At 63.4% G+C, this 115,343-nt stretch carries 101 protein-coding genes, 1 tRNA gene and 3 pseudogenes (1 of these 105 cut by a window edge); 34 read left to right on the top strand and 71 right to left on the bottom strand.

The annotated features are described in order from the left end of the window. From MB84_RS07030 to cyoA, 6 genes are all read right to left on the bottom strand, one after another. A protein-coding gene (locus MB84_RS07030; RefSeq protein WP_046291258.1) for a hypothetical protein crosses the window boundary here: on the bottom strand, positions 1-398 show its 5' portion. 169 nt of this gene lie to the left of the window's left edge; only the first 398 of its 567 coding nucleotides appear in the window; the start codon lies at positions 396-398; its stop codon lies off the left edge, out of view. Between the two features lie 119 nt (positions 399-517). Then, positions 518-1,444 (bottom strand): LysR family transcriptional regulator, encoded by a 927-nt coding sequence (locus MB84_RS07025; RefSeq protein WP_046291257.1) that lies wholly within the window; start codon positions 1,442-1,444, stop codon positions 518-520. Between the two features lie 2 nt (positions 1,445-1,446). After that, entirely contained in the window at positions 1,447-1,818 is a 372-nt protein-coding gene (cyoD, locus tag MB84_RS07020; protein ID WP_046291256.1) for a cytochrome o ubiquinol oxidase subunit IV, read from the bottom strand. Beyond that, the gene (gene cyoC, locus MB84_RS07015; RefSeq protein ID WP_046291255.1) at positions 1,815-2,450 is read right to left on the bottom strand and encodes a cytochrome o ubiquinol oxidase subunit III; all 636 of its coding nucleotides are present in this window, start codon (positions 2,448-2,450) and stop codon (positions 1,815-1,817) included. The genes cyoD and cyoC overlap by 4 nt, the downstream gene beginning before the upstream one ends. Then, complete coding sequence (gene cyoB / locus MB84_RS07010) at positions 2,450-4,456, bottom strand: cytochrome o ubiquinol oxidase subunit I (RefSeq protein WP_046291254.1); 2,007 nt, start codon at positions 4,454-4,456, stop codon at positions 2,450-2,452. The genes cyoC and cyoB overlap by 1 nt, the downstream gene beginning before the upstream one ends. 3 nt (positions 4,457-4,459) lie before the next feature. Then, complete coding sequence (gene cyoA, locus MB84_RS07005; RefSeq protein WP_425415902.1) at positions 4,460-5,419, bottom strand: ubiquinol oxidase subunit II; 960 nt, start codon at positions 5,417-5,419, stop codon at positions 4,460-4,462. A 1,387-nt stretch (positions 5,420-6,806) separates the two neighbouring features. Here cyoA and MB84_RS07000 point away from each other — a divergent pair. The 3 genes from MB84_RS07000 (at position 6,807) to MB84_RS06990 (ending at position 10,971) form a co-directional block, all read left to right on the top strand. After that, positions 6,807-7,409 carry a response regulator transcription factor gene (locus tag MB84_RS07000; protein ID WP_046291253.1) on the top strand — a complete coding sequence of 201 codons (603 nt, stop codon included), beginning with the start codon at positions 6,807-6,809 and terminating at the stop codon, positions 7,407-7,409. A 47-nt stretch (positions 7,410-7,456) separates the two neighbouring features. Then, positions 7,457-9,040 (top strand): sensor histidine kinase, encoded by a 1,584-nt coding sequence (locus tag MB84_RS06995; protein WP_084009644.1) that lies wholly within the window; start codon positions 7,457-7,459, stop codon positions 9,038-9,040. Between the two features lie 269 nt (positions 9,041-9,309). Next, positions 9,310-10,971, top strand: a complete 1,662-nt coding sequence (locus MB84_RS06990; RefSeq protein ID WP_046291251.1) for an ABC-F family ATP-binding cassette domain-containing protein — start codon at positions 9,310-9,312, stop codon at positions 10,969-10,971. Positions 10,972-11,262: 291 nt separating this feature from the next. On the opposite strand, the gene MB84_RS06985 is transcribed toward MB84_RS06990, so the two are convergent. After that, a complete protein-coding gene (locus tag MB84_RS06985; RefSeq protein ID WP_046291250.1) occupies positions 11,263-12,564 on the bottom strand; it encodes an MFS transporter in 1,302 nt (433 codons plus the stop codon). Positions 12,565-12,663: 99 nt separating this feature from the next. Here MB84_RS06985 and MB84_RS06980 point away from each other — a divergent pair, with 99 nt between their 5' ends. Continuing rightward, positions 12,664-13,593 (top strand): LysR family transcriptional regulator, encoded by a 930-nt coding sequence (locus tag MB84_RS06980; RefSeq protein WP_046291249.1) that lies wholly within the window; start codon positions 12,664-12,666, stop codon positions 13,591-13,593. A gap of 267 nt (positions 13,594-13,860) precedes the next feature. On the opposite strand, the gene MB84_RS06975 is transcribed toward MB84_RS06980, so the two are convergent. From MB84_RS06975 to macA, 5 genes are all read right to left on the bottom strand, one after another. After that, the gene (locus MB84_RS06975; protein WP_084009643.1) at positions 13,861-14,286 is read right to left on the bottom strand and encodes a cupin domain-containing protein; all 426 of its coding nucleotides are present in this window, start codon (positions 14,284-14,286) and stop codon (positions 13,861-13,863) included. Positions 14,287-14,367: 81 nt separating this feature from the next. Then, on the bottom strand, positions 14,368-15,195 hold the full coding sequence (locus MB84_RS06970; protein WP_046291247.1) for an AraC family transcriptional regulator: 828 nt from the start codon (positions 15,193-15,195) through the stop codon (positions 14,368-14,370). A gap of 73 nt (positions 15,196-15,268) precedes the next feature. Further along, positions 15,269-16,756, bottom strand: a complete 1,488-nt coding sequence (locus MB84_RS06965) for an efflux transporter outer membrane subunit (RefSeq protein WP_084009642.1) — start codon at positions 16,754-16,756, stop codon at positions 15,269-15,271. A gap of 20 nt (positions 16,757-16,776) precedes the next feature. Beyond that, entirely contained in the window at positions 16,777-18,792 is a 2,016-nt protein-coding gene (locus MB84_RS06960; RefSeq protein ID WP_046293511.1) for a MacB family efflux pump subunit, read from the bottom strand. Between the two features lie 96 nt (positions 18,793-18,888). Continuing rightward, a complete protein-coding gene (gene macA / locus MB84_RS06955) occupies positions 18,889-20,091 on the bottom strand; it encodes a macrolide transporter subunit MacA (RefSeq protein ID WP_046291246.1) in 1,203 nt (400 codons plus the stop codon). 356 nt (positions 20,092-20,447) lie between these two features. On the opposite strand from macA, the gene MB84_RS06950 reads away from it, so the two are divergent. Beyond that, positions 20,448-21,083 (top strand): trimeric intracellular cation channel family protein, encoded by a 636-nt coding sequence (locus tag MB84_RS06950; RefSeq protein ID WP_046291245.1) that lies wholly within the window; start codon positions 20,448-20,450, stop codon positions 21,081-21,083. A gap of 115 nt (positions 21,084-21,198) precedes the next feature. Here the strand turns inward: MB84_RS06950 and MB84_RS06945 are convergent, their stop codons facing one another. Continuing rightward, positions 21,199-22,524 carry a citrate synthase gene (locus MB84_RS06945; RefSeq protein ID WP_245725499.1) on the bottom strand — a complete coding sequence of 442 codons (1,326 nt, stop codon included), beginning with the start codon at positions 22,522-22,524 and terminating at the stop codon, positions 21,199-21,201. Between the two features lie 202 nt (positions 22,525-22,726). Here MB84_RS06945 and MB84_RS06940 point away from each other — a divergent pair, with 202 nt between their 5' ends. Genes MB84_RS06940 through MB84_RS06930 form a run of 3 tightly spaced genes read left to right on the top strand, consistent with a single transcriptional unit; the run spans position 22,727 to position 25,922 of the window. Next, positions 22,727-24,091 (top strand): MFS transporter, encoded by a 1,365-nt coding sequence (locus MB84_RS06940; RefSeq protein WP_046291244.1) that lies wholly within the window; start codon positions 22,727-22,729, stop codon positions 24,089-24,091. Positions 24,092-24,111: 20 nt separating this feature from the next. Next, a complete protein-coding gene (locus MB84_RS06935) occupies positions 24,112-25,101 on the top strand; it encodes a substrate-binding domain-containing protein (RefSeq protein ID WP_046291243.1) in 990 nt (329 codons plus the stop codon). A gap of 59 nt (positions 25,102-25,160) precedes the next feature. Then, a complete protein-coding gene (locus MB84_RS06930; RefSeq protein WP_046291242.1) occupies positions 25,161-25,922 on the top strand; it encodes a class II aldolase/adducin family protein in 762 nt (253 codons plus the stop codon). A gap of 97 nt (positions 25,923-26,019) precedes the next feature. Here the strand turns inward: MB84_RS06930 and MB84_RS06925 are convergent, their stop codons facing one another. The 3 genes from MB84_RS06925 to MB84_RS06915 all read right to left on the bottom strand — a co-directional run bounded on the left by MB84_RS06925 (position 26,020) and on the right by MB84_RS06915 (position 31,980). Further along, on the bottom strand, positions 26,020-27,468 hold the full coding sequence (locus MB84_RS06925) for a short-chain fatty acid transporter (protein ID WP_046293509.1): 1,449 nt from the start codon (positions 27,466-27,468) through the stop codon (positions 26,020-26,022). 42 nt (positions 27,469-27,510) lie between these two features. Further along, complete coding sequence (gene lhpI / locus MB84_RS06920) at positions 27,511-28,455, bottom strand: bifunctional Delta(1)-pyrroline-2-carboxylate/Delta(1)-piperideine-2-carboxylate reductase (protein WP_046291241.1); 945 nt, start codon at positions 28,453-28,455, stop codon at positions 27,511-27,513. A gap of 63 nt (positions 28,456-28,518) precedes the next feature. Continuing rightward, complete coding sequence (locus MB84_RS06915; RefSeq protein WP_046291240.1) at positions 28,519-31,980, bottom strand: molybdopterin-dependent oxidoreductase; 3,462 nt, start codon at positions 31,978-31,980, stop codon at positions 28,519-28,521. A gap of 99 nt (positions 31,981-32,079) precedes the next feature. Here MB84_RS06915 and MB84_RS06910 point away from each other — a divergent pair, with 99 nt between their 5' ends. Beyond that, the gene (locus MB84_RS06910) at positions 32,080-33,006 is read left to right on the top strand and encodes a LysR family transcriptional regulator (RefSeq protein ID WP_046291239.1); all 927 of its coding nucleotides are present in this window, start codon (positions 32,080-32,082) and stop codon (positions 33,004-33,006) included. A gap of 90 nt (positions 33,007-33,096) precedes the next feature. Here the strand turns inward: MB84_RS06910 and pdxA are convergent, their stop codons facing one another. From pdxA to MB84_RS29800, 4 genes are all read right to left on the bottom strand, one after another. Then, the gene (pdxA, locus tag MB84_RS06905; protein ID WP_046293508.1) at positions 33,097-34,098 is read right to left on the bottom strand and encodes a 4-hydroxythreonine-4-phosphate dehydrogenase PdxA; all 1,002 of its coding nucleotides are present in this window, start codon (positions 34,096-34,098) and stop codon (positions 33,097-33,099) included. A 103-nt stretch (positions 34,099-34,201) separates the two neighbouring features. Next, positions 34,202-35,473, bottom strand: a complete 1,272-nt coding sequence (locus MB84_RS06900; protein ID WP_046291238.1) for a four-carbon acid sugar kinase family protein — start codon at positions 35,471-35,473, stop codon at positions 34,202-34,204. Beyond that, positions 35,470-36,468, bottom strand: a complete 999-nt coding sequence (locus tag MB84_RS06895) for a 2-keto-3-deoxygluconate permease (RefSeq protein ID WP_046291237.1) — start codon at positions 36,466-36,468, stop codon at positions 35,470-35,472. The genes MB84_RS06900 and MB84_RS06895 overlap by 4 nt, the downstream gene beginning before the upstream one ends. 70 nt (positions 36,469-36,538) lie before the next feature. Further along, a complete protein-coding gene (locus MB84_RS29800) occupies positions 36,539-36,772 on the bottom strand; it encodes a hypothetical protein (protein WP_157122650.1) in 234 nt (77 codons plus the stop codon). A gap of 71 nt (positions 36,773-36,843) precedes the next feature. On the opposite strand from MB84_RS29800, the gene MB84_RS06890 reads away from it, so the two are divergent. Further along, positions 36,844-37,611, top strand: a complete 768-nt coding sequence (locus tag MB84_RS06890; RefSeq protein WP_046291236.1) for a DeoR/GlpR family DNA-binding transcription regulator — start codon at positions 36,844-36,846, stop codon at positions 37,609-37,611. Positions 37,612-37,664: 53 nt separating this feature from the next. Here the strand turns inward: MB84_RS06890 and MB84_RS06885 are convergent, their stop codons facing one another. Next, positions 37,665-38,123, bottom strand: a complete 459-nt coding sequence (locus MB84_RS06885) for an MEKHLA domain-containing protein (RefSeq protein WP_084009641.1) — start codon at positions 38,121-38,123, stop codon at positions 37,665-37,667. Between the two features lie 126 nt (positions 38,124-38,249). Beyond that, positions 38,250-39,176: an N-acetyl-gamma-glutamyl-phosphate reductase gene (argC, locus tag MB84_RS06880; protein WP_046291235.1), complete on the bottom strand. Its 927-nt coding sequence runs from the start codon at positions 39,174-39,176 to the stop codon at positions 38,250-38,252. A 137-nt stretch (positions 39,177-39,313) separates the two neighbouring features. Here argC and MB84_RS06875 point away from each other — a divergent pair, with 137 nt between their 5' ends. Next, complete coding sequence (locus tag MB84_RS06875) at positions 39,314-40,198, top strand: LysR family transcriptional regulator (protein ID WP_046291234.1); 885 nt, start codon at positions 39,314-39,316, stop codon at positions 40,196-40,198. Between the two features lie 47 nt (positions 40,199-40,245). Here the strand turns inward: MB84_RS06875 and MB84_RS06870 are convergent, their stop codons facing one another. Next, positions 40,246-40,668 carry a winged helix-turn-helix transcriptional regulator gene (locus tag MB84_RS06870; protein ID WP_245725498.1) on the bottom strand — a complete coding sequence of 141 codons (423 nt, stop codon included), beginning with the start codon at positions 40,666-40,668 and terminating at the stop codon, positions 40,246-40,248. Positions 40,669-40,732: 64 nt separating this feature from the next. On the opposite strand from MB84_RS06870, the gene MB84_RS06865 reads away from it, so the two are divergent. Beyond that, positions 40,733-41,677 carry an aromatic alcohol reductase gene (locus MB84_RS06865; protein ID WP_046291233.1) on the top strand — a complete coding sequence of 315 codons (945 nt, stop codon included), beginning with the start codon at positions 40,733-40,735 and terminating at the stop codon, positions 41,675-41,677. Between the two features lie 129 nt (positions 41,678-41,806). On the opposite strand, the gene mctP is transcribed toward MB84_RS06865, so the two are convergent. The 10 genes from mctP to MB84_RS06815 all read right to left on the bottom strand — a co-directional run bounded on the left by mctP (position 41,807) and on the right by MB84_RS06815 (position 52,078). After that, positions 41,807-43,303 carry a monocarboxylate uptake permease MctP gene (mctP, locus tag MB84_RS06860; RefSeq protein WP_046291232.1) on the bottom strand — a complete coding sequence of 499 codons (1,497 nt, stop codon included), beginning with the start codon at positions 43,301-43,303 and terminating at the stop codon, positions 41,807-41,809. After that, positions 43,304-43,483 carry a DUF3311 domain-containing protein gene (locus tag MB84_RS06855; protein WP_046291231.1) on the bottom strand — a complete coding sequence of 60 codons (180 nt, stop codon included), beginning with the start codon at positions 43,481-43,483 and terminating at the stop codon, positions 43,304-43,306. A gap of 354 nt (positions 43,484-43,837) precedes the next feature. Beyond that, positions 43,838-44,962, bottom strand: a complete 1,125-nt coding sequence (locus tag MB84_RS06850) for a M20 aminoacylase family protein (RefSeq protein WP_084009640.1) — start codon at positions 44,960-44,962, stop codon at positions 43,838-43,840. Further along, positions 44,959-45,447, bottom strand: a complete 489-nt coding sequence (locus MB84_RS06845) for a 6,7-dimethyl-8-ribityllumazine synthase (RefSeq protein WP_046291230.1) — start codon at positions 45,445-45,447, stop codon at positions 44,959-44,961. Before MB84_RS06845 ends, MB84_RS06850 begins: the two co-directional genes overlap by 4 nt. A gap of 76 nt (positions 45,448-45,523) precedes the next feature. Further along, the gene (locus MB84_RS06840) at positions 45,524-46,999 is read right to left on the bottom strand and encodes a sodium:solute symporter family protein (RefSeq protein ID WP_046291229.1); all 1,476 of its coding nucleotides are present in this window, start codon (positions 46,997-46,999) and stop codon (positions 45,524-45,526) included. A 2-nt stretch (positions 47,000-47,001) separates the two neighbouring features. Then, on the bottom strand, positions 47,002-47,217 hold the full coding sequence (locus tag MB84_RS06835) for a DUF3311 domain-containing protein (RefSeq protein WP_046291228.1): 216 nt from the start codon (positions 47,215-47,217) through the stop codon (positions 47,002-47,004). A 150-nt stretch (positions 47,218-47,367) separates the two neighbouring features. Then, positions 47,368-48,801 carry an NAD-dependent succinate-semialdehyde dehydrogenase gene (locus MB84_RS06830; protein WP_046291227.1) on the bottom strand — a complete coding sequence of 478 codons (1,434 nt, stop codon included), beginning with the start codon at positions 48,799-48,801 and terminating at the stop codon, positions 47,368-47,370. Positions 48,802-48,857: 56 nt separating this feature from the next. After that, positions 48,858-50,105: an MFS transporter gene (locus MB84_RS06825; protein WP_046291226.1), complete on the bottom strand. Its 1,248-nt coding sequence runs from the start codon at positions 50,103-50,105 to the stop codon at positions 48,858-48,860. A gap of 13 nt (positions 50,106-50,118) precedes the next feature. Then, positions 50,119-50,634 (bottom strand): flavin reductase, encoded by a 516-nt coding sequence (locus MB84_RS06820; protein WP_046293504.1) that lies wholly within the window; start codon positions 50,632-50,634, stop codon positions 50,119-50,121. Positions 50,635-50,713: 79 nt separating this feature from the next. Continuing rightward, on the bottom strand, positions 50,714-52,078 hold the full coding sequence (locus MB84_RS06815; protein ID WP_046291225.1) for an LLM class flavin-dependent oxidoreductase: 1,365 nt from the start codon (positions 52,076-52,078) through the stop codon (positions 50,714-50,716). Positions 52,079-52,263: 185 nt separating this feature from the next. Here MB84_RS06815 and MB84_RS06810 point away from each other — a divergent pair, with 185 nt between their 5' ends. Both MB84_RS06810 and MB84_RS06805 read left to right on the top strand, forming a co-directional pair. Further along, positions 52,264-52,830: a helix-turn-helix domain-containing protein gene (locus MB84_RS06810; protein ID WP_046291224.1), complete on the top strand. Its 567-nt coding sequence runs from the start codon at positions 52,264-52,266 to the stop codon at positions 52,828-52,830. Between the two features lie 33 nt (positions 52,831-52,863). Further along, a pseudogene (locus MB84_RS06805) lies at positions 52,864-53,255 on the top strand (aspartate/glutamate racemase family protein). 57 nt (positions 53,256-53,312) lie between these two features. On the opposite strand, the gene MB84_RS06800 reads toward MB84_RS06805, so the two are convergent. Both MB84_RS06800 and MB84_RS06795 read right to left on the bottom strand, forming a co-directional pair. After that, positions 53,313-53,819 (bottom strand): hypothetical protein, encoded by a 507-nt coding sequence (locus MB84_RS06800; protein WP_046291223.1) that lies wholly within the window; start codon positions 53,817-53,819, stop codon positions 53,313-53,315. A gap of 130 nt (positions 53,820-53,949) precedes the next feature. After that, positions 53,950-54,546 (bottom strand): TetR/AcrR family transcriptional regulator, encoded by a 597-nt coding sequence (locus MB84_RS06795; protein ID WP_046291222.1) that lies wholly within the window; start codon positions 54,544-54,546, stop codon positions 53,950-53,952. 35 nt (positions 54,547-54,581) lie between these two features. Here MB84_RS06795 and MB84_RS06790 point away from each other — a divergent pair. Next, positions 54,582-54,800, top strand: a pseudogene (locus MB84_RS06790) (LacI family transcriptional regulator); the annotation flags it as partial. Positions 54,801-54,912: 112 nt separating this feature from the next. Here the strand turns inward: MB84_RS06790 and MB84_RS06785 are convergent. From MB84_RS06785 to MB84_RS06695, 19 genes are all read right to left on the bottom strand, one after another. After that, positions 54,913-55,704 carry an HAD-IIB family hydrolase gene (locus tag MB84_RS06785; protein WP_046291220.1) on the bottom strand — a complete coding sequence of 264 codons (792 nt, stop codon included), beginning with the start codon at positions 55,702-55,704 and terminating at the stop codon, positions 54,913-54,915. Between the two features lie 202 nt (positions 55,705-55,906). Continuing rightward, positions 55,907-56,776, bottom strand: coding sequence for an ABC transporter permease subunit (locus tag MB84_RS06780; protein WP_046291219.1), 870 nt, complete (start codon positions 56,774-56,776; stop codon positions 55,907-55,909). Positions 56,777-56,781: 5 nt separating this feature from the next. After that, positions 56,782-57,579, bottom strand: a complete 798-nt coding sequence (locus tag MB84_RS06775) for a taurine ABC transporter ATP-binding protein (RefSeq protein WP_046291218.1) — start codon at positions 57,577-57,579, stop codon at positions 56,782-56,784. Positions 57,580-57,619: 40 nt separating this feature from the next. Continuing rightward, entirely contained in the window at positions 57,620-58,651 is a 1,032-nt protein-coding gene (gene tauA, locus MB84_RS06770; protein WP_046291217.1) for a taurine ABC transporter substrate-binding protein, read from the bottom strand. 144 nt (positions 58,652-58,795) lie between these two features. After that, complete coding sequence (gene ssuD, locus MB84_RS06765) at positions 58,796-59,920, bottom strand: FMNH2-dependent alkanesulfonate monooxygenase (RefSeq protein WP_046291216.1); 1,125 nt, start codon at positions 59,918-59,920, stop codon at positions 58,796-58,798. Continuing rightward, positions 59,917-61,074 (bottom strand): sigma-54 interaction domain-containing protein, encoded by a 1,158-nt coding sequence (locus tag MB84_RS06760; protein ID WP_046291215.1) that lies wholly within the window; start codon positions 61,072-61,074, stop codon positions 59,917-59,919. Before MB84_RS06760 ends, ssuD begins: the two co-directional genes overlap by 4 nt. 12 nt (positions 61,075-61,086) lie before the next feature. Next, positions 61,087-62,271 (bottom strand): acyl-CoA dehydrogenase family protein, encoded by a 1,185-nt coding sequence (locus MB84_RS06755; protein ID WP_157122879.1) that lies wholly within the window; start codon positions 62,269-62,271, stop codon positions 61,087-61,089. Next, positions 62,271-63,647 carry an LLM class flavin-dependent oxidoreductase gene (locus tag MB84_RS06750; protein ID WP_046291213.1) on the bottom strand — a complete coding sequence of 459 codons (1,377 nt, stop codon included), beginning with the start codon at positions 63,645-63,647 and terminating at the stop codon, positions 62,271-62,273. The genes MB84_RS06755 and MB84_RS06750 overlap by 1 nt, the downstream gene beginning before the upstream one ends. A gap of 14 nt (positions 63,648-63,661) precedes the next feature. Then, positions 63,662-64,936 carry an SfnB family sulfur acquisition oxidoreductase gene (locus MB84_RS06745; protein WP_046291212.1) on the bottom strand — a complete coding sequence of 425 codons (1,275 nt, stop codon included), beginning with the start codon at positions 64,934-64,936 and terminating at the stop codon, positions 63,662-63,664. Positions 64,937-64,954: 18 nt separating this feature from the next. Beyond that, positions 64,955-66,259 (bottom strand): SfnB family sulfur acquisition oxidoreductase, encoded by a 1,305-nt coding sequence (locus MB84_RS06740; RefSeq protein ID WP_084009639.1) that lies wholly within the window; start codon positions 66,257-66,259, stop codon positions 64,955-64,957. A 50-nt stretch (positions 66,260-66,309) separates the two neighbouring features. Beyond that, positions 66,310-66,972, bottom strand: a complete 663-nt coding sequence (locus MB84_RS06735; RefSeq protein ID WP_046291211.1) for a methionine ABC transporter permease — start codon at positions 66,970-66,972, stop codon at positions 66,310-66,312. Continuing rightward, positions 66,944-68,056, bottom strand: a complete 1,113-nt coding sequence (locus tag MB84_RS06730; protein ID WP_425415889.1) for a methionine ABC transporter ATP-binding protein — start codon at positions 68,054-68,056, stop codon at positions 66,944-66,946. Before MB84_RS06730 ends, MB84_RS06735 begins: the two co-directional genes overlap by 29 nt. A gap of 106 nt (positions 68,057-68,162) precedes the next feature. Further along, positions 68,163-68,966, bottom strand: a complete 804-nt coding sequence (locus tag MB84_RS06725; RefSeq protein ID WP_046293502.1) for a MetQ/NlpA family ABC transporter substrate-binding protein — start codon at positions 68,964-68,966, stop codon at positions 68,163-68,165. A gap of 493 nt (positions 68,967-69,459) precedes the next feature. Continuing rightward, entirely contained in the window at positions 69,460-70,938 is a 1,479-nt protein-coding gene (locus MB84_RS06720; RefSeq protein WP_046291209.1) for a PLP-dependent aminotransferase family protein, read from the bottom strand. Further along, positions 70,935-71,717, bottom strand: coding sequence for an ABC transporter ATP-binding protein (locus MB84_RS06715; protein ID WP_425415901.1), 783 nt, complete (start codon positions 71,715-71,717; stop codon positions 70,935-70,937). Before MB84_RS06715 ends, MB84_RS06720 begins: the two co-directional genes overlap by 4 nt. A gap of 32 nt (positions 71,718-71,749) precedes the next feature. Further along, positions 71,750-72,523 (bottom strand): ABC transporter permease, encoded by a 774-nt coding sequence (locus MB84_RS06710; RefSeq protein WP_046291207.1) that lies wholly within the window; start codon positions 72,521-72,523, stop codon positions 71,750-71,752. Between the two features lie 162 nt (positions 72,524-72,685). Then, complete coding sequence (locus MB84_RS06705; protein ID WP_245725497.1) at positions 72,686-73,576, bottom strand: taurine ABC transporter substrate-binding protein; 891 nt, start codon at positions 73,574-73,576, stop codon at positions 72,686-72,688. Between the two features lie 198 nt (positions 73,577-73,774). Beyond that, positions 73,775-77,350 carry an autotransporter outer membrane beta-barrel domain-containing protein gene (locus MB84_RS06700; protein ID WP_157122649.1) on the bottom strand — a complete coding sequence of 1,192 codons (3,576 nt, stop codon included), beginning with the start codon at positions 77,348-77,350 and terminating at the stop codon, positions 73,775-73,777. A 492-nt stretch (positions 77,351-77,842) separates the two neighbouring features. Beyond that, positions 77,843-78,697 (bottom strand): LysR family transcriptional regulator, encoded by an 855-nt coding sequence (locus MB84_RS06695; protein ID WP_046291205.1) that lies wholly within the window; start codon positions 78,695-78,697, stop codon positions 77,843-77,845. A gap of 107 nt (positions 78,698-78,804) precedes the next feature. Here MB84_RS06695 and MB84_RS06690 point away from each other — a divergent pair, with 107 nt between their 5' ends. Then, positions 78,805-79,389 (top strand): DUF4865 family protein, encoded by a 585-nt coding sequence (locus MB84_RS06690; RefSeq protein WP_046291204.1) that lies wholly within the window; start codon positions 78,805-78,807, stop codon positions 79,387-79,389. Between the two features lie 174 nt (positions 79,390-79,563). Here MB84_RS06690 and MB84_RS06685 read toward each other — a convergent pair whose 3' ends face one another. The 5 genes and pseudogenes from MB84_RS06685 to MB84_RS28865 form a co-directional block, all read right to left on the bottom strand. After that, positions 79,564-80,496, bottom strand: a complete 933-nt coding sequence (locus tag MB84_RS06685; RefSeq protein WP_084009638.1) for an ABC transporter permease — start codon at positions 80,494-80,496, stop codon at positions 79,564-79,566. Then, entirely contained in the window at positions 80,493-81,395 is a 903-nt protein-coding gene (locus tag MB84_RS06680) for an ABC transporter ATP-binding protein (protein ID WP_052653020.1), read from the bottom strand. The genes MB84_RS06685 and MB84_RS06680 overlap by 4 nt, the downstream gene beginning before the upstream one ends. Position 81,396: 1 nt before the next feature. Further along, positions 81,397-82,371 (bottom strand): ABC transporter substrate-binding protein, encoded by a 975-nt coding sequence (locus MB84_RS06675; protein ID WP_245725496.1) that lies wholly within the window; start codon positions 82,369-82,371, stop codon positions 81,397-81,399. A gap of 983 nt (positions 82,372-83,354) precedes the next feature. After that, entirely contained in the window at positions 83,355-83,579 is a 225-nt protein-coding gene (locus MB84_RS06670) for a helix-turn-helix domain-containing protein (protein WP_046291203.1), read from the bottom strand. Positions 83,580-83,588: 9 nt separating this feature from the next. Further along, a pseudogene (locus MB84_RS28865) lies at positions 83,589-83,681 on the bottom strand (DUF2975 domain-containing protein); the annotation flags it as partial. A gap of 492 nt (positions 83,682-84,173) precedes the next feature. Here MB84_RS28865 and MB84_RS06665 point away from each other — a divergent pair. From MB84_RS06665 to MB84_RS06640, 6 genes are all read left to right on the top strand, one after another. After that, the gene (locus tag MB84_RS06665) at positions 84,174-84,761 is read left to right on the top strand and encodes a TetR/AcrR family transcriptional regulator (RefSeq protein WP_046291202.1); all 588 of its coding nucleotides are present in this window, start codon (positions 84,174-84,176) and stop codon (positions 84,759-84,761) included. A gap of 173 nt (positions 84,762-84,934) precedes the next feature. After that, positions 84,935-86,008 (top strand): ABC transporter substrate-binding protein, encoded by a 1,074-nt coding sequence (locus tag MB84_RS06660; protein ID WP_046291201.1) that lies wholly within the window; start codon positions 84,935-84,937, stop codon positions 86,006-86,008. Then, positions 86,005-86,874, top strand: a complete 870-nt coding sequence (locus tag MB84_RS06655) for an ABC transporter permease (protein WP_084009636.1) — start codon at positions 86,005-86,007, stop codon at positions 86,872-86,874. Before MB84_RS06660 ends, MB84_RS06655 begins: the two co-directional genes overlap by 4 nt. Then, entirely contained in the window at positions 86,862-87,644 is a 783-nt protein-coding gene (locus tag MB84_RS06650; RefSeq protein ID WP_211279354.1) for an ABC transporter ATP-binding protein, read from the top strand. Before MB84_RS06655 ends, MB84_RS06650 begins: the two co-directional genes overlap by 13 nt. A gap of 68 nt (positions 87,645-87,712) precedes the next feature. Next, positions 87,713-88,267 carry an OsmC family protein gene (locus MB84_RS06645; protein ID WP_046293496.1) on the top strand — a complete coding sequence of 185 codons (555 nt, stop codon included), beginning with the start codon at positions 87,713-87,715 and terminating at the stop codon, positions 88,265-88,267. Further along, positions 88,264-89,448 carry a flavin-containing monooxygenase gene (locus MB84_RS06640; RefSeq protein ID WP_046291199.1) on the top strand — a complete coding sequence of 395 codons (1,185 nt, stop codon included), beginning with the start codon at positions 88,264-88,266 and terminating at the stop codon, positions 89,446-89,448. Before MB84_RS06645 ends, MB84_RS06640 begins: the two co-directional genes overlap by 4 nt. Positions 89,449-89,916: 468 nt before the next feature. On the opposite strand, the gene MB84_RS06635 is transcribed toward MB84_RS06640, so the two are convergent. After that, positions 89,917-90,840 carry a LysR substrate-binding domain-containing protein gene (locus MB84_RS06635; RefSeq protein WP_046291198.1) on the bottom strand — a complete coding sequence of 308 codons (924 nt, stop codon included), beginning with the start codon at positions 90,838-90,840 and terminating at the stop codon, positions 89,917-89,919. A gap of 174 nt (positions 90,841-91,014) precedes the next feature. On the opposite strand from MB84_RS06635, the gene MB84_RS06630 reads away from it, so the two are divergent. From MB84_RS06630 to MB84_RS06620, 3 genes are all read left to right on the top strand, one after another. Next, the gene (locus MB84_RS06630; RefSeq protein ID WP_046291197.1) at positions 91,015-91,713 is read left to right on the top strand and encodes a pirin family protein; all 699 of its coding nucleotides are present in this window, start codon (positions 91,015-91,017) and stop codon (positions 91,711-91,713) included. A gap of 67 nt (positions 91,714-91,780) precedes the next feature. Next, positions 91,781-92,203 (top strand): DoxX family protein, encoded by a 423-nt coding sequence (locus MB84_RS06625; RefSeq protein WP_046291196.1) that lies wholly within the window; start codon positions 91,781-91,783, stop codon positions 92,201-92,203. Positions 92,204-92,324: 121 nt separating this feature from the next. Further along, positions 92,325-92,522, top strand: a complete 198-nt coding sequence (locus MB84_RS06620; RefSeq protein ID WP_046291195.1) for a hypothetical protein — start codon at positions 92,325-92,327, stop codon at positions 92,520-92,522. A 6-nt stretch (positions 92,523-92,528) separates the two neighbouring features. On the opposite strand, the gene argE is transcribed toward MB84_RS06620, so the two are convergent. The 4 genes from argE to MB84_RS06600 are packed head-to-tail and all read right to left on the bottom strand — an operon-like array spanning position 92,529 to position 96,110. After that, a complete protein-coding gene (gene argE, locus MB84_RS06615) occupies positions 92,529-93,692 on the bottom strand; it encodes an acetylornithine deacetylase (RefSeq protein WP_046291194.1) in 1,164 nt (387 codons plus the stop codon). After that, on the bottom strand, positions 93,685-94,362 hold the full coding sequence (locus MB84_RS06610) for a DUF1028 domain-containing protein (protein WP_046291193.1): 678 nt from the start codon (positions 94,360-94,362) through the stop codon (positions 93,685-93,687). The genes argE and MB84_RS06610 overlap by 8 nt, the downstream gene beginning before the upstream one ends. Positions 94,363-94,388: 26 nt before the next feature. After that, a complete protein-coding gene (locus MB84_RS06605) occupies positions 94,389-94,826 on the bottom strand; it encodes a RidA family protein (protein WP_046291192.1) in 438 nt (145 codons plus the stop codon). An 18-nt stretch (positions 94,827-94,844) separates the two neighbouring features. Continuing rightward, complete coding sequence (locus MB84_RS06600; RefSeq protein ID WP_046291191.1) at positions 94,845-96,110, bottom strand: flavin-containing monooxygenase; 1,266 nt, start codon at positions 96,108-96,110, stop codon at positions 94,845-94,847. Between the two features lie 189 nt (positions 96,111-96,299). Here MB84_RS06600 and MB84_RS06595 point away from each other — a divergent pair, with 189 nt between their 5' ends. From MB84_RS06595 to MB84_RS06570, 6 genes are all read left to right on the top strand, one after another. Beyond that, a complete protein-coding gene (locus tag MB84_RS06595; RefSeq protein ID WP_046293495.1) occupies positions 96,300-97,229 on the top strand; it encodes a LysR family transcriptional regulator in 930 nt (309 codons plus the stop codon). Between the two features lie 237 nt (positions 97,230-97,466). Beyond that, positions 97,467-98,615, top strand: a complete 1,149-nt coding sequence (locus MB84_RS06590; protein WP_046291190.1) for an SRPBCC family protein — start codon at positions 97,467-97,469, stop codon at positions 98,613-98,615. A gap of 32 nt (positions 98,616-98,647) precedes the next feature. Then, positions 98,648-99,829: an ABC transporter ATP-binding protein gene (locus tag MB84_RS06585; protein ID WP_046291189.1), complete on the top strand. Its 1,182-nt coding sequence runs from the start codon at positions 98,648-98,650 to the stop codon at positions 99,827-99,829. A 1-nt stretch (position 99,830) separates the two neighbouring features. Continuing rightward, entirely contained in the window at positions 99,831-100,877 is a 1,047-nt protein-coding gene (locus MB84_RS06580) for an ABC transporter substrate-binding protein (RefSeq protein ID WP_046291188.1), read from the top strand. 80 nt (positions 100,878-100,957) lie between these two features. Next, positions 100,958-102,247 (top strand): ABC transporter permease, encoded by a 1,290-nt coding sequence (locus tag MB84_RS06575; protein WP_046291187.1) that lies wholly within the window; start codon positions 100,958-100,960, stop codon positions 102,245-102,247. A gap of 45 nt (positions 102,248-102,292) precedes the next feature. Then, positions 102,293-103,120, top strand: coding sequence for an ABC transporter permease (locus tag MB84_RS06570; RefSeq protein ID WP_046291186.1), 828 nt, complete (start codon positions 102,293-102,295; stop codon positions 103,118-103,120). 151 nt (positions 103,121-103,271) lie between these two features. Here MB84_RS06570 and MB84_RS06565 read toward each other — a convergent pair. The 5 genes from MB84_RS06565 to MB84_RS06545 all read right to left on the bottom strand — a co-directional run bounded on the left by MB84_RS06565 (position 103,272) and on the right by MB84_RS06545 (position 109,574). Further along, a tRNA-Ser gene (locus tag MB84_RS06565) sits at positions 103,272-103,362 on the bottom strand. A gap of 102 nt (positions 103,363-103,464) precedes the next feature. Continuing rightward, positions 103,465-104,769 carry a serine--tRNA ligase gene (gene serS / locus MB84_RS06560; protein ID WP_046291185.1) on the bottom strand — a complete coding sequence of 435 codons (1,305 nt, stop codon included), beginning with the start codon at positions 104,767-104,769 and terminating at the stop codon, positions 103,465-103,467. 236 nt (positions 104,770-105,005) lie between these two features. Next, positions 105,006-106,427 (bottom strand): replication-associated recombination protein A, encoded by a 1,422-nt coding sequence (locus tag MB84_RS06555; protein WP_084009635.1) that lies wholly within the window; start codon positions 106,425-106,427, stop codon positions 105,006-105,008. A 163-nt stretch (positions 106,428-106,590) separates the two neighbouring features. Continuing rightward, entirely contained in the window at positions 106,591-107,241 is a 651-nt protein-coding gene (lolA, locus tag MB84_RS06550; protein ID WP_046291184.1) for an outer membrane lipoprotein chaperone LolA, read from the bottom strand. A gap of 5 nt (positions 107,242-107,246) precedes the next feature. Continuing rightward, positions 107,247-109,574, bottom strand: a complete 2,328-nt coding sequence (locus MB84_RS06545) for a DNA translocase FtsK (RefSeq protein WP_046291183.1) — start codon at positions 109,572-109,574, stop codon at positions 107,247-107,249. A gap of 459 nt (positions 109,575-110,033) precedes the next feature. Here MB84_RS06545 and trxB point away from each other — a divergent pair, with 459 nt between their 5' ends. The 3 genes from trxB to MB84_RS06530 all read left to right on the top strand — a co-directional run bounded on the left by trxB (position 110,034) and on the right by MB84_RS06530 (position 112,623). Beyond that, positions 110,034-110,990: a thioredoxin-disulfide reductase gene (gene trxB / locus MB84_RS06540; RefSeq protein ID WP_039399930.1), complete on the top strand. Its 957-nt coding sequence runs from the start codon at positions 110,034-110,036 to the stop codon at positions 110,988-110,990. Between the two features lie 192 nt (positions 110,991-111,182). Continuing rightward, positions 111,183-111,866: a Smr/MutS family protein gene (locus MB84_RS06535; RefSeq protein WP_046293493.1), complete on the top strand. Its 684-nt coding sequence runs from the start codon at positions 111,183-111,185 to the stop codon at positions 111,864-111,866. Between the two features lie 136 nt (positions 111,867-112,002). Further along, a complete protein-coding gene (locus MB84_RS06530; RefSeq protein ID WP_046293492.1) occupies positions 112,003-112,623 on the top strand; it encodes a trimeric intracellular cation channel family protein in 621 nt (206 codons plus the stop codon). Between the two features lie 109 nt (positions 112,624-112,732). Here the strand turns inward: MB84_RS06530 and MB84_RS06525 are convergent, their stop codons facing one another. Both MB84_RS06525 and MB84_RS06520 read right to left on the bottom strand, forming a co-directional pair. Next, positions 112,733-113,071 carry a P-II family nitrogen regulator gene (locus MB84_RS06525; RefSeq protein WP_010805431.1) on the bottom strand — a complete coding sequence of 113 codons (339 nt, stop codon included), beginning with the start codon at positions 113,069-113,071 and terminating at the stop codon, positions 112,733-112,735. A gap of 118 nt (positions 113,072-113,189) precedes the next feature. Further along, positions 113,190-115,322, bottom strand: coding sequence for an NAD(+) synthase (locus MB84_RS06520; RefSeq protein ID WP_046293491.1), 2,133 nt, complete (start codon positions 115,320-115,322; stop codon positions 113,190-113,192). Between the last annotated feature and the right edge of the window lie 21 nt (positions 115,323-115,343).

Raw genomic sequence — 115,343 nt, 5'->3', positions numbered from 1 at the left:
ATGGTGTTCGAGTACACGACGAACTGGCGTTCGACGAGCTTCGGAAACTGGTCGGTCAGGAGATCGTCGAAGCGCGCACGTGCCTCCGCGTCGGCGTAGACGGCGCGCAGTTCGTCGCGCACGCGCTGACCTTCAGCGAGATAGTCGCGATGGCGCGCCTGCCATGCACGCAACACGGCATTCCCGTGCGCCTTGGTCGGCTCGCCGTACAACCCGCACTTCTGCACGAGCCGGTCGAGGACCTGACCGACGCCCTCAGGCGACGCAATCGCCGCGCCCATCAACTCCGCGTCGTTCTTGTATTGCGGCGGCTGCGCGAGCGCCGCCGTCGTCCAGACAAGCGCCGTGCCCGCAAAGGTACAGGCGAACAGGCGTCGCAATGCGTTGCCAGATAGCATGATTGCCGGATCTAAGGGATGGCGGGGTCGAAAGGCCCCGCTCTTGGAGATATCGCATCGGCCACGACGTCGATGGCTGCATCTTAGCCGAAGTTCGTGACCGCCGGATCAGACCGGCATCAAACCGATGAAGCCACCGGACAGACGTCCGGCCCGAGCTTGGCCACCATGTAGCGCACGAAGTCGTCGAGCTTGGCGGACACATAGCGGCCCGCCAGATGCACGAGATGCATCGGCTCGCTCACTTGCGCCTGCGCTTCGAGCACACGCACCAGACGCCCCGCCTCCACCTCCGGCGCGAGCAGGTACTCGGGGAGCAGCGCGATGCCCATGCCATGCACCGCCGCCTGAAGCTGCGCAAGCGGATTGTGCGCGATGAGACGGGCATCGCCCGACGCCCCCGCCGGTGCGAACGCCCAGCGCCCCAGTACCTCGTCGTAACGAAAGCCAAGGCAGTCGTGCCCGGCCAAATCGGCGGGCTGACGGGGCACACCTCGTCGCGCGAGATAGCCGGGCGACGCGCACGCCACGCGCGTCACGCCGCGCAGCGTGTGCGCGACCAGCCCCGGTTCGGGATTGCCGCCTGCCTGAAACGCGGCGTGGATGCCCTCTTCCTCCAGATCGACGGCACGGTCCTTGAGCGCGAGGTCGAGCGCCACGTCCGGATGCGTCTGCAAGTACTCTGCGAAGATCGGCATGAGCAGATGCGATCCGACGGTTGTCGGTGCACTCACACGAATCTGTCCGACAGGCCGTGAGATCGCCGACGCGAGCAGTGCGCCCGCAGGCCCCCCGTCGCCCAAAGCGTCAGCCGTCTCGACCCGTGCGAGCACTTCGGCACACTCGATGTAGTAGCGCGCGCCGAGTTCGGTGGGCACCTGACGCCGTCCGGCTCGGCGCAGCAACGGCTGGCCGAGCCGGGCTTCGAGCGCCTGCACGTGACGCGTGGCCGTGACGGCCGACATGCCACAGGCGGTGGCACCGGCAGACAGGCTGCCCGCGCGCACCACTTGCACGAACACCTCCATGCACTTGAGGCGATCCATGGTCAATCGCGCAGCTTTGCCCGGTCGATGGACATGTGCGTGGGCATCATGTTCTCGTTGGCGTTATGCATCACCCACAACGAACCCGCGACGATGATCGCAATCAGCCCGGCCGTGCAAAGGAAGATGGCCGAGTTCTGGCGCTGGCTGCGCTTCGCCCCGATGTGCAGGAAGTACACCAGTTGCACCACCAACTGCGCCACACACAGCACGACGATGGTCGCCAGCCCCCAGCCGGACGGCACCAGCTTGAGCATGACCGCGCCGAACGACGCGAACGTGAGCACCAGCGACAGGAAGAACCCGACGACGTAATCGCGCAGATGACTCTGCGAGGCGTAAGCGCCGTGGTCGTGAACTTGCGCGCTCGTCATACGAACTCCCGCAGATAGACGAAGGTGAAGACACAGATCCAGACGAGGTCCAGAAAGTGCCAGAACAGGCTCAGGCATTGCAGACGGCGACGCACGACCGGATCGAAGCCGAAGCGCCCGATCTGATGGATCATCACGACGAGCCACAGCAAGCCGCACGTGACGTGCAGACCATGCGTGCCCACCAGCGTGAAGAACGCCGAGAGGAACGCGCTGCGCCCCGGGCCTGCGCCTTCGTGCAGCAGTGCCGAGAACTCATAGACTTCCATTGCGACGAACGCCGCGCCGAGTGCGAACGTGATCCAGAGCCAGCGCTGAACGACGCGCTCGTTGCCCGGACGCATCGACAGCGACGCCAGCCCGAACGTGAAGCTCGAGAGCAGCAGCAGCATCGTCTCGCCGAGCACGAACGGCAGCTCGAACAGCTCGCGGCCGGTCGGCCCGCCCGCCGTATTTGCGGCGAGCACGCCGAACGTCGCGAACAACACGCAGAAGATGAGACAGTCGCTCATCAGGTAGATCCAGAAGCCGAGCGTCGTCGTCGCGCCTGCGTCGTGGTGCCCGTGAGCGTGGGCGTCGGCGCCGACAGCCGCGCCGTGACCGTGTGAGGTATGAAGGGATGCCGAGGACATCAGGCGGCCTTTTGCAGGGATTGACGCGCGCGATGCGCGGCACGCAGGTCGGCAAAGCGGGCGTTTTCGATACGCTCTACTTCGGCCGCCGGCACGTAGTAATCGACGTCGCGGTCGTAGGTGCGCCACAAGAACGTGGCAATCGTCGCGATCAGGCTCGCACCGGCCAGCCACCAGATGTGCCAGATCAGCGCGAAGCACATCACGAAGCTGAACGCCGAGACGATGAACCCGGTGCCGGTATTTCGCGGCATGTGGATATCTTCGTAGTGCGTAGGCTGCCCGTAGGCCAGACCGCGTTCCTTGTCGTCCCAATGCTGCTCCAGCGAGTCGATGTGCGGCACATGCGCGAAGTTGTAGAACGGCGCAGGCGAAGACGTCGCCCACTCGAGGCTGCGCGCGTCCCACGGATCGCCCGTCAGATCGCGATTGGCGTTGCGCTCGCGAACGCTCACGACGAGTTGCACCCCGAAGGACAGAATGCCCAGACCGATCACTGCGGCACCGACCGCCGCCACGATGAGGTACGGCTGCCAGTCGGCCTGCACGTAGTGGTTCATGCGGCGCGTCATGCCCTTGAAGCCGAGCACGTACAGCGGCATGAACGCAAGGTAGAAGCCGATCAGCCAGCACGCGAACGAGAACTTGCCCCAACGTTCGTTGAGCGTGAAGCCGAAGACCTTCGGGAACCAGAACGTAATGCCCGCGAGGCAGCCGAATACCACGCCACCGATGATCACGTTGTGGAAGTGCGCCACGAGGAACAGCGAGTTGTGCAGCACGAAGTCCGCGCCCGGCACGGCTAGCAGCACGCCGGTCATGCCACCGATGGCGAATGTCACCATGAAGCCGATGGTCCAGAGCGTGGCCGAGTGATAACGGATGCGGCCCTGATACATCGTGAACAGCCAATTGAACAGCTTCACGCCGGTGGGAATCGAGATGATCGTCGTCATGATGCCGAAGAAGGCATTGACGTTCGCGCCCGAACCCATCGTGAAGAAGTGGTGCAGCCAGACGAAGAACGACAGAATGCCGATCGACGACGTGGCGTAGACCATCGACTTGTAGCCGAACAGCGGCTTGCGCGAAAACGTGGCGATGATCTCCGAGAACGCACCGAACGCGGGCAGGATCAGGATGTACACCTCCGGGTGGCCCCAGATCCAGATCAGGTTCACGTACATCATGGCGTTGCCGCCGAGTTCGTTCGTGAAGAAGTGCATGCCGAGGTAACGGTCGGCGGTGAGCAGGGCTAGCGTGGCCGTCAGCACCGGGAACACCGCGACGATCAGGATGTTGGTGATCAGCGCTGTCCACGTGAACACCGGCATTTTCATCAGGTTCATGCCCGGCGCACGCATGCGCAGGATCGTGACGATGAAGTTGATGCCGGTCAGCGTGGTGCCCAGCCCCGATATCTGTAGCGACCAGATGTAGTAATCCACCCCGACCGTCGGGCTATACCCCAGTTCCGAGAGCGGCGGATAGGCGACCCAGCCCGTCGCGGCGAAATCGCCGACGAACATCGACATCATGACGAGCACCGCGCCCATGGCCGAGAGCCAGAACGACAGCGAGTTAACGAACGGGAACGCCACGTCGCGCGCGCCGATCTGCAACGGCACGATCACGTTCATCAGGCCCAGCACCAGCGGCGTGGCCACGAAGAAGATCATGATGACGCCGTGCGCCGTGAAGATCTGGTCGTAGTGATGCGGCGGCAGATAGCCTGCTTCGCCACCGGCGGCGATGGCTTGCTGCGCGCGCATCATGATCGCGTCGGCAAAGCCGCGCAGCATCATGACGAGCGCGAGGACGATGTACATCACACCGATGCGCTTGTGGTCGACGGAGGTGATCCACTCCGTCCAGAGATAGCCCCACTTCTTGAAATACGTGACGGCGCCGAGCAGCGCAGCACCGCCCAGCAGCACGACGACGAGCGTGCCCATGATGATGGGCTCGTGCAGCGGGATGGCGTCGAGATCGAGTTTTCCGAACATGACTTACTCCGTGAGCGCGCGCTGCGATGCGGGCTGTGCACCGGCCTCGCGCTCGGGACGCTGCGCGAGAAGCGCGCGGCTGTCCAGTTGGCCGTCCACGCGGCAATTGGCGGCGGCGATGATGTCGTCGATGGCGCTGTTGCCCGAGACACGCATGCCTTGCATACCTTGCGCACCACCGTCCATCGGCCCCATGTACTTGCCGACGACCGCGTCGAACAGGCCCGGCATCACGTTGGCGTAGATGGCGACGGGCGCCGCGGTGCCCGGCTGTTCGAGCTTCACGTAGGTCCGTGCGTCAAGCGTATCGGGCACGGCCTGCGCTTGCCTGACCCACTTGTCGAAGTCGCTCTGCGACGTAACGTGTGCCTTGAAGTGCATGTCGGAAAAACCCGGACCGCTATAGGCGGACGACATGCCCGCGTAGGTACCGGTCTCGTTTGCGATCAGGTGCAGCTTGGTCTGCATGCCCGACATCGCGTAGACCATGCTGCCCAGTTGCGGAATGAAGAACGCATTCATCAGCGACTCGGCCGTGATCTTGAATTCCACGGGCGTGTCGACCGGCAGCACCAGCTTGTTGACTGTCGCAACCTTGTAGTCCGGATAGATGAACAGCCACTTCCAGTTCAGCGCCACGACCTCCACGCGCACCGGCGGTTTGTCGGCGGCGATGGGTTCGATGGGCTGATAGGGGTCGAGTTTGTGCGTCGTCTCCCAGATCATCACGGCAAGCGCCACGACGATGATCACAGGAATCGTCCACACGACGACTTCGATCCTGGTGGAGTGAGACCACTTCGGCGAGTAGGTCGCCGCGGTGTTGGTCTCGCGGTAGCGCCAGAAGAATACGAGCGTGAGCACGATGACCGGGATCACGACAAGCAGCATGACGCCCAGCGCGATCAGGATCAGGTGTTTCTCCTGCTCGCCGACACTGCCTTTGGGGTCAAACAGCTCCATCGTGCAGCCGCTCATGGGCACCATCGCCATCGCAACGGCGACGCGTGCGCACCACGTGCGCCAATGCGCGCCGGGTGAGGTGTCTGCCCTTCCTCTGCGGGTGAGCGAGACGTTATGCATGGACATCTTAAACCTCTATGTATGAATACAACATTTGCGTGACGAATGCTACGCATGTGCATATTCCATACATCGCGACATAATGACGCACTGGGGGAACTGACGGTTCGCGCATCGAAACCGAGATTTCGTGTCGCCGCGACCCATAAAAAACGCCAGGAAGTGCTAATTCGTGGCGTTCTTCGGTGTTTTCAGTGACGCTTTTGATTATCGCTTCGACGCAACCTTATTTACATACATCAAAAGCACCATGTCGTCGACACCGGACCCGGTATGTGGCCATTTCCGGCTTCATAGACGTTGCTGGATACGGCAGCACCGAGCACGATCTTGCGGGCCATCCGATACGACACACCGGCTTGCAGGCCGAGGCTGTCGCGACCGCCGACAGCAGATCGAGCGGCCGAAGAAGTTACGCCGGTCGATGTCGTAGCCGGGGACTTGCAGCGCAGCCAACTCTGCCTCCATGAACGCCGTGTAGTTGCGGTACGTCTGGTGGCTCATCAGTCGCTGCGATTTATACGGGGTTTTGCAGCGACCGTCTGTAACCCCTCATGAAATAAGCACTTTTTTATCTCGAACGACTGCCAATTCCTCCAAAAATCGGGCCGACCTGTATTAATCACAGTTTCGCGGCCAGTGGGCGATGACGATACTTCACTCACCGGCTAACGCAACACAGCGAGCGCCGTCCAACCAGACAAACCGACTTAAGGAGAAACACCATGCCCGCACTCGTCACCTACGGCTTCGCCTCGATCCTCGGCCTCGTCGGCATCATCGTCTCGGCCCTCGGCTGATCTGCACCACGGAATTAACTGGCCCCCAACACCGGAGAAACGACCATGAGCCTCATCCTCAACCTCGTCGACAGCCTCTTCTACAACGAAACCTGCATTGAAACCGGCATGCAATGCGCCATCCACGTCGGGCATGTGTTCGGCTACTAAGCCACTTGACCGGCCCCCTCAGCCCCGTACTCCCCTCACGACGGCGAACACAATCATGATCGAGAACCTCCAGAACACGGCATTGATCGGCATGCGGCTCGCCTTTGAGATCTGCCCGGCCCTCCTCGCCTGATCGGGCGCTCATGGAATATCTCCCGCCCGGAAAGGACTGCGCTCGCCGTCCTTTTCTTATTGTGCGAGAACGAATTGGTCGGATTGCGCGCGACGTGTCATTCGCGGGTATTTCGGCGAAATTTCGTCGTCCGGTGATTTTTTAGTACGATTTGACTATTCCATAAAAAACCGGGGCCAGCGGGATGTCATCTCCCACCAAAGTTTTCTGTATCGAGGACGACGTAGATTCGGCGGATCTGATTCGTGAAGATCTGACGGATCGCGGTTATGTCGTGAAAGTCGCACACGATTTTTCGGCCGCGCTGGCGACGCTCGCCGCATTCATGCCGGACATCATCGTGTGCGACGTCAACGTGCCGGGCATGACCGGCTTCGAGTTTCTGGAAAGCGCCCGCGGGATCATTCGGGGCGAACGCAAGATTCCGTTCATCTTCCTGACCGGCAATGCCGACAAGGAATCGATCATGCGCGGGCACAGCACCGGTGCGGACGAGTACATGCTCAAGCCGGTGGATTTCGACGTGCTCGACACCGTCATCCGCAAATACACCGAACATGACGCGCCGGAGGAAGGTACACTGCTGCCCTTCGGCCTCTCGAAGCGAGAAGTGGAAGTGCTGCAATGGTCGGCGAAGGGCAAAACGTCAGCCGAAATCGCGATCATTCTCGATTTGGGCAAGCGTACGGTCGACTTCCACATCGACAATGCCCGCGAGAAGCTGAATGTCGCCACGCGCACCGAGGCCGTGGTGCGTGCCGCCCTGCTCAATATCATTCAGCTCTGAGCGCGACGCCGCGCCGGCCCCCTCCTGCTGATTACTGCTGACATCGCATGTCGAAAGCGTCTTCCACACCGCCCAAGTCGCTCCCGATCCGGGGGCGGATGTATCTCCTGCTCGCTCTGTGTCTCGTGGTGATGATCGCCGTGGGCGTCGCCGTGCACCATCAGGTCGACTCGTCCCAGCAGCGCGCCATCGCTGCCGAGCGCACCCAGATCGAGAATCTGAGCCTGCTCGAAGAACTCAACGATTACATCTCCGACTTCCGGACGGTGGAGTCGGAGGCCCTTGCGCCGATGTCGCCCAAGGCGCTTGCGGACATCCGCACGGCAGCGGACGAGTTCGACGACAAGATCAAGTCCGCGTCGGCGCGTTATCAGAAGGTGCTGGCCCAGGACGAGTTGCGTCTCGCGTTCTCGAAGTTTCAGTCGCAATGGGCCCAGTACCGCCGTGCGTCGAATCAGGTGTTTCAGCTTGCGCAGGCCGGCAAGCTGAGCGATGCCGCCAGGCTCTATCGCGGCGACTCGAACAATAAGTACACACAGGCGAACAACACGTTCGGCTCGCTGGTGTTTCGCAGCACCGAGTCGCTGATCAAGGAAGTCGAGGTGAAGAACAGCACGGCACGCAAGCATCTGCTGCAAATCGATGCCTTGATTGCCGCGATGATCGTCGTCACCCTCCTGTGCCTGATTTACGTGGATACCGTGATTCTCGGGCCCCTGACGCGTCTGATCCGCATGGCGGGCAACGCCCTGTCGGGCAAGGACAAGCTGCGCCTGCCGTGGCTCTCGCGCGGCGACGAGATCGGCACGCTCTCCCGGACGCTGTCGAAAATTCAGGAAAGCACGGCGTCGCTGGTGCGTAACCAGAAACTCGCGACGGCGAAGAACACCATTTTGCAGCGGGCGCTGGCGAACGAGGAGCGTCTGAATAACTTCCAGAAGACGTTCCGCTCGATGGCCACGCATGAGTTCCGGACGTTGCTCAACGTGATCGATGGGCACGCGCAACGACTGCTGAACCCGCGTAACGAGGAAACGGATTCGACAGCGCGCTATACGAAGATTCGTGAAGCGGTAGCGAAGTTGAATAACCTGATTCAGAACTGGTTGGATGCGGCGCAGAGCGCGTCGCTGGACGACCCGAAATTCGGCAAGCGGGCGGAGTTGTCGCTGGTGGCGTTGCTGGAGGATGTACGCGGCGTTGGGTCGGACATGTTCCCGAACGCGACGATCACGGTGCAAGCGCCGTCGGGCATGGACAGCCGGATGATCGGCGACAGCAACGTGCTGTTCCACGCGTTCATCAACCTCATCAGCAACGCGACGAAGTACACGATGGCGCAGCCCGCCATCGATATGAGCGTGACGGATAAGGGTGAAGCGTTTGAGGTGGTGCTGCGCGACAACGGCACCGGCATCCCTGCGGACGAGTTGAAGGAGATCTTTCGGATGTCCTTCCGCTCGCGCAGTAATGCGGTGCTGGAAGATGGCTCCGGCGTCGGACTGGCGGTGGTCTACGCCGCCATCGAATTCCACAAGGGGACCATCGACGTCGCCAGTCAGGTCGGTGTTGGGACGACGTTTACGATTACGTTACCGAAGGCGCCGGTGGTGGAAGCTACGCCAGCCTGATCTGGCTGGCGTCGAAGTCAAATACTGGCGTCGCCCCCCTTAAGAATCAGTCGAAGGCCAAGCACCGCAATGGCCGCAGCGGCCATTCTTTCGATCCGCTTTCGCAGCGCGACTGGAACAGCGAAAACGGCAGATGTAGCAGTCGTCGGACACGCCTCGACATAGAATTGGGCCCCTGAGCACGGACGCTCACGCGTGCGGCGACTGGAAAATGACAGCCCCGCCCGTCCGGTCGGCTATCATGCCAGTCTTCTTAGCGGTAGCTCCTTATGATTTCCGTCCGTAATCTCACGCTGCGTCGCGGCGTCAACGTCGTGCTCGACAGCGCGTCCGTCACCTTCACTCCTGGCGAAAAGATTGGTCTTGTCGGCCGCAATGGCGCTGGCAAGTCGTCGTTTTTCGCCCTTCTCAACGGCACGCTGCACGAAGATAGCGGCGAATTCTCGATTCCGGCGGCATGGAAGATGGGCCAGGTCGCGCAGGATATGCCGGAGACCGAGCAGGGAGCGACCGACTTCGTGGTCGAAGGTGACACCGTATTGATGGCCGCGCATGCGGAAGTCGCCGCGGCCGAAGCCAGCGACGACGGTATGCGCATGGCGCACGCTTACATGAACCTGCACGACGCCGGGGCACACGATGCCCCCGCCCGCGCGCAGGCGCTGATTCAGGGTCTCGGTTTCAGTGCCGAGCAGTTGAATCAGCCGGTCAACAGTTTCTCGGGTGGCTGGCGCATGCGCCTGCAACTGGCGCGCGCGCTGATGTGCCCGTCCGACCTGCTGTTGCTCGACGAACCGACGAACCACCTGGATATCGACGCACTGGTCTGGCTGGAAGCGTGGCTCAAGCGCTATCAGGGCACGCTGGTCGTGATCAGCCACGACCGCGAGTTTCTCGATGCGGTGACGCAGGTCACCGTGCACGTCGACAATGCCAAGCTCGTGCGCTATGGCGGCAACTACAGCAAGTTCGAAGACATGCGGGCCGAGCAGCTCGTCTTGCAACAAGCCGCGATGGCCAAGCAAGTGGAGAAGATCGCCCACTTGCAGAAGTTCATCGACCGTTTCAAGGCGCAGGCATCGAAGGCGAAGCAGGCGCAGAGCCGGGTCAAGGCGCTCGAACGCATGGAGAAGGTTGCGCCGGTGCTTGCCGAAGCGGAATTCAACTTCGAGTTCAAGGAACCGCTCAGCGTGCCGAACCCGCTGTTGTCGATGCTGGACGCGAGTTTCGGCTACCCCGCCCCCGCCGACGCCCCTCAGGGCACGCCGCCCACCGTCATCGTGCGGGGCATCAGCCGTTCCGTGCTGGCCGGGCAGCGCATCGGCATTCTCGGTGCCAACGGTCAGGGCAAGTCGACGCTGGTGAAGACAGTCGCGCATGCGCTCGCGCCGATCGATGGCGAGATCAGTGAAGGCAAGGGACTGAACATCGGTTACTTCGCCCAGCAGGAACTTGACGTGCTGCGCCCGCTCGACACGCCGATGGAACACATGATTCGCCTCGCGCGGGACACGCCGCCCCAGATGCGCGCGCCCGGCCAGAGCGGCACGGAGCAATCGCTGCGCACGTTCCTGGGGACGTTCAACTTTAGTGGCGACATGGTCCATCAGGCGGTGGGCACGATGAGCGGGGGCGAAAAGGCGCGGCTCGTGTTGTGCATGATCGTGTGGCAGCGTCCCAACCTGCTGTTGCTCGACGAACCGACCAACCACCTCGATTTGGCTACGCGTGAGGCGCTGGCAGTGGCACTCAACGAGTTTGAAGGCACGGTGATGCTCGTCAGCCATGACCGCGCCCTGCTGCGCGCCGTCTGTGACGAGTTCTGGCTGGTCACCAACGGCGGCGTCGAACCCTTCGACGGCGATCTGGACGACTACCAGCAGTTCCTGCGAGACGAAGCCCGTCGGCTGCGCGAACAGGCTGCGGCCTGAGTGGCTGCCTGACGGTCGGCGTTGCACGTCGACCGTCGTCTGCTTGCCTCGACCTCCCTTAGGTCGACAGAACCTTCTTCATGGACGGCGCGGGGTGTAGCACATAGCTCTCTCGCTCGTAGAACGGGATCGCGTGGCAGTGGCGCTTCGCGCCGCTACGATGTCAACATATCGTGACGCGCGCGAAACGACCCTGCGAATATTCAATATCGATGCCGTTAAATTTCGCGGATGCAGTATTGAATTCCAATTCCATCAACGCGACTCAGACGTAGAACATCGCGCCGGAGCTCAGGCATTCCGAGATCGCTTGCTTGACTGCGCGGCACGGTCGACGCAGCCGAACAAAAACACGGCAACCGCGAACCCCAGTGTGACGACGCACACGCCATTCCACCCCGCCCATGCCCATGCCGCGCCTGACAGCGCAGCACCCATTGCGCCGCCGACGAAAAAGATGCCGACAAAGAGCGCGTTCAATCGGCCACGAGCCGCCGGATTGATCAGGTTGATCTCGCGTCGACCGAGCGTTTGATCGGCGATCACACCGGCGTCGAGCGCCGCCGCCCCGACGACCAGCAATGCGAGCGCAAGGACGGGGTGCGTGGCCGCGGAGAACCCGCCCCAGCCCGCCCCGGCAGCCGCGAGCACGAGTACCGCCGCGATCATCACCAGATGCGCGGTGATTTGTGTCGCACGCCCCGCCCCGCAATCGCCGAGGTAGCCTGCGAGCGGCGTCACCAGCGCGCCCGTTGCACCCGCCAGCGCGAAGGCAGCAATGCCTTGTGTACCCAGCGAAAACGGCGGCTGGGCAAGAAGCAGTGCAATGGCTGTCCAGAACGCGCTGAACGCACCGAGTGCGAGCGCGGCAAGCGTCGCGCGACGCTGCAAGACGCGTTCGGTGCGCAGCAAGGTCCACAGCGAACGCAGCAAGTCCAAGTAGCGAGCAGCCGTCTGCGGCGTGTGACTCGGCAACCGAGTCAACAGCACGACAGCAAGCAGCAAGTCGGCCAACGCCGCGATGCCATAGAACGCACGCCAGCCAAACGCTCCGCCGATCAGGCTCGCGAGCGGTCGCGACAACAAAATGCCCAGCATCAGGCCGCTCATCACGTTGCCGACTGCGCGTCCGCGTCGGCTTTCAGGCGCCATCGACGCCGCCATCGGCACGAGCATCTGGATCACGCTCGATGTCGCCCCGGCCATGAACACCGATGCCAGAAACAGCCAGCCCGATCGCGCGAGCGACGCGAATCCGAGGAACATCGCGCAGCAGGCGAGCGTCCAGACGATCAGGCGGCGATTTTCAACGAGGTCGCATAGCGGTACGAGCAATAGCAGACCCGCGGCGTAGCCGAGTTGCGGGAGCATTGCGATCATGCCGGCAAGCTCGGGCGGCAGAGTCAATGCTCGGCTGACAGGCCCCGTCAGAGGTTGCGCGGCGGTCAGGTTCACGACGATGACGCCGACGGCGGCGGCAAAAAAAATCGTCAATGACGTGGTCAGGCCACCGCCTGGGGACGCATCCGCTTGCAGTGAGGGCGGCGAAGCGCAGGGCAGTTTGCGCGCGCAGGTGTCGGCAGGTTGACTCATGGGTTTGGGCTTCCGGGTGGACGAGTGTGGCTTATCCTAAGGACGAGAACGTTATGCGACAATTGAATTATCTTGATAATGTTTATGCGAGATTGTTTTATGAACACGCGAGACTTGCAGGCTTTCGTGGCTGTGGTCGAAAGCGGCTCAATGGTGCGGGCCGCAGAGAGACTGTTTTTGACTCAGCCGGGACTCACGCGCCGTGTCCAGAATCTGGAAACGATGCTCGGCATCGAGTTGCTCGACCGGCAGAGCAAGCCGCTCAAGCCGACGGCGGCCGGAAGCGACGTCTATGGCCTTGCGCGCGCGGTGCTACGTGCGGTCGACGACCTGCTGGCCGTCGCGTCGCCTGATAGCGAGCCGGCAGGCGAGTTTAGGATCGGGGTACCGCCGTTTTTGTCTGAGATGGCGTTGGAGCAACCCATCGACCGTCTGCGTGCCGCGTTTCCGAAGCTGACGCTGCGCGTGACAGCGGGCTGGTCGCCGGGACTGCTGGAGGGCATCGAAAAGGCGAAGGCGGACGCGGTCGTCGTGCTTCTGCCGGAAGGCGTGCCATTGCCGGCAGGCCTGACGTCGACGCTTCTCGCCTATAAGCCCACGGTCGTCGTCGCGCCGCGCTCGTTCAGTCTGCCCGACAAACCCGTCTCGCTCGCCGATCTGGCGGCTTATGCCTGGGTGCTGAACCAGGACGGTTGCGGAATGCGTTCAGCGCTGAGTCGCGCCATGTCTGCGGCGGGTTTGCCGTTCAACGTCGCTGTCGAAGCGTTCGGTTCGGAACTGCAGTTGTCGCTGGTCGCGCGCGCTTTGGGCGTCGGGCTCGCTGCGCCTGAAGTGCTGGCGCGCAGCCCGCATCGCAATGCGCTGCAGATCGTCGATGTGCCTGAGTTCAATAGCGGGCTGAACGTGTGGCTCGTGCATGCCGTGCTGCCTGGCCGTCTTGTGCGACCCGTCGCTGTGATGCGCGACGCACTGATCGAAACGCTGGAAAAGGATGCGGCATGTTTGCCTCTCGGCGATTCCGTCGCATAAGCCCGAGCAGAAGCTGCGTCGCAGGAGATTTTCCACCACCGGCCGCGGCGCAAAAGCCGGGTAGATTCGCACGTCGAGGCTGCCTGCGGTGATGGTGATGGCGATGCGGTTGCCGGCGCGCATGAGCGGTAGAGGATGACGCGAGGGGGCTCTGTCATAGCGCGATTTTGATTGTGATATCCGGGCGGTGGCGCTTTTGCTTCGCTACGATGTCGACGTATCGTAACGCATGCGAAACGCCCCTGCGAATATTCAGCTCACTTCAACTCAAATCCACTGATCGTTCGCCACCGTCCGATCCCCTGCCTCGCCGTCCCCTGTGTTCACCACGCCTCGCGGCTCGATGAGCAGCAGCTTGGCTTCCGACTCTGCGAACGGCTTGTGTTCGACGCCCTTCGGCACCACGGCCATTTCACCGGCGCGCAGCGCGATGGCACCATCGCCAGTCGTCGCATCACGGAAATCGATGCGTAGCTCGCCTTCCAGAACGATGAACGTTTCGTCGGTATCGGCGTGTCGATGCCATTGGAACTCGCCGATGACCTTCACGACCTTGAACTGGTAGTCGTTCATCTCGGCAACCACGCGCGGTTGCCAGTGACCGTCGATCAGCGCGATCTTGCGGATCGGGTCGATGGCCTTGCACTGGCCGCGATCCGTCGGGGCGTTGGGATGCATGGGGATTTGGGACATCGTTCTCTCCGTTTGTGGGGGTAATGCGCCGAGGATACGCATGCCCGTCACGGCCGTATTGAACGATTGTGCGTGGCTGTTTTAGCCCGGCAGAATGCCGCTCGCGACCTGAAGCCATCGGCCGGGCGTCAGTCCGAAGGTCTTCGAGAAATGGCGCGTCATATGGCTCTGATCGGCGAAACCCGCCGTCGATGCGGCATCGACGAGGGATATGCCCACAAGCAACTGATGACGCACGTCATCGAGACGTCGCATCGTCAGATACCGGTACGGACTCGTGCCGTAGAACGTGCGAAAGTCGCGCGACAGACTCCATCGGTCCCGCCCCGTCGCCGCTTCGAGTTCTTCCAGCGTGACGACCCGTGCGCTGTGCGTATGCAGAAAATCACGCGCACGCCGCGCAGCCTGATAATCACCCTTCGTCTTGCGCGCAGGCGCGCCGGAGACGGCCGCAAGCGCATGGGCCAGTTCCGTCAGTGCGTCGCTCTGTTCAAGCGGCTCCAGCGTGTGGCTGACGTGTTGCAGCAACGTCTCGGTCGCCGCCGCCAGACGCGGATCCGTCGTCACGCCCCCTTCGACGAACGGCAGCGCCTGCCCGCCGAGCACGTCCTGAAACAACGACGGATGGACGTAAATCATGCGATACCGGAATCCTTCGTCGGTGCCCGCCTGACCGTCGTGCGGTTCGTCGGGATGCAACACCATCGTGTTGCCGGGCAGACTGTTTCGCTGCCCCCGCCGATAGCTGAAACTCTGAACACCCGCGAGCGTGCGGCCAATCGCGTAGGTGTCGTGGCGATGCATCGAATAGGCGTTACCGCGAAACCACGCCTCGAAGCGCTCCACGCCTTCGATCGGCTGTGCGTGCTTGACCCAGTCGGGGGTTAAAGCGGATGTCCGTCGATTCATGATGTACCGCCTCGGATGACCTCACGCGTCACGATACGGTTCGCAGATTCAAACCACGCTCGATATGACTCACTCAAGCGGGCGGATTCGCATCAGACGCATTCCCTGCCCCGCCCAGGGCCTTGTACAGCGCCATGCGGTTGTTCAAGCGGTTCAAGCGCGCCTGCGCGTCGGCCGTTTGCGCGTTGCGCAGCAACTGCAACTGCTCCAGCCATTGCTGCACCCCGATAGCGCCCGCCTGATAGCGCGAACGCAGCAAGGTTTCGGCCCGCTGTGCCTGCGCCAGCGACAGCGCGCGTTGCTCGCTCTCGCGCGTCAGTTGCTCGCGGGCCGACAGTGCGTTTTCGACTTCGCTCAGCGCCGTAAAGAGGCTCTTGCGGAAATTCACCACCGCTTCCTCGTACTGCGTCTGCGAAACCTTGATCTGCAACTGCATCGTATTCCACTGGATGAACGGCAGCGCCAGCCCCGCGCCCAGCGAAGCGATCGGGTTCTGCAACACCCGCTCCAGCGATGCGCTCGTCGTGCCCACCTGACCGGTCAGCGTGAACGTCGGGTAAAAACTCGTGCGAGTGATGTCGACATTCGCGAGTGTCCCCCGCAAGCGCAACTCCGCCGCGCGCAAGTCCGGACGTCGGCCCAGCAATTCCGCAGGCAAGCCCGCCGGTACGACAGGCAACGCCTGCGTCGGTAGCGTCGACGGCTCCGCCGCTGCCTGTTCCGGCGGACGGTCGAACAGAATCGCCAGAGCGTTGCGGTTCTCCGTGCGCTGCTGCACCAACTGCGTGAGCGCCGCGCGCTGGTCGGCCAGATTGCCCTCCGTCTGCGCCACATCGAGCCCCGACACCGCCCCCGCCGCATAGCGTGAGCGTACCAGCGCCAGAATCCGTTCACTGTATGCGATGTTGCCTTCGGTGTTGGCGATCTGCTGGTTCAGGAAGCCAATCGTCCAGTACAACTGCGCCGTCGTACCGATGATCGACAGACGCGCGGACGCGCGATCGGCGTCGGTCGCCTCGTACTCCCAGCGCGCCGCATCGCGTTGCGCCGCAAGTTTGCCCCACAGGTCCAGTTCGTACGACGCCTGCGCCGACAAGGTGCTCTTGCGCGCCATTACATGGGTATCGAGCGTGCGCTGCACGGTGGCGTTGCCGCCAACAGTCACGGACGGTGTGAGGTTCGTATCCGCCAACCCCGCCTGCAATTGCGCGCGATAAACGCGAATCCCCGCCGCCGCCAGATCGTTGTTGACGGCCAGCACGTCGGTCATCAGACGGTCCAGCACCGGATCGCCGAACGCACGCCAGAAGTCGGGCGCAATCGTTGCGGTGTTGCCAGCGTCGGCAGGCGACGCCCCCGAGGCCCCTGACGTCCCCGTCGCACCCGCCCACTGCGCGGGCACCGGCACGGCTGGCAACGGATCGTGACGCACACCGGCGCAGCCCGTGAGCAGCGCTGCCGCGCACGCCAACGCGAGGACCGTACGACGCAGCGCCGTCGACGGGCCGGACAGATCGGCCGAAGCGAACGAAGCGGAAGTGTGGCAAGTCGTAGATTTCATTCTGGTCATGTGGCAATACCTCAATCGCGTGCAAGCGCTTCGACCGGGTCCAGCCGCGCGGCATTACGCGCTGGCATGAAGCCGAACACCACGCCGATGAGCGTCGAACACAGGAATGCCGTGACGACCGAGCCCATCGAAAACACCATCTTCCACTTCTCGACGAACAGCGAGAACAGAAAGCTCGCCCCGAACGAAAGCGCAATCCCGATAGCGCCGCCCATCAGACACACCATGACGGCCTCCACCAGGAACTGCTGCATGATGTCGCTCTGACGCGCCCCGACCGCCATGCGGATACCGATCTCCCGCGTACGCTCCGTCACCGACACGATCATGATGTTCATCACGCCGATACCGCCCACGACCAGCGAAATCACGGCGATGAGCGAGAGCAGCAGCGTGAGCGACTGACTCGTCTTCTCGACCGTCTTCACCACGCTGTCCATGTTGTACGTGAAAAAGTCCTTGCGGCCGTGACGCTGCGTCATGAGCGTCTCCAGACTCTTCTCGGCGGCCTTGCTCGGCTGACCGTCACGTACACGCACCGTAATGCTGTCGACGTTGCGCTGACCGAACAGACGCCCCGCTGCCGTGGTGTACGGCACCCAGATGTTCAGGCTCTTGGTGTCGCCGAACGCGCTTTTCTTCTCCACCGTCACGCCGATCACCACACACGGCAGATTGCCCACGAAGATCACTTCGCCCAGCGGATTCGGGTTCGCGCCGAACAGCTTGCGACGCGTGTTCTGGTCGATCACGGCGACCTGCGCCTGACGCCGCACTTCGTCGGCGCCGAACGCAATGCCCTGCCCGATCTTCATGCCGCGCACCTGGAAGAAGTGCTCGCCCACGCCCGTCACCATCGCGCTCGCGTCGACATTGCGGTAGCGCAGCAGTAGACTGCGCGCCGTCTCGGGCGTCGCGCTGCCCACGTAAATCTGCTCAGAGAGCGCGTGCACGTCCTCGGGCACAAGCGTCTGAATCGCCGTTGCGCGGTTGTCGCCCCAGTCCTTGCCCGGATAGATGTTGATGGTGTTCGTGCCAATGCTGCCGATCTCGGCCAGCATGTAGCGCTTCGCCCCTTCGCCAATGGCAACGATGGAGACGACCGACGTGATGCCGATGATGATCCCCAGCATCGTCAGGAACGTGCGCAGCCGGTGCGAGATCAGCGCGATCCACGCCATGCGGAACGCCTCGGCAAAGCGGTCGATGCCGCCGGTCCAGCGACGCGGCGCAATCGCCCCGCCGTGACTGGCGTTCACCGAAGCGGGGTCGGCAGACGGGACCGTCGCAGCGACGACCGCTTCCTCAGCGGCTTCTTCGGGCGACGGGACATCCGGCTCGATCTCCACCGGCGTATTCTCGCGGTCGGCCACGATCTCGCCGTCGCGAATTTCGATGATGCGCCGCGCATGCGCGGCGACCTTCTCGTCGTGGGTCACGATAATGACCGTGTGCCCCAGCGCGTTGAGTTCCTTGAGAATGCGGATGACTTCGCGGCCGCTGCGCGTATCGAGTGCGCCGGTCGGCTCGTCGGCCAGAATCACGTCGCCGCCGTTCATCAGCGCACGCGCAATACTCACGCGTTGCTGCTGTCCGCCCGACAACTGGCTCGGCCGATGTTCCGTGCGGTCGACCAGTCCGAGCCGCTCCAGCAGCATCACCGAGCGCGCACGCCGCGCGGCATGGGGCGTGCCGGTGTACACCGACGGCATCTCCACGTTCGACGCCGCGTCGAGGTGCGGCAGCAGGTGGTAGCGCTGGAAGATGAAGCCGAAGTGCTCGCGACGCAGTTGCGCGAGTGCGTCGGCATCGAGATCGCGCGTCTCGCGCCCCGCAACGCGGTAGCTGCCTTCGCTCGGATGGTCGAGACAGCCGAGAATGTTCATCAGCGTCGACTTGCCCGAGCCGGACGCCCCCATGATCGCGACGATCTCGCCTGCTTCGATGGTGAGATTGACGTCGCGCAACACGGTCACGTCACGCTCACCGGCCGGAAAACGCCGGGTGATGCCCGTGAGTTCCAGCATCGGATGCGCACGGACGTCGGGCACCTGCGCAGGCGCTTGCGACGCGTGTGACACAGAAGACGTACCGGCAGCTTGCGTCATCGCGCTCGTCTCCCTTTATTGGGACGCACCGGACGCGGTGTCCGTCGTCGGCGTGCTATCGCCCGCCTCGCCGATGACGACGCGATCGTCGGCCGTGAGGCCTTCTTTCACCTCGACCCGCACGTTGTTGTTCAGTCCGGTGACGATCTGACGCGTCACCGCCTGGCCATCGCCCTTGCCCTGCGCAGGCAGAATCCGCACTTCATAACGATCCGGGCCGATCTTCTTGCCCAGCGCCGCCACCGGCACGCTCAGCGCCTGCTTAGCCGTGCCGAGCAGCACGTTGACCTGCGCCGTCATCGAAATGCGCAGGCGATGATCGGGGTTCGGCACTTCGAACAGCGCGTTGTAGAACACGGCCGTGTTGTTGCGCGTCGCGCCCCCGCCCAGCGTGCTTTGCGTGTCCAGGAAGTTTTGCGGGGCAGGTTCAATGGCGCGCAGCTTGCCGTAGTAACGCTTGTCCGGATCGCCCAGGATCGTGAAGTAAGCGGTCTGTCCCGGCGAGATACGGATGACGTCGGCCTCCGAGACCTGCGCCTTGACGGTTATGGTGTCCAGATCGGCCAGTTTCAGAATCACCGGTGCCTGCTGTTGCGCGATCACGGTCTGGCCCTCTTGCGTGACGATGGCCACGATCTGGCCGTCGATCGGCGCGACGATGCGTGTATAGCCCACGTTCGCCTTCGCCGACTCGATGGCTACGCTCGCCTTGCGAATCTGAGCATCGAGTCCGATCAGCGTGGCGCGCTGAACATCCAGATTGGCTTGCGCCGACTCGAAGTCCTGACGGGACGTTGCGTCGTCCGGCAGCATCTGGCGCTGACGGGCAAACGCCAGTTCGGCCTGCCTGAGTTGTGCCGCCGTCGAGCGCTTTTGCGCCTGAAGGTTCTGCTCGTCGGCCTCAGCCTGACGCAGGCCGTTCTGTGCGAGCACCGGATCGATCTGCGCGAGCCACTGCCCCTTCGTCACCTTGTCGCCCAGCTTGACCTTGAGCGACTTCAACTGCCCGCTGACCTGTGCGCCAACGTCCACCTGCTGGAAAGCGCCCAGCGTACCCGTGGCGAGCACCGTGTTTTCGAGGTCGGCACGCTCGACCTTGGCGCTGAGGTACTGCGGCGCTTTCGGGGTCGCGAGACTGCGCAGACCGAGCGCCACGAGAACGACGAGCACAACGAGGCTGGTAACGAGATAAGGCCGACGGCGAATGAACTGGATCATGGAACGAAGTTGGCGATCAAAAAGACACGTCCGGGACACGTCAAAAGGACTTCACGCGTAGCGCATTCGGGCCGGTGGACCGGTCGGTTCGCCAACGGGAGATCGGTCGATCTACCGGCCAGTAAGCCGCGCCGGGCGCGACGGGCACGCTTCGGAGCACAAAAGGATGAGATTTTAAGGGGTTTGCATGGCGGGTGGGGCGCCTTTCCCGTGTCTGTCGTTTCGTTACAGACAGTGTCGCACCGGCCACAGACGCCGAAAACTTGTACAAATCACGGTTTCCGGGCCGTCGGCGCGGCAAAACACGGGAAAAAGCGTCTGAAGTGATATATTCGCCCGGCATTGCAAGGGACATCATGAAGACAGAAATTTTCTACGCTCTGTACCTGATCGCCATCGTCACGGAAGCGATGTCGGGCGCCATCATGGGGATGCAGCGCGGTATGGACCGCTTCGGGCTCGCCTTCGTCGGCATGGTGACGGCGCTCGGCGGCGGCACCATTCGCGACGTGCTGTTCGGCCGCCATCCGCTCGTCTGGATCGCGCATCCGGAGTATCTGCTGCTCACCCTCGGCGCGGCCACGCTCGCCTCCATCGTCGCACGCCACATTCACCGGCTGCGCATGACGTTCATTACGGTCGACGCCATCGGCCTCGCCGGCTTCACGATTCTGGGGTGCGATATCGGCATGACCGTGAGCACGAGCCCGGTCATCGTAGTGCTCGCCGGGGTGCTGACGGGAATTGGCGGCGGTATGCTGCGCGATCTGTTGTGCGGACAGGTGCCGCTGGTGCTGCGCCGCGAGATGTATGCGAGTGTGGCGTGCATCGCAGGTGCGATGTACGTGGCGATGCTGCATTTCGGCGTACCGAACGGCGTCGCGACGGGCGTGGGCTTCGTCGTGGGCTTCGTCATCCGCATGCTGGCAGTGTGGTTCGGCTGGCGCTTTCGCACGTTCGAGGACGAAGCGCCGTCGGAACCATTGCATTGAGGCCTTCCCCGGCGCTGCGGCGCGCGCCGGACGTCCTTCAGGCGACGCTCAGGGCTTGATCGCCTCCACGCTTCGGGCAGGCTGTCGCTAGCCGAAGTCCGACAGAGGGTGTCGATCACCGGGTGACCGGCGGGTCGAACGACTCGAAGGTTTCGGTGCTCACCGGTCCGCCGAAACCGTACTTCGCGCGCGGTCGCAGCATGAACGCCTGCGTGCGCTGCTCCATGACGTGCGCCACCCAGCCCGCCGAACGGCCGATGATCCACATCGCCGTCGACGTGCCGTCCGGCAGTCCCAGCGCACGGGCGAGCGCGACCAGTCCCGTCGCCAACCCGGCATGCGCGTTCGCTTCGGTGCGCATACGTTCGAGAAAGTCGAGCGTCAGACGTGTCTGGGTACGCAATGCGTCGTCGATGGTGGCGTCGTCCGTCTCGCCCATCAACTCGCCCGCCATCTGCATCATCAAGTCCGCACGTGCGTCGCCGCCGGGATACAGCGGATGATTGAAACCGAGCAGGCTTGCGCCGTATTCGCGCACCCGGCCGATGCGCGAATCGAGTGCGTCGAACGGCTCGCACAGCAGCAGCGTCTCGATCTTTTCGGTGCTGGTGCCGGTGGTGAAGCCGATATGCGAGCCGATGGCCGCCGCGACGCATCCGAACAGATCCGCATTGGTCGATGCCGCCACGCGCGCCGAAAACGTCGCCGGTGCGAGCTCGTTGTCGGCCAGCACGACCAGTGCGGCATTCATCGCCCGCAGTCGCGCGGGGGTCACCGCGCTGCCCGCTGCGCGTAGCACGTGCGACGCAACGTTCTCCCCGGTCTCACGTGCGACGAAGCGCTGCTGCGGCCCGAGAAACCCCACGCATCCGACCATGCAATGCAGCATCGCACGCGCTGCCTGCACGGCGGTGCCGTCCGCCAGCTCGCGTGCGCCGCGTCCGTGCATGGCGAGCGCAAACGGCACCATGCCGAGCAGATTGCCGATGTCCGCGCTCGCGACTTCCCCGTCGTACGTCGACAGAAAGCGCAGCACGTCGGACGGCGTTTCCTGCATCAGCCATTCGGCGATGCTGTCCTGCCAGATCCCCGTCATCAGCAAATGCACGACCGACTCGAACGACGCCCCGCCGCTCGCCAGATCGATCGCCAGACGGTTGCGATAGCGCGGACCGTGCGGCGTGATCTGGGTGATGGCCGAATGCAGCACGGGATCGCCGAAGCGCATGGTGGATTCGGCCACCGCGCCGGTCGGCGCGCGCCCGCGCTTGCGCGTGGCCAGACGCTCGACGTCGCGACGCAGATACAGGCTCTTGCGACCGTCCTCATGCGGACGCGCCCGGATCAATCCCCGGCTCACGTAGGCGTACAACGTGGCCGGTTTGATATCGAGCAGCGCCAGGACTTCTTCGCGCGTCATCAGGTCGGTTTGCTGCGTCATCGGTGTCTGCGGCTCCCTCGGTAGCGCTGCGTCGCCCCATGGCCACGCGTTGGCGGGTCATCATGCCACATTTATATTGACTTTAAAAATCAATATTGATAAACAAAAAATCGCTCAGTAAAGTCGTCTCCGGAACACAGACAAAGACACTGCGAACCGGCGCTCGCCGGTGTTCGACAGGTCGCCCATCCGGAGACAACGCATGGCCCATGACCTTCCGCCGCGACACGCCGAGCGCATCGACGTTCGCGAAGCGCTGCAATCCGCCCCGCTGGGGGCCTTTCACTATCGGCTCGCCACCCTGCTGGCGCTGATCCTGCTGTTCGACGGCTTCGATCTCTACAACGCCGCGTACATCGTTCACGACGTCACCAGGCTATGGCTTCTGTCGCCGAGCCAGATCGGTGTGCTGCTCTCGTGCGGGCTGGCAGGCTTTGCCGCTGGCTCGGCCCTCTCGGGACCGTTCAGCGACCGCATCGGACGCCGCCGCGTGCTGCTCACTGGCATCTGGTTGTCGGGCGTGATGAGTCTCGCCATCGCGCTCCTTGCTCACGACCTGCGCACGTTCATCGCGCTGCGTTTCGTGATGGGGATCTCGCTGGGTTTGCTGATGCCGGTGGCCGTCACGTACATCAACGAAATCGCGCCTAAGCGCAGCGCCAACGTCTTCACTATCGTGTTCTTCTCGTGCGGCTGGATCGGTGGCGCGACGGCATCGGGCTTCATTGCGGCGTGGCTGATTCCGCAATACGGCTGGCAAAGCATGTACTACGTCGGTGCGTTATCGGTCGTGCTGGCGCTCGCGCTGCAATTCGTGCTGCCCGAGTCGGTGTCGTTCCTCGCGAGTCGTGGCCGTCAGGACGAAGTGCGCGCACAACTGACTCGCCTGTGGCCTGCGCGTGCCGCCGAATTCGCGATGGCGACGTTTACGTCCCCCGATGCCGGTGTGAAAGCCGGTTCCGTCGCAGCGCTTTTCTCGCCCGAATTCCGCCGTCAGACGATCTGCCTCTGGTCGATGGGCGCGCTGTCGCTGTTCTCGTCGTACGGTCTGTCGGGCTGGCTGCCGACGATCATGCTCAAGCGCGGCGAGAACCTCTCGACGAGCTTCGCCTATGGGTCGCTGCTGGTGTTCGCATCGGCATTCGGCAGCCTGCTCACCGGCGTGGTCGCTGACCGCATCGGCAATCGTCGTCTCGCGATGTCGCTCGCGTGGCTGTGTGGTGCCGCGGCCATCGGCGTGCTCGCGACGATCACAGGCGGCTCGGTGACGTTCGTGGGCATTGTGGTGGCGGGCATGTTCGTCATCGGCACGCAGACGGTGCTCAACAACCTCGTCGCCGTGAGCTATCCGACCGAGATTCGCAGCACCGGCGTGGGGCTGTATCTCGGCATCGCCCGCGTAGGTGCCATGTGCGGCCCGGCCATCGCCGGTGTGCTGCAACAGGCGACGGGCGGCGCGGGCACGATGTTCTTCGTGCTCGGCGCAGCGCTCGTGACGGCGGCCGCACTCGTGTTCCTCGTCGCACGCCCCGAAAACCTGCCGAAAGCGCCGGCCTTCGGTCACTGACAGTCTCTTCGGAACGTTCCATGTCCAGACTCTCGCTGTCCCTCGCCATCAACGACTACGACCATGTGCGCGATCTGCTCGACGCCCGCATCGCCGTCACCGGCATCGATCTCGTGCCGTCGGTCTTGCCGGTGGAAGAGATCTTCTATCGCACTACGCATTTTCAGGAGTGGGATCTCTCGGAGATGTCGCTCGCGAAGTACGCGTCGCTGCGCTCGCAGGGCGACGACCGGCTGATCGGCCTGCCGGTGTTTCCCTCGCGCGTCTTTCGCTTGTCGTCGCTCTACGTGAAATCAGACGGCGGCGTGGCGTCGCCCGCCGACTTGCGCGGCAAGCGCATCGGTGTGCCCGAGTGGGCGCAGACAGCTTCGGTCTACTCGCGCGGCTGGCTCGTCCACGATCAGGGCGTGGCACTCACGGAGGTCGAGTGGGTGCAGGGCGGCGTGAATCAGGCAGGCCGCCGCGAGAAAGTCGCTGTGCGTGTGCCGGAAGGCGTGCGTTACCGCCCCTCGCCCGACAAATCGCTCACCGCCATGCTGCTCGACGGCGAGATCGACGCCATTCTCAGCGCCCGTCCGCCCGCACCGCCTGCCGGACGCGAGCACGAAGTCGTGCGTCTGCTGCCGGACTTCGAGACGGCCGAGCGCGCCTATTTCGCGCGCAGCGGCATCTTCCCGATCATGCATCTGATCGTCATGCGACGCGATGTCTTCGCGGCGAATCGCTGGATCGCCAACAACCTGGTCAAAGCGTTCACGCAGGCGAAGGACGCGAGCATCGCCCGTCTCGAAGACATCACCTGCTCGCACTTCCCGCTGCCGTGGATGAGCCAGCGCGCGGCCGAAGCGAAGGCGATGTTCGGGGGGGATCCGTGGCCTTATGGCGTCGCACCCAATCGCATCACGCTCGACGCCTTCCTGCGTTTTGCATTCGAACAAGGGGTCTGTCATCGCCCGATGCAGGCCGACGACCTGTTTCCTCCCGAGGTGAGCGCCGCCGTGCGGGTGTGACGCCCGCCTGGCCCATCGCGTCACCGTCCGACCATCAATACTGAGTGCCCAACACCACTATGCAATCCCCTACCCCCTACGCACCGGCGATCACCGAACACGACGCGGCCTCCATCGCGCAACTGCGCGAGGACCTTGCCGCCGCCAACCACATCCTTGCGCACCACGAAGTGTTAGACGGCTTCGGGCACGTAAGCGTGCGCGACCCGCGTAACGCGGCGCACTTCCTGATCGCGCAATCGATGGCACCCGAGCTGGTCACGCCGGACGACATTCTGACGCTCGACCTCGATTGCCAGCCCGTCGACGGCGACACGCGCAAGCGCTATCTGGAGACGTGGATTCACAGCGAGATCTACCGCGCGCGCCCGGACGTCAAGGCTATCGTGCACAGTCATTCGCCGTCGGTGATTCCGTTTGCTGCGTCGTCGGTACGGCTGCGTCCGATCTACCACATGGCCGGGTTTCTCGGCAGCGGCGCGCCCGTGTTCGACATCCGTCATTGCTTTGGCTGTACGGACATGCTCGTGCGCAACGGCGAACAAGGCAAAGCGCTGGCCGACACGCTGGGCGACGCGGACGTCGCGCTCATGCGCGGACATGGCTTCGTGGCGACCGCGCCGACGCTGCCCGCCGCCGTCTATCGCGCGATCTATACCGAATTGAACGCCGGTATGCAATCGACCGCCATCGCGCTCGGTGGCGAGGTGACCTATCTCGACGAAGAGGAAGGCAAACGCGCCACGCAAACCAATCTCGGCGTGATGGAGCGTCCGTGGACGTTGTGGAAACGTCAGGCGGCGGCCTTGCGCCGCGAGTGATCTGGCGCATCGGTGTGACGCCCGCGCGTGCGCCATTGCACGAGCGTCACACCGACGGCCTGCTCGCTTTGGCGTTCGAACGCGGGCACGCAGATCATTACGGCATGACCGGCGGGTGATAGGTCAGCGTCTGCGCCAGCAACCAGAGCATGACGATGACCACCGGGAAGTGCACGAGCAATTGCGTGAACGTGTAGCCGACCACGTCGCGGGCACGCAGGCCGAGCACGCCCAGCAGCGGCAACATCCAGAACGGGTTGATCAGGTTCGGCAGCGCTTCGGCCGCGTTATATACCGTCACGGCCCAGCCCAGATGCACGTGCAGGTCGTTGGCCGCTTGCATGACGTACGGTGCTTCGATGATCCACTTGCCGCCGCCCGACGGCACGAAGAAGCCTAGCACGGCCGAGTACACGCCCATCACGCCCGGGAACGACTCCTGCGACGAGATCGCCACGAAGAAGCTCGACAGATGGTGCGAGAGCGTCTGTCCGTCCAGCCCCGGGGCCTTCGTCAGCAGGTAAGCGATGCCGCCGTACAGCGGGAACTGAATCAGCACGCCCGCGACCGACGGCACCGACTTGGCGATGGCGTCGAGGAAACGGCGCGGACGCCAGTTCAGCAACATTCCCAGCATCAGGAACAGGAAGTTGTACGTGTTCAGGTTCGAGATGGCGAGCAGCGGGTCTTTGGTCGTGAACTCATGCCCGATCCACAACGCACCGAGCGCCACGATCAGCACCGTCACGAACGGGCTGTATTCGAGCCAGTCTCCAGGACGCTGCGGACGCACGTACGGCTTCGACGCGTCGTCGAGCGACACGCCGAGATCGGCGGCCACGGTCGCACGCGCATCGCGCGGTGCGGAGTAGTACGCGAGGATCACCGAGACCACCGTCAGCACGGCGGCGATCGCCATCGACTGCGTCAGGAAAATCGTGTCCGAGAACGGGATGACGCCGGTGATCTCGATGAGCGCCTTGGGCAGACTCGCCGGATTCGCCTGCAACTGCGCGGCCGACGAACTCAGGCCCAGCGCCCAGGTCGCGCCCATGCCCAGATATGCCGCTGCGCCGCCCGCACGGTAATCCATGCGAATGTCGTCGCGTCGCGCAATTGCGCGCACCAGCAGACCGCTGAACACAAGACTGATGGCCCAGTTGAACAGGGAGAGCACGATACTCACGAACGCCACATAGGCGACGGCGCTGCGACCGCTGCGCGGCACGGCGGCCATTTTGCGAATCAGCACGGCCGCCGGCGGCGAGACCGCCACCACGTAGCCCGAGATGGCGACGATGGCCATCTGCATCGTGAACGGGATCAGGCTCCAGAAACCGTCACCGAACGCCACGCCGACCTTGACGGCCGGCACCCCGATGGCGAGCGCCCCGCCCGCACAGACGATGACGGCGAGTGCGGCGAACAGATAGGCGTCAGGAAACCAGCGCTCGGACCAGCGTGTGACCGATGCCGCCAGACGTTCGAGGAGCCCGCCGTCGTGCGGCGCCTCCGTCTTGCTCGATAGTGAAGTTCCCGGTTTCATTTCCTGCATTCCCCTTGCTTGATGTGGCTTGAATTGGATGGGTCAGGTGCCCTGCGTCGCTCGCCAGACCAGCATGGCGGCAGCAAGGTCTTCCAGTGCGGTGCCCACGGCCTTGAACACCGTGCGCTCGTCTTGCGTGCGGCGGCGGATGCGTCCCTCGCGGCACAGATCGGCCAACGCGCCACGCACGTCCTCTTTCGTGAAAACGCCGCGCGACATCGGTCCGAGCAACTCGCCGGACTTCGCCAGCGCTTCCTCCGTGTCGACGAACAGCGTCGCACCGGCAAAGCAAGCGTCGTCCGCTTCGCGCATCTGCGGCGTGAAGCTGCCGATCAGATCCAGATGCACGCCCGGCTTGAGCCATTCGGCCTGCACGACCGGCTCAGTGGCGAGCGTGGCGCACGTCACCACGTCGGCATTCACTACGGCGTCTTTGGCGGTCGCGCTCACCTGCGCCTCGAAGCCCTGCTCGCGCAGGCCGTCGACCACCCGGGCAGCAGCATTCGCATCGCGGTCCCACACGCTCACGTGCGTGATCGGGCGCACCGTGCGATGCGCGGGCGGCACCAACGAGCCGACGCGTCCCGCGCCCAGCAGTGCGAGATGCGACGCGTCTTCGCGTGCCAGATAGGCCGCCCCCAGCGCCGAAGCCGCCGCCGTGCGGCGCGACGTGATCTCGTTACCATCCAACTGCGCGAGCGGCACGCCGGTCGCAGCGTCGTACAACAAGTAGGTCGAATGCAGTCCCGGCACGCTGCGCTGGGCGTTGGCCGGAGCGATGTTGACCGTCTTGATACCGAGGAAACCGCCCGGTTGCCATGCGGGCATGATCAGCACGGTCACGGACGCCCCCGTCGTCGGATCGGGAATCACGTGGGTGTGGCGCAGCGGCACTTCGCATCCTTCCACGAACATGGCGTTCAGCGCGTCGAGCAACGGGCCAAACGCGAGCGCGTTGCGGGTGGCGGCGGCGTCGATGATTTTCATGGATTGGGTCCTCTTCGGAATTGAATTGGGGAGATGAAATTCGGATACCTCTGCGTTCGATCTTCAGGCGTCGATCACCACGGCTTCGCGCGGTATGGCCTGACACGCCAGACACACGCCCGGCTCGTCGAGCGCAACGTCGACCAGGTGATCGACCTCGCCTTCCAGCACGCGCACGGCGCAACTCTCGCACTGTCCGACGCGACACCCGCTCGGCAGCGACAGGCCCAGCGACTCGGCGAACGACAGCAGGTTGCCGTGCGACGGTGTCCACACCGCCTGTCGGCCCGAACGGGCGAACGTGACGGGCCACGCGGCGTCGGCATCGGTACGCGGTGCAGCCGGGGAGCGGAACGCTTCCTTGAACATGTCGAACGCCGGGACGCCACGCGCGGCCAGCCCGCTCATCACGTCGACCATCATCGGCTCCGGTCCGCAGAGATGGACTCGGGCGCGACGTGCGATCAGGTCGTCGGACACCACCGCCGCCGACAGGCGTTCTGCCGACGCGTAGTCGCGCCCGAGCACATCGTCGTCGCGCGGTGCGTCGTAGTAGTTGACGATGTGCACGTCGGGCAAGCGCTGCGCCAGCGCCGCCAGACGATTGCGAAACGCGTGCGTCGCGCCGTTCCGGTTGGCGTAGTGCAGCCAGACTTCCGGCGTCTGTGTCAGTCCGCGCTCGACTTGTTCGGCAAGCGACTCCAGATAGCAAAGGAATGGGGTGATGCCGATACCGCCAGCGAAGCAGATCACCGGCTGACGGCTTTGCAGCGGCATGACGAAGCGTCCCGACGGTGCGCCGAGTTCGATCACGTCGCCCACACGCGCAGCGGTGTTCATCCAACTGGACACGATGCCCGCGAACGGTTCGCCGCTGGCGTTGCGCCCCTGCTGATGTCGCACGGCAATGCGATAGCCGCGTCGCGCGGACTCATTGGCGGGGCCGGTCAGCGAGTAAGCACGTGTGACTGGTTTCGCATGACCGGGGATCGGCACGCGTACGGTAACGTGCTGTCCGGCGAGATAGTCTGGCAGGCCCACGTCGTCCAGCGGTTCGAGCGCGATGGCGCGCACGCCGTCGGCGGCCGCATCGAGTTTGCTGATGCGAAAGCGCGCCAGCCCTTCCCACGGACGGCGTGCGGGATCGCTGGCGGGGTCGCGCGTCACGTCGCAACGAAACGAACGCAACGGCGACGCGCCGCTGATCGGGTCGATGTCCTGTGTCGTCACCAGCGCGTTGTAGTTGCTCGACTGCTCGCCCATCATCGTGAAGCCGCGACGTCCGACGCTGTCGCACGCCTGCCACCAGCCGTACTCGGCGAGCAACACGTCTTCGCCGACACCCTCATCGAATGCCGCGCGAAAACGCGCCACACCTGCGGGCGTCGTCACGCGAACCCAGTCGCCTTCGGCGATCTGCTTGCGGTGCGCCAGCGCGGGATGCAGATGCACCAGCGGGTCCGGCGCGCGCATGCGCAGACTGGCCAGTCCGCGATGCTGGCTGTGGCAGTAGTAGCCATTCTTCGTCGAGCCGAGCACCAGCGGGAAACGACGTACTTCGTCATCAGTGAGTGCATGCGAAGCGATGTGCACCGGCACCGGCGGATAGCCGTGACGCAACAGAAGCTCGGAGTAAAGTTCCACGCGACGCGTCTCGGTCGCGAAGCCGCGTACGCCGCCGGATTCGCTACGCGCGTACTTGCGTTCGTATTGCGGTTGCGCCCGCGAGATGCCCTCAGGATGCGCGCGCAGTGTCTGCACGTCCAGCCCCGTCGGCGCAAGTTGATGATTCCACCCCGCCTCCAGGCTGCCGCCGAAGAATGCGTCACCCATGCCAAGCCGCACGGCGAGGTCGAACACGATGTCGTTGTCGCTGCGCGACTCTCCACGCGGCGACACCATGCGCTGACGCAACTGAATCAGGGCATCGGCCTGATCGTCGATCTCGAAGCCGGGACGCAGGCCTTCGCGCTCCCACGGCGTATTCACCGGCAGCACGATGTCGGCGTAGCGCGACGAGGGCGTTTCGAACAGATCGCAATGCACGTGGAATTCGAGCGTTTCGAGGGCGGCACGCGCCATTTCATAATCGGCCTGGGACGCCAGCCCATTGGTACCGAAGCAGAACAAGGCGCGCACGCGATACGGCTCGCCTTCAAGGATGGCGCGATAGGTGTCGCGCGCCGTCACCCAGCCGCGCGCGGGCGGCCCCAGGGGACGCGCGTCGAGGCCCAGTGCCTTCGCCTGTTGTTCGGGACTCAGAAGGTCGTGCTGTGCGACGGCGTTCACCGGCTGACGCGTCATCACCCGGTTGCCGCCCCGTCGGTCGAAGCTGCCGGTGAGCGCGTAAAGCACAGCGATGGCGCGCTCGATTTGCGTGGCGTTGGCGTGCTGGGCGACGCCCGACCAGGCGTGATACGCGACGCGTTGCGTGCCATCGAAAAGCGCGGCGGCTGCGTCGAGTTGTTCGGGCGACACACCGCACAGTTCGCTGACCGTCGCCGGGTCATACGGGGCGAGGCCTTCGCAGAGAAGATCGAAAGCCGGACGGCAGACGATGCGCGCGCCGTCGCGGCCATCGACGGCGAATTGGCCACGCAGGGCCGCGCGGTTGGCGGCCTCGCGCGTGAGTGCATGCGTCGTGTCGTAGCGCTGCGGTGCGGCGAGCGCCTCAGCCCAGATGACGAAGGCGTCCGACGAAGCGCTCGAATCGAGCGTCGCCAAATCCTGCACTCGCAGAAAGTGACCGTTGTCGTTACGCACGAGCAAGGGGGCGTTGGTCCAGCGACGCACGAAGGTCTCGTCGAAGCGGTTGTCGTCGATCAGACGGCGGGCAAGGCCCAGTGCCAGCGCCGCGTCCGCACCGGGACGCACCGGCAGCCAGGCATCGGCCGCAGCGGCCAGCGGCGTTTTGCGCGGATCGACCACGAGCAGACGCGCGCCACGCGTGCGGCCGCGTCCGATGGCGTTCGCCTGACTCAGCCACGTACTCGTCGGGTTATGTCCCCAGAGCATGATGACGTCCGCCTGCGAATAGTCCGCCGTCGGCATGCCGCAGCCGAAAGTGAACGCATGCGCGAAGTCCTTGTGCCAGTTGCAGATTTCCGTGGCGTAGACGGTGTTGGGGCTGCCGAAAACCCGAATGAAGCGCTCGATCCAGTCGATGCTGTCCGAGAGCGGCGTGCCGCTCGGTGTGGTGACGCCGAACGCCACTGCATGCGCCCCGCTCTCGCGACGAATGTCGCCCAGACGCGCGGCAATCTCGGTCAGCGCTTCGTCCCAGGAAATGCGCGCCCAGCGCGGATCGTCGGCCCCTTTGGGTGCGGTGCGGCGCAACGGCGTGGTCAGACGATCCGGGTGATGCACCAGCTCCGGCGCGGCGCGGCCCTTGCGGCACATGGCAGCGCCGTTTGGGTGCGACGGATCGGGCTCGACCGCGATCAGCGCATCGTTTTCCACGCGATTGAGTGTGCCGCAGCGGGATCTGCAAAGCGTGCAGAACCCGGGCTTGACCTCCTGAACCATGTCCCGTGCATCTCATATATGAAGCGATGTTCCGATGCTATACAGCGGACAGTTTTATTACTAATATAAAAAATATAGTCTGCAATATTGATTTTTTAAATGAAGCCAACCCTGCGCCAGATCGAGTATTTCGTGGCCGTCGCCGAGACCGGGCAAGTGATGCGGGCCGCCGAGCGATGCAGCGCGTCGCAGTCGTCGTTGACGATTGCCTTGCAGAATCTGGAGGTGATTGTCGGCACGCCGCTGTTCGTGCGGCACGCGAAGGGCTTGCGCCCGACGGAAGCGGGCGAACGGTTCCTGCGGCACGCCTATCGCATCCTCAACGCGACGGACGACGCCCTGCACGAGGCGCGCACGCTGCCCGACGACGCGGGCGGGCGGCTACGGCTGGCCGTCACGGAGACGATTTCCGCTTATCTGTTGCCATCGGTGGCCAGCACGTTGTCCAAGCGTTTTCCGAACGTCGAACTCACGCTGATCGAGGGCGACCGTCGCGAACTCGAAACGGCCGTGCTCGCAGGAGACGTCGATCTCGCCTTGCTGCTGGTGTCCAACGTCGTCGCCGACGGTCTCGTCTCGCACACCTTGCTGCGCTCCACGCGGCGACTCTGGACGAACCCCGGGCATCCGCTGCTCGACAAGCCGAGCGTCACGCTGGACGACGTGCGCGGGCAGCGCTTTTTGCTGCTGGACATGGACGAGCACGTGCAAACGGTCGAGCGCTATTGGCATGCGGCGCATGTCGAGCCGATCGTGCATTTCCGCACGCGTTCGATCGAATCGATTCGCAGCATGGTCGCGCAGGGATACGGGGTGTCGATTCTGTCGGACCTCGTCTACCGGCCGTGGTCAATCGATGGCGGACGGATTCTGCGACGGGATCTGAGCACGGGCGTGCCGTCGATGGATGTGGGACTGGTGTGGGCAGAGCGACGTCCACCGCAGGGGTTGACTGAGCGTATCGTCGGGGCGCTACGCACGCTCATCCGCGAAATCAACGATCGCGGTCATATGGGGGTGGAGTGATCGAGGGCATCGATCGGTCGCTGACAGTCAGCGTCGATCGACGCCCCCGACACCCCCGACACCCCCGACACCCTCTCGTACTTTAGTGCTTTACCCGCGACGCGTCGCCAGTTCAGCCCCCTGACGCAGCGCTTCGAGCAGGCTGCCTTCGTCGGCAATGCCCTTGCCTGCGATGTCGAAGGCCGTGCCGTGATCGACCGACGTGCGCACCACTTGCAGACCGACGGTCACGTTCACGCCTGCCTCCAGCCCCAGCACCTTGACCGGGCCGTGGCCCTGATCGTGGTACATGGCCACGACCAGATCGAAGTCGCCACGGCCAGCGCGGAAGAACAGCGTGTCGGCCGGAAGCGGGCCTTCGATGTCCCAACCACGCTCGCGCAGCAACTGCACGGCGGGCACGATCTTCTCTTCCTCTTCGCCGTAACCGAACAACCCGTTCTCACCCGCGTGCGGGTTGATGCCGCACACGGCGATGCGCGGATTCGCAATACCCGCCTTCACCAGCGTGGCGTGACCACGCTCGATCGTGCGCTGCACCAGCCCCGGCTCGATCTTGCGAATCGCGTCGATGATGCCGATGTGCGTCGTCACGTGGATCACGCGCAGTTGCGGCGCGACCAGCATCATCGACACTTCTTCCACGCCCGTCAGATGCGCCAGCATCTCGGTGTGGCCCGGGAACTTGTGACCGCCCGCGTGCAGCGCTTCCTTGTTGAGCGGTGCGGTGCAGATCGCGTCGATTTCCCCGGCTTCGGCCAGCTTCGCGGCATGCGCGATGTACCGATACGCCGCGTCGCCCGCAATCGCCGACAGCTCGCCGAACGGCAGGTCTTCCGGGATCAGATCGAGATCGATGCATTCGATCACGCCGCGCGCGAACGTCGCCTCGCTGACCGTCTTGATACGACGTACGCTGAGCGGCTGCTTCACGATGGCGATAGCCTGTTCCAGACGGCGTGCGTCGCCGATCACTACCGGACGGCACTGCTGATAAACGCTCTCGTGCGCCAGACTCTTGACGATGATTTCGGGGCCAACGCCCGCCGCATCGCCCATGGTGATGCCGATGACAGGGAGGTAAGGGTTCATGGCGTTTGCGTTCATATCCGTTTCGTTGGGTTGCCCGGCGCACATGCCGGGGCGATGTCCAGAGGTTCTTGACGTTCGTTGGAGGACGACGTTACATCTTGCGTCAACCGACGCTCGCGTCCGCCGCCGCGCGCAAGTGGCGATAGGCGCTATGCAGCGCCGCTTCACCACCGAATGCACCGGCCTTCGTGACGATGCGCATGGGCGCACCGTTAGCGGGACGTCCGACGGCCACGCCAGGCTCGACTTCCGACAGCAGTTCCAGCGCGCCGATGTTCGCCGCGCTCAACATGGCACGGGCCGTTTCACCGCCCGTGACGATCAGTCCCGATAGCTTCCCGAAGTGCGGCGCAATCAATGCCGCCAGTGCGGCCGAGAGTTGTGCGCCTTCGGCGGGATCGAACGCGTCGTCGCGTCCGATGCGCACGAGCAGGTCGGTGCCTTCCTCGATGGCTACGCCGATGCGTTCGCACCACACGGCGCTCTGCGCATGCGCGGCGCCTGCACGCAATACGGCAGGCGGCACCACCCACTCCACGACCGCATCGTCTTCGCACAGTCGCGCACATTGCTGCCGCGAGACCGCCGACAAGCTGCCGACGAGCGTCAACACGCGGCCGTTGCCGTGATCGGTGTCAACGTTGCTCGTCGCTTCTGCCGCCCGCGCTGCGCCTTCCGGCACCTCGAACAATTCCGGCAGTTCGGCCAGTTCACGAGCGAGACCGCCCGATCCGACCCAGAAGATTTCCGTAAGCGCCGTGCTGGCACGTGCGAGCATGGCGAGATCTTCATCGGTCTGCGCATCGACGATCAGGGCCGTCACCGCCGCCGCGCGCGCCTGCGAGACGATGCCAGCCAACGCCGATGTCACTTGCGCGAGTTCGTCGCGCAGCGTCTCGACGGACACCGTCTGCGTGACCATACCGGCCGCGCTCAGCATGGGTGCGAGACGCGCCTCCTGCCCTTCATGCTCCAACTGCCACGTGTCCGTCTCGGCCAGCGGCACACCGCGCACGAAGACTTCGCCGTTGCGCACGGTGCGTCCCGTTGCGGGAAACGCGGGCGCCACAATCGCCAGTCCCGCGAGCGGCTGCAAGGCCGCCACTTCGGCGACCCAGTTGCCGCGCAACGTCGAGTCGATTTTCTTGTATAGCCGACGGCCCGGTGCCGCCAGACGCTGCCAGGCCGCGACCGCGCGTGCGGCCGCCTCACCCGGTGCGAGACGCCGCGTGTCGGTGTCGATGGCGACGACCTGTGCCGAAGCGTTGAAGCCGTCGACGTCGAGCGACACCACACTGCGCCGTCCGGCATTGGTAAAGCCAATGGCACAGTCGGCAGCGCCGGACAGATCGTCGGCGACAATCAGAACACTCACTGCACCGCTCCCTTACCCGAGCTCGCTGCGCTTGCCGTGTTGCGCGCCATCGCCCGCTTGGCGACGGCAGCCGTCAGAATCGGCGAGACGATGGCGGTCACCACTACGCACGCGGCGACAAGCAACGTGGCGCTCTTGGCGGCTTCTTCATAAACAGGGTTCGCCGCCGCGATCAGCGCAGGCACTGCCGCAGCGTTGCCTGCCGTGTTGGCAGCGGCCGTACCGGCCACACCCGTGCCGCCCGTCAGACGGTCGACGATGTACAGCGGAATGCCCGTCACGACGACGACGGCGAAACCAAGCAGGATCCCCAGCAGACCCGCTTGCCAGACCTTGTGCAGATCGAGGCCAGCGCCGAGTGCCAGTGCGAAGAACGGAATCATGACGGGAACGGCACGGCCCAGGAAGTCGCGCATTTCGCGATCGAGGTTACCGAGCAACATGCCCACCGCAAGCGGCAGAATACTGCCGACCAGCGTCGGCCACGGGAACGCCGACAGACCGGCCACGCCCAGCGTGACCATCGTCAGGAACGGCCCCGATTCGAGCGACATGATGGTGTATGCGCCCACGTCTTCCGAACGGCCGTACTGGCCCATCAGCGCCATGTACAGCCCGCCGTTGGTGTCGTTCATCGCGGCGACCACGGCCAGCGTGGAGATGCCCGCGAACATGCCCGACGTCACCGGCGCTTCGCCCAGGAAGTGACCCAGCACGATGCCCACGACAATCGCCGCGCCCACCTTGGCGGCGAACAGCGCGCCGCCCTTCTTGATGAGGTACGGCGTGGCCTTCACGTCGATGCTCGCGCCCATGCAGACGTAGAACACTGCGAGAATCGGCAGCGCGCCAGTGAACAGCGCGTTCGTGAACGAGCCGAAGAACTTGGGCATGCCCGGCATGAACGTGGCAATCAACGAGCCGATCAGCAGGGGGACAATCATCATCCCGCCCGGTACGCGTTCGATGCCGCGCTTGATACGAATTTGAGCCATTGTTGTCTCCCGACTGATATCACTTTTGATTAATCGGTCATTATTTTGATCGATTTGAGCAGATGGAAGTCTAATCGCTGCCAGAAAAATGTGCAAATTTTGTGACTAAGGGTTTATCCTTGGTGAAATCGCTCAAAACGGGGGCATCCGGATCGCCAAAATGATCGAATCGATCATTGTTGATGAATAACACGCCGAATGCGCCGCTCACCCACCCGTTTGCCAGCGCCTCACCGATTTTCGGATCGCCGCAAGCTACACTATGCGCGCCGTGCGGCGAACCCGCTGTCAGTCTTCTGTTCACACTGATTCAGCCCTGACGGCGTTGCGCTCGCCCGCCAGAATTCGTCATTCGTCTCACTGAGCCTTCCCTCCATGAAAGTTGCTAACCGCCGCGAGGCCATTTTCAAAGCTGTCCTGTCGGGCATGACCGATGTGGCTGCGCTGTGTGCGCACTTCGGCATGTCGGAGGCCACCGTGCGGCGCGACCTGCGCGCGCTGGCCGACGAGCGCCGCATCGTGCGCACTTACGGCGGCGCCGCAGCGCCCGTGCGTATGCACGAGCCGGAAGAATCTCTGGAATTGCGTCGCGAGAGTTTTCGCGAACAGAAGGACGTCATCGCGCGTGCCGCAGTCGCGCATGTCGCCGATGGCGACACGATCTTCCTCGACGGCGGCACGACGACCGAAGCGATGGCGCGTTTTCTCGCAGGGCGCGAGCGCGTGCAGGTCGTCACCAACAATTTACTCGCCGTGGGCGCGCTGGCCGCCAACAAAGTGCCGGTGACGCTCATCGGCGGCGACGTGCGTCCGTCGAGCATGAGCGTGCTCGGGCCGCTGGCGCAGCTTGCGCTCTCGCGCGTCTCCGTCGACAAGGCGTTTCTCGGCGCGGATGGTGTTGTCGCGGGACGCGGACTGTGCGAAGCGTCGGCCGAGCAGGCGTGGCTCAAGGAATGCATCATCCGCCAGTCCGCGAGCGTCTATGTCTTAGTGACGGCGAATAAACTCGACCGCGCGAGTCAGCAGCACTGGACGCCGCTGGAGCGCGCATGGACGCTCGTCACCGACGCTCGCCCGGACGACGACGCGCTCACCGAATTCCACAAACATCCGGAAATCGCCGTCGAATCGGTGAACGGCTGACGGGATGACGCGAGGCGTCGTTCACCTCACGCGCACCGATCTGCGCCGACCGATCAGATATCGCGAGTGCGCGGAATGACGACGGCCTGGCCGTGCAGCTTGCCGCCGTCGTCGATCAACTGCCACAGCGTGGCCTCCTCGATCATGAATCGCTCACCGGTCTTAGTGATGCACACCCCCTTGTAGCCCGACTCGTAGCCCAGACGCCGAACGCGTTCGAGGAAGCGCTGACGTTCCTCTCGGTTCGGTGCTTCGGCCGACAGTCGCGACGGCAGACGGGTAATTTCCTCCCAGTCGTAACCAAAGCGGCGCTGCGCCGTCTTGTTGGCGTATATGAACACCGGATCGGCCGCGGTATTGTGCGCGAGCACGGCAAACGGTGCGTGCTCATAGAGCCATTCGGCGGCGTCTTCGGAGGCGATGTCTTGCGGGACGAGCGGGCGGCCAAGCAGTCGTGCGTGGCTATCCGCCAGAAGTTGAAAAAACGCTGGATCGGAGTAAAGCGGCATCATCGGGGGGACTTCGGCAACAAATTAGGGGAGCCCTGACGATACAACATCCGCGCCATGCTCCGAGGACAGAACCCAGGCAAAACAACGGCGTCCGAGGACGCCGTTGTTTTGCCACGGTCGCCTGTTTTACTGCATGAGCATCAGGTCGAGATTCTGAACTGCGGCCCCAGACGCGCCCTTGCCAAGGTTGTCGAGCACCGCTGCAAGCAGGATCTGGCCGTTTTCCGGATGCGCGAACACGCTCAGTTGCATGACGTTCGTGCCGTTCATCGCCTCCGGATCGAGCTGTTTCACAACGCCCGGCGCGTCCATCGGCATCACTTCGACGAATTTTTCATCGGCGTAATGAGCCGACAAAGCGTCATGCAACGCGCGGCCGTCGACGCCCGGTGCCAGCAAGCGCGTCTGAAGCGGAATCGTCAGCACGATGCCTTGGCGGTACGAGCCGTACGACGGCACGAACAGAGGACGAAACGCGAGACCCGAGCGCTGTTCGATCTCCGGTGCGTGCTTGTGCGACAACTCCAGCCCATACACACGGTGCGTCGACCGAGGCGACGCGTTCGGGCCTTCGTGCTCGTCGACCCCGGCACGTCCGCGACCGGAATACCCCGACACGGCGTTGACACTAACCGGGTAGTCGCGCGGGATCAGCCCGGCGTCGACCAACGGGCGCAGCAGACCCACCGCGCCCGTCGGATAGCAGCCGGGGTTCGACACGCGTTTGGCGCTCGCGACGCGCGCCGCATGTCCTTTCGTCATTTCGGGAAAGCCGTACACCCAGTCGGCATGCGTGCGGTGCGCGGAGCTTGCGTCGATCACCCGCACATGCGGATTGACGATGGACGCAGCGGCCTCGCGCGCGGCGGCGTCCGGCAGACAAAGAATGGCGATGTCGCAGCCGTTGATCGCCTCGGCGCGATGCTGCGGATCCTTGCGATGGGCGTCCGGCAACGTCAGCAGTTGAATATCGGTGCGTCCACGCAGTTGCTCGTGGATCTGCAATCCCGTGGTGCCCTGGTCACCATCGATAAAAACAAGCGGAGAAGGCATATCGGATACCCCATCAATGAATCGTGAACCTCGTCGAAGTGGTATCTTCTCGCCACGAGTGAAATAAAAAAAGTTGAATTTCGTGAATTTGAAATTCTATTTTCCTGAATTACACCTGACGAGATGACGGTGACGAAATGAGAGAGATCAGTCTCGACCGACTGAAGACGCTGGTGGCCGTCGCCGACAGCGGTTCGTTTGCCGACGCGGCGCAGGCGCTGCACCTCTCGCCGCCGACCGTCAGTCTGCATATCTCGGATCTGGAAGCGCGCGTGGGCGCACAACTGCTGTCGCGCAAGCGCGGGCACGTGCGGCCGACGTCTGTCGGCGAGGCACTGGTCGAGCGCGCGCGCCGGCTGCTGGCCGACGCAGAGCGCACGCTGGAGGACATCGAGCGGCACGCGCAGGGACTGGCGGGACGGGTGAGAATCGGTGCGTCGACGGGAGCCATCGCGCATTTGCTGCCGCAGGCGCTGCAAACGTTGCGTCTGGATCATCCGGATATCGACGTACAGGTCGCCATCCTCACATCGCAGGAGACGCTCGGCCGCCTGCATCGCGGCGCACTCGATCTCGGGCTGGTCGCGTTGCCGCAATCGCAGATCAAAGGGCTGACGCTGCGGCAATGGCGTCGAGATCCAGTGATGGCGTTCTTGCCTGCGCATTGGGAGATGCCCAAACGCGTGACGCCGGACTGGCTCGCCACCCAGCCGCTCATCCTGAACGACAGCACGACACGCTTGTCGCGTCAGACCGCCGAATGGTTCGCCGCCGCCGGACATCATCCAACGCCACGCATCGAACTCAACTACAACGACGCCATCAAGAGCCTCGTAGCCGCTGGGTATGGCGCAGCGCTTCTGCCGCACGAAGCCACGACGCCCCATACGGACGAGCGCATCGCCATGCGAGCGCTGCGCCCCGCGCTGTGGCGCGATCTGGGCATCGCACATCACACGGGACCGCTGGAGCGCTCAACTCAGCATGTGCTCGACGCACTGTGGGGGCTGCGGCTGCGATAGCGCTCAGTGACCGACGCACGCCGAACACCTTGCAAGCTAGCAACGACTCAGAGCGTCTTATCGTCGAACGCTCTGCGCGCCTCGCGAAAATCGTCGGCATTGTCCATTACCCAACGCCACAGCGGCACCATGCCGACAAGCAATCCGCGCCCCAGCTCGGTCAGTCGGTAATCGACGCGCGGCGGCACTTCGTCGTAGTCATGGCGAGCGATCAGGCCGTCGCGCTCCAACTGGCGCAACGTGCGGGTGAGCATGCGTTGCGTCACGCCGTCGAGCCGACGCGCGATCTCGGCGTGCCGTAATGTACCGCCCACGCCCAGCGCATGCACGACGCCCAGCGACCAGCGGTTACCGGCATGTGCCAGGATCTCGCGCTTAAGGCCGTCGTCGTCTGCGCTGAGCGCGTCGCACGCGGCTTGCGACGCTTGCAGGAGCGCTTCGAATGAGGGGATGCCGGGAGGCAGTATCACGCGTGTACCTTCTTATCAAAGGACCAGAACGTCCCTATTATTCGCAACTTCACAGGAGTTGCAAATGACCACTCGAAATCCTTCGGAGAACCGCGTGCTGGTGCTGGGCGCGGGCGAACTCGGCGAATGCGTGCTGCGAGAGATGAGCGCGATGCGAGATGCCGGTCGCGTCGCATCCGTTTCGGTGCTGCTGCGGCCTGCGGCAACCGATCCGACACAGCGCGCGGCACTGCTTGCGCGGCTGAACGATCTCCGGGTCGACATCGTCGAAGCCGATCTCGCCACCGCCTCGGAAGAAGCGCTCGCCGCCGTCTTCCATTCCTACGACCAGATCATCTGCTGCACCGGCTTCGTCGGCGGTTCCGGCACGCAGCGCAAAATCACGGCGGCCGTGCTCAAGGCCCGCGTTGCGCACTACATTCCGTGGCAGTTCGGTGTCGATTACGACGTCGTCGGACGGGGCAGCGGTCAGGACGTCTGGGACGAACAGCTCGACGTGCGCGACATGCTCAGGGCACAGAACGACGTGCGTTGGACCATTGTCTCGACGGGCATGTTCATGAGTTTTGTGGTGTTGTCCGACTTCGGTCTGATGGACGTCGAGCAATGCGTCGTGCACGCGTTGGGCGACCCCGACTTCGCGCTCACCGTCACGACGCCGGAGGACATCGGGCATCTCACCGCGCAGATCGCCGTATCGCGTCCGACGTTCGACGATCAGGTCGTGCACGTGGCGGGCGACACGTTCACCTACCGCGAACTCGCGAGCACGCTGACGACCGAACTCGGACGTCCGTTCTCGGTGGAATGCTGGGAAGTGCCGCAGTTGAAGGCCGACGCCGACGCGTATCCGCACGACACGATGCGCAAGTACCGGCTGTCGTTTGCACGCAAGGACGGTGTAGCGTGGCCGAAAGCGCAGACGTTCAACGCGAAGGCGGGAATCCCCGTCACCGGCCTTGCGACGTGGCTGCGCGCGTGGCACGCGCGCGGGCTCGATCGGGCCTGACGCAACCGACGCAACGAAAAAGGCGCCACATGCCCGGGTGTGATCCCTGCATGTGGCGCCCTCACGTGACGCACTATGCCACGCAGACTGCACGTGGCAAACGCTCAGCGCACGTAGCGCACGCAGGGATTACGCCGCACTGCGCAGCGCCGGGCGCGAACCCTTGCCCAGCACGAGGTTGGCGACCACCGCCACAACGATGTTCAGCGCCAGCGCGATCAGGCCGGTGTACATCGAATACTGGTCACCGCCCACCGTGAACGAGTGCACGGGTTTGATACCGTCGGCAAACGCCATCCAGCTTCCGCACACGATCCCGACGGCCCAGCCACACAGCAACGCACGCGCGCCGAACCAGCCGACGAACAGGCCGAAAACGAGCGCAGGGAACGTTTGCAGAATCCACACGCCGCCCAGCAACTGCAGGTCGAGTGCGAACTTCGTCGGCAGGAACAGGATGAACACCAGCGCGCCCAGTTTCACGACCAGCGACACCACCTTGGCCACCTTCGCTTCACCCTCGTTCGAAATCCCCGGGTTGACGTACGGCTTCCAGAAGTTGCGCGTGAACAGGTTCGACGCGCCGATCGACATCACGGCTGCGGGCACCAACGCACCAATGGCAATCGCGGCGAACGCAAAGCCTGCGAACCAGCTCGGGAACAGGCCGTTGAACAACGCCGGTACGACGTCGTTGTTGGTCTGCACCTTCACACCGGCCGCGTAGGCCATAAAGCCAAGCAGTGCGATCAGGCCGAGCAACACGGTGTAGGCGGGCAGGAAGACGGCGTTCTTGCGAATCGTGTTCGCGTCCTTCGCGGCGAAAATGCCCGTGAGCGTGTGCGGATACATGAACGCGGCCATCGCCGAGCCGAGCGCGAGTGTGGCAAACGGCAGGAACTGCGACGGCTTGAGCGTCAGGCCGGTCGCCCCGCCCTTGTTCGCGAATACCTCGCGCGCCGAGTCGAACACGACACCGTAGCCGCCCAGCTTCGCGGGCACGACGACCACCGCCACCAGCACCACGATGTAGATCATCAGGTCCTTGACGAAGGCGATCAGCGCCGGTGCGCGCAACCCCGCCGAGTACGTGTACAGCGCGAGAATCACGAACGCGGCGAGCAGCGGCAACTCGCCGGTCAGTCCCAGCGCCTTGATCACGACTTCCATACCGATCAGTTGCAGCGCGATGTACGGCATCGTCGCCACCACACCGGTGAGCGCAATCGCGAACTCCAGCGGACGCGACTGATAGCGACCGTAGACCACGTCGGCCGCCGTCACGTGACCGGCCTTGTGCGCGGCGTGCCACAGCTTGGGCATGATCAGGAAGACGATCGGGTAGACGAGAATCGTGTACGGCAACGCGAAGAAGCCGTAAGCACCGACGGCATAAACCAGCGCCGGCACAGCGATCACGGTGTAAGCGGTGTAGAAGTCACCGCCCACGAGGAACCACGTGATCCACGCGCCGAAGTTACGGCCACCGAGACCCCACTCATCCAGGTGCGCGCCTTTGTTGGACGGTCCCGCCATCCAGCGCGACGCCCAGAACCCCATGACGGTGACGAGGACGAAGAAAAACACGAAGACCGCCAGCGCAGTCCAGTTGATACCGGCGTCCATTTATTCTTCCCCTTTCTTCAGACCATCGCGAAACACGAGCCAGATCAGCAGCGAGGTCAGCGGCACCCAGGCAAACTGGTACCAGTAAAAGAAAGGGAATCCCCAAAGGGCCGGCAGTTCTTTGTTGTAGAAAGGCACCCACAACAACCCGATGAACGGCAGCAATAGCAATAACCGCATCTCAGCAGTCTCCTCTTGTTCTAGTTCGATAAAAGCGCACGCGAAACACGCTCGAATGCACTCTAGCCGAAGGAATGTGCTTTTGCCGATGCGCCGCAAAGCCCCATGAACAGTGGGGTCTCAGGGAGAATAGGAGACGTTGCGCGTATCGAAACATTTTGTCCCGACGCGCATGTCCGATGTCCGTTTTATTCGATGAAATTTATGTGTTTTTGCGTCGATTTCATCAGGACTTAGATTGAAATATCAGGCACGAATAATGCCCGAAACAGGAAACACAACGCACCTGCATCGTGGATAAAAATACGCAGGCGCGTTGAATTTGCCGCATTAAAAAATCTTGACTTCGGACGATTATCGTCTACGTGGTCCTACGTAGTAAGCCTGCGCAAGTGCAACCCAATACCGCACGCCGTCGCGAATAATGTCGTCGTTAAAGTCGTAGGCGGGATGATGCAAACCGACGCCGGTTTCGCCACGTGGCGCGTTGCCGATCAGCACATAAGCGCCCGGCTTTGCTTCGAGCATAAAACCGAAGTCCTCGGACGTCATGTTAGGCGGCACGTCGGCGTGCGTGGCGTGATCCCCGAACGTGTCGCGCATGACTTGCTCGCACAGCGCGGCTTCGCTCGCCGTATTGACTGTCGCCGGGTAGTACTGGAAGAACTCGGTCTCGATGGTCGCACCGTAGCCCGCTGCCAACCCGTCGCCAATGCGGCGAATATCGTCCTGCAACTGGTTCAGCACGGCTGACGATAGCGTGCGGATCGTGCCGCGCAGTTCCGCTGTATCGGGGATGACGTTGTCCGTGTCGCCCGCGTGCATCATGCACACCGAGACGACCGCCGGTGCGACGGGATCCTTGTGACGAGCGGCCAGCGTCTGGCATTGCAGCACCATCGAGCAGGCGAGCGGAATCGGATCGAGGCCCAGATGCGGCTGCGCGGCATGCGCGCCCTTCCCGCGTATCGTGATCCGGAAACGAACGCCCGCCGCCATGATCGGCCCGGTGCGCAGGCCGAACTCGCCCGCAGGCAGTGTCGGCCAGTTGTGCATGCCGAACACGGCTTGCGTCGGGAAGCGCTCGAACAGGCCATCGTCGATCATCTTCTGCGCGCCCGCGCCGCCCTCCTCGCCCGGCTGGAAGACGAAGTGCACCGAACCCGGCAATTGCGGCAACTGACGCAGCACGCGGGCCGCGCCGAGCAGCATCGTCGTGTGGCCGTCGTGGCCGCAGGCGTGCATCACGCCGTGATGACACGATGCGTGCGAGAACGTGTTCGCTTCCTGGATCGGCAGCGCATCCATGTCGGCGCGCAACACAATGCCTCGCGACGGGTCCGCACCCGGCAGGCTCGCCACCACACCAGTCCCCGCCATACCCCGGTCGACGGTGTAGCCGAGCGACTCGCGGCGCAAGGTGCGCAGGTCGGCGTCGCCCTCGGCGAGCAATACGTCCAGATCGCTCGGAGGCGTCATGTCAGAGATTCCTTGGTAGGTGTGGGGGATCCGGCGTTCGCCAGCGCGAGCAGCATGCCGACACAGGCGTCGGCCACTTCACGGCCCTTGTGGCGTAAATGCCCGTCGAAAAAGCCGTAGTGCTCGTCGTGCGAATGGAAGTGGTGCGGCGTGAGCGACATCGAGAACACCGGCACATCGGTGTCGAGCTGCACGCGCATCAGGCCATCGACCACGGCCTGCGCCACGAACTCGTGACGATAGATCCCACCGTTGACGACGAGTGCTGCACCGACGATGGCGTCGTACTGGCCGCTTTTGGCGAGACGTCTCGCGAACAACGGAATTTCGAACGCACCGGGCACATCGAAGTGATGGATACGGTCTGCGGGCACGCCCAGTTCGGTCATGCGCGTCTGGAAGGCGTCGCGCGCACCGTCGAGCAAGTCGGCATGCCAGCCAGCCTGCACGAACGCGATGCGATGAATATGGAGGGAAGTCGTCATAGCTAGTCTGTTGCACGAAAGCCCGCCGCCCCTTCCGAGGTGGCCACGGGCCTTCGTTACTTCTCTTGTGACTGGATTACGAAGCGTCTGCCGAGAGCTGTGCAGCCGCGGCCGTACGGCGCGTAAGCAGGGTGACGACCACCAGCGTCGCCACGTTGAACGCCAGCGCCACGATGCCGACGTTAAGGTCCTTGAGCGCGTCCGGCAGGAACGGGAAGAGGGCTGCGACCGACTTCTTCGTGAGCGACACCCACGCCACCGTCGCTTCACCGACGATGATGCTGGCGAACGCCGCCGGGCGGGTCACGAGGTTCTTGCCGATCAGGCTCGCCAGCAACACCGGGAACAACTGCGTGACGAGTGCGTAGGCCATGAGCAGCAGCGCCACAATGGTCTGACCGCCGCCCAGTGTGAACAGGACCGCCAGCGCCATGACCGCCGGGGCGAGCCACTTGGCGACGCGAGCGACATGCGCATCGCTCGACTGCGGACGCAGCGGGCGGTACACATTGTTCGCGAGCAGCGTGGCCGACGTCATCAGGATCATCGAACCCGGCACGAGTGCCGTCAGAATCCCGGCCGCACCGATCACGCCGACGAACCACGGATCGAACGTCGCGAGCGACACCTTGAACAACGCCAGATCGATGTCGCCACCGGTGAGCCCCGGCACCGCGAGCACCGCCGAGAAGCCGACGAAGAGGATGAACAGCAGCATGAGCTGATAGATCGGCAGCACGAAGGCGTTGCGGCGCAGCACCTCCTCACGCTTGGCCGTGTACGTCGCCATGAACATGTGCGGCCACATGTAGAAGCCCAGCGTCGACAGGATCACCGTGGAGACCATCCATACCGGGCTTTCACCCACGTTCTTGAGCGCCAGGAAGCCAGGCTTGGCCTTCTCGATGGCTGCAAACATGTCGCCCACGCCACCGTAGTAGTGATACGGCAGATAGAGACCCAGGAACACGGCGACAAACATGACGAGCGCGTCCTTGACGACCGACGTCCATGCCGAGCCGTGTACGCCGGACAGCGCCACATACACCGCCACCACGACCGCGCCGATCAGCACGCCCTGATTCGACGAGAGCGCCGAATACGACGACACGCTCACGATGATCCCGAGGCCCTTGAGTTGCAGCACGAGGTAAGGCACCAGCGCGGCGAAGCCGACGATGGCCACCAGCACACCGAGCACGGGACTGTTGTATTTCGACGCGAAAAAGTCCGGCTGCGAAATCAGGTTGCGCTCCTTCGCGTAGCGCCAAATCGGCGGCAGCAGGAAGTACGACAGGATGAACGGCAGACTGCCGTACCCCAGCAGGTAATACGCGCCCGCCCCGTGGCCGTACGCGTACCCGCTGCCGCCAAGGAACACGAACGTCGTGTAGATTTCGCCCGCCATCAGCAGAAAGACAATGGCCGCGCCGAAGCCGCGACCGCCGACAGCCCATTGCTCCAGACTCATGTCCTTGCCACGTCGCGCGCGGATGCCAAGGAACAGCGCCAGCACGATGGTCAGAAAGATGAAGATCAGTGCGCTATTCATGCTCAGACTCCTTCCTGGCCGCGGTCGGCCGCCTCGAATCGCGCCCGATCAGCGTAATAGATGATCGCCATCACAATCGACGTCAGCACGAGCGCCCCTGCCAGCCATGCCAGCAGAAACGGCATGCCGAGCACATACGGCGTGACGCGGTTGACGAAAAACGGACCTACCAGAACCGCCAATACTGGTAGGAGTGCTAAAAGATGTATGGACCGCATGAGCGTCTCCTGGTTTTTCCCGTTGCCTTGTCGGGCCGGTCAGGGCATCGCAGATTCAAAGTGTTCGAATGTGCGATAGCCGCCGTCCGGCACGTCGCGTATGCGGTGAAGCGTGTCTCGTACGTTCACCGCGACAGATCCGTCGTCGGGTTACGCCGTCTCCATCAGGTGCGAGATGCTCTTGACGTGCGTGTAGCACTCAAGCCCCTCGGTGCCCCCTTCCCTGCCGTAGCCGCTGTCCTTCACGCCACCGAACGGGGTCTCGGAGACTGCCGAGACTAGATGATTGATCGCGAGGTTGCCGACTTCGAGTTCGTCGCAGAGGCGGTAGGCATTCGCCGCAGAGCGGGTGAACGCATAACCTGCCAGCCCATAGGGCACGCTGTTGGCGCGACCGATAGCTTCGTCGAGGCTATCGACGGGCACGATCAGCGACAGCGGGCCGAACGGTTCTTCGAGCATTGCGCGCGCGTCAGGCGGCACGTCGGCCAGCGCGGTGAACGCAAACACATAGCCGGGTCCTTCGGCGCGAAGGCCGCCGCACAATACGCGCGCGCCGCGCGCCACGGCGTCGTCGACCAGCGAATGCAGCGCATCCAGACGTCGCCGATTCACCACCGGGCCGATATCGCTCGACGATTCGAGTGCATGCCCCGCGCGGATCGCCGCGCCGTGGCGCGCGAACGCTGCCGTGAAGGCGTCGTAGACTTTGCGATGGACGAACAAGCGCGTGGGGGCTACACACACCTGACCGGCGTTATTGAGCTTGCCCTTGACGCAGGCGAGCGCTGCCGCTTCCGGGTCGGCGTCGTCGCACACGATGACCGGTGCATGACCGCCCAGCTCCAGAATGGCGGGCTTCATATGCTTTGCGCTCAACCCGGCGAGGTGCTTGCCGACCGGCGTCGAACCTGTGAACGTGATGCCGCGCACCACGGGGCTTGCGATCAGATGCGCCGAAATCGTTGCGGGGTCACCGAACACGAGGTTGAATACACCATCGGGCAAACCTGCGTCCTGGAACGCCTCAGCCATCAGGACGGCACCGGCGGGCGTTTCTTCGGCCGCTTTGAGGATGATCGAGCACCCCGCCGCGAGCGCGCCGCCCACCTTGCGGGCGGGCGAACTCATCGGGAAGTTCCACGGCGTGAAGGCGGCGATTACGCCGAGCGGTTCACGCACCACGGTGTGACGCATGCCCGGCTCGGCGGGAATGACGCGGCCGTAAAGACGCTTGCCTTCGTTGGCGTCCCACGTCATCAGATCGCAGCCGCGCAACACTTCTGCGCGGGCCTGCGCCAGCGTCTTGCCCTGCTCCAGCGAAATAGCGAACGCAATGCTTTCGACGCGTTCCTTGAGCAACGCAATCGCACGCAGCATGATCTCGCTGCGCTGCGCAGGCGACGTGCGTCGCCAGACACGGAAACCACGCTCGGCTGCGGCCAGCGCGTCGTCGAGGTCGGTGAGCGTCGCCGTCGGCACCGTGCCGATGGTCGTGCCTTCCGAGGGATTCGTCACCGGCTGGCCGGGCGCGGCGCGCCACTGACCGCCGATCAGCATCTTGATATCGGGATAGGAATACATTTCAACGTCTCGGGTTACTTGCGGTACGAAAGAAAAGCGCTTCATGTGCTGTCGGGCTATCGCTTGCCACTGGCCATGCGCAGCGACGCCGGGTGCTGACGCAATCGCCACATCGCCACACAGCCGAGGGCGGGTCCGATGGCGAGTACCCCCATGCCGCCCTGCCAACCAAGGTGCACCACGATCACCGGCACCAGCCGGATGCTGGCGAGCGTGAGCAGGAACCCGGCGCACGTCTGTGCGGTGAGCAGCGTGCCGACCGACGTCGGGTCCGCCAGCTCCGCAACGGCCGCTGAAAACTGCGCCGAGTCTGCAATGACGGAGAAGCCCCACACGAATGCGACACCCACAACAAGTGCAAGCGGTGCCGCAGGCAGCCAGCCGATCACAGCGGCACACGTCGCGCTGAGCGCCATCGCCCCCATCGTGACGAGCGTTCTCCCCAGACGATCCGCAAGCATGCCGCCCGCCCACGCACCGGCCGCGCCGAACGCGATCACCGCAAACGTCAGCATCTCGGCCTTCTCGTGGAAATCCACCACGCCATGCAGTTGCAGCGTGTATTGCAGGAACAGGCCGAGCCACGCCCACATGGCATACAGCTCCCACATGTGGCCGAGATAGCCCAGGTTCGCCAGCCGCACCGCCGGGTCGCGCCACGCCTGCGTGACCTTCGTGAAGTCGACGCGCGCCGCCCGCTTGATGTTCGGGCCGATCTGCGCGAAACCGATGGCCGCGCCCGACGCCACAGCCAGCATGGCCGCCGCGAGATAGACCCAGCGCCAGTCGAGATCTTGCAAGCCGCCTACCAGATGCGGACTCGCAGAGCCCAGCGTGAGCGCCGCGACCAGCAAGCCGATCAGCAAACCGAGGTCGGCTTTCGCCCACGTGGCGACAAGGCGGATGCCGACCGGGTAGACACCGGCCATGCAAATGCCCGTGATCAGTCGGAGCAGAATCACCAACGGCCCTGTCGGCGGCAGCACGGCGAGCGCACCGGTCGAGAGCGCCGCCATCAGCGCCGACGCCGCGAAGATCCGGCGCAGGTCGTAGCGATCGGGCAGCGCGAGCGTGGCCGATACAACCGTGCCGATCACGAACCCGAGTTGCACCGCACCGGTGAGCATCGCCTCGTCCCCCGAGGCAATCGCCTGCGTGCGCTTGATCAGCGCGACGGCGGTTGTCGACGAAAACCAGACGCCCATCGCCGCCACTTGCGCCAGCAACACAATCGCCAGTGAAGCGAGCTTGCCGTCGGGTGCACTCTGGTCGCGCAGGGTGCGCAGGGTGGACGAAGACTTCATGGGCAGTGCGTCCTCAGGCGCAGACCGCTTGCGCGGCCATGCCGACGCGGTGGAAGCCGCGCGCGAAATAGATCAGGCCGTCGAGCGCCCCGGCCGAGCGCGCTGCCCTCACTTCACAGAAGAAGACCGTGTGCGTGCCGACTTCGGTGATCGACGAGACTTCGCAGTCAAGGACGCTCACCGCACCTTGCAGCGCCGGCGCACCGGTGTGCAGGGTGTCCCAGTCGCCGCTGGCGAAACGCGTTTCGATCGACAGATCCTTCGTCGCAAACTGCATGGCAATGTCGCGCTGGTCAGCCGACAGCACGTTCACGCACAGGCGTGCGTTCTCGCGCATCACGGCGTTGTTGCGGCTCGCCCGATTGATGCAGACGAGCAGCGTGGGCGGATCGTCGGTGACGGCACATACTGCAGACGCCGTGCATCCGGCCAGCCCGCCGGGGCCGTCGGTGGTGATGACGTTGACGGCAGCGCCCAGGCCAGCCATCGCTTCGCGGAAGATCGATTTGTCCACCGTGTTTTTGTCCATTTCCTTCACCTCGTTCAATACGTACCTGCGTACCTGCGTGCCAACGTGCATACGTGACAGTTCGCTTTCCCGGAAACGCTTACTTCCCGCCGGAGCGGTACTGCGCAGCGCTGTGCGTCTGCGGCAGACGGTCGTGGCCGAAGAGCTTCTTGCGGTACGTGCCGTCGCCGTACGAGGTCTTGTACGCGCCGCGCTCCTGCAGCAGCGGCACCACGAGATCGATCACGTCTTCGAAGCACTCCGGCACGACGGTGCGCGAGAGGTTGAAGCCGTCGATCCCTGTCGCCTCGCTCCACGCCATCATCTGGTCGGCAATGGTCTGCGCCGAGCCGATCCACGGCGTCTGGCGGCTGCCGAGCACCATCTGTTCGAGCAGCTTGCGGCGCGTCCATTGCGGACCTGCGGCGCGCGTCATGGCCGTGACGTTCGACACGATGGCCTGACTCTTGCCGGTATCGATCGGCTCGTCGATGTCGTACTTGGCGAAGTCGATGCCGAGCGACGCAGCCGCGTGCGCGAGCGCGCCTTCCGAGCTGACATAACGACGGTATTCCTCGAACTTCTCTTTTGCCTCGGCGTCGGTGCGGCCGACGATAGGCGTCGCGCCCATGAAGACCTTGACGTCGCTCGCTTCGCGGCCGTACTTCACAGCCTCCTCGCGGATCGTGTTGACGATCTCCTTCACGCCGTCCATCTTCTGACCGTTCACGAAGACGCACTCGGCGTGGGTGGCCGCGAACCGGCAACCGCGCGGCGACGAACCGGCCTGATACAGCACCGGCGTACGTTGCGGCGACGGAGCGCTCAGGTGCATCGCGTCGACCTTGTATTGCTTGCCGTGGTGATGGATCACGCGCACCTTCGATGGATCGGCGTAGACGCCACCGGCGCGGTCGGCCAGTACGGCGTCGTCGTCCCAACTGCCTTCCCACAGCTTGTAGACGAGCGACATGTACTCGTCTGCCAGGTCGTAGCGGTCGTCGTGCGCGATCTGCCCTTCGATGCCGATGGCGCGCGCGGCGCTATCGAGATAGCCCGTCACGATGTTCCAGCCGATGCGCCCACCCGTCAGGTGATCAAGTGTCGACATGCGGCGCGCAAAAAGGAACGGTTGCTCGTAGGTCAGGTTGGCCGTGACACCGAAGCCGAGGTGCTGCGTGGCGGCGGCCATGGCCGGAATCAACATGAGCGGATCGTTGACCGGCACTTGCACGGCGTTGCGCAGCGCAGCGTCGGCGTTGCCGCCATAGACGTCGTACACGCCGACCACATCCGCGAAGAACATCCCGTCGAAGAGGCCCTTCTCCAGCTTCTTCGCGTAGTCGACCCAGTATTGCAACTCGCTGTAGCGCGTGGATTGATCACGGGGATGCGTCCACAGACCTTGCTGGATATGACCCACGCAGTTCATCTCGAAGGCGTTCAGTCGAATTTCACGGGGCATGTTGACTCCTTGTCTGCAACAAATTAGGGGCGGGACCAATGCGGTTCGATCCGTTGTTGCCGTTTACTATAGTAGACGTTTGACTACGATCAAAAATGTTTCGGATGGGGGTAAACGCTTAATTTCCGGGCCGTGATAGAGGTGACTTGTATAATTTCGCAACCCCAAACCCCTGGAATCTCTGCATGACTCCCCCGATGGTGGACCCGACGCCCGCGATTTCGCATCGCATCCGTATCGAGCGCGAATCCCGCGGCTGGTCGTTAGGCGATCTGGCCGAACGCTCCGGTGTCTCGAAGGCGATGATCAGCAAGATCGAACGTGGCGCAGCCAGCCCGACGGCCGCACTGCTCGGCCGTCTCTCGGGCGCATTCGGTCTGCAACTGTCGATGCTGCTTTCGCTCGCCGAACAATCCGGAGAGCGATTGAGCCGCGAAGCCGAGCAACTGGTCTGGCAGGACCCGGAGACGGGCTATCTGCGCCGCGCCGTGTCACCGCGCAATGGCGGCATGCTGGAGTTGCTGGAAGTGACGCTGCCGCCGGGCGTGAACGTGTCGTATCCGTCGTCGGCCTTCACGTTTCAGCATCAGCAGATCTGGGTGCGCAAGGGAACGCTTACGTTCGAAGAAGGCGAGTTGACCTACGAACTCAAGGAAGGCGACTGCCTTCAGCTCGGACCGCCCGCACCGTGCACTTTCCTCAACGCAGGCAAGCAGCCTTGCGTCTACGTTGTGGCGCTGGTGCGTCGTTAATCGCGCGTCGCTTTTACCGAACAAGGAATATTCATGCGCACTATCGGCCTGATCGGCGGCATGAGCTGGCAATCCAGCGTGGAGTACTACCGCATCGTCAACGAGGCCGCGCAGGCGAAACTCGGCCCGCTGCGCTCAGCGCAGACACTGATGTTCAGCGTGGATTTCGGCCCGATCGAGCGCGCTCAGCATGAGGGACGCTGGGATGACGCCGGGGTAATGTTGCGCGAGGCGGCGAAGCGTCGCGCGCCGTCTACCTGGACGCGATGCAACGGCTCGCCGCACGCGGCGCACAAGCCATCATCCTCGGCTGCACCGAGATTTCACTGCTCGTGAAGCCGGAACACACCGACCTGCTGCTGTTCGACACGACCGAACTGCACGCGATGGCAGCGGTCGACTTCGCACTCGACGGCGTCGCCTGAAACTGCATCGAAACGGGAGAGCGCCGAATCGATGTCGACGCCCTCCCGCACCTCCCCTCATACCGTCACATGCGCGCGGCTACGTTGCGAACGAAGCCACAGGAACTGCACAATCGAGCCGAGCACAAAGATGCCCAGCCACGTGCCGAGCGCGCCGCGCACGAGCGGCGACTCCGGACCGCTCGCGAGCGGATGGCCCGCAGGCAATCGCGTCAGCGTCTCGTTGATCCCCGGCACCAGCAGCAAGAAGAAGCTGAACCCGAAAGCGAACTGGGACAGGTACGGGCGCACACGTCCCAGAAAATCGATCTTCGGGATGAGCAAACCGCCCAGCGTGGCGAGCAACGCCAGAATGCCCAGCGCATGGCCGACATTGAATCCTCCGGTGCTCGACAGCCCGAACGACGTGAGCACCGAAATCAACATCCCGATCAGATAGAGTCGGCCGGACCGACTGCCCGGACCGATCTTTCGATAGCGGACGAAGCTGGCGATACCCGCCGCGAACGTCACGACACTGATGGCGGTGTGAAACGCGCCCAACGTGGAAATAGGATGAGGCATGGAGAGAACTCCTTCGACCGACTAGTTGGTTGGTTAGATACTTCAAAAAGTGGGCGCGAATGCGCGCCCCTGCCCTTATCTACCGGCTCGTCCGAACGACGCTCAGTCGGTCGACGTCACTTCTTCAAACTCACTTCTTCGAACTCAGGCGACTGATCGCCACTTGTGCGATCGCCTGAAACGCATCGGCGTTGCCCACATTAGCCAACGCCCGCGCCGTCAACATCGCGCCGTGCACCGTGGACATGAACGCCTGCGCCTCGACCAGCGCGCTGCCATTCAATCGAAACTGCCCTTTCGCCACACCAGCCTCCAGCACCGATGCGAGCCATGCCGTCAGATCGTCGAAATAGCGACGCACCTCGTCGGCGATGTCCGCCGGGATCATCGGCAGTTCCGCCGCCAGCATGGCGCAGATGCACATAGGCATCGAGCCGTCGCGAATGCACTCCGCCCAGTAATTCGCGTAGGCGGTGAGACGCGCCGTCGGATCGGTCACGTGCTGGTCGAGCGCCGCCAGTCCGTCGCGCGCCTGGTCGCGATGCCGCTTGACCACCGTCAGCACCAAATCCGCTTTGCTCGGGAAGTGATGATGAATGCTGGCCTTGCCGATGTTCACCCGCTCGGACAAATCGGCGTAGCTGAACCCGTGATAGCCGCCCGCCGCCAGCAGTTGCTTCGTGTGCTCTGCGATTTCGGTCGCTCGGGGAGACAGCTCGACGCTCATAGTCCTTGACTCAAATAGACGAAATGTCGCGTGAAGGCAAGGAACACAAGGTGGTGTTCATCGGCCATGGTCTCACGCCGGATACCCGCGCCATGCTGATCGACGGCACGATGGACGCCGTCATCACCCAAAGCCCGCAGAGCGCCATCATGAACTGCGTGCGCATCTTCGCGAACCTGCGCGAAAAGCGCGATCTGTCCGCCGGCGTGGAAGCCAGCCGCAGTCAGGTGATCTTTCGGGAAAACTTGCCCTAGACGGGGCGAGGTTTTTGCCTTTCCATATCCGTCATCTGAGCGAGCACGAGGACGGGGTCGATGCGATCGTCTGCTGCGTAGACATGAATGCTCGCACCCGGTGTTGTAACCACTATCCACGTAGCGCGGAACGCGACTGGAGAATGGCGTTAGCGAATTCCACAAAACCCGCGCCCCCCGGGCCACGCGTGATCCATCGCGGCGGAACCGGCAATTGCGGCAGGTACTCCGTCACCGTGCTCACGCCCGCCGTGTGTTTGAAAAACGCGAACATGGGTGCGTCGTTGGTGGAGTCGCCGGAATAGGCGACTAGTTCGCAAGCGGCTTCGGCATCGATGCCATAGGTGTCGGCGAGCACTCGCAACGACATCGTCAACTTGTCGTAGCCGCCGACCCAGCCGAGCACCCACAGGTTGTTTATGGTCGCGTCTGCCCCCGCCTGCTTCAGTGCCTCGACGATACGGGCATCGATATCCGTCCCTGTGCGGCGATAAGCGAGGCTCGTTAGCCGAAACACCTGATCGTCGGCCTGTTGCGCCTGTGGCACTGCGGTTTCGACGGCCTTTGCAATGGACTTCAGTCGTTCGCGCACCTGTTCGACGTTATCGGGCGAATGCCAGAAACGCCGCTCGACCTCGTGCCCGTCCGACTTTCGCCGCAAGAACAAACCACCGTTTTCGGCAATGACACCGTCGACGGGCCACATGCGCGCCATCTGGTCGCACCACCCGGCTGGGGCCGCAGTAACTGGCACTACGCGAATGCCGCCCGCTTCCAACTGCGCCAGCGCGGTGTACGTTTCGGCAGGCAGGCGGCCTCGATAGGTCAACGTCTCGTCCATGTCCGTCAGCACGAATCGGACGGTCGAAAATTGATCTGCGGCGGCCAGGGAGAGGGGTTGCATGGTGAGCGGTTGGTCATGGAAGGCAGCAAATTATGCAGGACTCTCCGACAACCGCTTTGGCGAATTATGGAAATGCTTATCGCTGATCGTGGTTAGCGAGCCAATGGCTGCCTTTTGCGGCTGTCTCTTGCTGTGTTCGGGAAACACTGCGCCCCCGCCGTAGACGGCGCCCATGCCGACAACGGTTACGCACTTCGGACCGTCAGCGACCGCGCCAGGGGACGAGACGCTTTTCCAGCGCTCGCATGCCCAGGTCGAAGCACCATGCGATAACGCCAATGAGTACGATGCCCATGACCACCACGTCCGTGCGCAGAAAGCTCGACCCATTGAGCACCATCTGCCCGAGGCCTGCAGTGGCGGCTACCATTTCGGCGGCGACCAGCGTGGTCCACCCGAACCCGACTGCGATCCGTAAGCCCGTCAGAATCTCGGGCAGCGCCGCAGGCAGAATGACGTGGCGAACCACTTGCAGATAACGCCCTCCGAGCGAGTACGCCGCGTGGATTTGCTCGATGGTTGCGCTACGCGCGCCCGCCCGGGCCGCCATCGCTATCGGCGCAAAGCAGGCAAGATAGATGACGATGATCTTCGCGGCCTCGTCGATGCCGAACCAAATGACGACCAGCGGAAGATAAGCCAGCGGCGGGAGCGGCCGATAGAACTCAAGTACCGGATCGAGTATCCCGCGTGCAACGCGGCTGACCCCCATGAGAATCCCCGCCGGGACAGCCGTCACCGCAGCGAGGGCAAAGGCACCGAAGACGCGCAATGCGCTCCACGCAAGATGCTCCGACAACGGTCGGCCGCCTTGAATACGGCCGTGGATCGCATCGAGAAAAGCGTTCCATACGGCTTCCGGCGTCGGCAGAAACAGGGGCGGCAACCACCGCAGATGGGTCGATATCCACCATAGCGCACCCATCGACAGCACCGCGAGGAAACTGAGCCGCGCTGTTGGCCCCTCACCCGGCATGCGCCATGCGCGGGTGCGTTTCGTCTTGCCGACGTCGGGCGTTTGCGACGCCGACGCCGCCCGTGGGGCCTCGACCGCAGAAATTTCGGATGACATGGGACTCAAACCGTCAATGCATGGGAAGGCGACTCGCGCAGTCGATGGACGAGCCGCTCGCGCCATTCGATGAAGTCGGGCGACGACTTGACGGCGCGGGCATCGCGAGACTCGAGAAACTGCCGCGAAAACGGCAGTTCGTGACTCTCAGCGATCCGTCCGGGGCTGGGCGTCATGACAATGACGCGCGTCCCGAGAAAAAGCGCCTCCTCCACGCTGTGCGTGATGAAGAAAATGGTCTTGTGGGTGCGCTCCCAGATGTCCAGCACGAGTTCCTGCATCGACTCTCTCGTCATCGCATCCAGCGCCCCCATCGGCTCGTCCATCAGGAGCACACGCGGATCGTTGGCCAGCGCGCGCGCGATCCCGACCCGCTGCTGCATGCCCCCGGATAGCGAGTACACCCGCGACTCGGCGAAACGTTCGAGGCCGACCAATGCCAACGTGCGCCGAGCGGTTGCCTGCCGTTGCGCCTTCGATATCCCCTGGAATCGCAGCCCGAGTGCGACGTTGTCGAGCACATTCAGCCACGGCAACAACGCGTATCGCTGAAAAACCACGCCCCGCTCGGCACCGGGGCCCGTCACCGGCACCCCGTCCAGGCTTACGTCGCCCTCGGTCGCCGACAGGAAGCCGGCGATGCAATTGAGCAACGTCGTCTTCCCGCACCCCGAAGCCCCCAGAGCGACGACAAACTCCCCCGTGTCGATATGCAGGTTCACGTTCTCGAGCGCTATGTTGGGCGCAGTCCCGCGCGCGCCCTCATAGGCGACATGCAACCGCCGAATGTCCAGTCCACGCATTGGCTGACGCTCACGGTTTAGGGTCACGGATTACGCCCACTCAACGCGCCGCAGCGCGCTGGGCGAACTGCGGATCGACGCCCACGGAGTAGTCCGGCAGCACGGCCTGAATCGTGCCCTGCTCTTTCAGAAAGGCCGCCGTGGCGGCGAGAGACTTGGCGGCACCCGCTTGCTTGCCGCCCCCGAGCCATACGTTGGAGGCCTGTTGAGCGGCGCTCGGGAATGCGTAAAGCGCCAGACTCGCCGGGACATCCGCCACGTTCGCACCCGACTCCTTGGCCACCGCTGCGACCTGCGGCGAACCGACAGTCCACGTCTGCGGGTGGTCCCGATAGCTCGCATCGGTTGCCGCAAGCACCTTCACGAAACGATCGAGGAATTCCTTGTTGGCGTTGGCAAATTTGCGGTCTGCCACGAATCCGTCGAACGTGGCCTTGCCGGTGGCCTTCGCAACTTCGCCGGAAGTGACCAGGACTTTGCCGTTCTTTTTGGCTTTCGCCAGCACAGGGTCCCACACGTAAGTGGCATCGATATCGCCGCGCTCCCATGCGGCCGCGATCTCGGGCGGTCTCAGATTGACGATCTTGACGTCGGACGGGTTGACCCCGGCAGACTGCAATGCCACCAGCGTGTGAAAGTGTGAAGTCGAGACGAAAGTGACGCCGACCTTCTTGCCGGTCAGTTGTTTGACGGATGTCACACCGGACCCGTCCCGGGCGACCAGCGCTTCGGCGTCGTTGATATTGTCCAGAATCCAGAACAGCGACAGGTCCACCCCCTGCGACAATCCTGCGGCGATCGGACTCGAACCCGCCTCTCCGAGCTGCACCGAACCGGAAGCCAATGCGCGAATCACGTCGGCGCCGCTGCCGAGCTTGCGATAGGTCACCTTGTAGCCGGTGGCGCGTTCCACCTCACCCGTGGCCTGTGCGTAGCGCCAGGGCACGACCATGTCCTGATACGCGATGACGACTTCCTTCGCCTGTGCTTGCGCGCACGGCGTGTACGCCATTGAAAATGCCAATGCGCTGAATGCACTCAGGATGGCCAGCGGGCGGAGCAATCGGTTCATTGAATTCCCTCATTCTTGTCGTTGGATGCAGCGATCCACTATAGAGGGACGCGCGATACCCCAGTACCAATAGATTGGCACTTGCTTATCGCGCTCAACGCAAATTCGTTTCCTTTGTCCGCCCGATTAGCGTTTGACCCGCCCTTACCGGCTTGCCCGTACGTCGAATGCACCGCCCGTCAGCGTTCGATCGCGCAGCGTGACCGGTTGCTTGCCAGGAATCAGCGGGAAGACCAGTTCGGCAAACCGAATCGACTCTTCAAGATGGGGATAGCCGGAGAGCACGAACGTGTCGACCCCGACATCGCTGTATTCCCTCAGGCGCTCCGCAACTTCCTGCGGATTGCCGACCAGCGCGGTGCCCGCACCGCCGCGCACCAGCCCGACACCGGCCCACAAGTTCGGGCCGACCACCAGCCGGTCTCGTCGGCCACCGTGCAGCGAGGCCATCCGTTTCTGCCCCACCGAATCCATGCCTGCGTAATTGCGCTGCGCCGCCGCAATGTCGTCGTCGGTCAGATGACTGATCAACCGATCCGCGTCGGCCCACGCTTGCTCGCTCGTCTCACGCACGATGACGTGAAGCCGCACGCCGAACCGCAGTGTTCGCCCTCGCTTTTTCGCCCGGGCCCGCACGTCGGCGATCTTTTCCGCTACGGATTGCGGGGGCTCGCCCCACGTCAGATAGGCGTCAACATGGGTGGCGGCCAGTTCGTGCGCCGCCTCGGACGATCCCCCGAAATACAACGGCGGATAGGGCTGCGTTGCAGGTTCGAAGAAGTTCTGCGCGCCGGAAACCTTCAGATGCTGCCCCTCGAAGTCAACCTTCTCTCCCTGTAACAGGCGTCGCCAGATGCTGAGGAATTCGTCCCCCGCGACATAACGCTCGTCGTGCGCGTAGAACACGCCGTCTGCGGCCAATTCGGTCGCGTCGCCACCCGGCACAACGTTCAGCAGCAGGCGACCTGCGCCGAGGGCCTGATCGAGTGTGGCCGCCTGACGTGCCGACGCAGTGGGATTACCGAGCGACGTACGAAGGGCGACCAGCAATTTGATGCGTTGCGTGACCGGCACAAGGCTCGCCGCCGTGACCCAGGGATCAAGGCAGGAGCTGCCCGTTGGAATCAGCAGACCGTCGTATCCAAGACGCTCCGCCGTCTCCGCGATCTGCCGCATGTAGGCATTGGTCGCCGGACGACCGAAGTCGGATTTGCCAAGATAGCGTGTGTCGCCCGAAGTGGGCAGGAACCAGAAGATGTCGGGATTCATGATGTTCTGCGAAGGTGGATGTCGCTATCGTTGTCGTCGTCGATGCCAACGGGCGCTTTTCGATGTGGACTGATTTCCCCAAGTCGAATCAGGCGCGCGCGGACCACATTGCGACTGATGCCGAGCAAGCGCGACGTCTCGCTCTGGCTGTAGTTGCTGCAGCGAAACGCTTCGTATAGCAACGTGTCTTCTACGGTCTGATGCAGGTTTTCGGCCTGCGACGTGCACAGCCGACGCATGACCTGGCGTAGTGCGGTCATGTCGTCGATCGGCGCAGACGCCACGGCGGGTGCGGCCACGGTGTCCGGAATCGATGCAGACACCTCGCATGGTGCGGGTAAGGGTAAGGGCAAGCGCAGACACTCCGCGTCGATCTGACTGCGCTCGCATCTGAGCAACGAGCGATGAATGACGTTCTCCAACTCGCGCACATTGCCATGCCAGGGCGCCTGTATCAGTCGTTGCTCGGCGTCTGGCGTCAACGCCAATTGAGGGTAGCCAAGACGCCGACTGTAAGCGTCGATGAAATAGCGGGCGAGCGGCACAATGTCTCCCGGCCGCTCCCTGAGCGTGAGCACGTTCAGGCCGACGACATTCAGGCGGTAATACAAGTCCTTGCGAAAACGCTTATCCGCAACGAGTTGTTCGAGATCGACGGAGGTGGCGGCGAGAATACGCAAATCGACGGGAATCGGCTTGCGTCCGCCCAGACGTATCACTTCACGCGTCTGAAGCACACGCAGTAACTTGTTCTGTACGGGCAACGCCAGGTCGTTGATTTCGTCGAGAAAGATGGTGCCGCCATTGGCCTCTTCGAACCAGCCTTGCTGGGCGCCGAACGCGCCGGCGAACGCACCGCTCTCGTAGCCGAACAGTTCTGCGTCGACCAGCGACTCGGAAAACGCGCCGCAACTCACGACGACGAACGGACCGTCACGTCGCAGACTACGATCGTGAATGTGGCGCGCGATCAATGCCTTGCCCGTTCCCGTTTCGCCGGAGATCAGAATGCTCGCGTCACTCGGCGCGATCTGCTCGATATCGGCGAGCAATGCCTGCGAACGCGGATCGGCGAAGATCCAGTCATTAGCCCCTGCGCCTGGCGCGCTATCGACCGCCCTTGGCGCAGATGGCCAGACCGGATGGGTTCCCATGTCTGTGTCGCCTCAGGAATAGAAGGACGGTACCGGCGACTGAGCATTGACGACCCAGTTACCGATGTCCTGAAGCTTGTAATCGACCGGGTCGTGCAGCGTCTGCACCCGCAAGTTTCGCCAATATCGATCCAGCCTTAGCGCGCCGTGTGTCGCCCGTGCGCCGGTCGTCTCGAAGACGCGACTCGCCACATCGAGTCCTGCACGTGAGGCGGCGACCTTGGCGACCGCCACGGCGAGCGCCACCTGCCCTCGATCTTCGGTGCTCAGAGCATCGCCCTTGCGCCATGCGTCGTCGAACAGCGTGGCGGCGCGCGTTGCAAGCAAGCGGGTGCCTTCCAGCGCGACGTAGAACTCGCCGTAGTGTTTCAAGGTGTACGGATCGTCGCTAGCACGCGTTGCAGGCGAACGGAACCATGGCCTCGCCTCGTTGACGGTGTAATGCCGTGCCTCCGAGAGCGCTCCCTCGGCGAGCCCCAGGAACATGTGGACGAACACCAGTTGCGCCAGCAACGGACGAAGCGAAGCGCGCGGCGTTGACAATGGACCGGGATCAAGCAGCAACTCCGCTGCCTCCACGCGCACGTGCTCGAAAAGCGCGCTTCCGCTGTCGGTTTGTCTCTGCCCGAAGCAGTTCCAGTCGCTGTTGATGGTGATGCCCGCTCTCGCGGTAGGAAGCGCGGCGATCAGCAACCGTCCGCTCACTTCGTCCTTGCCCGACGCCAGCAGCATTTCCGAGTCCAGCGCCCCCGAACAAAAACTCTTCTTTCCGGAGAACTCGAACCAATCCCCGATGCGACGCACCGTGGTGCGCTCGTCAAGCGGATTGAGGGCATTTCCCCAGAACCACTGTTTGCTGGCCGTCTGTTCGATCCACGGCTCCCACTGAGCGGGTTGCGAGAACAACTGCACGGTCGCCAATTGCAGGTGATGGAAACCGTACACGTGCGCGATCGAGCTGTCGGTCTGCGCGAAGATCCGCACGGTATCCAGCGTCTCGCTCCAACCCGCTCCCCTGCCGCCGTAATCCTGAGGAATGGAGAGCGCCAGCAGGCCACTGCTGCGCAGGGCGTCTCGCTCTGCCTTAGGCGTGCCTCCCGAGGCGTCGCGTGTTGCCGCGGTTTGTGCAAATTGACTTGCGAGTGCGCCAGCTTGTGCGGCACTGTCCTGGCGATGTGCAGAGGACGATGGCCCCATCATGCGGTCTCCTCGGTGCGGCGATAACTTGCTGCGGCATGTTGCGCGGGGAGGCGGTCGCCGCGCCCGAACAGCCGATGGCGCAGGGTGCCGGTGTCATAGTGAGTGCGGTATCGGCCACGGTTCTGTAGCTCGGGGACGACGAGGTCCGCAAAGTCTTGCCAGGTTTCGGGCACGACGATACGGGTCAGGTTGAACCCGTCGATCTCCCCCTCGTCGATCCATCTTTCGAGCTCGTCGGCTACGTGAGCCGCATCCCCGACGATGGTGTGATATCGGCTGCCCAGTGCAAACTGATCGAGCAGTTTGCGTCGCGTGGTCCAGCCTTGTTGCCGGGCCGTTTGGGTCGCGGACTGAATCGCGTTGCCGGTACCGTACGGAATCGGGTCGTCGAGACCGTATCTGGCAAAGTCCACGCCGGTGCTGGCGGCAAAATGCGCGAGTCCGCTCTCGGCGCTCGCATGCGTCAGATACTCAGCGTACTTTTCTTGCGCCTCGGCCTGCGTCTTGCCGACGACCACGGCGACACCGGCGAATATCTTGATGTCGCCCGGCGCGCGCCCGGCCGCGACCGCTGCCGCGCGGAGGTTGCGCGATGCCACACGCGCGGCTTCGGGCGACGCCGCACCGATGAAGACACCCTCCGCGTGCTTGCCGGCGAAACGCAGCCCTCGTGACGAGGTCCCCGCCTGAAACAGCACGGGCGTGCGTTGCGGTGAGGGTGCGCTCATATGAATCGCGTTGGTGCGATAGAAGGGGCCGTCGTGCACCACTGCGCGAACCGTGTCGGGCAACGTATGGACACGTCGGGCCCTGTCCGCCACGACAGCCCCGTCGTCCCAGCTCCCCTCCCATAGCTTGTACGTCAGCTCAAGAAAGTCCTCTGCACGGTCGTAACGGCTGTCATGCTCCGCCAGTCCATCCTGCCCAAGTCCCCGGACGCCGCTGTCCACATATCCGGTCACGATGTTCCACCCGATGCGTCCGTTGGTCAGTTGATCCAGGGTCGAGACGTCGCGAGCAAAGGTATAGGGATGGTGTGCCCCGACCATCGCGGTCAGACCGAAGCCGAGATGCTGCGTCACGGCCGCCATCGCCGACACGATCAGCCAGGGGTTGTTGACAGGCAGTTGTATTCCCTCGCGCAGGGTCAGGTCCACGCCCCCCTGGTACACGTCGTAGTAGCCGATCACGTCCGCGATGAAAATGCCGTCGAACAGGCCACGCTCCAGAATTTGCGCGATGTCCGTCCAATACCGCAACGTGCCGTATTCGCTGGAGCGATCTCGCGGATGTGTCCAGAGTCCGTGATGAATGTGCCCCACGCAATTCATGTTGAACGCATTGACGTGGATGTGTCGTTTTGTCTGTGTCATAAAGGGTCTGCGCGTCAGATCGCCCCGTGTCGCGGTGGTCGCACGCCGTTGAGGACATAGTTGCCCACGGCGTGGTATTTCCATCGGACCGGGTCATGCAACGTATGCGTGCGGGCGTTGCGCCAGAAACGGTCGTAGCCCTGGCCTGCGAGCGTAGCGCCGGTACCCGCAAGCTCGAAGAGCTTCGTTCCGGCCAACAGGCTCGCGCTGGTGCTCAGCGCCTTGGCCTGTTCCACGGCGACCGAGGCCGCTGCCACGCTTGCCTCGTTCGAGTCCCGCTGTGCCGCGTCGACGGTAAGGGCCGCACGGGCGATCAGGGCATCCGCCGCACGCAAGCGCAGATGCACGTTGCCGACCTGTTCGAGCAACAGCGGATCCTGCGAGGCGCTATCGACCCCCGAGTCGATCCACGGTCGGGCGCGCTCGCGAATGAATGGCAGCATGGCCTGTAGTGCGCCGTGACCGATGCCGGCGTCCAATGCGGCGTGGATGATCTGTGCAAAGGGGCCGATGGTTGTCGGTCGCTCGAACGACGCGGTGAACGGCACGACCCATTCCGGTTCCACACGCACGCGGTGGAACTGAACGGAGCCGCTGCCCGTGAGGCGCTGACCGAAGCCGTCCCAATCGTCGGTCACGCTCACACCGGGCGCATTTCGCGGCACGAAGACGAGATAGGCGCGTGGCTGCTCCTGTTCCTGCGCAATGGCCAGGGTGGGAATCCAATGCGCGTAGACGGCGCCAGTGCAATAAAACTTCTCCCCCTCAACGAACCAGCCACCCGGCTCGCGAACCAATTGGGTTCGCCGTTTGAAATCCCGGTGACCGATTTCGGCGAGCGCATTGCCCAGTCGTTCGCCGCGCAGCACCCGGTCGTAAAAGAACGTCTTTTGCTCGTGAGTTCCGCCTACGCGCAACACCTCAAGCGCGTAATAGTGATTCTGCGGAATGTGTCCGAAATTGCCGTCGGCCGCAGCGATCAGGCCGATAGCCTGCGTCAGCGTTCCGGTGTCCACGCCTGCGCCACCGTACTCGCGCGGCACCGTGATTCCCCACAGGCCGCTTTGACTGAACTGCTCCACCTCGCGCCATGGCAATACTCGTGCCTCGTCGCGCGCCTGGGCACCGGCGGCGATCTCACGAGCAAACTGGCGAGCGACGTCCAGTGCCTGCCGGACGTCTCGAATCACAGGAACGGACGTTCGTGACGCAGGTGCGGGTGCGGGCTGAGGTGGCCGAGGTGGCTGAGCGGCGACGAAAGTGTGTGTCAAAGTCGATGCGTTTGTCATACGGATTCCGAGGGACCTTCAGTTCCATTGATGGCGCTGCGGAAGCACGCCATTCAGGACATAGTTACCCAGCAGGTGATACTTCCAGCGCACCGGGTCGTGCAGCGTGTGCACGCGGGCGTTGCGCCAATGACGATCGAGACCGTATTGGCTGCGGCTGGCGGACGATCCTGCCAGCGCGAACAGATGTTCGCTGCTGTTGAGTGCGGCTTCCGTCGTCAGTATCTTGGCTTCCGCCACCGCGACAGACGCGCGGGCGCTCAGCGCTTCGTCGACCGGTTGACCCGCCAGTTCATCCAGATAGCGCGCCGCTTCGAGCAGCACGGCATGCGCGGCGTCCACCTCGATCTGCAACTGACCGATCTCGTGAATGATGTACGGGTCGTCGCACGCGTTGGCCACACCGGAATCGATCCACGGTCGGCTTCGTTCTCGCACGAAGTCGAGCGCATCGCGCAGTGCACCTTGCGCGATACCGGCATCGATGGCGGCTTGTATCAATTGCGAGACGGGGCCCGACAACGTGGGCACCGCTGCGAAACGCCACAAAGGCACCACATCGTCCTCGCCGACTTCGACCTGCTCGAAAATCACGCTACCGCTGGCCGTGGTGCGCTGGCCGAAAGCGTCCCAGTCATCCAGAATCGTGACGCCCGGTGCGTCGCGCCGTACCCAGACCTGAACCGCCTGCGCCCGATCGTCGACCGCGCGAAACGGAATCCAGTGCGCAAACGCCGAGCCCGTCGAGTAGAACCGCGTTCCACTGACGCGCAACGTGCCGTCCGGATCGCGCGCCACCCGGGCCGTCGCGGCGGAGACGCGGGCGGCCTTCGCTTTTCGTTCCGGGCCTGCGTTACCGATACGATGGCCGCCCAGTACATCGGCGAACCATCGCTGCCTTTGCGACTCGCTCCCCATATCTTTCAGGTTTTGCAGTACCGCAAAGTGGTTCTGCGGAATCTGCCCAAGTGAAGGATCCGCTGCGCAGATCGTCACGAAAAGCTGCGCCAACGTTTCAAAGGACGCGCCCAAGCCGCCGTAAGCCCTGGGGACCGTGATCGCCCACAGGCCGCTTGCGCTGTATTGCTCGATTTCGTCCCACGGAAGCCGACGTTCGCGGTCGCGCTGCGCGGCACCTTCACGAAACGACTCAGCCAGCGTGCTGGCAATGTTCAGGGCTTCGCGCTCGCTCGCAATGCGCGGCACGGGGCGTGGCGGCAACGGCTGGCGTGTCAGGATGCGGGTCTCTTCTGCCCTGGCGGCCGAGGTGGCAGTCGTCTGTTCGACGGACAAATTCCCCCCCTTCGCCTGCGGAATCGTCATGAAATGCCTCGCTTACAAATCTGAAAATGGTGTGACTGGCGTGGGCCGCGTCAGCGACTGCGTAGCCAGTGAACGTACCGGTCACCGATGGCCTGTACCATCGTCACGAGCACGATCAGCGCAGCAATCACGATCAGCATGACCTGCGTGTCGAACCGTTGATAGCCATAGCGAATTGCAAGGTCGCCGAGACCGCCCGCGCCGACAGCACCCGCCATCGCCGAGGCACTGATCAGGGCGACCAGCGTAATCGTGAATCCGCCGATCACGCCGGGGAGCGCTTCGGGCAGGTAGACGTGACGCACGATGTGCCACTTCTTGCACCCCATGGCCTGCGCCGCCTCGATCAGTCCGGGATCGACTTCGCGAAGACTGACTTCTACGATGCGCGCAAAAAACGGCGTGGCGCTGATCGCCAGCGGCACGATGGCAGCCCATACCCCGATGGTCGTACCGGCGACGAAACGCGTAAACGGAATCAGCGCGACCAACAGAACGATGAACGGCGTGGCGCGAAACCCGTTGATGACGCTGCCGACCAATCGGTTCACGCGTGGCCACGCAAGAAATCCCCCGGGTGCCGTGACGATCAGCAGCACTGCAAGCGGAATCCCTGCAACGAAAGCGATCGCCCCGGATACGCCGACCATCATCAGCGTATCGAGGAGCGCGTTCCAGTAGCGATCAGCGGAGATGGACAGTGTCAACGACATAACCGAGTACCTTGATATCGTGAGCAATGGCCTGCGGCCCTTGCGTCAGTGATGTCCGATCGGACGCAACTTCCGCGCCCTTGAGGGCGAGCAGCAACTGGCCTTGTGCGTGTCCCTGAATGCGATCGATGCCGCCGTGCACCAGTCGGACGTCGCCGCCAAGCACTTGGGATATCCGCGCGAGATCCGGCTCCAGGCCGTCGAGACCGCGATAGTCCAGTTGCACGACTTGCGCGTGTGGAAGTTCGGGGCGCTCGGCAGTGAGCGCGGCCGTCAGATCGTCCGGCAAATCGTGCTGCAGCGGGGCCAGCAGCGCACGCGTCGCATCGTGCCGGGGCGAACCGAATACCTGCCAGACCTCGCCCAACTCTGCGATGCGGCCCTGCTCCAGCACCAAGACCCGATCGGCGATTTCCCGAATCACGCTCATTTCATGCGTAATGAGGATCACCGTGATGCCTAGCTGTCGGTTGATGTCGCGCAGCAAACGCAGAATCGCCTGCGTCGTTTCGGGGTCGAGCGCCGATGTCGCTTCGTCGCACAGCAGAATTTCGGGGCCCGTCGCCAGCGCGCGGGCAATGCCCACGCGTTGCTTCTGCCCGCCGGACAGACGCCTCGGATACGTTTGCGCCTTGTCGGTCAATCCCACGAGTTCGAGCAGTTCCCGCACCCGCGCGTCGATCTGTGCTCTGGGCACACCGGCGACTCTCAGCGGCAACGCAATGTTCTCGAACACCGTCTTCGCCGAGAGCAGATTGAAGTGCTGGAAAATCATGCCGACGCGCCGACGCAACCCCACGAGTTCCGCCTCGCTCAAGGTTGCGATGTCGACGCCATCGACCAGCACCTGCCCGCTCGTGGGCCGCTCTATCCGATTGATCGTGCGCAGCAGACTCGACTTACCCGCGCCACTGCGCCCGATGATCCCGAAGATGCTCCCGGGAGCGATCTCGAGGCTGATGGCATTCAGCGCTTTGACCTCCCCGGCCGACGAGACGTAAGTCTTGGTGAGCGCGCGAAACGCTACCGTCCCCTTCGCGGTCTGCGACGCCTGGGTTGGCGCAGGGTCTGCGACGCCGGACACGGGCCGACCCCTTGTGATCGCTGCGGCGCTCCCCTGCCCTGCCAGCGCCTGCCGTGCTGTGACATTTACGCCCATGCGGATGCTCCTTTCGTTAGGGCACGCCTCGTCATTTCACCCACGCCAGCGTGTATAGACGCTTGTCGTCGTTGAAGGCATGGAGAACGGCCGTCTTCACAGCATCCGAGTTCTGGTAGATGCGAATGAACTTCTGCACCACCGGATCCTGAGTGCGATTTGCCTTGACCACGAATTGAATGGCGAAGCGCGAGTCTTCGATCCCCGAGTACGCCAGTCCGCTCGACGGATCGAAAGCCTTGGCGGAAACAATGAAGTGGGGATAGCCCTGCGCGATGTCGACATCGCCGGTGATACGCACAAGTTGCGGTCCTTCAACTTCGACGAAACGAAGCTTCTTGGGGTTGTCGACGATGTCGTTTAGCGAACCGAGAAAACCGACGCCGCTCTTGAGCTTGATCAGTCCGACCTTTTGCAGGAGCAACAGGCCACGGCCCTGATTGACGGGATCGTTAGCGATACCCACCGTTCCGCGTTGCGGCACATCGGTTACCGATTTGTGCTTGAGCGAATACAACCCCACGTTGGCCAGAATGCCGGTGCCCGCACTGGCAAGCTTGAAACCGTTTTTCTGGATAGCGTTGTCGAGGAACGGTTGGTGCTGGAAATAATTGATATCCAGATCTCCGGCATCGACTGCGATATTCGGCGTGGTCCAGTCCGTGAACTCGACGACGTCGACATCGATTCCCTGCTTCTTGGCTTCTTTCGCAGCGACGGCAATCGAGTCGCCATAGGCACCGGCCATAACGCCGATGCGCAACTTGTCCGCAGCATGGGCGCCGACCATCGCAAACACGGCAAACGGAACAATCAAGAATCGGGACAACTTCATAGGTGACTCCGGGAACGAATTGCGTGTGGAAAGAAATGACGTTTCGCCGATGGCATCGACCATGGCTGGCTGTAGCGCCGCTCGTCGTCGACATAGGATTCGTCGATCCTGCAAGTACCGGTGGCGATTCCTGCTGGATCTCGATGAACTACCGGATACGAGGGTCACTCGCGTTATGGTTCGCCGTCGACGTCGCGAGGGCGCTCCGCGCCCCTCACCGCCTATGTCTATGGCCTTATTAAAACCTCGCTTCCCTGCGACGCCTACCAAGCAAAACTGGTATGCATATGCGCACCGCGCATGTAGTCCAAGTCGTTGTTTGATATGTACTTTTTAATCCCCCAAGCCATTTCGGCCGGATTTGCGAAAGCGACCGCCCTGCGCGTCACGGCTCGGGCGTGCTGCAAATCGAACAATCTGCTGGTTCGCTGACCGAATATCAGCAAGTGGGCGGGTGTGTCGGGGGAACCGCACTCTCGCCCATCCGGTTGCCTCAGTCCTTTGGCGCTTGCGCTTCGATTCGCTCGCTCAGTTGCTGCAGGAGGATGAGCGTCTCGAAAACGGCTCGAACGGCAAGCCGCAACCGGTCTTCCCGCACCTTGCCGGTCTCGTCCAGCGTGCCTGCGCCCGGCGTGATGAAGATATTGGCGTCGTCTGCGATATTCGGCGTGACCCCGGCTCTCACAAGCGCGTTATTGAAAAGGTTCGTCTGCGCAATACGATCCTCGTGAGAGAAGATCGGAATGCCGAACTCGCCGTTGCGCCATGTGTCCTGATAATTGATCTCGACCCCGCCCGCGTTTTGCGAGCGTGTGAGCAAGATGCCGGGTTTAAGGCGGCCCTTCGCGCGCGCAAATTCGTCGAGCACGATTTCCCACGTCGCATCCACTGCGGCCACGATGGGCTCGGGATCGTCGCGCAACAGGCGCAGGGCAGCCAGCGTGCCAACGAGCGCCTCCTTGCCCGGATCGAACGCGATATGCGATCCCTTGCCGTGCGACGAAACGCTGCCGAAGCGCTCCGAATGCAACCCGAGCGCGCGGCGCACGTTGATCATCACGTCTTCCTTGCCGATGATCAGTCCGCCGGTCGGTCCCCCCATGACCTTGTCCGTGCTGTAAATCATCACGTGCGCGCCGATCCGGCGCGGGTCGGTGCCCAGAAACGGCGTACCCCATGCGTTGTCGGCAATATAGGGAACGCCGAAGCGCGCGGCGAGCGCGCCAAAGGCGCGATGCAGACGCGACACGCCATGCTCGTCCTTGGCGCCATAGCCGCAGCCCGGCGTGTCGTAGCCGAGGGTTGCAAACCCGGCGAGGTCCGCCGCGTGAACCGTTGCCGCGTGCTCAAGGGCATGCAACGAGGCCTCGGGATTGACGTGAACGAGCAGAGGACACACGTAAGACTTGATGCCATGCACGTCGTAGCGCGCACCGGGCAGTTTCACGAAGACGGTATCGACGTTCTCCGCCCGACGCCCTGACAGCCCCAACTCGCCGGCCGTGGCGCCCCGGTCGGCAAAAATGTCCTTGTAGATGCCGGGCACCGGGCGACCGTAGCTGCCGTGGTGCTCGATGTGCCGCTCATACGGCACGATTGTGCGGGCGCGCGGCGGATCGCCACGCCCGATCAGCGAAGGCGCGATGAGCGCGTCATGCACGACCGCCAGGCCCGCTTCGGCGCTGTTGATCGGGGCAGCATCGAAGTCGTCGCCGTAGACCGACTTCACGACGCGCCGAATCTCGTCGCCGATACGGTTGAGCGGGAAGTAGTCTGCCGAGCTCTCGACGATCGCCTCGCGCACCGCTGCACGTAGCACGCCCGGTGCGCTGGAATTACTCCCGGAAATGCCGAAGCGGCCTCGCAACTCGTCTGGAATACCCAGTGTCGAGGAGAGTCTGGCCGCGTTGTCGAGCAATTCGGGCGCGCTGGCGCGCAGTTGGCCATACCAATCGAAGCGAAAAAGACTCATGACAACTCCTGACCGGCATGGCGATGCGCCTCGTCCCGGATGATGTGCAATACGTGTCGGCGCAAGCGTCCGAACTCCGGGTCGTCGGCGAGATCCTCGATATCGCGCGGGCGTTCGAACGGCACATGCAAGTGCTCGCGAATGCGGCCCGGACGAGCGGACATGATGAGCACGCGGTCGGCAAGCAGCAACGCTTCGTCGACGTCGTGCGTCACAAAGAGAATCGTGGTCCCGGTCGCGGCCCATACCGACGTCAGCAGTTCCTGCATCGTCAGACGCGTTTGCGCGTCGAGCGCGCCGAACGGCTCGTCCATCAGGAGAATGCCGGGATTCGGCAACCACGCCCGGGCAAGGGCCGCCCGTTGGCGCATTCCGCCCGATAACTGCCACGTGGCGTGGTGCTCGAAGCCCTTGAGCCCGACGAGGGCAAGATAGCGGTATGCGTCGTCGAGATACTGCGCCTTCGGCACACCGGCCATGCGCGGACCGAAGGTGACGTTATCCAGCACGTTCAGCCAGGGAAATAGCGTGGGCTGCTGAAAAACGAAGCCCCGGTCCGGCCCGGGTTGCATCACAGGCTTTGCATCGATGCTCACCACCCCGGCATCGGGCCGGTCGAAACCGGCGATCAGATTGAGGATGGTGGACTTCCCGCAACCTGACGGTCCCAGCAGGCACACGAACTCCCCGGGCCACAGTTCCAGCGAAACGTCTCCCAGCGCCTGAAACGGCGGCTGGCCGCGAGACGCCGGTGAAAACGTGCGGCTGACGTGGCTCAGGTGAACGCGCGGCGTAACCTCATGAGTGCGATTCATGCTTCCCTCCCCGCCCACGGCACCGTCACGCGCTGCGCGATCACGATGGCGTAATCGAGCAGATACCCGATCACGCCGAGCAGCAGAATGCCGACCATGACGACATCCGTTCGCAGATAGGTGCCGGAGTTCATCACCATCCACCCCAGTCCGGAGGAGGCCGCGACGAGTTCGGCGGCAATGAGCGATGTCCAGCCGATACCGATCGACAATCGGACGGACGTGAATATCTCGGGCAACGCGTTGGGCAGAACCACATGCCGGAATATCTGATAGCGACTGGCCCCCAGCGTCTGCCCGGCGAGCATCCGGGCGCGGCTCACGCTGCCCACTGCCGCGGCGGCGCCCACCACCACACTAAGAAAGCACGAAATGAAGATCAGGAAGAACTTCGACGATTCGCCAATGCCGAACCACACCACCGTGAGCGGAATCAGGGCGATCTTCGGCAAAGGGCGCAGGAACTGGACGAACGGGTCGAGCGCTGCGCTCAGCGCGGGGGTGAGCCCCATGAGCAGCCCGAGCGGTACCCCGATGACAATCGACGCAGCGAACGCCGAGAGTGCCCGCAGCAGACTCACGCCGATGTGATGCCACAGGGATATTTGCTGATAACCGTGACTGGCGAGGTCGAGTGTGGTGCGCACCAGTTCAACGGGAGACGGCAGGAAAACGGGATCTGTCCAGCCGACGACGGCGCCGAGTTGCCAGAAGACCAGCACACTTAGCACCGCCGTGGCACCGATCGCCAAACGATAAGCGTATTTCATACGAAAGTCGGTGAAGCGTATCGGTGCGCGCTACTGGGCAGACGCACGCGCGAGGAAGCTCGAATCGATATTGTTCGAGTACGTGGCGGGAATCGTGTCCGCGCGCAACTGGCCGGCACCGGCAAGGAATTTGGCCGTATCGACCATCGCCCGATCGATCCCCTAGCCGCGCGTCGACGCGCCATTACCGAGATAAGCGGCGGACACCTGCTCCTTGACCGAGGGGTAGGTCAGCCCCGCGAGCGTACGGCGCACGGACTCGATCGGCTGCTCGATGTTCTTCGAGATGATTTGCGCAGCGGCTTCCGGATCTTTCTGATACTCGTCGACCTTCTGCTGATAGGTCTTAAGGAACGCGGTCACGATCTGCGGATACTTTTCGGCAAACGCCTTGCGCACGACGAAGTTGTTGTAGATCAGGTAGCCGTCTTTTTGCAGATCTTTCGTGAAGAAGATTTCATGTCCGCCGTTGGCCGTCAGTTGCTGGCTGGCCGGGTCCCATGCGTAGGCGCCGTCGATGTCCCCACGTTTCCACGCAGCGACGATCTCATTCGGACTGAGCGGTACGAGTTTGATCTTCGAGCGATCGAGCTTGTAGACCTTGATGGCCGCTTCCAGCGCATACTGCGCCGTCGAGTTCGGCGGATAGGCAATCGTCTTGCCTTCGATGTCCTTCAGGCTCGCAATGTTCTGGCGCACCGTGAGCCGCTCGCTCGTGGCGATCACTTCCGGAATGCCGATGACCTCGATGGGCAGGCGCTGCGTGATGCCGGCCACCGCCGGGCTGGAACCGAAGCGTGCGATATCGATGGCGTTCGCGGCGAACAGCGAGATGACGTCGGCGCCGCTGGCGAATTGCACCCAGCGCACGGGCACGCCAAATGCCTTGTCGAACGATTTGTCGGCGCGCGCAAGCACCCAGACTCGGGGCGCACCGGCCCATGCGAGACGAACTTCAGCAGGCAATTCCTGCGAATGTGCAGCGCCCGTGCCCAGCGTGGCAATCGCCGACAAGGCGACGACCAGCCAGCGCTTCAAAATGCTCGTTTTCATTTTCGGATTCCCCGTGTTGCTGAAAATACAGCGTGCGATGACGTTAGTGCATCGCGCGGGGAATCCCAACCAACCAATCCTGATATGCCCATCGCTGCGACGGAGATATCGAAATGCACTTTATCGGCGAGGCCCGCTTCCTGACGCGCGACACCGCGCCGAACCACGCCGAACCACTCAGAACCACGCCGATTTAGATCAGAACCGGTAGCTCACCTTCAGGCTGCCCGCCTGCGCCGATGCGCGGGCGGTGTTGACGAGCGCATCGTAGGCGAGCGAGACGTCCAGATGCTTCGCGAGCGTCACGCCAAAGCTCGCGCCAAGCGTCAGATAGCCGCGCGCCAGGCGCGTGCCGGGGGCCACGAAAATCGTGCCGTCCTGCGAGGCCACGGTGATGGCCCGTCCGGCATCGAGCAATTCGTGGGCATAGGCTGCGCGAAACTGCACATGCATCGGTCGCCACGCCTCGCCGAACGCCTTGTCGAACGTTACGCCCACGAACGGCTGAAGGCTGCGCGCATTGTCTGTCCCAACACGCAGATTCTGCCCGCCCGCCCCGCTTTCGTCGAAGCCGTTGGCGTGGAAGTAGGCGTAGCGCAAGCCGATACGCGGCGTGACCGCCACCCCGGCGACCGACAACGGCGCGCTCGCCTGTGCTGCTGCCGTGAACTCCTGTCCGATATGATCGCCTTGCGCCGTGCCGATGCCCGCGAACGGACGCTTCTGTGACATGAAATCCAGGCCGTAACCTACCGATGCCGCAACATCGACCGGACCGATCTCGCGACTTGCATAGGCGGCCAGCCGCAGGGTGTCGATCGTGCCTGAGTTCGCCGTGCCAGCCTCGGAGAGATCGGCGTGGGAATAACCGCCTGCCAACCCGACGGTGTTGTCCCCCATGCGCTTGTGCGCGCCTGCGAGGAAGCCGTAGCGGTTTTCCTGAAACCCAGGCTGACCGTCTGTACCCGACAAACGCCCGTGAAGTCCTGTGGCGCTCGCCCAGACCGTGGGGCCGTCAGCGGCTACATCGCCAGTCGACAGCCCCGTCCCGACGGACCGCCTCGTGGCCTGGTCGAGTACCGCTGCCGTCGTTGACTGGGCGTTCATCACCGCTGCCGTGCCCAGGGCAGTGAAAACGCTCGTGTTCTTCGGCGCAACGACCACGGCCCCCGACGGATCGGAAGCGCCCGGCTCGCCAGATGCCGGATCGTTGAGCGCGAGCGTCACGTCGTTTGCGCCGTAGCTCACGGCGGAGCGCAGATTGCCAAGATCGGCACCGGCCGACACCGCTTCGGTTACCGAGGAAAATCGCCCGCTTACACCGTTAGCCGCGCTCAGCACGGTGTACCGCGTCGACCGATAGGTGCCCGGGTCATAGGTAATCGCCAGCACGCCGTTCAATGTCGCGCTGCCCGACACCTTGAGCAACGACGCCGCCGTTGGGCTGACCTCGATCGCCAGCGTAGCGTTCGACGCTTGCGTGTAGTTTCCGGCGACGCTCAACGTACCGATGGACCCGCCCGGCGCCACGATGCCGCCATTGGTCACACTGCCGAGGATCGTGCCGTGCCCGCGCAATGTGCCCTGCGAACCGACCGAGACGTCGCCGCCCTGCACCGCGCGCTCGTGCGCGGCGTCGCCGATCTCGAGCGTGCCCCCCGCAACCGTGGTCGTGCCGGTAAAAGCGATACTTGTCCCATCGAGCACCAGCATGCCGGTGCCTTGTTTGACGAAACTCCCACTGCCCGTGAGGTCACCGGCATAGGTGGCGTCGCTCGCAGCATCGACCGTCAGCGTGCTCGTGCCAACGGCGAAGCGCGTGCCCGCATCACCTGACAAGCCCGAGACGGTGAGCGCGCCTGCGGCGGAGGCATCGAACGTAGCGCCACTGCCGACCAGCGTCACTGTGGTCGCCGACGACAACCGTCCGCCAGCGATAAGCGTGAGCGTGCCCCCATTGATTGTCGTCGCACCGGTGTAGGTGTTCGCACCCGCGAGCGTCTGCGTGCCGCCGTTCAGCGTCAGGCCCCCGGTACCGGCGATCGTGCCCGAGAAGACGCCCGTCGCCTGCGTCAGCGTCAGCGTGCGCCCCCCGAGCGAGACCGTCCCGAGTCCTGTGAGGGCCGTGAGTGAGGCGCCATTCGTTGTTGCGGAAATGTCGAGGGTGCCGTTATTCGCCACCCCGCTCGACGACGCAACACTTCCGCTGCCGGTCAGGGTCAACACCGCGCCGTTATCGATGGTCGTCGCGCCGGAGTAGGTATTCACGCCGGTGAGCGTCTGCGTGCCGCCGACCAGGTGTACGCCACCGGTGCCGTCGATGACGCCATCGAATGCCGAGGCCGCGTTGGTGAGCGAGAGCGTCTGGCCGCCGAGTCGCACGGCGCCGCCGCCGGAAAGCGCTTTGATCGATGTGCCAGCCGTCACGCCCGAAATATCGAACACGCCGCCCACGCCGCCCACACCGGTCACCGTCACCCCTGAAGATGCCGCAATGCTTGCGTTGCCTGACAGGGCTAACGTGCCGCTGTCGATCGTCGTCGCGCCGGTGTACGTATTGACCGACGTCACCGTCAGGGCATTCGAGTTGATGCCACCGAGCGTCAGTTTGCCTGCGCCCGACACAACGCCGGATACCGTCAAACCGGATGTTGCGGTCGAGAAAATCACGTTCGACGTGTCGTCACTCAGAACGATGGCATTGTTCAGCGTCAGCCCGGAATTGAGAGCGCCGATGGTGGCACTCGCGCCTGCGTCGAATAGCAGATCGCCGAGCATCAGCGAGCCGGATAGCAGTGTCAGCGCGTTGTTCAGGCCACCGAACTCGATGGCCGCGGCGCGCGTCGTGCCACCGTTATTCATCCCGCCCATGATGACGCCATTATTGACGATGGCGTCGTTCCCGCGCGTACGTACGCCGACACCGCCGGTCAAACCGGCGCCGCCCGAGATGGTTCCCAGGTTGGCGAGCGTGTTGCCTGTACCCGCGAGATTGACGCCGATGCCGCCACTGCCCCCCGTGCCGGCAGTGACAGTCGCGGTACCGGCGCTGCCTCCGACACCGCCCGTGATCGTACCGATGTTTGTGATGCTGTCGCGTCCGCCGAGTACGAGCAACCCGTCGCCGCCACCGCCCCCGCCACCGCTAAAGGCCCCGGAACCGCCGACACCGCCAGCCCCTCCGGTAATCGTCCCCGAATTGTTGATCGACGCCGATCCCGCGAAAGCCATCATCCCCGCCCCGCCGCCACCACCACCGCCGCCATTGCCTACGCCACCGACGGCGTTGCCCCCCTGGCCACCTGCACCGCCGATGATCGTCGCCGTCACGTAGATGTCGCGGCCAGCATAGTAGAGACCGGTGTTTCCGCCGTTGCCGCCGGTGGCGAAGTTGGTGCCGTCGGGGCCGGTGCTGCCGTCGAGCCCGCTCGTCGGGAGATTGATCGATATGCCGTCGGAGAAGATGACAGTTGCCGGGGACCCCGGCGACGCCGGACCACCATCGCCGGACGCGCCAGTACCGCCTGTCCCCTGTAGTCCCCAGGCGCCGGGAACCAACACCGTCACGCCGTTGGCATCCAGCGTGCTCGAACCGCCGCCCTGGCCATTGCCCACGCCGCCTGCCCCGCCTCGCACCGAGGCGCCATCGCCTCCCGGTGCGCCGCAGCCGCGAATGTCACCGGTGCTGCATGCCCCGGCAGCCCATAGCGCGGGCGTGGTCCCGGCGAGCGCCAATGCGACCGCCGCACTGCCAGCCGTCCGAACCATTCGCATACCCAAAGGACGTCTGGCCAACGACGCAGACACGTCGTGCATGCCAGGCGTTGCCGACGCTATGGTCGATGGGAACTGCGCCTTTTGGGCACGGCGCGAAGCTCGCCTGAGTTTGCGTGAGACCACAAATATCCTCTCGTATTGGGCCGTGCATGGCGACCGGCGACCGAGAAGATTCGGCCGTTCCCCCCGCAGGACGGCAGTTATTGAACACCAGTGCTCTGAGATGCCGTTCGATTTGAATTGATTGAGCGCTGGGGCGATGCAACGTATCCACCCGATGCATCGGAAACCGAATGTAATACAACGAAAGTTAATTCGCTACCCGGATTCGCCCGACGGCAAGGCGGTGCCCGCCCCGCTATGTCCGGGAATTCCCCGCGCGAGAACGTTAGCGCATCGCGCGGGGAGTCCTAATTGATCCTGACAAGGCCATCGCTGCGACGGAGAAATCGAAATGCACTTTGCCGGTAGTGGCTGGTGTGAGCGTGACTAACGACCGACGGTGGATCGGAGCGCCGTCGTCAGCGATTGAATGGCGGCTCTCGATTGTTGGTCTCTCAGATGTGTGTACAACACAACGTCTCGGTCGGGCAACGCAGGCAGTCCCAGACGCGCCGCCATGTCCACCGTGCCACGCGGCGCTACCCGTCGGCCCAGCGCTGCGACACCCAGACCGGCCGACACCGCCGCGCCGATGGTGTTCACGCCACCGCCGACGAATGCCTCCGTCCAGGCAATACCCGACGCATCGAGCGACCTGAGCGCCATCGCGCGAACGCTGCACGGCTGCGGCTGCGTCGCGATACGGATCGGCTCACCGGCCCGGTGCTCGAAATCCGGTGCCCCGAACCAGCCAAAGCGCTCCTGCAAGATCACTTTGCCGTCCAGACGACGGCTGTCGTGGCGCAGGACAATCGCGACGTCGATGTCGCCATCGTCGAACGCGGCCAGCAATTCGCGCGATGCGGCCACACGGATGTCGAGCGTCAGGCCCGCGTCGGCCCGGCCAACGTGCCGCAATAGTTGCGGCAGCTCGGCACCCACGATGTGGTGGCTAATGCCCAACAGCATCCGTCGCTGTTTGGGCGCGAATACCTCCATCGCCCCCTGATGCGCGGCGACCAGCATGCGCGCGCCGTCAAGGAACACACTGCCGTCCGAAGACAGCCGGACACGTCTTGGCGTGCGCTCCAGTAACTTGCGTCCCAGCGCCTCTTCCAGACGCTTGATCTTCACGCTGACGGCCGATTGGGTCGTGTCGAGCACTTCGGCCGCACGGGTGAAGCTTTGCAAATCCGCCGTCAGGACGAAGGCTTGCACGGCTTCGATGTCGAGGGATTTCATCGGATCAGTCATTTCGAAACGCGATCACTGAAATATAAATCATTCTATTTTTCAATGAATCGCTTTTCGCTATGGTGAGCACTCTACTTCCCTTTTTCGGGTTCCTCATGCTGACCGCCCACTATCTGCACCGCCTGCCTGCCGACTATGACCTGAACGCCATCCGCGCGCGCGGCAAGACGCGCGGCGCCTTGTGGGACGCTGCGCCCGACTTGTATTTCAAGGGCTTCCTGCTGCGCGAAGCGGGCAAGTACGGCGCGACGGAGAACAGCTATTCGTCGCTCTATCTATGGCGGTCGGATCAAGCTTTCGCCGACTTCCTGCTGGCCGATCGCTACCGCAACGTGACCGCCAGCTTTGGCCGGGCCGCCATCGAGACCCGCGTGGTCCTCGATGCGCGCAGAGGCCACGCGCAGCAGACACGGTTTGTCTTCGAGGAGGCGGTGGACATCATGCGGGACGCCGATCTGGGTCAGGCCTTCCTTCGTGAAGTGGCGCGCCATGCGACGACGGCGGTCCGGCCGGGGCTAGTCGCGTCTGTGACGGCGTTGGACACACTGAACTGGCGCGTCTCGCGATATGTGCTGGCCGAGTCCCTCGACGCACGACCCAGCGACGATGCGATCGCGTACGAAGCGGTGCACTTGTCCAGTCCCCTGCTACACACGCTTGCGGAGGGACGGTCGTCATGAACCCGCTTCGATACGCGATGGCGCATCTGCTGGGGCTGACGCTCGTCTGCGCAATGGTTTCCACGTTGGCATTGGGTCTGGCAGTGCTCGTTCGCCATTGGCCTCTGTTTGGCTGACGACCCCGGCATGGCCAAATTGACCCGGTTCCCCGGACGAATAGCGTCTGCCTCGCCCTCACGCGCTTTGCATCCCCCAGCGCCGCACCGTCCAGCGGGCGAGCGTATCGAAGACGAGGTGCTCCACGAGCAGGCCGATCAGGATGACCGTCAGCAGACCGGCGAATACGCGGTCGGTGTATAGCTCGTTGCGGTTCTGATAGATGTACCAGCCCAGTCCGCCTGCGCCCGTGTTCGCCCCGAAAACGAGTTCGGCGGCGATCAGCGTACGCCATGCAAAGGCCCAGCCCACACGCAGCCCGGAGAGTACCGACGGCAGCGCAGCGGGCGTCAGAATCCAGGCGACCTGCCGCAATCCCGACAGTCCGTAGTTTCGTCCGATCATGCGCAGTGTCGGCGAAACCGATTCGAACCCCGTATAGATGCTCAACGACAGGGGCCACAGCACGGCATGCACCAGCACGAACAGCAGGCTGCCCGTGCCGAGCCCGAACCAAAGCAGCGCCAGCGGCAGCAATGCAATCGAGGGCAGCGGGTTGAACATGCCCGTCAGCAACGAGAGCAGATCCCGCCCGACCGCGCTCGACATGGCCAGCGACGTCAGGGCGAATGCGCATAGCACACCGAGGCCGTAACCTCGCAGCAACATCCAGAGCGACGTGCCTGTGCGTGCGAACAGCTCCCCGCTTGCCGCACTCTCCCACCACGCCCGCGCGGTGGCACTGGCGCCCGGCAGCAGGAGATCGTTGTCGACCCATCGGGCCGCGATTTCCCACAACACGAGCAACACGACACCGATGATCAGCTTTCGCCAGACGCTCGTACTCACCGCCCGCCAACGCACCTGCCTGTCCCCTGCGTCGTTGCCGTCAATCGGCGACTCCGCCGCGCGTGCGCGCTCTTCGTCGGACGCACGTGGCCTCCTCGGGAAAATGCGTTCGGGACGGCGCGGCGCGCGAATTGCGACTGTCTTGGGCAAAAGCGAGCTCATGCCGTCTCTCCCGTGCTTCGTGACGGCGATTGTTCGCCGAAGAGCAGATCGTGAATACGTGCACTCGCACGCCGGAAGTCGGGAGATGCCACCTCGTCGAGCCCGAACGTTCCGGCGTCGAGTTCGGCACGCAGACGGCCCGGCTGACCGTCGAGCAGCACGATCCGGGTGCCGACGACAAGCGCTTCTTCTATCGAATGCGTCACGAACAGGAGCGTGACACGCGTGTCTTCCCACAAGCGCAGTAGCTCTTCCTGCATGCGTGTACGGGTTAGCGCGTCGAGGGCGGCGAAAGGTTCGTCCATGAGCAACACGCGTGGTCGCACCGCCAATGCGCGAGCAATCGCGACGCGCTGCTTCATCCCGCCTGAGAGCGTGTGCGGAAATGCGTCGGCAAATCGGGAGAGTCCGACTTTGTCCAAAGTATCGAGGGCAAGCTCGCGCGCTTCGCGACGCGAAAGCCCTTTGCCGACGCGCAACGGAAACATCACGTTCTGCGCCACCGTCTTCCACGGCGCGAGTTGGTCGAACTCCTGAAAGACCACCATCCGGTCGATGCCCGGCTTGGCGACGGATCGCCCGTCCAGCACGATCTCACCGCGCGTCGGCCTGACGAAACCGCCGATGGCCTTGAGCAACGTCGATTTGCCACAGCCCGACGGCCCGAGAAGCACGAGGCGGTCGGCGTCATAGACATCGAACGATATGTCGTTCACACCCGCGACGTGGCGGCCACGCGTACGAAACTCGATATCGAGCGCGCGCACTTCAAGAACACGCTCGCCAGGGATGTCGTCGGGGATCGGGGCAACGTTGGCGTCTCCGGGTGCCGGGAACGACGCAAGGCCCGTGTCGCCGTCCGCTGGCCGCAGGGGTTGCAGCGCGCTGGTCGCCCCCATCTCAACTCCCTTGCCCCAATGCGGGCTCGTCGAAGAAATAGTCCTTCCAGGACGTGGGCTTATGACGCACGGCCCCCACGCGCTGCATGAACTGCGCGAGTCCGAGCGTGTTCTGCGGCGTAATCGAGAAATTGACCTTCGGATCAGTGATGACGCTCACCAACAGCTTCTTGTCGGTTTTCGACTGATTCACGCGCAAATAGGTATCGGCTGCGGCTTCCGGCTGCCGCTTGACGAAGTCCGCCGCTCGGGCAAGCGCGAGCACGAAGGCCCGGTACGTCTTCGGGTTATCGTTGCGAAACTTCTCCGTGGCGTAGAGTACGGTGGCTGAACTGGGGCCGCCGAGGACTTCGTAGGAATCGAGCACGATATGTGCGCGCGGATTGGCAGCCAGTTCCTGTTCCTGGAACGGCGGCGTGCCGAAGTGCCCCGTAATCTCCGTGCCACCGGCAATGATCGCCGCTGCCGCATCGGGGTGCGACATGGTCTGTGTCCATTTGTCGAGTCGGTCGAAGGCGCTGTCGCCCCACAGTTTGGCCGACGCGTACTGAAGCACGCGGGATTGCACGGACACGCCTACGGCAGGCAGTGCGATGCGGTCCTTCTCCGTAAAGTCGGCGATGGTCCGGATCTTCGGATCGTTGCTCACCAGGTAATACGGCAAGCTGCCCAGCGACGCCACGCCACGCACGTTCTGACGTCCATAGGTCCGATCCCACACGGTAATCAACGGCCCCACCCCCGCACCGGCAACGTCGATCGCGCCGGAAAGCAAGGCGTCGTTGATGGCCGCGCCGCCGGACAACCTCGCCCAGTCGACCTTGACGTCGACGCCCAGCTTGCGGCCTTCCTGCTCGATGAGTTGCTGATCGCGTACGACATTGAGCAACAGATATACGATGCCGAACTGTTCGGCGATCCGGATGCGTCCTTCGGCGTGCGCTGCTGGCACCGCCAGGATGCAGGACAGTCCCATCAACAAAACGCGTGTCAGACGCGTGGAACGGCGAAGCAATGGAGCCAGAGCAAAGCGCATGAGCGACGTCGACCTAAGAGGAGCAGGAGAAACGCCCAACATAGCGGCGGCGCCCTCCGGAGGTCAACGAAGCGAATCACACAAGGTTATGGCGTTGCGGCATAAGCCCGCCCGCTAGCCGGGCAGGCACGGCGCTTTTCACACAGCGTGGAATCGGGCAATGGGCCAATGACGCCGCACCGCGAGCGAGTCACTCGGGCGGTGCTAGCGTGCGCGAGTTCGCGAAGATTCGGCATGATCATCACCACTGGCACCCGGACTGACTCAGCGCGTCCACCGCGAGCATGGGGATCGCGAGAAGTCCCATCTGGGAATACCGATTCCGACAGTCGCCACGAGCAGCCTTCGACATCTCCCGATCGAGCACCGCCGTAGCGCTCTCTCGGCGGTTGCCCGCCTCCCCGGCGAATGGCTGGGGCGCTTTGCCATGGCCTGCTGGCCGGTGAGCTTCGACGCCTCTGATATCCCTGCGCCAGTCGATGGCTTCGTTTGACGATTTGGTCGCTTCCGGGGCGTTGGCAGCAGGCGCTACTGGCCCACTTGGATTACGAACTGGCCCCGAAATCGGCTCACTACCCAAGCGCTTTTGAACGGGACCAGGTACCGTCGCGTTACGCGAACTTGATGATCGGGTAGCTCGCGAAGCAGGGGCAGCATCGCTTGGCGGCACAGTGACCGGTCTTCGCGTTTCAGCCGGTATAAGAGTCACGGTAAGCGTGCGGCGCTCAGGCCGGGGGAAGTCCACTTTCGGCCGCGAAAAATCCATTAGTGCCAGTACCCCCAACACATGCAGCGCCGCCGTGATCGCGAACGCCAACGCCAACGCCAACGCGAGCATCGATGCACGGCCGATGTGCCGTACTCGCCCGGTAAAAATGGAGCCGTCCGTGAACCCACGCCCGAACTGGATTGGAATCGCAGGATTACTCCGACCTGGCTTCTGTTTCGCGGTGGTACTCAAGGAGATCGCCTGGTTGGCAATCAAGGTACTCGCAAATCGCCTCCAGTGTTGCGAGACGAAACCCCTTGACCTTGCCTTGTTTCAACAGCGAGAGGTTCTGTTCGGTAATACCGATCGCCGCAGCAAGATCCTTCGACTTGACCTTGCGCATCGCGAGCAGCACATCCAGCTTGATTGTGATGGACATAGCGGCGTCTCAAACGAACTGCCGATTTTCGGAGTCCAGTTCACTGGCTTGCCGCAAAATGTGCGCGATCACCGCGATACAAGCGGCAAGGAACGCTCGAATGGTAACACGATAAATTATCGTAAAACGATAATAAATGAATGTTTTTCAGGCATTCCAAGACCCAATCCCCAACCGTCCGATGGGACAGGAGTGCCGCGACTGTCGAAGAATGTGCCGCTGCGTTACATCGGGTCGTGTGCGTCGTCGCAGAGTCGTCGCAAGATCGCGAGGAATTCGATCGTGTCCGGCAGTCATGGCTGCCGACCATCGTCGACCAAACCGACCTTGTTTTCACGATCCGTGAACGTGGCAGCATGGCGTTCCGTATGAAAGACAGTCGGATCATCGCCAAGGGATAAGAAGGCGACACGTGGCCCGATGGTTGCGCGGGCCCGCCGGATGCGTGAAGCTTCACAAGCATCTGCGCTTGCGCACCACGGTCGATTCGGCTGCGACGGTGTAGCATTACGCGACTCGTCATCCTGATTGCGCGGGCAGCGCGAAAGTGTCATCCCCGTTCGCCCTGCCCGCGCTCGATCCATCGAACATCCCATGTCGTCATCTTCTGACCCGACCGGCGAAATGTCCCCTGGACAGCGGCTGCTGGAGACCGCTCGCCGGCTCTTTTGCCGCGAAGGGATTCACGCCACGGGCGTCGCACGCATTCTCACCGAGGCCGGCGTAGCGCGTCGCACGCTCTATGAAAACTACGGCTCGAAAGACAACCTGCTCAAGGCGGCCTTCGAGCACGAAGCGCAGATGTGGTTTCAATGGCTCGACGATCTCCCCCGCCGGGCGTCCGATCCCGAGCAGCAGTTGCTCATTTTGTTCGACGTGTTGCAGGAATGGTTTTCCAGCGACCGCTTCTTCGGTTGTCTCTTCACCAATGCCGTTGCCGAGCACGAAAAAGAGTCGAGCTGGGTGAGAGACCTGGCGCTGGCCCATTTCAGCGAGGTGCAACGACGTATCGTCGTTCTCGCCGGCGCGGCCGGACTGGTCGATCCGCAAGCGTTCGCCCGGCAATTCTGTCTGCTTGTCGACGGCGCCATCGCCATCGCCATGGTCACGCGCAAATCCGACAGCGCCGATACCGCCAGGACTATCGCGCATTGCCTGCTCGAACACGCCGCACGCGCGTGATGCCTGCACGAAAACGTGCTCGATGCGAGACCCCGGACGTCGGCGCGTCCGGCGGCTAGCACAGTGTTTCTCATAAGCTAAGGCCAAATAATTGTTTTGCGCCCCGTTGGGTTTCCCGGATGATGACACCTCGTTGAGAACGATCGGTCTACCTCACCCGGAGAAGCTTTTTCATGCGCGACATTTTCAAGCGGCTGATGTCGGCCGCGCATTCCGACACGCCAGCCACCTCGAGCCCGGGCAAGCTCTCGCGTCGCGAATTTCTCTGCGGCTGCGGATGCAGCGCCCTCGCGCTGAGCGCGACCGGCAGCGCCTTGTTGGCGGCCGCGAGCCGCGTCGAAGCCGCCACTGGCGGCCCGCTGATTCGCGTCGGTCATCTGCCGGCCGGATGCGTATCGCATTTGCTGCTGGGCAAGCTGCGGGGCGACTTCGCCACTGCCGGCCTGCGGGTGGAGTTGACGCAGTTCAACGGGCCGAGCGAGTCATTGCAGGCGCTGGTGGCCGATCGCATCGAACTCATGCACGCCCCCTGGACGATGACGGCGGCCGCCTATGCCAAGGGCACGAAGGATCTGCGCATCATCGGCGGCTCGGGTAAGGGCGGTATCGAACTGGTCGCACGCAAAGGCTCCGTGACCACGGTCGACGAATTCATCGCCGCTGCCGGCAAGGGATTGCGCGTGGGCACGCTGCGTCTCGACACGCTGGAACTGGTCGGCTACGGCACGATGGCCAGTCACGGCAAGTCCTACAAGGACTACGACATGACCTTCTTCCCGAGCATGGTCGGCATGGGCGAAGCGATTGCGAACGGCAAGCTCGACGTCGTCACGCTCGCACAGCCCTACGCCGAGAATGTGGTGCGCAGCAACGGCGCACGCTATCTGTCCGACTCGAACGCCGTCTGGGGGCCGGAAGCGGCAGACTGCGTCATCACGACGAAACAGCGCACCAGCGATCAGCAAGGCGATGCGTTGCGCCGCTATCTGAAAGTGCTGCAAGCCTCGGCTACGAACCTCACGCAGCACTACGCCGCTGCGGTGGATCAATTGCAGCCGGTCTACGGGGTATCGCGCGAGGTGCTTGAGGTTGCGCTGGCACGTCAGGTGCCCAATCCGGTGATCTCCGCGGCAGGCGTGGCAGGGCTCACGCGCGGCGCTGAGTACCTGAAACAACTGGGCTACTTCACCGGCAACCCCATTGGTCAGTTGCTCGACCTGCGCCATCAACCGGCCGCCCTCGCATGAGCAGTGCTCCTCCCCTCGCGTCCGACGCACCGCACGTGTCCGACGTCACGCAAGCACAGCATCGAATCGTCGATGCGCGCCGCTGGCTTTTGCGGTTACGTCATCTTCAGCCGCTGCTCTGGTTTGCACTGGCGTGGACGGTGCTGGGTGGTGTCTGGGAACTTTCGGTCGCGTTGGGGTGGCTCGACGGTCGCATTCTGCCGCCGCCCAGCGTCACATTGCCGTATGCCTTCTCGGGCGAGGCGAGCGTCGGCTTCGGCCAGCAACGCGCGGGCCTGCTCGCGTCCACCCTGCTCACGCTCTCGCGCGTCACCACCGGTCTGACGCTGGGCGTCGCCGCCGCGCTGCTGCTTGCCGTGCTGATCGTCGAGCAACGCTGGCTGCGACGTCTGGTGTTGCCGCTGGTGCAATCGCTCGCCCCGATCGCGCCCGTGGCGTGGGTGCCGTTCACGATTGCGGTGATCGGTATCGGTGGCCCCGCTGCGGTCTTCGTGGTGTTCCTCGCGGTTACGACGAGCATGACGTTATCGCTCGTGGCCGCGCTCGACGGCATGGATCCGCAGTACCTGAAAATTGCGCGCAATTTGCGCACGTCGCCGTGGCAGCTGTGGCTGCGCGTGCGACTGCCTGCGATTGCGCCGAGCGCGCTGACCAGCCTGCGCATGGCCTTCTTCGGTGCATGGATGGCAGTGCTCGCCGGTGAGATGGCCGGCATCAATTCCGGTCTTGGTTATCTCATCATCATGGCGCAGCAGATGTACAACATGCCGTTGGTCATGGTGGGTGTTATTACCATCGGCGCTGTCGGCTTCACGGTGGACCGCGTGCTACTACTGGGGCAACGTCTCGTGGCATGGCAATCATGAGCGGGGCGGCACTGGAATTCAGGGATGCCGGCATGCGCTGCGACGCCGGCACACGCGTCGACATCGGTAGCCTGCAAATCCCCGCTGGCCGCTTCACCGTGCTGCTCGGACGCAGCGGTTGTGGCAAGACCACGCTGCTGAACCTCGCTGCCGGTCTGCAAACGCCCACGCACGGATCGGTGTTTTACGACGGCCAGCCGCTGACGACCGAAGCGCCGCACAGCGCCCTCATTTTCCAGCACAACAATCTGTTCCCGTGGATGAGCGCCGCCGAGAACGTTGCGTTTGCGCTGCGCAATCAGGGACTTGCGCATAGCGCTGCAGGAACGCGCGCGCGGCAGCTCCTGGAAGAGGTCGGGCTCACCGAGTTCGCCGACAGGCGCCCGGCGGTGCTGTCCGGCGGGATGCGCCAGCGTATCGCGCTGGCTCGCGCACTCGCGATGAAGCCGCGCCTGCTGCTGCTCGACGAGCCGTTCGGCGCGCTCGACGCCCAGACCCGGCGGCTGATGCAACGGCAACTGCAACGCACATGGCAGGCCAGCGGGGCCACCGTCCTGATGGTGACGCACGATCTCCAGGAAGCCCTTCTGCTGGCCGATCGCATTGTGCTGATGGCGAGCAGCCCTCACGGCCATGTCGCGCAGTTACTGGAGATCCGTCTGCCGCGGCCACGTCAGGCGAGCGACGACGATTTCCTTCGGCTGCAACAACGGCTGGACGACTTCCTGACGGCGGAAACACGTCTGGCGGAGCATCTGCAAGCCGATTGAGGCTGTCTTTCCCTTCTCTGGGCGCAACGTCATGCACGTTCGCCCCATTCTTCATGCGAGCCCTCAAGATGAGCGATACCTCCATTCAACTCACCATCAACGGACTGCCTCGCGGCGGCGGTCGCGCGGTACAGGAACGTATCCGTGCCGATGGAGACGGCGACGTCGCGTGCCCACGTTACGAGACGTCCGTGCATTGGGTCAGCGGCTATCAGACCCGCACACAGGTCAGATCCGGCGCCGTATTGCAGGGGGACGAACCCAGCACCTACGGCGGCGCAGACCTCGGCGCGACACCGCAGGAACTGCTGTTATCCGCCGTGGGCAACTGCCTGGCCGCGACCTACATCGGCGGGCTGACGGCGGCCGGCATCGAGGTGCGCAGCCTGCGACTCGACGTATCCGGTCGTGTCAACTTCCGCGCCGCCTTCGGTGTGTTGCCGGGCGCTCCGGGCTTCGAGAGCATTCACGTTAAGGTAGCACTGGACGCCGACGCCCCGCAAGCCCAGCTCGATGCGCTTCTGGCGCGACTGCTGCCGACAGCGCCGATCCCGGACACCATCTCGCGCCCGGTGCCGCTCGATGTGCAGATTCAACACGTCGACCAACGCCAGAACCCATGAGACATACTGTGTACCCTGTCGTCGTCGTGGGCGGCGGCCCGGCGGGTCTTTCCGCGGCCTACGAGCTGGTGAGGGCGGGCGTCTCGCCGCTGGTGCTGGAGCGCACCGAATCGGTCGGCGACGTGTGGCGCAATCACTACGAGGGGTTGCGCCTGAACACCGGGCGCTGGTTCTCCGGCTTGCCCGGGGTCACCTTTCCGCGGTCTGCCGGACGCTGGCCCACCGCCCACGCACTGGCCGAACAGCTCGCCTCCATGCCTGAGCGCGGAGGATTCACGGTTCGCAACGGTGTCGAAGCGAGTGCTATCGAGCCGTCGGCGGAGCACGGGGTCTGGCGAATCACGCTGAACGACGGGAGCGTGATCCTGGCGTTGTCGGTCGTGATGGCGACGGGATGCGCACGCGTACCATTTCTGCCCGACTGGGAAGGGCGCGAGCGCTTTGCCGGCCGAATTCTGCACGCCGCGCAGTTCCGAAGTGCCCGCGACTACGCCGGGCAACACGTGCTGGTCGTGGGGAGTGGCAATTCGTCGTGCGAAATCGCCAGCCGGTTGGTACCTCACGCGGCGTCGGTCGTGTTGTCGGTACGCCGTACGCCACACCTTCTCCCCAAGAGCCTGCGCGGTTTGCCGTTCGCAGCCTTGGGCGCCGTTCTGCGACGGCTCGCGCCCTCAAGACGCGACCGCTTCCTCACGTGGCTATCGCATCGCTGGGTGGGCGACCTTCTCCCCTATGGTCTGCCGCGACCGACCCATGGGGTGTCGCAACTCGGCACGGTGACGCCGACGCTGTACATGCCGTTCGTCGACGAACTGAAAGCGGGAAATATTCGTGTGGTGGGGCCGATCGAAGGCATTTCGGAAATGCACGTGACCGTTCGCGCGAGCCTGGCCGAAGATGCCGGAGCCATGACACTGCCAGTACAGACGATCGTCGCCGGCACGGGGTACAGGACCGGACTGGAGCAACTCCTCACGCTTCCCGGATTGTTCGACGGTGATGGCAAGCCGCATATCGATGCCCATGGCGTGTGCGCAATCCCCGGCCTGTTCTTCATCGGGTTCGTCAACCCGTTGAGCGGTCAATTGCGGGAGATCGGACGTGAGGCCCCACGATTGGCCAAGGCGGTCGCGAGATATCTCGCACCGCTCGGCCAACCGAGTATGGCCACGCAACGATAGTCGCGGTTCGTCAATGACGACAACAGGAACGGCGGCGCCGAATATACATGGCGCTAAGCCGAAACGGCCCAATGAATGGGCTCGTGCACATGACAGAATTAGCAGCCAGCCAAGGTGCTGCTCTCGTTGTCGTGATCAAACGGTGGTGCGAAGGCACTCCCGCGCGTGGTTTCGGTGAGTGTGAATGGCGTGTAGTAGTCGTGAAGCCGATCAAACTGGTAGCCGGAGGTCAAAGATCCGAATGCCCTGGACTCCAACCCTACGTAGTAGGGATGATCGCTTTGCTCGGGAAGCCGGTTGACTACCCGAACCGGTCACTCGATTTTCTGCGATCGCACGCCGCAGCGTGGCCGTAACCGCTTCTAATACCATGATCAGGCTGAGCTGCAAATGGAGGCTGCCCCCATTGCCACTGATGTCCAACCGGCGGCTTCTCATGCAGACATTGGCCCGCCGGCCACATTTACACTAGATGACGTCGATCCCGTCCACACTTCCTAGACCAATGACCAGTGCGTCGAGCAGGAGACGCACCGCAGGCACCATGCCGCGCCGCGTCGGAAAGATGGCGTGGACGAGCGCGGGAGTCGTAGACAAGTCGGGAAGCAAACGAATCAGACGTCCCGCACGAATATCGGCAGTCACGAACTCTTTGGGCAGCAACGCAACGCCGACGCCCGACAAGACTGCGACACGCAGACTGGCCAAGTCGTCCATCGCGAGTCGGGGGGTATGCGTGATCGACGCCGTTTGTCCGTTGGCGTCCGTCAAATGCCACACATGACGCTCGCTTTTGTCCGCCATCGAGACCGTTGGCCAGTCGATTAGTGAGGCGAGTGATGCGGGCGCCTCGTGCTTTAACGCCAGTGCAGGGCTGGCGACGAGAATCAGCGTTGATCGTCCCAACTGACGCACCGCGAGATCGGTGTTCTCCAGCGGCGGCAAGCGCACGCGGATCGCAAAGTCCAATCCTTCCTCGATCACATCGACACGCCGGTTAGTTGCATCGACCAACACCTGAACCTGCGAATTTTCCTGAACGTATCGCGAGACGATATCCGCGATTCCAAGACTCAGCAAACCCAGCGGACAGCTGATGCGCACCGTTCCTTGCGGTTCGCTGCGAGTTCGATCGATTAGCTCCTTCGCTGCGCGGGATTCTGCGACCAGCGCGAGGCAATGCTGATGAAACTGCCGACCGGTTTCCGTCAACGACAAACGTCGACTGGTCCGGTTAAGCAGACGCACACCCAGCTCTTCTTCCAGCGCACGTACGCGTCGACTCAGCTTGGACGTCTGAAGGCCAAGGCTGCGCGCAGCCGCCGTAAAACTGCCGCGCTCGACGACTTCGGCAAAAAGTCGAAGGTCGTTCAGATCTGAGATTGCATCCATAAGTCCGGGAGCGCGGTACGCGCCGAATCTTTCCATATATAGCAATGATACTTTGCATTCTTGGACATATGCAGGTGATTGTTGCCAAATTAGCATGACGCCTACTCACTGATGTGTTCGCTGAAATCGGCGTGCCGACAGGGGCTTCAGGGCAACCGAATTAAGGAGCTGGACATGCTGACGCACAGACGCTGGGACTCGCTAGACGCTGCCGATCACGGCTGGCTTCGTGCGAAGTATCACTTTCGTGTCACGCCATCGGGCAATCCCATGCATCGGGCGCTCGGCCCGCTGATGGTCTGGAACGATGACGAGATTGCAGTCGACGGTGGTTTTCCTTTCCACGGACATCGCAATGTTGAGATCGTCACATACGTGCGTCAGGGTGTGCTCGGGCACCGAGACACGCTTGGCTCGGAGGGCACGATTCATTCGGGCGACGTGCAGGTAATGAGTGCGGGCACCGGCATCCGTCATTCGGAGTTCAACAGGGGCGACGTGCCACTGAAGGTCTATCAGATCTGGCTGCAACCACGCGAAGCCGATGGACAACCTCGCTGGGCGACCAAACCGTTTCCCGCGCATCCGGAGGCTGGGCATTTCACAGTATTGGCCAGCGGTTACGCAGATGACGACGGCGCGCTGCCGATCCGGGCGGATGCACGTCTGCTGGGCGTGAAGTTGCACGCTGGCGACACGATCCACCACAAGCTTGACCCCTCGGGCGACGCCTATCTCGTAGTCGCGGCCGGAAGCATCGGCATCAACGGTGAACTAATGGGGTCGCTGGACGGCGTGGCGATCACTAACGTCCAAAGCATCGAAATCTTTGCCTTTGAAGACGCCGAATTGGTCATGGTGGAGGCTGGCTAAGACTCGTATTGCCTCCTATTCCACTGCTTTCATTTTTCGCTTTCGATTTATCTGTTTGGAGATTGTTATGGAACGCTACAAATTTCTTCCGTTGCTCGGCCGCATTCTGCTGGGTGCTCCCTTTCTGATGAGCGGTTTGAGCAAGCTCGGCGCTTACACGGCGACGGTCGGTTACATCACGGCAGTCGGCCTGCCCGCACCGTCGCTCGCTTACCTCGTCTCGGTGATCGTGGAAGTCGGTGGCGGTTTGCTGCTGTTGTCCGGTTATCGCGTTCGCCCGATGGCACTGATCCTCGCCCTCTTCTCGCTAGCGACTGCCGTATTCTTTCACCGCAACTTGGCCGACCAGAATCAGATGATTCACTTTCTCAAGAACGCAATGATGGCTGGCGGGCTGCTTCAAATTGCATACTTCGGTGCGGGTGCGTTTAGTCTGGACTCGCTGCGCAAAGCCGCGAGTCTGCGCGCATCGATGTCGAGCACATCATGATCAACATTGGCTCGGGTGAAAAATTCGAACAAATCCCGAGCCGATGTCGCCTTGGTCGCCATGGCAAGCGGCGTGGCCGTCATGGCCAGGATCATGATGCCGTAGCCAGTAGCATCCGGCGATGTATTTCTGCGTGCTCGCGCACGCGCTACCCCCACCGCCCCGCTCACAGGCGCTGATGCAGTTGATCGCACAGGAAGTTGGCGAGGACGCCTTCGGCCCCGCCCTGCTCAAGCAGTTCGAGATGGTGTTCGTTACCCCGCCTGACGCGAGCGGGTTCGAAGCGCTGAGCCATTCGGTCGGTCTCAGCGGCCATTAGCAGGCATCAGCGCGCGTTTTGCAGATGATCGGCCAGACGCCGCAGCATCGCGTCGCAGTCGTTCAGTTGCGCAACGCTGACGAACTCGTCGGGCTTGTGCCCCTGATCCATACTGCCCGGCCCGCACACGACGGTCGGGATGCCCACCTCGTCGAACAGCCCGCCTTCGGTGCCGAAGGCGACAGTGCCGAACGCGTCGGATCCGCTGAGCCACGCCAACAAGCGGGCGGCGTCGCTCTCAGGCGGTGTCGCGAGCCCAGGATAGGCGGATAGCGGCACGAGACGAATCTCGGTGTCCGCTTTGACCGCGCGCATCTTCGGCAACAGATCCGCGTCGGCGTAACGCTGAAGTTCGTCGGCCACCTGCGTGGCGTCGAAGCCCGGCAACGCCCGTACCTCGAAGTCGAACTCGCATTCTGCGGGCACGATATTCAATGCACGTCCGCCTTTGATGACGCCCGTCTGCACGGTCGAGTACGGCGGATCGAAGCGGGCATCGTGATATTCCGGATCGGCCAGTTGATCGCCGATCACTTCCAGACGATGGATCAGCCGCGCCGCGTACTGGATGGCGTTGACGCCATACGGTGCATACGCGGAATGACACGGCGCGCCCTTCACGCAGCATCGCATCGCCAGCTTGCCCTTATGGCCAAGCACCGGCTTGAGTTCGGTCGGCTCGCCGATCAGGCAAAGGACCGGCTTGTGCGCCCGCTTCGCCAGCTCGGCGAGCATCGGACGCACGCCCAGACAGCCGATCTCCTCGTCGTACGAAAACGCCAGATGCACGGGGATCTGCAACGCCCGGCCGACGAAGTCCGGCACCGCCGCGAGGACCGACGCGATGAATCCTTTCATGTCAGCAGTACCACGGCCGTACAGGCGAGCGTCGATTTCCGTCAGCTGAAACGGCTCGACCGTCCACGCCTGACCATCGACGGGAACGACGTCCGTGTGCCCCGAGAGCACGATGCCCCCGCGATCCTGCGGGCCGATCGTCGCGAAGAGATTCGCCTTGGTACGTTCCTCGTTGTAGAACAACTCGCTTTGCACCCCGTGCTGGGCAAGGTAATCGCGAATGAACTCGATCAGCGCGAGATTGGAGTCCCGGCTGACGGTCGCAAATCCGATCAGCTTATCGAGCAGCGCCCGGCTTGAGACCTCATTCATCGCCCGGCACCCCGTAGCTCGGCGCGGCGATTGGATTCAAGGCACGCGTCACGTAGTCCTGCATTTGCGGCGCATAGGCGCGCCAGAGACCGTCAAGCTGACCGATGGGGTCGTCGTCCGCCCAATCGACTCGCAGATCGACGATCGGCCAGCTCGGATCGCCTGCAATCTTGAGCGCCGCCGAATGCACCGGTCCCGCTTCGCCACCTGCGGCCATCGCCGCATGCATCGCCGCGAGCAGCCGGTCTGCGAGCGCCCCCGTCGCATTCTCGAAAGCGGGCACCATCGACGCAATCACGTCGGGGCGGCTCAGCATGTTCCCGGCGGCGACGCATTGCCGCCCCGCCACCGCGCGATAGATGCCAAGCGTTTGCTGACCGCTGAAGAACGCGGTGCGCCCTTGCGCGTCGATCACCGTCACTTGCCGGTATTCGTGCCATTCGCTCTGTGCAAGCGCGTCGTTCAATGCCGAATGCGGGTCTGCATTGCTCTGCGCGAGACGTTCGAGAATGTCCGGGCCGAGTGCCGGTAACGTGACGTTTTGCGTGGCCACGACACCCACCTTCGCGCGCACCCACGGGCAACGTGCCCCGACGGCGATGCTCGACGAACTGAGGGCGATGCCCAGTTGCCCGGTGTGCTCGCAGCGACCGACGATGGAAAAAGTCATAAGCGCTCCTTGTTCGCGGATGGGTGTCAGGCGTTGCGCGACACCCAACCTTCGGGGATCACGGCGATTACGTCGATTTCCATCAACCACTCGGGCTGGCCGAGCGCCACCACGGTCAATCCTGTGGAGATGGGAAATACGCCCTTGAGCCATTTGCCGACTTCACGATAGACCGGCTCGCGATAACGAACGTCCGTCAGATAGGTCGTCGTCTTCACCACGTGCGACAGGTCGCTGCCTGCCTCTTCGAGCAATTGCTTGACGTTCTTCATCGCCTGCTCGGCCTGCGCGCGCGGATCGCCCAGGCCAATGAGATTGCCGTCGAAGTCGGTGCCGATCTGGCCGCGCACGTACACGGTGTTCCCGGCCCTCACGGCCTGACAGAGATCGTTATCGAGCGACTGATTCGGATACGTATCCTTGGTGTTGAACATACGGATACGGATGTGCGTCGGTTGTGTCATGGCAGGCTCCTGAATGCCTCAGTTCGTCGGCGTGTCGTAGTAAGCGAGATATTTGCGCTGCGTGGCGATGTGTTCGGCCACGTGTCGGGCGTCGTGCCATACGCCCCAGATGAAGGACGAGCCGCGACGTGAGAGCCACGGCAAACCGAGGAAGTACACGCCGGGCTCCTTCGAGACACCGCGCTGATGTTTGGGTTTGCCGTTCGCATCGAAGGCATCGACTTGCAGCCAGCGGAAGTCGAGCGCATACCCCGTGGCCCAGAGGATCGTCGTCACATTCGCCTTCGTCAGATCCAGTTCGGATAGCGGTTCGGTGAGACACGCGGGATCGGCGGGAATGATGCGGGCTTCGGGCTCTTCGGGAAGTTCGAGGCCGTTGCGCGCGGCGTAAGCGTCGGCCGCGTCGAGCAGCGACAGGTAGTTCTCGTCGCCGCGCGCGATGTTCTCCACGAGATCCGGCTGGAAGCGGGCGACGCCGCCTTCGAACGATTGCGTCAGGCCGGTGAGAATCACGCCCTGATGCGCGAGACGCCGGAAGTCGACCGTATGTCCGCCACGCGCGCCGCTCACGGCAATCGTCACATGCTCCTTGCCGGGACGCATGACCTCGGCATCCCACTCACCAAGCACGCCCAGCCACCAGCAGAAATCGCGCCCGCGATACCCGCGCGGCGGACGGTCGTGCGGACCGACCGACAAATAAACCTGACGTCCTGCGCGCTGCAACTCGTCGGCAATCTGCACCCCCGACGACCCCGCACCGACGACCAGCACATTGCCCGGCGGCAGTTGTTCGGGATTGCGGTAATCGGCTGAGTGCACCTGTGTGAGCGGCGTGTCCGTCGGGGCGATGGCCGGAATTACCGGGCGCTGGAACGGCCCGGTCGCCACCACCACGCGCAGCGCATCATAGGTGCCGTCCGACGTCTGCACAGTGAAGCCGGGTCTGCCAACGTTGCGGACCACGCTCAGCACCTCGACGCCCGTGCGGATCGGCGCTTCGATCTTGCGCGCGTAATCCACGAAATAATCCGCGACCTGCTCTTTCGACGCGAAGCCATCCGGATCGACGCTTGCGAACGTCAGGCCGGGGAAGCGGTCATGCCATGCGGGACCGTTAGCGACGAGCGAATCCCAGCGTCCGGTGCGCCAGCGCTCGGCAATGCGCGAGCGCTCCAGCACGAGATGTGGCACCCCTTGCTTGCTCAGGTGCTCGCTCATCGCCACACCGGCCTGACCGGCACCGACGACGAGCGTATCGATTGACGGGGTTTGCACTGTCATGGCTTGCGTCCTTCCGAAGGCAGAGAGTTGGCGAACGACCCGTGAGCCGGGCCATGCGGGGCAATCTACGCGTGCGCACAGCATCCGAAAAATACATTTAAAAAATGCAGAGCATCGGTTTTGACTATGCAGACTTTTTTTTCGGTTTCACAATGCCGACGAACGGTGCCGACCGATGGAGCAATGCCGATGGACAACCAGCCGCTGCGTTATTCGTTACGCCAACTGCGCTATTTCGTCGTGACGGCGGAGGTGCTGTCGTTCACCGCCGCCGCGAAACGCCTGCATATCTCGCAGCCGTCCATTTCCACGGCGCTCGCCGATCTCGAAGTGTCGTTCGGGGTGCAGTTGTTCATCCGGCATCACGCCAGTGGCCTGTCGCTCACGCAGGCCGGACGCGAGCTGCTCGGGCAGGCGCGCAACCTGCTCAAGACTGCGGAAGAGCTGCAAATGGCCGCCAAGGAGATGGATGGCGGCATGACCGGCTCGATTGCGCTGGGGTGTCTCGCGTCTCTCGCCCCGCCTTTGATGCCCGGTCTCATCAGCCAATTCACGCAGAAGCATTCGGGCATAGCGTTTCGTACCGTTGAAGCGCATCAGGACGGTCTGCTGCGCGGCCTGCACGACGGCTCGCTCGATATCGTGCTCACTTACAGCCTCGATCTGAGCGACGACATTGCGTTCACACCACTGCTCTCGCTGCCGCCGTACGCGATCCTGCCCCGCACCCATCGCCTCGCACGCGCGCGCAAGGTGTCGCTCGCCGACTTGCAGACGGAGCCTTACGTGATGCTCGATCTGCCGCACAGCCGCGAGTATTTCGCCGCGCTCTTCGATGCCGTCGGCACGCGTCCCGTGCCGGCGTTCCGCTCGTCGCAGCCGGAAGTCGTGCGCGGGATGGTGGCGAACGGGCTGGGGTACAGCCTGCTCAATTTCCCGCTCAAATCGACGCGCACCGTCGACGGCGAGGAGTTCGTCATCAAACGCTTCAAGGACAACGTGAACGCTCTCACGCTGGGCGTGGCGCAGTCGCGCACGATGAAACCACGTCGGGTGGTAGAGCGCTTCGCGGCGTTCTGCGAGCACTACATCCGACGGTTGCAACTCACCGCGCAATAGCGATACGGCGGGTGAAGGGGCGAAGGGGCGAGCGAGCGAACGGGCGGGGTGAGTCATAGGCGTCGCGCATCGGTCCGCCCTGCATTTCAACGCTGCATAGGGAAAACCTTTGCCCTGTATCCGAAAACAATATTTTGGCTGGCAATTTGGCTTGATAGATTGATGTTCATGTTGAGTGCGGGACGCAAGCGTTGGCAGCCATGCCCGATGCGACCCGGCGAATGAACGGAGGGCTTCATGGCTGACCAGACAGGGACGATCGCAGGGCAAACGCTCATCGACGCACTGCGTACCGGTGGCGAACGCTCATTCGACGATGCACGGGCGATGCCGCCGGACGTGTATACGTCACCCGAATTTCTCGCTTGCGAGCAACGCGACCTCTTCGCGAAGGAATGGCAGTGCGTGGGACGCGCCAGCATTCTCGCCGAGCCCGGCGACTATCTCACCGCACAAATCGGCGATCAGCCGGTCGTGGTCGTGCGCGACGAGCAAGGCCAACTGAAGGCGATGTCCAACGTGTGCCTGCATCGCATGTCGGTCCTGCTCGAAGGACGCGGCAATATCCGTCGCATCGTCTGCCCGTATCACGCATGGAACTACGGGCTCGACGGCCAGTTGAAAGGCGCGCCGATGATGGACGAGCAAGCGGGCTTCTGCAAGGAAAGCTACCGCCTGCCCGCGATCCGATGCGAGCAATGGCAAGGCTGGATCTACGTCACGCTCGACACCGACGCCCTGCCCGTCGACCGGCAACTCGCCGAGCTGACCGAACTGATCGCGCCTTACGGCATGACCGACTACATCGAAACTTTCTATGAAGAGCATGTCTGGGACACCAACTGGAAAATCCTGGCCGAGAACTTCATGGAGAGTTATCACCTGCCGATGCTGCACCGCGCCACGGTAGGCCCACATTCGAAGCTCGAAGAGATGGAATGCCCGCCGGGGCGCGCGGCGTTCAATTACCACTGGATCACCAAGGAAGCGAGTCTGCCGATCGGCAATGCGCATCCGGATAACACGCGCCTCGAAGGACATTGGCGCAAGACGACGGCACTGCTCGCGATCTATCCGACGCATCTCGTCACGCTCACCCCAGGCTACTTCTGGTATCTCGTGCTTCAGCCGCAAGGCGTCGGTCGCGTGCACATTCGCTTCGGCGGTGGCCTGGCGCCCGAGTTCGTCGCCGACCCGCAGGCAAGCGCCTACATGGCGTCGCTCAAGACCCTGCTCGACGACGTCAACGCCGAAGACCGGCGCGGCGTGGAAGCGGTGTTCCGTGGTGTACACGCGCCGCTGGCGAAGCCGGGGCATCTCAGCCGGCTGGAACGCCCGAACTACGACTTCGCCCGCTATCTGGCTGCCAGGCTGGCGCAGCCCTAAGTCCCGACCTCTGACGACAGGACGCAATCACGATGTCGAACCACTCCTTCATTTCGTTCTCGGGCGTGAGCAAGTCGTATGACGGCGTGCACGCGGTCGTCGACGACCTGAACCTCGATGTGCGCCGCGGAGAGTTCCTGTCGCTGCTCGGCCCGTCCGGCTCGGGCAAGACGACCACGCTCATGATGCTCGCGGGTTTCGAGTCGCCCACGCACGGCGAGATTCGTCTGGACGGCCAAAGGCTGGACGACAAGCCGCCGCACCGGCGCGATATCGGCATGGTGTTCCAGAACTACGCACTGTTCCCCCATCTCACGATTGCGCAGAACGTCGCCTTCCCGCTGTCCGTGCGACGTGTCGGTCGCGCCGAGCAGAACGCCCGCGTGAAGCGCGCGCTGGAGATGATCGAACTCTCGCATCTGGCCAGTCGACGTCCCGCACAACTCTCCGGCGGTCAGCAGCAACGCGTGGCGCTCGCCCGCGCGCTCGTGTTCGAGCCGAGTGTGGTGCTGATGGACGAACCGCTGGGTGCGCTCGACAAGCGGCTGCGCGAGACGATGCAGTACGAGATCATGCGGCTGCATCGCGAACTGTCGCTGACGATCGTGTACGTGACGCACGATCAGGCCGAAGCGCTGACGATGTCGGACCGCGTCGCGGTGTTTTCGGATGGACGCATTCAGCAAGCCGCGTCGCCGAACGAACTCTACGAAAACGCGCAGAACGCGTTCGTGGCGAACTTCGTCGGGGAGAACAACGGATTGACCGGACGTGTGGTGCGCGCCGACGACGGCTGGGCCACGCTGGCACTGGCCGACGGCAGCCTCATTCGCGAACGCTGTGAGATCGGCCTGCAAACGGGCGACGCCGCCATACTCGCGCTGCGTCCGGAGCGCGCGCACATTCCCGGACCGGCCGGTGTGCCTGCCGAAGACGCCCACAATGTCGTTCGCGCCCGCGTCGACGAACTCGTCTACTGCGGCGATCACCATCGCGTGCATCTCGCGCTCGGCTCGCGCGACGCCATCGTCGTGAAAGTCCCCAACACGCAGCGTCACGCACTTCCCGGCCCGGGCGACACCATCGATGTCGCGTGGCGTCATGACGACTGCAAGATTCTCGCCGCAAGCGCCCCGCAAGCGACACCGGCCCCCGCTTCTCCCGACGCACCCGCCCCTTCCCTGATCCTGACTGCACCTGCTGGAGCCAACTGACATGCGCACTTCTCTCAAACTGCACTGTGCCTCCCTCGCCGTTCTGGCCTTCGCCACGTCGGCCTCGCACGCGGCGGAAACTCTCAATGTCGTGACCTTCGGCGGGGCCTTCGAAGCGGCCGCAAAGAAGGCGTGGTTCGAGCCGTTCACGCAGGCCTCGGGCGTGACGTTCGCGACCGAGTCGTATGACGGCGGTCTCGCCAAACTCTCCGCAATGGAGCAGGCAAAGAACACGACATGGGATCTGATCGACATGGAGACCAACGACGCCATCACCGCTTGCGACGAGGGTCTGCTCAAGAAATTCGACAAGAAGACGCTCGGCAAGACCAGCGACTTCATCTCCGGCTCGATTAGCGAATGCGCGGTCGCGAGCATGGTGTGGTCGACGATCTACGCTTACGACGCAAGCAAGCTCAAAGCCGCGCCGACGAGCGTCAACGACTTCTTCGACTTGCAGAAATTCCCGGGCAAGCGCGGTCTGCGCAAGTCGCCGAAAGTCACGATGGAATGGGCGCTGATCGCCGACGGCGTCGATCCGAAAGACGTGTACAAGGTGCTCGCTACCCCCGCTGGCGTCGACCGTGCGTTCAAGAAACTCGACACCATCAAGAAAAACATCGTGTGGTGGGAGTCAGGTGCGCAGGCCCCGCAGTTGCTCGCCGACGGCGCGGTGGCGATGGTGCAGGCCTACAACGGCCGTATCGACGACGCAGCCAAGAAAGACAAGAAGCCGTTCAAGGCCGTGTGGGACGCACAGGTCTACGACTTCGAATGGTGGGGTGTGCCCGCAGGGGCGAAACATGCCGACGCCGCCGCGAAATTCATTGTCTCGCAAGCGCAGCCGAAGGCGTCTGCCGATCTGTCGAAGTACATCGCATACGCGCCACCGCGCAAGGACGCCATTCAGTACGTCGACAAGCAGCGTCTGGCCGATATGCCGACCGCGCCGGAGAACTTCAAGCGCGCCGTGCAGATCAACGCGAACTTCTGGGCCGATAACGCCGACGCGATCAACAAGCGCTTTCAGGTGTGGCTCACGCAATAACGGGTGAATGTCATTCGCGCCCCCGAGCCTCCCGAAACATTTGCACCACCTGAACCGGTCGATTGCAAGAGAAGACGCCCATGCCCGCATCGCCTCACGCCCGCTCTCCCGGCAATCCCGGCAATCACGGCACGCACCCGAGTGCCGAAGGGCTCGCCACCGCTGCCGCCCGTCAGACGTACCGACGGGTGCAACGGCATGCGTCGATGCGGGCACTGCTGCTGACCTTGCCGTTGATCGTGTTCCTGCTCTCGACGTTTATCGCGCCGATTGCCATGCTGCTCGCACGCAGCGTGCAAAACCACGAGATGGCCGACGGCATGCCGCACCTTGCCCGCGCGCTGGTCGCGTGGGACGGTAACGGCGTGCCGGGCGAGACAACGTTCGCGTTGCTCGCCGCCGACCTGAAGCAAGCGCGTGAGAGCGGGCAGCTCGGCACCGTGGCTCGGCGCATGAACTTCGCGCAGCCGGAATTTCGCAGCCTGCTTATGCGCACGGCGCGTGCGGTCGGCGACGACACGCCCGCCGCATGGAAGCCCGCGCTGATCGAACTTGACGCCCGTTGGGATTCCCCCGAGACGTGGCGTCTGCTCAAACGGGCGGCAACGTCGCCAACGCCCGACTACCTGCTGGCAGGGATGGACGCGCAGGTCATCCCGCAAGGCACCGTCGCGTCGGTGCCCGATAACGCTTCGGTGTACCGGGAGGCGTTCCTGCGCACGATCTCGATCAGTGCGACCGTGACAATCCTCTGTCTCATCCTCGGCTATCCGGTCGCGTGGTTGCTCGCCAACCTGCCCGAGAAGCAGAGCCATCGCCTGATGCTATTCGTGATCGTGCCGTTCTGGACATCGCTGCTGGTGCGCACGACCGCGTGGTACGTGCTGCTGCAACCGGGCGGCGTCATCAACAGCCTGCTGTCGATGCTAGGGCTGACGTCTCACCCCGTCGCGCTGATCTTCAACCGTACCGGTGTTTTAATCGGCATGACGCACGTGCTGCTGCCCTACATGATTCTGGCGATCTATTCGGTGATGAAGAGCGTATCGCCCATCTACATGCGCGCGGCGAAGTCGCTGGGCGCGCATCCGTTCACGGCGTTCGTGCGCATCTACATTCCGCAGACGTTGCCGGGTGTCGGTGCCGGGTGCTTCCTCGTCTTCGTGCTCGCACTGGGCTACTACATCACACCGTCGTTGCTCGGCGGCGCAGGTGACGAGATGATCAGCCAGCTCATCGCCATGCAGACCAATACGCAGCTCAACTGGGGCCTCGCAGGTGCGCTCTCGGCGTATCTGGTGATCTTCACCGCGGTCTTTTACTTCATCTTCAACCGCATCGTCGGCATCGACCGGCTGCGCTTCGGCTGAAGCGTGCCCGGCAGGCAGGACAACGGATTCACCGGAGATAGCACCATGCAGGACAAACGCAACACCGTGGTGGCCGAGCGCGTGGCGTGGCGTTGGGTGCGCCTGCACACGGCGCTCACGCTCCTCTTTCTGGTCGCGCCGATTCTCGCCATCGTGCCGCTGTCGTTTAACGCCGGCTCGTATTTCTCGTATCCGATGACGGGGGTTTCGGTGCGCTGGTACGAACAGGCGCTCACGAGTCCCGACTGGCAACGCGCGTTGCTCAACAGCATCGGCATCGGCGCGGCGTCGACGCTGATTGCCACGGGTCTCGGAACACTGGCTGCATTGGGCTTGAGCCGGTCGCAATTTCCCCTGCGCTCGGTCATCATGCCGATCATCATCTCGCCGATGATCGTGCCGATCGTCGTGGTGGCGGCCGGCTTCTATCTGATCTTCGCGCCGCTGGGTCTCGTGAACTCGTATCCGGGGGTCATTCTGGCGCACGCCGCGCTCGGCACGCCGTTCGTCGTCATTACCGTAACGGCCTCACTGCTGTCGTTTGACCAGAGCCTGCTGCGCGCGGCGTCCGGTCTGGGTGCGACGCCATGGGCCACATTCCGGCGCGTAACGCTCCCGCTCATCACGCCTGCGGTCGCGACCGGCAGTGTGTTCGCCTTTGCGACGTCGTTTGATGAAGTGATCGTGATCCTGTTCATCGGCGGACCGGATCAGAAGACCGTGCCGCGTCAGATGTGGAGCGGCATCCGCGATTCAATCGACCCGTCGATCCTCGCCGTCGCCACCATGCTTATCGTGTTCGCCGTGCTGCTGTTCGCCAGCATCAACTGGTTGCGGGGGCGCGCAGCGGCTGCAAGTCAGGCGTTGGGCTGAACCGGCGGCGCGCGAGCCACGGCGAGGGACGATAACGCTGGTCGCCTATCATCGGCTGCGCGAACGCGGCCAGCGCCTTGATAGTCATTTTGTAAGTCACTGGCGCACAAAACAAAAAAGCCCTTGAAATTCAAGGGCTTCATTGTGTGCTTGGCGGAGAGGGTGGGATTCGAACCCACGGTACGGTATAACCGTACACCGGATTTCGAGTCCGGCGCATTCGACCACTCTGCCACCTCTCCAAGCGTTCTTTCTGCTTTGGTTCGCTGCCTGAGTGGCCTCAAGCAGCGAGAAAGAGATTATAGCCGAATTTCTTTTTTCGACAACCTCTTTTTCAAAATTTTTTACGCTGCGGGCACAAGACGCTCGATGCCGCCCATGTACGGACGCAGCACGTCCGGCACCGTCACCGAACCATCGGCATTCTGATAGTTCTCCAGCACCGCCACCAGCGCGCGTCCCACCGCAAGACCCGAACCGTTCAACGTGTGCACCAGCTCCGGCTTGTTCTGCGCATTGCGAAAACGTGCCTGCATCCGGCGCGCCTGGAAGCTCTCCATGTTCGAGCACGACGAAATCTCACGATACGTGTTCTGTGCCGGAATCCAGACTTCCATGTCGTACGTCTTTGCACTGCCGAATCCCATGTCGCCCGTGCACAGCACCAGTGTGCGATACGGCAACCCAAGCTTCTGCAAAATCGTCTCGGCGTGACCCACGAGTTGTTCAAGCGCGTCGTACGATTCCTCCGGACGCACCACATGCACCAACTCGACCTTGTCGAACTGGTGCTGGCGAATCATGCCGCGCGTGTCCTTGCCGTAGCTGCCCGCTTCCGAGCGGAAGCACGGCGTATGCGCCACCATCTTCATCGGCAATGCATCGTTCGGCAGCAACTCGTCACGCACCAGATTCGTCAGCGACACTTCCGCCGTCGGAATCAGATAGAAGTTTTCGGTACGCTCGCCCTCTTCGCCGCCGACCTTGCGCGGCACCTTGAACAGGTCGTCCTCGAACTTCGGCAACTGACCCGTGCCACGCATCGACGCGGCATTCACGATGTACGGCACGTACGTTTCCGTATAGCCATGCTCGCTCGTGTGCGTGTCGAGCATGAACTGCGCCAGCGCACGATGCAGACGTGCAATGCCGCCCTTGATCACCGAAAAACGTGCCCCGGCGAGCTTGGCCGCTGCGTCGAAATCCAGACCCAACGCTGCACCGAGATCGACGTGATCGCGCGGCGTGAAGTCGAACTCGCGCGGCGTGCCCCAGCGGCGCACTTCCACGTTCTGCGTTTCGTCCGAGCCGACCGGCACGCTCTCGTGCGGCAGGTTCGGCACGCCCAGCAGCAAATCCGACAGGCGCGTCTGAATCTCTTCCAGGCGTACCGACGACGCCTTGAGCGTGTCCGCGATGCCACCGACTTCAGCGATCTCGGCCGAGGCGTCCTCGCCCTTGCCCTTCTTCATGCCAACCTGCTTCGACAACGCATTGCGACGCGCCTGAAGCTCCTCGGTTTGCGTCTGAATCTGCTTGCGCTCCGCCTCGAGCGCAGCGAACGCCGCCACGTCCAGCGTGAAGCCGCGCGCTTTAAGTCGCGCAGCAACGCCGTCGAGATCCTTGCGAAGAAGTTGAATGTCGAGCATGGTGGGAAATCTATGGTGAGCGGCCCACGTGAGTGGACCATGAATTGGGTGTTGGCCGACGGCGACGGTGCCAGTGCTTTCTCGCCGACGACGGCACTAATGGCGGGATTTTACCAAACGCACAGCGCTATGACGCGATTTGACATGTCGCCGCGTGCCGAGACGTTATGGCAGACCGCTGGCAGCCCACCATGCAGCGTGTTATCGCCGCCCGCCCCGTACGACAGCGCGCAGACTCACGCGGACTCGTCGTCCCCGGACTCGGCAGGCGGCGTTTTCTCGGACGATGAGGATGGAGACGACGTCTTCCCAGCCGTCGGCGTCTTCGCCAGGGCGTCGGACTTGCGTCCCTTGGCATTCGCACGACGCCATTCGGCATCGAGCGACTTCAGCCAGTTCAGCTTCTCCCCGATCTTGCCTTCCAGACCGCGCGGCACCGGACGATACCAGTTCTGCGCACGCAAATCGTCGGGGAAATACGTCTCACCGGCAGCATAGGCATCCGGCTCGTCGTGCGCGTAGCGATACTCGTGACCATAGCCGAGTTCTTTCATCAGCTTGGTCGGCGCATTGCGCAAATGAATGGGCACCGCGCGCGACTTGTCCTTGCCGACGAACGCCCGCGCCTGGTTGTACGCGTTGTAGCCCGCATTCGACTTCGGGGCCGACGCAAGATACAGAATCGCCTGCGCCAATGCCAGTTCGCCCTCGGGTGTGCCAAGACGCTCGTACGTCTCGGCCGCATCCAGCGCAATGCGCGCCGCACGCGGGTCGGCCAGTCCGATGTCTTCCCACGCCATGCGCACGATCCGGCGCGCCAGATAACGCGGATCGGCACCGCCGTCGAGCATGCGGCAGAACCAGTACAGCGCGCCGTCCGGCGAACTGCCGCGCACCGACTTGTGCAGCGCGCTGATCTGATCGTAGAACGCGTCGCCGCCCTTGTCGAAGCGACGCAGATTCTCGGCGAGCACACTGGCCAGCAGCGCCTCGTCGATCGTCTCCATGTCCTGCGACATCGCAGCCTGCGCCACGATTTCGACGTTGTTCAACAGCTTGCGACCGTCGCCATCCGCCGAATCGATCAGCCCCTGACGGGCTTCATCCGTCAATCCGATATCGCCCAGCTCATGCGCTGCACGCGTGACCATCTCGCCGAGCTCTTCGTCGTTCAGGCTCTTGAGCACGTACACTGCCGCACGCGAAAGCAATGCGCCGTTTACCTCGAACGACGGGTTTTCCGTCGTCGCACCGACGAAGATGAACAAACCGGATTCGACGTGCGGCAGGAACGCGTCCTGCTGTGCCTTGTTGAAGCGATGGACTTCGTCGACGAACACGACCGTCTGCTTGCCCTGCGCACGCTGAATCTGCGCGGCCTCGACGGCGTCGCGGATGTCCTTTACGCCGGAGAGCACGGCCGACAGCGCGATGAAGTAAGCCTTGAAGGCGTCCGCCATCAGGCGCGCGAGCGTCGTTTTGCCGACACCCGGCGGGCCCCAGAGAATCATCGAATGAGGACGGCCCGCTTCGAATGCAACGCGCAAAGGCTTTCCCTTGCCCAGCAAGTGACGCTGGCCAATCACATCGTCGATGGTATGGGGGCGAAGGCGCTCGGCCAAAGGCACCGAAGCCGACAAAGGGGCGTCGTTTGGCATGTTCTCAAGCAGCGCGGCCGGGGATGTCCCCGGCCGCAGTCAGATAATCAGATGTCCCCATTATGCCAGCCCGAGGACCGGCTCGCCCGCAAAGCGCTTCTGAGGCAACGCTCAGACGATACTCAGGCGACACCGGGTGGCAGGGGAACAGGTCGGCGCAAGCTCAACCCTTGATCACGTCCGCCCCCTTGGGCACCATGAACTTGAAGTTTCCCGCCGGTAACGGCGGGTTCTTCTGCATGTTGCTGAACGTGAGCAAGGTCACGTTGCCGAATGCATCGTATAGTTCCATCGCGGCGAGGTTGCCGTCGCGAAAACCGATGCCCACGCGCTGGAACTGCGTGTCCTGCGACTTCGGCTTAAGCTCGACCCAGTCGATGCCGTTCTTCACACCGGCATCCTTGAGCGTGAAGCTCTTTTCGATGTCGTTGCTACCGAACAGGATCGCGGCGGGGCTTGCGCCCAGCGAGTCGCCCAGCTTGCGCTCGGTCACCTGATTCAGATCCTTGTCGTAGACGTAGAGCGTCGTGCCGTCCGCCTGCAGCAACTGATCGTAAGGCTTGGTGTAATGCCAGACAAACTGGCCGGGACGCGAGAACTCGAACGTGCCCGACGCATTGTTCGTCACCTTCATCTCGCCGTTCTGCTGTCCCTTGACCTGCTTCTGCTCGAACTCGCCGCGCGCAGACTTCACCTGCGCCGCGAACGCCTTGAGTTGTGCCGTACCGCTCGCGTAAGCCGGCGCGACCAGCGCCGCCAGCGTCACACCGACGGCCCCCACCATGAGCGGCAAGCCGCGCTTGAATCCCAGCATATGCTTTATTCTCCCTCGCGATTCGGCACCAGAATTTCCCGGTTGCCATTGCTCGCCATCGCCGACACGACGCCGGACTGTTCCATCTGTTCGAGCAGGCGCGCCGCCCGGTTGTAGCCGATGCGCAAATGGCGCTGCACCAGCGAGATCGACGCGCGGCGCTGCTTGAGCACCACGGCCACGGCCTGATCGTAAAGAGGATCGGACTCGCCGCCCCCCTCGCCGGTCCCACCGCCGCCGCCCGCACCGTCGATACCGCCGTCTTCGCCTTCGACCGCACCGTCGAGAAGACCTTCGACGTAGTTGGCCTCGCCTTGCTCCTTGAGCCGCTCGACCACACGATGCACTTCGTCATCGGAGACAAACGCACCGTGCACACGCAACGGCAACCCGGTGCCCGGCGGCATGTAGAGCATGTCGCCCATGCCCAGCAGCGTCTCGGCACCCTGCTGATCCAGAATCGTGCGCGAATCGATCTTCGACGACACCTGGAACGCCACGCGCGTGGGCACGTTGGCCTTGATCAGACCGGTAATGACGTCGACCGACGGACGTTGCGTCGCCAGAATCAGGTGAATGCCCGCCGCGCGCGCCTTCTGCGCAATCCGCGCGATCAACTCTTCGACCTTCTTGCCGACGACCATCATCAGATCGGCCAGTTCGTCGATCACGACCACGATGTACGGCAGACGCTGCAACGGCTCGGGTTCTTCCGGCGTCAGCGAGAACGGATTCGGAATATGTTCTTCACGCTTGGCGGCGTCGTCGATCTTGTTGTTGTAGCCCGCCAGATTGCGAACGCCCAGCTTGCTCATCAGCTTGTAGCGGCGCTCCATCTCGGCCACCACCCAGTTCAGCGCATGACCGGCCTGACGCATATCCGTCACCACCGGGCACAACAGATGCTGGATGCCCTCGTACATGCTCATTTCGAGCATCTTCGGATCGATCAGGATGAGCCGGACCTGCTCGGCCGTCGCCTTATACAGCAACGACAGAATCATGGCGTTGATCCCCACCGACTTGCCCGAACCGGTCGTACCGGCCACGAGCAGGTGAGGCATCTTCGCCAGATCGGCCACGACCGGCTTGCCGCCGATGTCCTTGCCGAGGGCGAGCGTCAACAGCGACGACGAACTGTTGTAGACCTCCGAGCCGAGAATTTCCGTCATCCGCACCGTCTGACGACGCGGATTCGGCAACTCCAGCCCCATGAAATTCTTGCCCGGAATGGTCTCGACCACCCGGATCGACACCAGCGAAAGCGAACGCGCCAGATCCTTCGCCAGATTCACGATCTGACTGCCCTTGACGCCCGTGGCCGGTTCGATTTCGTAACGCGTGATGACGGGGCCGGGATAAGCGGCCACGACGCTCACTTCCACGCCGAAATCCTTGAGCTTCTTCTCAATCAGGCGTGACGTAAATTCCAGCGTCTCGCCCGACACCGTTTCCTGTGCGACCGGGGTCGGGTCAAGCAGCGCGAGCGGCGGCAGGATCGAATCCGGCAGGTCGGCGAACAGCGGGGCCTGCTTTTCCTTCTCGACGCGCTCACTCTTGGGCACCACCTTGACCGGCGGCACGATCTGCACCGGCTCGTGGACTTCCGCGCGTACACGGTTCTGAACGACGGCACCTTCGCGCGCAATCGCCGCTTCTTCGCCCAGACGACGGTCCTGACGCGCCTCGCGGCGGCGACGGATCACCGTGCCGGTATCGAGAATCAGCGCACCGACCTTTTCGGCGGCGGACAACCAGGAGAAATGGAACAGCAGCGACAGGCCGAAGGCGAAGACCAGCAGCAACGCCAGCGTGCCGCCCGTGAAGCCGAGCGCATGCTGGAAGAAGCCGCCGACGGTCTCGCCGATGACGCCGCCCGATGCGCGCGGCAACTGGGCCTTGAGACGGTACAGACGCAGTGATTCGATACCGGCGCTCGAGAGCAGCACCATGAGCGAGGAGACGATCTCCACCCAGCCGCCACTCGCGAGGCGTTCGCGCAGCGGAGGCGCTTCGCGTCTGGCGGAAATGCGGCGGTAACCGGAGATCACGCGGCGGGCGATGAACACCACCAGCCAGTAAGCGGACAGACCGAGCATGAGCAGCAGCATGTCGGCGACCCACGCGCCGACGCGCCCCGCCCAATTGGCGATACGCTCCACATGCGCCGCATGCGTCCAGCTGGGGTCCAGACGGCTGTAGGAGAACAACGCCATCAACAGGAACACCATCAGCGCGACCTGCGCCATCCAGCGGATTTCATGGAAGAGGTGCGTCACCCGATTGGGCAACGACGATCCGGCACCAGCAGAGTAGGAAGATTTCGTCGTCATCAAGCCATGCGGTTGGGCGGGCAGACGGGCGGCCTGCCGCGCAGCAATGCTCCATTGTAAACAACTATTACATCGATTAACGCATGAACCCTTCAGGAAAGCGTGACAAGCCGTAACGGAGCGGCTTCCAAGGGATTCGCCGCACGCGGGGAGGCTCGGCGGCAAAGCAGCGCAATCGTTCGGACCCGCCCCACGTTCGCCCGGATCCTGCGCGCTTGTATCCCGCGCATCTGCCCCCAAATTTAAGAGACGTCCCGGTGCGGTGGCTTCGGGCGCCTCAGGCGCCGTCGTCAGGCCCCAAAAAACAGCCCGAAGGCTATCGCCCCGATTGTGAGGCTCCATCAACGAACCATCGTCGGCCCCTTATAATGTCGGTTTGCGCCGGAGCCCCGGTCGCGCCCCAGGCGGTGCGCGTTCGGGAGCCCGACGCCAGCGCCCAACCCCTTTCCGGTGAGTTCCATGTCTGCTGCCAAGCACGCCAAAGTCCTGATTCTCGGTTCCGGCCCCGCCGGCTATAGCGCCGCCGTGTACGCCGCGCGCGCCAACCTCAACCCGGTGCTGATCACCGGTATCGCCCAGGGCGGTCAGTTGATGACCACCACGGACGTCGAGAACTGGCCCGGCGATCCGACCGGCGTGCAAGGCCCGGAACTGATGGCCCGCATGCAGGCGCACGCCGAGCACTTCAACACCGAGATGATTTTCGACCACATTCATACGGTGCATCTGAACGAGCGCCCGCTGCGTCTGATCGGCGACGCGGGTGAATACACGGCCGACGCCCTGATCATCGCGACCGGCGCCTCGGCACAGTACCTCGGCCTGCCGTCGGAAGAAGCCTTCTCGGGCCGCGGCGTGTCCGCCTGCGCCACGTGCGACGGCTTCTTCTATCGCGGCAAGGAAGTCTGCGTGGTCGGCGGCGGCAACACCGCGGTCGAAGAAGCGCTGTACCTCTCGAACATCGCCAGCAAGGTCACCGTGATCCACCGCCGCGACAAGTTCCGCGCCGAGCCGATCCTGATCGACCGTCTGCTGGAAAAGGCCAAGCAGGGCGTGGTCGAACTCAAGTACGACAGCGTGCTCGACGAAGTGACGGGCGACGACAGCGGCGTGACCGGCGTTCGCATCAAGAACACCAAGACGGGCGCGCATGAAGACATCTCGCTGCACGGCGTGTTCATCGCCATCGGCCACAAGCCGAACACGGATATCTTCGACGGTCAGCTCGAAATGAAGAACGGCTACATCGTCACGCACAGCGGCCTGAACGGCAACGCCACGGCCACCAGCGTGCCGGGCGTGTTTGCCGCAGGCGACGTGCAGGACCATATCTACCGTCAGGCCATCACCAGTGCCGGCACGGGCTGCATGGCCGCACTCGACGCCCAGCGTTACCTCGAAAACCTCGACCAGTAATCGCTCTCGCGCTTTTTGCGCCTGACGGAGGCGTCCCGGCTGCGTGATGTTTCATGCAGCCGGGACGCCGTCTTCACTTGCGGCGTCGCCATCCGACGTCATGAGCCGTTATGATGCGCAAACGCGTCTTCGCGACCGCGCAGACGCAACGCACCGTTGCCCCTCCCATTGAACGTCCTTGTTCGCACGATCATGAGCAAGAAACCACCAAAACTCAGCCTCAGCGACCTCTCCAACTTCCGTGACGCCCTCGCGACCGAGAGCGCTGCGCGCGAAGCCGAACGCATCGCCGCCGCCAAGCGCGCCGCGCAGGCCAAACGCGATGCCAACGTGTTTCGCGACAGCATCGGCGAGATCGCACCGCTCGCCAGCAAGGGCTCGACCAATCGCGTCGAGCATCCGCGCTTCCCGCCCGAGCCGGTCGCGCGTCAGACCGCGGAAGACGAAGCCGCCGTGCTTCACGAATCCCTGTCCGACGAATTCGACCCCGAAGCGCTGCTCGATACGGACGACCGCCTGTCGTACCGCCGTCCCGGCATCAGCCACGATGCCGTGCTCAAGCTCCAGCGCGGCGACTGGGTGGTGCAGGCACAGATCGACCTGCACGGCATGCGCCGCGACGAAGCCCGCGAAGCGCTCTCGGCGTTTCTGCACGACGCCGTCAAGCGCGGCCTGCGCTGCATTCGCGTGATTCACGGCAAGGGCCTGGGCTCGGTGAACCGCGAGCCGGTCCTCAAAGACAAGGTGCGCGGCTGGCTCGCGCAGAAGAACGAAGTGCTGGCGTGGGCACAAGCGCAAGGACGCGACGGCGGGGGCGGTGCGCTGGTAGTATTGCTCCAGGCTTCGCAGGCCCGGGGCGCTCGCGCAGGAGACTGATGCGCGCGTCGGCGATCCTGCGCCGGATGCCGATCCCCGCCAGCCACCGCTGGCACCGCCGATTTCACCGCCGATCACGACGTATTGACTAGGGACTGCCCGCTGTCCCCAACAGGATTCGCCGATGATTCACGAGATGAGCGCTCAGCTGCATACGATCCTGGCCGTCATGGAGGCCATCGCCGTATTGTCGTGCGCCGTTTCCGGCTTCGCCGAAGCCCGCAAGCAGCATCTCGATCCGGTCGGCGCGTTCGTGCTGGCCTTCGCAACCGCCTTCGGCGGCGGCACGTTGCGCGACGTGCTGCTCGACCACCGTCCCTTCTACTGGGTCCAGCATCAGTGGTACTCGGTCATCATCCTCGTGCTGTCGCTGTCCACGGGCGTCGTGCTGAAGCTCGTCTCCCGCGTTGCCACGGAGCGCGTGCTGCTCATTACGGACGCCATCGGCCTCGGATTCTTCAGCGCGTCCGGCACGTCGCTCGCGTTGCAGACCGATATGTCGGCATTCATGTCGGTGATGATGGGCGTGATTACCGGCGTGGGCGGCGGCGTGATCCGAGACATCCTTTGTAATGAGGTGCCCCTGGTACTGCGCGACACGCGTCCGTACGCCGTCTGCGCGTTCATTGGCGGATGGATCTACATTGCGCTGACTTACGCCGACCTCGATCCCGTCTACACCCTGTCGATCAGCGCGTTTTCCGTGATTTTCGTGCGGCTGATCACCGTCGCATTCGACGTGCGCCTCAAGTCCTGAATCAGTCCGGTCCTTCCGAAACGCCGAAGGGCGACGCCGCTCACGCAGCCGTCGCCCTTCGTTTTTCTAACGCCCTCGCTACAGCGTCGCTGCGGCGATCAACCTGCCGTCAGACTGCCTGTTCGCCCTCTTCGCCCGTGCGAATGCGAATCACGCGCTCGACATCGGTCACGAAGATCTTGCCGTCGCCGATCTTGCCGGTGCGGGCAGCGCCCAGCACGGCGTCGATGACCTGTTCGGCCTGCGCTGCGCTCACCACGACTTCGATCTTGATCTTCGGCAGGAAGTCGACGACGTATTCCGCACCGCGATACAGCTCGGTGTGGCCCTTCTGGCGGCCGAAGCCCTTCACTTCCGTCACCGTCAGGCCGGTGACGCCGACTTCCGCCAGCGCCTCACGGACTTCGTCGAGCTTGAAGGGTTTGATGATGGCAGTTACGCGTTTCATTGTCGCCTCGATATCTTGATTGGAATGTTCTGCAATTTCGCCCGGCTATTGTACCGGGCCGGGAACGGCACGCCGATGACAGCGCGCTCGCCCCAATCCGGCCGCCCCACCTATCGACTTACGCCTGCGGATCGTCCGGCACCGTGTCCAGATCCGCCAGCCACACCACCGACTCCGAATCGCTCGGCGCGCGCCAGTCGCCGCGCGGCGAGAGCGAACCACCCGTGCCGACCTTCGGCGCGTTCGGAATGCACGAACGCTTGAACTGGCTCGTGCGGAAGAACCGGTCCAGGAAGATGCGCAGGTTGCGCTTGATCGCAACCAGATCGTAGGCGTTGCGCGACGCGTGCCCTTCGTCCGGCCAGCGCTCCTGCGACGCATCGTGCCACGCGCTCCACGACAGGAACGCCACTTTGCTCGGTGCATAGCCGAAGCGCAGCGTGTAGTAGAGGTTGAAGTCCTGCAACTCGTACGGGCCGATGAAATGCTCGGTGCGCTGCTCGGGCGCGCCGTTGGCCTTACCCGGCACGAGTTCAGGGCTGATTTCCGTCTCGAGAATATCGATCAGGACGTTGCGGCGCTGTCCATCCTTGCCGCCCCTACCATCCTTCGCATCTTTCGCATCCTTCGCGTCCTTCTGCACTTTCGACGACGCTGCGCCCCCCAGCTGTCCCGTCTCCGCGACCCAGCGCACGAGGTGCATAATGAGCGTCTTGGGCACGCTGGCGTTCACGTTGTAGTGCGACATATGATCGCCTACGCCGTACGTGCACCAGCCCAGCGCTAGCTCGCTCAGGTCGCCCGTGCCGATCACAATCGCCCCAAGATGGTTCGCGAGACGGAACAAGTGATTGGTGCGCTCGCCCGCCTGCACGTTCTCGAACGTCACGTCGTAGACTTCCTCGCCCTTCGCGAACGGATGATCGAGGTCCTTCAACATCTGCATGCAACTCGGTCGAATATCGATCTCGCGCGCGGTGCACCCCACGGCCTCCATCAGCTCGCGCGCCTGGCGCAGCGTACGTTCGCTCGTGGCGAAGCCCGGCATCGTGTACGCGAGAATATTTGCGCGCGGCAAGCCGAGCCGGTCCATGACCTTGGCGCAGACGAGCAACGCATGCGTCGAGTCCAGTCCGCCGGACACACCGATCACGACCTTCTGAATCTTCGACGACGCGAGACGCTGCATCAGCGCCTGCACCTGAATGTTGTAGACCTCGTGGCAGCGCTCGTCGCGACGCGCCGCATCCGACGGCACATAGGGGAAGCGCGCAATCGCGCGCGCAAGCGGCAGTTCGGCGTCGCGCGGCAGGGTGACGTCGACCTTGATCGTGCGAAAGCGCGCCACTTCGTCGGCATGACGGCGCACCGACACACCGAACGTCGTCTGATGCATGCGCTCGCGGGCGAGGCGCTCCAGATCGATGTCGGCGAAGATCAGATGCGACTCACTGGCGAAGCGCGCCGACTCGGCGAGCATGTCGCCGTTCTCGTAGATGAGCGCCTGTCCGTCCCACGCGAGGTCGGTCGTCGATTCGCCCTGTCCGGCCGAGGTGTACAGATACGCGGCGAGGCAACGCGCCGACTGCTGAGCGACCAGTTGATGACGATAGGCCGACTTTCCCACGACCACGTTCGACGCCGAGAGGTTGACGAGCACCGTCGCGCCCGCGAGCGCCGCGAACGACGACGGCGGCACCGGCACCCAGACGTCTTCGCAGATTTCGCAGTGAAAGCGCAGCAGCGGTTGATCGACCGCTTCGAAGATGAGCGCACCGAACGGCACGTCGTTGCCCAGCAGGGTGACAGTATCGACGCCGGCGTCATCGGCGGCGTTGAACTGGCGCGCTTCGTAGAACTCGCTGTAGTTCGGGAGGTATGTCTTGGGGACAACACCGTGAATGCGACCGCGCGCCACCACGACTGCGCAGTTGAACAAGCGCTGCTGCACGCGTACCGGCATGCCGACGATCATCGCAATGCCAAGTTCCCGGCTCGCGGCCACGATCTCGGCCAGTGCGGCGTCGCAGGCGTCCTGCAAGGCGCGCTGCTGGAACAGGTCTTCGCAACTGTAGGCAGGAATACCGAGTTCGGGGAAGGCGACGAGCACCGCGCCCTCGGCGTCGGCCTGACGGGCCAGCGCGATGGTCTGAGCCGCGTTGAAAGCGGGATCGGCGACGCGGCATTGCGGCACTCCGACGGCCACACGCGCGAAATCGTGATTGTAGAGATTGAGAAATCGGTTGGTCATGTCGGCGGCTACCATGCATCG

The organism is Pandoraea oxalativorans, assembly GCF_000972785.3.
Classification (GTDB): Bacteria; Pseudomonadota; Gammaproteobacteria; order Burkholderiales; family Burkholderiaceae; genus Pandoraea; species Pandoraea oxalativorans.
This window is presented reverse-complemented; position numbering and strand designations above follow the sequence as displayed.

Bases quoted from the DNA above. Each gene is read 5' to 3' on its own strand.
- MB84_RS06745 (WP_046291212.1), bottom strand. From the start codon at position 64,936: ATGACAAACGCATCGACTTTGACACACACTTTCGTCGCCGCTCAGCCA.
- cyoC (WP_046291255.1), bottom strand. From the start codon at position 2,450: ATGTCCTCGGCATCCCTTCATACCTCACACGGTCACGGCGCGGCTGTC.
- MB84_RS06735 (WP_046291211.1), bottom strand. From the start codon at position 66,972: ATGTCGTTGACACTGTCCATCTCCGCTGATCGCTACTGGAACGCGCTC.
- MB84_RS06655 (WP_084009636.1), top strand. From the start codon at position 86,005: ATGAGCAGTGCTCCTCCCCTCGCGTCCGACGCACCGCACGTGTCCGAC.
- MB84_RS06680 (WP_052653020.1), bottom strand. From the start codon at position 81,395: ATGGGGGCGACCAGCGCGCTGCAACCCCTGCGGCCAGCGGACGGCGAC.
- MB84_RS06815 (WP_046291225.1), bottom strand. From the start codon at position 52,078: ATGCCCCGTGAAATTCGACTGAACGCCTTCGAGATGAACTGCGTGGGT.
- cyoA (WP_425415902.1), bottom strand. From the start codon at position 5,419: ATGGAGCTGTTTGACCCCAAAGGCAGTGTCGGCGAGCAGGAGAAACAC.
- pdxA (WP_046293508.1), bottom strand. From the start codon at position 34,098: ATGAACCCTTACCTCCCTGTCATCGGCATCACCATGGGCGATGCGGCG.
- MB84_RS06650 (WP_211279354.1), top strand. From the start codon at position 86,862: ATGGCAATCATGAGCGGGGCGGCACTGGAATTCAGGGATGCCGGCATG.
- MB84_RS06830 (WP_046291227.1), bottom strand. From the start codon at position 48,801: ATGTATTCCTATCCCGATATCAAGATGCTGATCGGCGGTCAGTGGCGC.
- MB84_RS06530 (WP_046293492.1), top strand. From the start codon at position 112,003: ATGAGCGCTCAGCTGCATACGATCCTGGCCGTCATGGAGGCCATCGCC.
- MB84_RS06570 (WP_046291186.1), top strand. From the start codon at position 102,293: ATGCAGGACAAACGCAACACCGTGGTGGCCGAGCGCGTGGCGTGGCGT.
- MB84_RS06780 (WP_046291219.1), bottom strand. From the start codon at position 56,776: ATGTCATCCGAAATTTCTGCGGTCGAGGCCCCACGGGCGGCGTCGGCG.
- MB84_RS06995 (WP_084009644.1), top strand. From the start codon at position 7,457: ATGTCGAAAGCGTCTTCCACACCGCCCAAGTCGCTCCCGATCCGGGGG.
- MB84_RS06710 (WP_046291207.1), bottom strand. From the start codon at position 72,523: ATGAAATACGCTTATCGTTTGGCGATCGGTGCCACGGCGGTGCTAAGT.
- MB84_RS06950 (WP_046291245.1), top strand. From the start codon at position 20,448: ATGAAGACAGAAATTTTCTACGCTCTGTACCTGATCGCCATCGTCACG.
- MB84_RS06590 (WP_046291190.1), top strand. From the start codon at position 97,467: ATGGCTGACCAGACAGGGACGATCGCAGGGCAAACGCTCATCGACGCA.
- MB84_RS06930 (WP_046291242.1), top strand. From the start codon at position 25,161: ATGCAATCCCCTACCCCCTACGCACCGGCGATCACCGAACACGACGCG.
- MB84_RS06850 (WP_084009640.1), bottom strand. From the start codon at position 44,962: ATGACGCCTCCGAGCGATCTGGACGTATTGCTCGCCGAGGGCGACGCC.
- MB84_RS06635 (WP_046291198.1), bottom strand. From the start codon at position 90,840: ATGGATGCAATCTCAGATCTGAACGACCTTCGACTTTTTGCCGAAGTC.
- MB84_RS06660 (WP_046291201.1), top strand. From the start codon at position 84,935: ATGCGCGACATTTTCAAGCGGCTGATGTCGGCCGCGCATTCCGACACG.
- MB84_RS06925 (WP_046293509.1), bottom strand. From the start codon at position 27,468: ATGAAACCGGGAACTTCACTATCGAGCAAGACGGAGGCGCCGCACGAC.
- MB84_RS06690 (WP_046291204.1), top strand. From the start codon at position 78,805: ATGCTGACCGCCCACTATCTGCACCGCCTGCCTGCCGACTATGACCTG.
- ssuD (WP_046291216.1), bottom strand. From the start codon at position 59,920: ATGAATCCCGACATCTTCTGGTTCCTGCCCACTTCGGGCGACACACGC.
- MB84_RS06820 (WP_046293504.1), bottom strand. From the start codon at position 50,634: ATGGACAAAAACACGGTGGACAAATCGATCTTCCGCGAAGCGATGGCT.
- MB84_RS06785 (WP_046291220.1), bottom strand. From the start codon at position 55,704: ATGCAACCCCTCTCCCTGGCCGCCGCAGATCAATTTTCGACCGTCCGA.
- MB84_RS07025 (WP_046291257.1), bottom strand. From the start codon at position 1,444: ATGGATCGCCTCAAGTGCATGGAGGTGTTCGTGCAAGTGGTGCGCGCG.
- MB84_RS06725 (WP_046293502.1), bottom strand. From the start codon at position 68,966: ATGAAGTTGTCCCGATTCTTGATTGTTCCGTTTGCCGTGTTTGCGATG.
- argE (WP_046291194.1), bottom strand. From the start codon at position 93,692: ATGAATGAGGTCTCAAGCCGGGCGCTGCTCGATAAGCTGATCGGATTT.
- MB84_RS06875 (WP_046291234.1), top strand. From the start codon at position 39,314: ATGAGAGAGATCAGTCTCGACCGACTGAAGACGCTGGTGGCCGTCGCC.
- macA (WP_046291246.1), bottom strand. From the start codon at position 20,091: ATGATCCAGTTCATTCGCCGTCGGCCTTATCTCGTTACCAGCCTCGTT.
- MB84_RS06620 (WP_046291195.1), top strand. From the start codon at position 92,325: ATGTATTTCTGCGTGCTCGCGCACGCGCTACCCCCACCGCCCCGCTCA.
- MB84_RS06705 (WP_245725497.1), bottom strand. From the start codon at position 73,576: ATGAAAACGAGCATTTTGAAGCGCTGGCTGGTCGTCGCCTTGTCGGCG.
- MB84_RS06665 (WP_046291202.1), top strand. From the start codon at position 84,174: ATGTCGTCATCTTCTGACCCGACCGGCGAAATGTCCCCTGGACAGCGG.
- MB84_RS06890 (WP_046291236.1), top strand. From the start codon at position 36,844: ATGAAAGTTGCTAACCGCCGCGAGGCCATTTTCAAAGCTGTCCTGTCG.
- MB84_RS06810 (WP_046291224.1), top strand. From the start codon at position 52,264: ATGACTCCCCCGATGGTGGACCCGACGCCCGCGATTTCGCATCGCATC.
- MB84_RS06585 (WP_046291189.1), top strand. From the start codon at position 98,648: ATGTCGAACCACTCCTTCATTTCGTTCTCGGGCGTGAGCAAGTCGTAT.
- MB84_RS06520 (WP_046293491.1), bottom strand. From the start codon at position 115,322: ATGACCAACCGATTTCTCAATCTCTACAATCACGATTTCGCGCGTGTG.
- MB84_RS06625 (WP_046291196.1), top strand. From the start codon at position 91,781: ATGGAACGCTACAAATTTCTTCCGTTGCTCGGCCGCATTCTGCTGGGT.
- MB84_RS06760 (WP_046291215.1), bottom strand. From the start codon at position 61,074: ATGGGAACCCATCCGGTCTGGCCATCTGCGCCAAGGGCGGTCGATAGC.
- MB84_RS06910 (WP_046291239.1), top strand. From the start codon at position 32,080: ATGAAGCCAACCCTGCGCCAGATCGAGTATTTCGTGGCCGTCGCCGAG.
- MB84_RS06915 (WP_046291240.1), bottom strand. From the start codon at position 31,980: ATGGTTCAGGAGGTCAAGCCCGGGTTCTGCACGCTTTGCAGATCCCGC.
- MB84_RS06990 (WP_046291251.1), top strand. From the start codon at position 9,310: ATGATTTCCGTCCGTAATCTCACGCTGCGTCGCGGCGTCAACGTCGTG.
- MB84_RS06980 (WP_046291249.1), top strand. From the start codon at position 12,664: ATGAACACGCGAGACTTGCAGGCTTTCGTGGCTGTGGTCGAAAGCGGC.
- MB84_RS06940 (WP_046291244.1), top strand. From the start codon at position 22,727: ATGGCCCATGACCTTCCGCCGCGACACGCCGAGCGCATCGACGTTCGC.
- MB84_RS06605 (WP_046291192.1), bottom strand. From the start codon at position 94,826: ATGACACAACCGACGCACATCCGTATCCGTATGTTCAACACCAAGGAT.
- MB84_RS06975 (WP_084009643.1), bottom strand. From the start codon at position 14,286: ATGTCCCAAATCCCCATGCATCCCAACGCCCCGACGGATCGCGGCCAG.
- MB84_RS06750 (WP_046291213.1), bottom strand. From the start codon at position 63,647: ATGACACAGACAAAACGACACATCCACGTCAATGCGTTCAACATGAAT.
- MB84_RS06535 (WP_046293493.1), top strand. From the start codon at position 111,183: ATGAGCAAGAAACCACCAAAACTCAGCCTCAGCGACCTCTCCAACTTC.
- MB84_RS06645 (WP_046293496.1), top strand. From the start codon at position 87,713: ATGAGCGATACCTCCATTCAACTCACCATCAACGGACTGCCTCGCGGC.
- MB84_RS06600 (WP_046291191.1), bottom strand. From the start codon at position 96,110: ATGACAGTGCAAACCCCGTCAATCGATACGCTCGTCGTCGGTGCCGGT.
- MB84_RS07000 (WP_046291253.1), top strand. From the start codon at position 6,807: ATGTCATCTCCCACCAAAGTTTTCTGTATCGAGGACGACGTAGATTCG.
- MB84_RS06840 (WP_046291229.1), bottom strand. From the start codon at position 46,999: ATGAATAGCGCACTGATCTTCATCTTTCTGACCATCGTGCTGGCGCTG.
- MB84_RS06720 (WP_046291209.1), bottom strand. From the start codon at position 70,938: ATGAGTCTTTTTCGCTTCGATTGGTATGGCCAACTGCGCGCCAGCGCG.
- MB84_RS06555 (WP_084009635.1), bottom strand. From the start codon at position 106,427: ATGCCAAACGACGCCCCTTTGTCGGCTTCGGTGCCTTTGGCCGAGCGC.
- MB84_RS06685 (WP_084009638.1), bottom strand. From the start codon at position 80,496: ATGAGCTCGCTTTTGCCCAAGACAGTCGCAATTCGCGCGCCGCGCCGT.
- MB84_RS06865 (WP_046291233.1), top strand. From the start codon at position 40,733: ATGACCACTCGAAATCCTTCGGAGAACCGCGTGCTGGTGCTGGGCGCG.
- serS (WP_046291185.1), bottom strand. From the start codon at position 104,769: ATGCTCGACATTCAACTTCTTCGCAAGGATCTCGACGGCGTTGCTGCG.
- MB84_RS06700 (WP_157122649.1), bottom strand. From the start codon at position 77,350: ATGCGAATGGTTCGGACGGCTGGCAGTGCGGCGGTCGCATTGGCGCTC.
- MB84_RS06575 (WP_046291187.1), top strand. From the start codon at position 100,958: ATGCCCGCATCGCCTCACGCCCGCTCTCCCGGCAATCCCGGCAATCAC.
- lhpI (WP_046291241.1), bottom strand. From the start codon at position 28,455: ATGAAAATCATCGACGCCGCCGCCACCCGCAACGCGCTCGCGTTTGGC.
- MB84_RS06800 (WP_046291223.1), bottom strand. From the start codon at position 53,819: ATGCCTCATCCTATTTCCACGTTGGGCGCGTTTCACACCGCCATCAGT.
- MB84_RS06580 (WP_046291188.1), top strand. From the start codon at position 99,831: ATGCGCACTTCTCTCAAACTGCACTGTGCCTCCCTCGCCGTTCTGGCC.
- MB84_RS06695 (WP_046291205.1), bottom strand. From the start codon at position 78,697: ATGAAATCCCTCGACATCGAAGCCGTGCAAGCCTTCGTCCTGACGGCG.
- cyoD (WP_046291256.1), bottom strand. From the start codon at position 1,818: ATGACGAGCGCGCAAGTTCACGACCACGGCGCTTACGCCTCGCAGAGT.
- mctP (WP_046291232.1), bottom strand. From the start codon at position 43,303: ATGGACGCCGGTATCAACTGGACTGCGCTGGCGGTCTTCGTGTTTTTC.
- MB84_RS06985 (WP_046291250.1), bottom strand. From the start codon at position 12,564: ATGAGTCAACCTGCCGACACCTGCGCGCGCAAACTGCCCTGCGCTTCG.
- MB84_RS06610 (WP_046291193.1), bottom strand. From the start codon at position 94,362: ATGACTTTTTCCATCGTCGGTCGCTGCGAGCACACCGGGCAACTGGGC.
- MB84_RS06935 (WP_046291243.1), top strand. From the start codon at position 24,112: ATGTCCAGACTCTCGCTGTCCCTCGCCATCAACGACTACGACCATGTG.
- MB84_RS06855 (WP_046291231.1), bottom strand. From the start codon at position 43,483: ATGCGGTTATTGCTATTGCTGCCGTTCATCGGGTTGTTGTGGGTGCCT.
- MB84_RS06525 (WP_010805431.1), bottom strand. From the start codon at position 113,071: ATGAAACGCGTAACTGCCATCATCAAACCCTTCAAGCTCGACGAAGTC.
- MB84_RS06675 (WP_245725496.1), bottom strand. From the start codon at position 82,371: ATGGGACTGTCCTGCATCCTGGCGGTGCCAGCAGCGCACGCCGAAGGA.
- MB84_RS06945 (WP_245725499.1), bottom strand. From the start codon at position 22,524: ATGACGCAGCAAACCGACCTGATGACGCGCGAAGAAGTCCTGGCGCTG.
- MB84_RS06965 (WP_084009642.1), bottom strand. From the start codon at position 16,756: ATGAAATCTACGACTTGCCACACTTCCGCTTCGTTCGCTTCGGCCGAT.
- tauA (WP_046291217.1), bottom strand. From the start codon at position 58,651: ATGAACCGATTGCTCCGCCCGCTGGCCATCCTGAGTGCATTCAGCGCA.
- MB84_RS06970 (WP_046291247.1), bottom strand. From the start codon at position 15,195: ATGAATCGACGGACATCCGCTTTAACCCCCGACTGGGTCAAGCACGCA.
- MB84_RS06845 (WP_046291230.1), bottom strand. From the start codon at position 45,447: ATGACGACTTCCCTCCATATTCATCGCATCGCGTTCGTGCAGGCTGGC.
- MB84_RS06595 (WP_046293495.1), top strand. From the start codon at position 96,300: ATGGACAACCAGCCGCTGCGTTATTCGTTACGCCAACTGCGCTATTTC.
- MB84_RS06775 (WP_046291218.1), bottom strand. From the start codon at position 57,579: ATGCGTGGACTGGACATTCGGCGGTTGCATGTCGCCTATGAGGGCGCG.
- MB84_RS06670 (WP_046291203.1), bottom strand. From the start codon at position 83,579: ATGTCCATCACAATCAAGCTGGATGTGCTGCTCGCGATGCGCAAGGTC.
- MB84_RS06795 (WP_046291222.1), bottom strand. From the start codon at position 54,546: ATGAGCGTCGAGCTGTCTCCCCGAGCGACCGAAATCGCAGAGCACACG.
- MB84_RS06640 (WP_046291199.1), top strand. From the start codon at position 88,264: ATGAGACATACTGTGTACCCTGTCGTCGTCGTGGGCGGCGGCCCGGCG.
- MB84_RS06825 (WP_046291226.1), bottom strand. From the start codon at position 50,105: ATGAAGTCTTCGTCCACCCTGCGCACCCTGCGCGACCAGAGTGCACCC.
- MB84_RS06895 (WP_046291237.1), bottom strand. From the start codon at position 36,468: ATGGCTCAAATTCGTATCAAGCGCGGCATCGAACGCGTACCGGGCGGG.
- MB84_RS06740 (WP_084009639.1), bottom strand. From the start codon at position 66,259: ATGACGATTCCGCAGGCGAAGGGGGGGAATTTGTCCGTCGAACAGACG.
- lolA (WP_046291184.1), bottom strand. From the start codon at position 107,241: ATGCTGGGATTCAAGCGCGGCTTGCCGCTCATGGTGGGGGCCGTCGGT.
- MB84_RS06545 (WP_046291183.1), bottom strand. From the start codon at position 109,574: ATGACGACGAAATCTTCCTACTCTGCTGGTGCCGGATCGTCGTTGCCC.
- cyoB (WP_046291254.1), bottom strand. From the start codon at position 4,456: ATGTTCGGAAAACTCGATCTCGACGCCATCCCGCTGCACGAGCCCATC.
- trxB (WP_039399930.1), top strand. From the start codon at position 110,034: ATGTCTGCTGCCAAGCACGCCAAAGTCCTGATTCTCGGTTCCGGCCCC.
- argC (WP_046291235.1), bottom strand. From the start codon at position 39,176: ATGCCTTCTCCGCTTGTTTTTATCGATGGTGACCAGGGCACCACGGGA.
- MB84_RS06885 (WP_084009641.1), bottom strand. From the start codon at position 38,123: ATGATGCCGCTTTACTCCGATCCAGCGTTTTTTCAACTTCTGGCGGAT.
- MB84_RS06630 (WP_046291197.1), top strand. From the start codon at position 91,015: ATGCTGACGCACAGACGCTGGGACTCGCTAGACGCTGCCGATCACGGC.
- MB84_RS06755 (WP_157122879.1), bottom strand. From the start codon at position 62,271: ATGGGGCCATCGTCCTCTGCACATCGCCAGGACAGTGCCGCACAAGCT.
- MB84_RS06835 (WP_046291228.1), bottom strand. From the start codon at position 47,217: ATGCGGTCCATACATCTTTTAGCACTCCTACCAGTATTGGCGGTTCTG.
- MB84_RS06960 (WP_046293511.1), bottom strand. From the start codon at position 18,792: ATGCTGGAACTCACGGGCATCACCCGGCGTTTTCCGGCCGGTGAGCGT.